The organism is Acinetobacter sp. 16, assembly GCF_033439925.1.
GTDB classification, from domain to species: Bacteria; Pseudomonadota; Gammaproteobacteria; order Pseudomonadales; family Moraxellaceae; genus Acinetobacter; species Acinetobacter junii.
The window spans coordinates 2,594,005-2,709,347 of the sequence record NZ_CP137746.1 but is presented as its reverse complement, the minus strand read 5'-3'; the positions used below and the strand labels follow the sequence as shown (position 1 = coordinate 2,709,347).

Here is a 115,343-nt window from a genome sequence, read left to right as displayed (position 1 = left end):
CCAAAATCAATTCCACCAGAGACAATCACTTTTGCATCTGGTTGAGCTTTTGCCAATGGTGCTGCACGATCAAGACGTTTTGCAAGTGTTGCTGATGGTTGTCCATTCTCGATGCCTGTTCCTAAAACAATAATTGCTTTAACAGGTGGAATAGATTGAGGTTTCTGATTGTTATCTGTCAGATAATTAAAGAAATACCCTAGACTAATGATCCAAATCCAAAAACATGCCCATGCAAAGCGCCAAATAGAATGCAGACGGAAGTGATAAAAGAAAAACCGTTCAAAATGATAATAGAAATAAGCGTAAATACAGAAAAATAGTCCAATTAAAAAGGGTAAAACTGTACCGATGTGAATTTTTTTAAGCGCAATTAGAATAGCTCCATCTAGGAATAAAATAGAACCGACTATAGCTAAAATGATACGAATCCATGAGCTTGCTTGCATAATCTTTTTCGTAAGCGATATAAAACGTGCTAAGTGTATGCAAAATTCATCGAAAGGCAAACGCTTCTATTGATGAATAAAAAATGGGTGAATATCACCCATCTTTATCTATATTCAATAAAGCTTAGTAAACATCTCGACGATAACGACCTGATAATCGTAATTCATCCAATTTTTCCTCTCCTAGAAGATCGATCAATGCAGCTTCAACACCTGTTGCCATACCTTCAATGCTTCCACAAATGTATATGACAGCATCCTTAGCGATCCATGCTAAAAGCTCTTCAGCATTGTTGCGAAGAATATCCTGTACATAAATACGTTGAGCTTGATCTCTAGAGAATGCCAAGTCTAGACGTTTTAGAGTTCCCATGTTTTTCCATGCTTCGATGGTATCTTTATAGAAATAGTCACATTCACGTTGACGCTCACCAAAAATTAACCAATTTTCAGTGTAATTTTGACGATTACGTTGTTGCAACAGGCTCATCAAACCTGCGATACCTGTGCCATTACCGATACAAATGATTGGACGATTATCATCAATCAAATGGAATGATTCATTCGTGCGAATTCGTAAAGCTAGTTTATCTTTGATTTGGATATGTTCTGTTAACCATCCAGAGCCTAACCCAAGTTCACCTTGTGGGTCACGCTGTTGACGAACGACAAGTCTGAGAATTTGCTGCGGAGGAATACTAGCGATAGAGTATTCTCGAGTGGGTAGGGTAGGAAGCTGCTCGATAAGCTCATCAAGATGATTGTATGCCAGAACATCTACGCGTAAATTTTTATTCCGTAATGCCTGATCAATTTTCTGATTCAATGATTCGATTTTGGATTCAGCTGAGATTTGGTACTTTTCTAAAAAGCGTTGAATCTCTGTAGGAGTATTTTCTGGTTGAATTTCTGCAATATCACCAGGATGCCAAGTCATATCATGAGGAGCGGTGAATTCAATATTGTAAGCAGGTTGCCCAAGACTATTTGGGTTGAGGAGTGTACGAGAACTTAATGTCCAGTGATCAAATACTTTTTCAATGTTCATTGCATGTAGTTCTGTGTGAGTAATCTCTGATAAAGCCTGATTCCAGCGTTGGATATCATTAGGATTGACGTTATCGACTTCAATTAAGTCAAATAAAGGTGATGCCTTCGATGCTAATAACCATTGGTTTATTGCATGCCCAAAACTACAGAAACTTTCAGGATATTCTTTAGAACCCAATGCAAGCACTGCAAACTGCATTGAACTTAAATCTAGTGATTGCTTCATCATCTTTTTGCTGAAGCTAGTTGCTAAGTCAGGTGCCTCACCAGTTCCATAGGTACTCACCACAAATAAGACAAGCTCAGCTTGCTGAAGCTCACGCTCAGTCAACTGTTGAAGAGGTTTAACAATTGTTGCTTGCTGTGCTTCTTGTAAGCATGTTGCTGTACGCCATGCGAGTTGCTCAGCCACACCTGTTTGACTTGCGTATGTGATGAGCCATGGTTTTGTATTTGGGTCAATAACTTGAGAACCGATCGTATTTCGTACCGCGAGTGTGAGTTTTTTTTGTTTGCGACGTTTTAAATAAAGCATCCAACCTGTGACGAAAAATAAAGGCATTGTTAAAGATGCCAGCATTGCTAAAAATTGATAAGTGTCACCAAAAAAGCTTCCACGATGTACAGGGAGCATACTGCTCATAATCTTTTCATTTAGCTTCTTATCTTCGTAGAGCTCAAATTTCTCAAAAGTGTTAGATTGATAATTATAAATAGCCTGGTTACGAGCACGTTCATGTTGGGGGATACCATCAACAAAAGATAGCTCAAGCTTTGCATCGTTCTTTTTCGGAATATTAAACGTTAATGATGAATATTCACGTCCAATTTGGGCATTCACGCCTGTCCACGATTGCGACAATATGTTGGTCACTTGCTCAGGTTTAAGTTTTTCTTTTTCAGGTTTTTTTCTATCTTGGTTCGGTTCGTTGCGTTTAGGTTGTTCAACTCCCATGACTTTGAACATACCAGCACGCCACCAGTCATATGACCAATACAAACCAGTGCATGCAAATAAGAGATAAAAGACGACAAGCCAAGTTCCAACTACAGCATGTAAATCCCAAATAAAATTGCGACCCTTAAGTTTAGGCTTAATAAAGAACCATTGTTTAAAAGAATGTTTTTTAGGGAAGCGGAGATAAAGTCCACTCAGCACAAAAAAGATAAGCATCAAGGTTGATGCACCTGTAATTTGTGCTCCAAACTCGCCTGCTGTTAAGTTCCGATGCAATTGTTGGATAAATTGTAATACTTCACGACCTTTGACTTCTGGTAATACTTCAGCTGTATATGGATTGACCATCATGTTATAGCCACGACGAGCACCTTCTTTTTTAATATTTACTGTAGAAGATGCGGTAGGGTCAGCTGCGATGGTAATACTATTAATCTCAATATCGGGTTGTTTTTTATTGAAGTGTTGAAATATCTGGGCTGGGGTTAACTTTGGAGTAGAAGCAGCTTCAACAACATAGCTCTCTTTATTGATGAATTCTAAGATTTGCTGATCATAAGAATAAATTGCTCCAGTTATGCCCATCAATGAAAGGATTAAACCCGCAGTGATCCCTAAGAACCAATGAATTTGGAAGAAGACTTTTTTAAGCATGGTCGAAAAATGTAAATAAAGTGGAGTTCATGTAAAAAATTATAACTCAAGATTAAGAATATAATATGGATTTTGTAGGTAATATTGATTTTGATTCTCATTTAAATTTTCCCATTAAAAAAAACCTCTCATTTTGAGAGGCTTTTTTTGAATATTTTTAATTATAGCGTTTTCGGAGCGCCTACAGTTTCATTCAAATGTTTACGAACAGTATTGAATGAAAAGTTTTTTGAATCCATGCGTTTAGGAAGGATATATGCACCTTGTTGTTCATCACCTTTTGGTGTTTTTACTTTAAAGTTCACCAAAATGAAGTCAGGTAAGCTATACCACTCATAAATATCTTTCCAACCGATTGTTGCAGTACCTTCTTGAACGCCCATTTTTTGGCGCATGACGATACCGTGTGGTTGAACACCAAGACGAAGACCTTTAATTTCCTGAACTGGGAATTCATTCATTTTACGTTTCACATACCACTCAAGACCGAATCGTTTAATCAGGTAGAAGAGGGCAACGAACACGATAACAACCCAACAAAATACAGTTGAGTAAGTAGAGTAGTAGTTAATCAGTCCAGCGGTCACTAAAGAAAGCACCACAAGCGAAATCATAATGATCCACGCTTTGCGACTAAATTTATTAGTACTACGCCAAATCATAAGTTGAGCTTGACGTTGTTCAGCTTCGGAAACTTCGTAGGGAACAGGTTGTAGCGTATAAGCGTATAGCGTTTTGGCGGTCATAGTATAAAAAATGAGTGTAGAACTAGGTTAAGTTTAGCATTAATTAGCAGTCAAAGATATTATGCCAATGGTGGATAAATCAAAGAGATGCAAACTCAGTGCCATCCTGATTTGGCTCATGACTCAAGCTTTGTTTAAGCATGCTTAAGCGAGTCAAAATACCAAACATGAGTGATAATTGTTGCAAAATAATCAAGGATTTTGGATCCCCTTCATCATGAGTACTGAGTCGTTGACGTATGGTTTGTAACATGTTTTGCGCGGATAAATCTGGAACCTCATCACGCAATAATGTGCCTTTAATATCATCTAGGGCTTGATCAAGTAAAGCCAATACTTCTTGATCATGGATTTGTGCACGATGTGCACCTAAGGCTGCGATATAGCTCAAAAAGGTATGACTCAAACACAAGAACTCGAATGCAAGTGACTTTTGTGTTGGATCAATATTTGGCTCAGTTGCTAATGTGGAAATTAAAGAAGCAACTTCTGCATCGGTATTGTGCGCTGCGCGACGAACTACACGATAATTGAGCGCATTATTTTTACCTTCGTGGTATTGCTGAACTACTTCCGAAAGATAATTACATTGAGCTTCTATAGAACGCTGGATGGTACGAGGCAGCCTACGAAATTTCCAATCGGGCCAAATAAAACTCACGCCAAACCATGCGAGGGCACATCCGATAAGTGTATCGATAAATCTTGGAAAGCCAGCAGCAAATGCAGAACCATCAAGATTAAAGTTGATCAGTGCCAAGATAGTGATGAATGCAGTTGCTTGAGCATATTGCTTACTTCTTAGTTCGAAAAATAACACTCCGCTTAAAACAAGCATCACCAATTGCCCTTCAAGTGAAGGAATAAAATAGATAATCGCCAATCCAACAATAATGCCGATTAATGTACCTACTATACGCAAATATAAGCGGCGTTTTGTGGCGTTGAAGTTTGGCTGACATACGAACAGTGCAGTGAGTAAAATCCAGTATCCATATGCAATATTGGTAACTTGAATAAAAATATAGCCAATAAATAAAACGATAGATAAACGGACAGCGTGTCGAAATAAAACAGATTCAGGTGTGAGATGCTGTTTGACTCGAACAAAAATATCATTCCAACCTTTGAGATCATCATCTTTAAGTTGGTGTTCAGTCTGTTGAGTGTTGATCAGTTGCAAATCGCGTTCTGTTTCTAAGTTTTGCAGTTGGGCATCGATCGATTTTAAATTTTGATAGAGTGCAAATAAGGCATTCACACGTACTTGATCATAAATATTATCTTCTCGTAATTTTTCTAATGACAGTCTAAGATTTTCAAAACTATGTTGAAATCTTTTGTTGTGCGTATAACGTGTGCGATTCAAGATACATTGCGCTAAGTCCTGACATGCTTTGCCTTGAATGGTAAGAATACGTTGGAAACGAAATAAAATATCACTGTGTTGAAACAGTTTAGCTAGTTTTTGATAATCAATATGAGCGGAATCAGCACGCTCGTGAATATCTTGAGCTACAAAATAATACTGTAAGCTACGTCGCGTATCTTTTTGACCTCGGTCTCCTTTGAGGCGAGTGACTAGTGCTACACGTAAATTATTGAATAATGTAATTAATTTTCCATTTTCTAGTGCTAAATCAATCATGCTTTGTTGGTAGCTTGATGCGGTCATATCCACATCAAACAGGTTTGATTTAGCATATAAAAAACTACCTAAAGCATTATAAGATGCTGATAGTTGATCTTGTAATTGACGAACTGGAAATAATAAGAAGCTGATGGTTGAAATCAGACCATACCATGCTGCTCCGATCACAAGTAATGCAGGTTGCAAATACCAGTCTTCAAATAGATGAACACCGAGCATGGTATATACCGAAACCACCAAGCATCCATAAGCAATCGTGGCGTAACGTCGCCCTAACGAACCTAATAGAATCCAGCCAATACAAGAGGCGATCAAACCAAAAGCGAATGCGAAAGGGTAGGGAAATAATAATTGAACGGATGCTGCGGTAATAAAAAAACCGATGTAGGTGTAGATTAAGTTCATGATCCGCACAGAAAAGCGATCATCAATATCACTGATACCCGCAGCGACTACACCTAAAGTTAATGGAATCGTAGCCAGTTGAAAATCTAATAAATAAGGAACAAAAGCTGTACCTACAAAAGCGATCAACATCCTCACGTTATACATAAACGTGGTGTTATAAGTTAATTGTTTTAATCGTCCAAACCAAGGATTCAAGTGCTGTCCTTTTCGTATCGTGTCATGGAATTATTGTATGGGAACTGACATCTCAAAAGTGCTAGTCAGCCTGTATTATTATGCACAAAATAGCATGAGAGTGTTAAGCTTAGATCAGGAATAAACTTGAAAAGTGAAGTATTATGAAGGTCGAGCAGTCTAATTCACGTCAATATTCAACAACTTGGATTATGTTGCTTGCACTCCTTACCGCTTTAGGTCCTTTATCAATTGATATGTATTTACCCGCTTTGCCTCAAATGGCAGAGGAGTTTGGGGTAAGCACGCAAATGGTCGCAAATACTTTGCCTGCCTATTTTTTAGGGCTTGCGATTGGTCAACTTATCTATGGTCCAGTGAGCGATCGGATTGGTCGAAAAAAACCTTTGTATTTTGGTTTAACCCTTTATGTGATTGCCAGTCTGGCTTGTGTATTTGCAAGTAATGAATGGGCATTAATCATTGCACGTATTTTTCAAGCGCTTGGGGGCTGTGTCGGTGTCGTTATTGCGCGCGCTGCGATTCGTGATCGGCTGGATGTTCAAGGTTCAGCTCAAGCATTTTCAAGTATGATGATTGTCATGGGGCTAGCACCTATTTTAGCACCTATGTTTGGCGCTTGGATTCTGAATTTTTTCCCTTGGGAAATGATTTTTGCTGCATTGGCTATTATTGGTGTGATCTGTTGGTTATGTGTCCATTCCTTTTTTAAAGAATCTTTGCCAATTGAGCGTCGACTCAAGCTTTCCACTTATCAAGTCACAACGCTTTATGCCGCAATTCTAAAAGATGCGAGCTTTAGAGTCCCCATGTTTGCAGGCTGTCTGACAGGTGCAGCTTTGTTTTGTTACATCAGTTCTGCATCAGCGGTCTTTATGGGGCAGTATGGATTATCTCAACAACAATTCTCCTATGCATTCGCTTTCAATGCTGCTGGAATTATGTTGATGTCTTCTTTGAATAAGCATCTCAATACGAGAATGGATATTTATCCTCGTCTTCGTTTAGGCGGTTCGATTCAGTTCCTTGGTGCTGTATGTGTTGTGTTTGCAGGATCAATGCATAACGCTCCGTTGTGGATATTGATGTCTGGTTTATTTTTTGTAGTGTCTGGAATTGGTTTGACTGGTCCAAATGCAATGGCTTTGGCAATGTCTAAACAAGGTGCTCGAGCTGGAACTGCGAGTGCGATTATGGGAAGTATGCAGTTTGCATGTGGTTTATTAGGTGGTGTTATTCTGAACTTTTTGATTTGGAAAGCTTCATTGAATATGGGACTAATGATGTTGATGTTTACTTCAGCAGGACTGGTCGCTATCTTTAAGGTTGGAAGACAACAGAACAGTATCTCTATGTAGAGATACTGTGGTCATTAAAGTTTACTCATCAACAAAGACAGCAAAATTTTCGACAGGTTCACGCGGTGTAATGAAGGTATTCACGATGTGATCTGGATCGGCATATCCTAATGCAATTGCACAAATAAGCTCTTCATCATCTGGTGCTCCAAGTACATCTAAGACAATTGGATAAAAGTGATTCCATGCAGCTTGAGGGCAAGTATCCAAACCACGTGCTTTAGCAGCGACCATCACATTTTGAATCATCATCGAAATATCCATCTTCGATCCGATTCCCATCGCTTTGTTAACAGTAAAGAAAAGTCCAACAGGCGCATCAAAAAGCTGAAAGTTACGCAGTTGTTGTGCTGCCATTTTTTCCTTTTCGCCTTTTTGAATACCTAATAATCCGTATAGACCCCAACCATTTGCACGACGACGATCAATAAATGGTGAAATCCAATTTTCTGGATAATATGCAAAAGTTTCTTTGTAGCGCTCTGCTAATTCTGGTTTTTGAAATAACTCAAGCTGAGCTGCACAGACGCGCTCAATCATCTCTGCACGTTTCTTTCCAGTAAGCACATAAACCTTCCATGGTTGAGTGTTTGTACCTGATGGTGCCCGGCTTGCAACTGACAAAATGTCTTTAATCGTTTGTACATCAACAGGTGTATCTAGAAATGCACGTACTGAGTGGCGAGAAGTTATTGCTTCATCAACATAACGGACTTGTTCCGTATTCATATAAACTCCAGCTCTTTTAGCTATTTTCTCATTGGGTGAGACTATAAATGAATCTGGTGTTTTTGCAGATGGTTTTTTAGTCGTATTGCAAAATTTGTTTTAAAAGTAATCGTGTTTTCGTTTCGTCAGTAAAGGCTGAATAATTTATGTGCGGTTTTGTTTTGTTTGTGTGAAAAAGAAATATATTTGTAACATAATGAAATAGAACTATTATTTAGCCAAAATTGCTTAACACTGAGTTTTTATCCGAATAAAAAAATACACACAATATTCTAAATTTATGCATAATAGGCCCTTTTTAAAAATTGATTAGGCTTTCCTTACTGATTGGGTGAGGGGGATTTTCTATTACAAACATAGTGAATTTATCCAATTTTATGTTTGTAGAAATGTTGAAATATACATCGAATACAAGGAGCTTCTCATGAGTTTACCTCTCATCCGCAAGCCGTTCTTGATTCAGGGTTTGGCATTTACTGTTGCTATCTTGATGATGAACACGACACAGGCTGCTACTGAGCAAGAGCAAATTCAACAACTTCGTGATGAAGTGAAAGAGTTGCGTGCTTTACTTGAACAATATGTTCCTCAATCAAAACAAAAAACTACATCGCCTGTTTCAAGTTCAGCTCAAGTTCTAGCTGCTCAGACTACAACTCCATCATCTGATACAAATAAAAAATCGCCACTCTCTTTTCAAACAGCATCTGGTGCTGATGTAAAGTTATATGGTTTCTTGCGTGGAGATGCTTCTTATCAAGCCCAAGGTGGCGATGGTATTTTTAACCGAATTAATAATGTCGATCTCGAAAATAATGAGAAAAATAGTGACCGATTTTATAGCACTGCGACCGTGACTCGTTTGGGCTTAGATTTTAAAGCACCTGTACAAGGTGCAGATGTTGGTGGAAAGCTAGAAGTTGATTTTCGCGGTGGAACTAACAACGATACAATCCGTATCCGCCATGCGTATTTGACTTATAACGACTGGTTGTTTGGTCAAACTACATCAACATTCTTGGCGACAGATCTGCAACCTGAGATGCTTGATTTCAATTCACCTTTAGGTATTGGTACATATCGAACTCCAATGGTTCGCTACAGTGGTTCTTTGAATCCTGTCACGAGTTATGCGATTGCTCTAGAAAAAGGTAGTGATGATAATCGTGCACCTGCTTTTAGCTCGAAAATCAAATACGATTTTGCAGAGGGTAAGGGGACAACTTCAGCTCGTGCACTTTTGACAGAAGTACGTAGTAAAGAAGCCTTTGATAAAGATCATCACCAACTCAGTGCAAATGAATCTGACTTAGGTTGGGGGATTGCGCTGGGTGCAAAATACAAATTTACAGATTCTTTGCAAGCGATGCTTGATTACTCACATGTGAAAGGTGATAGCAAATTTTTGCTTTACACCAATAATGCGTTCAATGTGAATCCGACAAATTATGATTTAAATCTCAATGAATTTGATGCTGTGACTGTGGGCACAACGTATCAGATCACGCCAAAAGTTCGTAGCACTTTGGCGTATGGCGCGATGTTTGCTAAAGATAACAATGCATTTGCTCAACAAGCATTGCTAGATACTGCGCAAAATAAAACGCTACAACAAGGTTGGTTGAATGTAATGTTTTCACCTGTTACGCCAATCACGTTCGGTTTAGAGTATATCTATGGCGAACGCAAAACCTTCAATGGTCAAAAAGGTAAGGATAACCGTGTAGGAGCAATGGCTCGCTATAACTTCTAACCTATCCTATAGGTGTAATCATCCGTGAAAACCATCTGTTAATACAGGCTGGGTTCTTACAAAGAACTGTATGTTTTTTATTAACTTGATTGAGTTTTCACTCATTTTGAGAGTTACTGTTTTATTAGTTGTGTGATGGAAAAACTATCTAAAAACTAATGAAATAAACGGAAGAAGATATGGAATTTACTTTCAATGGTTTTTATACCCTAATTTCGGCGGTTATCGTCTTGTTATTAGGGCGTCTGCTCGTTAATAAAATTGACTTCTTAAGACGTTACAACATCCCAGAGCCTGTCGCAGGTGGTTTGGTTGCAGCAGTTGTATCTTTGCTGGTGCACTCAATGTGGGGATATAGCATTGTTTTCAGCAGTCAATTGCAAACAAGTTTTATGCTGATCTTCTTTGCTTCGATTGGTTTAAGTGCCAATTTTATGAAGCTTCGTGAGGGTGGTATTGGACTCGTTATATTCTTGATCTGTGTGGCTTCTTTTATCGCAGTACAAAATGCAGTAGGTATGAGTCTTGCGTCATTGTTAGGTATTGATCCATTGGTTGGTTTGATCGCTGGTTCGATCACGCTCACAGGTGGTCATGGTACTGCTGGTGCTTGGGGTGAAATTCTTGAAACCCAACATGGGATTCAAGGTGCATTAGCACTAGGAATGGCAAGTGCGACATTTGGTCTAATTATTGGTGGGATCATTGGTGGTCCACTGGCTAAATTATTGATCAATCGTTATAGCCTTGCACATGAAAAAAGTTCATTAGAAATCAAAGATCGCGATACGCATCTTGATAAACATCCTGATGAACTTGCTCCATTTGAAAACCCACATCAAGTACGTTTAATCACAGCAGATAATGCAATCACAACATTGGGTATGTTCGCTGCCTGTCTTGCATTTGCTGAGTTTATGACGGGTTATAGCAAAGGGACATGGTTCGAGTTACCAACCTTTGTTTGGGCGCTTGGTGGCGGTGTTATTCTCCGAAATATTCTTGAAAGCGTATTGAAAATTGATATTTTTGATCGTGCAATTGATGTGTTTGGTAACGCGTCGCTTTCATTGTATTTGGCAATGGCATTGCTTTCGTTGAAGTTATGGCAATTGGCAGATTTGGCTGGACCACTGGTTGTTATTTTAGGTGCTCAAACCATTACTATGGCTCTATATGCAGCCTTTGTAACCTTCCGTGTGATGGGTAAAAACTATGATGCTGCTGTTCTTGCTGCGGGTCATTGTGGTTTTGGTATGGGGGCAACACCGACTGCGGTTGCAAACATGCAAGCCATTACGAATATGTATGGACCTTCCCATAAAGCGTTCTTAATTGTTCCGTTATGTGGTGCATTCTTTGTTGATTTAATTAACGCAACAGTAATTCAAGTTATCTTGAAATTCTTTGCCTAAGTCGGATCAAAAGCCCCATATGGGGCTTTTTTGATTCATCTATTTTTATCGTATATGTGTTTGATATACATATAATTTATTAAAGCGAATAAGTGATGAATGAACAATTAAATGCCACGCTGATGTCGTGGGTGCAATTCTTTAATGATCCGCTCTGGAATTTCTTGGTTGTCTTGTTGGTTGCAGTGGGTGTGTTTTACACATTAATCACAGGTGCGGTACAGCTTCGCTTATTTTTACACAGTATTCGTGTTATGAAAGGCAGCCGTAAAGAATGTGTGGATGAGCACGGGATCACACCGTTTCAGGCATTCGTTACAGGACTGGCAAGTCGTGTAGGGGTAGGTAACGTTGCTGGTGTTGCGATTGCGATTGCGATTGGTGGTCCGGGTGCGGTGTTTTGGATGTGGTTTACTGCATTCTTAGGTATGAGTTCTGCATTTGTGGAATCATCGCTCGCACAGTTATTTAAGGTACGAGACCATCAAAACAAACAATTCCGTGGTGGACCTGCGTATTACATTACTCAAGGTTTAAAGCAAAAATGGTTAGGGATTGTTTTCGCACTTTCTCTCATTTTAGCTTATGGTTTTGTGTTTAATGCTGTACAAGCGAATGCGATTATTGGTGCAACTTCTCATGCTTGGGGATGGGATAAAGCCAATCTAACTTTAGGTTTGGGTGGTTTAGACCTAGAAATCTCATGGGTTGGCATTGGACTAGTGACAATGACAGCATTGATTATTTTTGGTGGTATTAAACGTATCGCAAAAGTTGCTGAAGGTATCGTGCCATTCATGGCATTGCTTTACATAATCGTAGCTTTGTACATCGCCATCATCAATCTGCCAATGTTGCCAGAAATATTTAAACTTATTTTCACAAAAGCTTTTGAGTTTGAAGCAGCAGCTGGTGGTTTCTTCGGTGCTATGATTTCTATGGCAATGATGATGGGGATTAAACGTGGTTTGTTCTCAAATGAAGCAGGTATGGGTTCTGCCCCAAATGCTGCTGCTGCATCAGATGTAAAACATCCAGTAAACCAAGGTTTAGTGCAAATGCTAGGTGTCTTTGTAGATACCTTCGTTGTGTGTTCATGTACTGCGATTATCATTATGGTGTCAGGCATGTATCACGAAGCTGGTTTTGAAGGCGTAACGTTAACGCAAAAAGCGCTTGAGAGTCAGATTGGCAGTTGGGGCGGTGGTTTCCTCGCTATTATTCTGTTCTTATTTGCCTTTACGTCGATTATCGGTAACTATGCATATGCGGAAAGTAATGTGCAGTTCATTAATAACAATCCTAAAATCATGCTGATTTTCCGTATTTTAGTATTAGTTATGGTGTACTTCGGTGCAATCACTAGTGTTCCATTGGTTTGGTCTATGGCAGACTTATCGATGGGATTGATGGCAACTATTAACCTGATCGCAATTCTATTGCTTACTCCAATAGCACTGATTTTATTGAAAGATTATACCTCTCAGCTTAAAAAAGGGATTAAAGAACCTGAGTTTAAGATTGATAACTATCCTGAATTGAAGAAAAAAGTCGATTCCGATATTTGGTAAATTGATAAAAAGCTCCTGTAAAGGAGCTTTTTTTGTGGCATAGAAACAGTCAGCAAAGAATTGATACAGCTTTTAAAAATCGCTCGGAGTAAAATTTGAGAGATATATAAAGTGAATATGGCATCAAATGCAGATGAAACAGCTTAAATTATTGACTCTAGGACTATCGATGATGTTTGTGGTGGGTTGCCAAACCACATCACATCTACGACCTGTTGTAGAAGATGCTCAGGTACAAACCATGAGTCAACCTTTTGCTGCGATCAAAAAACAACAGAAACGTCCTGTCATTGCGCTGGTATTAGGAAGTGGTGGTGCGAGAGGATATGCTCATATCGGAGTGATCGAAGTGCTTGAACAGCAAGGCATCCGACCTGATTTGATCGTAGGTACAAGCGCAGGCAGTATAGTGGGTTCAATATATGCCAGTGGTAAAAGCGCAGCTGAATTAAGAGATATTGCACTCAAACTCAAAGCCAATGATGTACGTGATGTAAATGTGAGCCTCAAAGGTTTCTTTGATGGTAAAAAAGTTGAAGACTATGTCAATCAACAAGTGCTTGACACACCGCTACAAAAGTTAAAAATTCCAATGTATGTGGTTGCAACTGAACTCAAAAATGGGACGAAAACCGTATTTAACTATGGCAATACAGGGCAAGCCGTGCGTGCATCGACTTCTATTCCAAGTATGTTTGTACCGACTAAGATTCGTAATGTCGAGTATGTTGATGGTGGGCTAGTGAGCCCTGTCCCAGTTGAAGTAGCACGGGAACTAGGTGCGGATATTGTGATTGCTGTAGATATTTTGGCGCAGCCAATTCATACCGAAACCACCAATGTATGGGGCTTGTTCAATCAAAATATTAATATCATGCAAGGGCGATTAGCCGAAGAAGAATTGAAAGATGCGGATGTCGTGATTCAACCTGATCTACGTGAAAAGGCACATATCTTTGATGTGAAAGGACGTAAAATGACTATGCAAGCTGGGATTGATGCAGCACAGGCTAAACTTGCGGATATTCAATCGACAATTCAAAGTAAGCAAAATTCAGCCACTCAAGCGCAGCAAGATTTTGCATTGAAAATAAATCCTGTAGCACCCTAATCGGCTATTTTTCTGCCAGTAAATCAATACAAGATAAGGCGTGGTTTGCTGGCAGATGTTTTTTAATAAAACAATTTGTAAATCCTCTACAAAAAGCTATGAAAAAATCAAGAAAACAGGTAAATAACTACAATTCATTAAACTTTTTATTAAACAAATTTAAGTTTTGCATTATAGGATGACGCATCGACGTCATCAATAACACCACAAGGATTGTTAAACACGATGTTTAAATCATTTTTTCCTAACCCACGCCTTTTTTTTATATCGGTGATTGTATGGTTAGCGCTCAACATGCTGCTTTGGTACACAGGTGGGCATGGATGGGGAGAGTACTTGGGTTTTCCGAAAGGTTACGCTGAAGCTGAATTACCGATTGGCGTGAGTCGTTTTTGGTCCGCAGCCTTTATTTGGTTCTATATTTGGTTTTTAGTATCAACAGCATTATTCGCTGCCTTTTGGCGATTTTTATCTGATAATAAATGGCAAAAGTGGTCGATTTGGGGATCGGCATTCATTCTGTTTAATATCTGGTTTGGTGTTCAGGTGAGTGTTGCGATTAACGCATGGTATGGTCCATTCTGGGACATGATCCAAAAAATGCTCAGCGATGGTGGTGGTGACATCAATGATCTTTACAAAGGCACTTTGACCTTTCTTTATATCGCGATGGTGGCAGTCACATTTGCAGTCATTAATGCATTTTTTACCAGTCACTATGTATTCCGTTGGCGCACAGCAATGAATGAATATTACACTGCCAACTGGGATAAGCTGCGACATGTAGAAGGTGCGTCACAGCGTATACAAGAAGATACCATGCGCTTTGCGACCATCATGGAAGACTTAGGGGTGGAGTTAATTAAGTCAGTGATGGTACTAATCGCATTCTTACCTTTATTGTTCCAAATCTCGCAGAAAGTTCCAGTCTTACCGATTGTGGGAGAAATTGAACATTCTTTGGTGTGGGCGGCTGTTGTATGGGCGATTGCTGGTACAGTTATTCTAATGTTAGTCGGGCAGAAACTTCCTGGTTTGCAATTCAATAATCAGAAGGTTGAAGCTGCTTATCGTAAAGAGTTAGTCTATGGTGAAGACCATGAGAATCGTGCTGATCCTGTTACGTTAAAAGAGTTATTTAGTAAGGTACGAGTCAATTACTTTAGACTTTACTTTCATTATGCCTACTTTAACTTAGTGGCAATTTGGTACAAGCAACTCGATATTTTATATAGCCTTGTCGTATTATTCCCTGCAATCGCATCTGGAAAAATGACGCTTGGTTTGATTAACCAAATCAGTAATATTTTTGATAAAGTCCGGGAATCATTCCAATATTTGATCAGTTCATGGAAAACGATTATTGAACTATTATCGATTCATAAGCGTCTAAAAGCTTTTGAATCGATTCTTGATAAGGACTAAACCCTACAAAGGAAAAACCTGCTTCGTGCAGGTTTTTTATTGCTTAAAGTAGGCAAATTCCTAATCCAGCACCTAATGCCATGACCCACAAAGGATGAACTTTTTTAAACATCCCAAGAATTGCAGTCAAGATCACAATTAAGATCAGTAAGGCATTTTGTGCAGAAGCATCTGCAATTAGCCATGCACTGACTAGGACTAAACCAACTGTAATTGGCTTTAAGGCTTTTTCAAATCTTGCTCGTAAAGGATGGTCCTTAAAACGTTGCCAAAATTTAAGCACATACACTGTGATAATAGATGATGGACCAAACTTCGCTAAGGATGTAACCAATAGACCTGCTAGACCAGCGACATGCCAACCAACTAGCGGCACGATCATCATATTGGGGCCGGGTGCAGCCTGTGCCATTGCAAAAAGCGAACTAAATTGTTCCGCAGTCATCCATTGATGTACGGTTACAACTTGATGCTGCATTTCAGGAAGGATGGCATTACCACCACCAAAAGCCAGTACAGAGAGTTGTGTAAACACGATCACTAAAGTCCATAAGATCATGATTTTTTCACTCCAAGTACCAACAAATTAATCGCAACTAAGACAAATAACGTTAGTGCTAAAGGAAGTTTGATCAGCAGCATAAATACCAAGGTCAATGCAATCGTCAAAACAGTAAGATAGCTTTTTAAAATGGGACGTAACATTTTAAATCCTGTGGCAAACAATAAGCCTGCGGCAGCTGCCGCTAGTCCTTGGATCATGTGTTGTACCGCAGTTAAATATTGGAAATGCTCATAGACTTGGTAAATGATCAAGACAATCGCTGTTGGCGCTGAAATTAAGCCCAATACAGAACTGATTGCACCTTTAATACCTTGGAACTGCATACCAATTGCAACTGACATATTGATAATATTACCGCCAGGAAGTAACTGACATACGCCAAGTAAATCGGTAAATTTTCCTTCATCTATCCATTTTTTATCTTCAACAATAATGCGATGGGCTAAGGGTAGTACCCCACCGAATCCCATTAATCCTAACTGCATAAATCCCGTAAATAATGCCTTGCAATCAGGCGCTTCTGATACTGGTTCACGCTCTATTGATATTGCTTCGGCTTTCATCGGGACACCTCCTCATCTCTTTTACTCATGATAGGATGGTGGAATAGTGGTATATTTACAAATGCTATTTTTTACATCATCTATACTTTTAGGATATGTTTAATGGATATTCATAAGCTTCAAGCATTCGTTGCTGTGGTTGAAGAAAGTAATATTTCAAAAGCTGCTGTTCGTCTGCATATGCAACAACCACCATTAACTCGTTTAATCAAAAGTTTAGAAGAAGAACTCGAAACCGCTTTATTAAAACGTTTACCTCGTGGTGTAGAAGTTACAGAAGCAGGGAAGGTCTTATATCAAGAAGCGATTACAATTTTGGCACATGCCCAGTCGATTCCAAAACGCGTCAGAAATATTGCACAGGGTTTAGAAGGTCAGATCAATATTGGCTTTACCAATTCAGCAGGATTACATCCATTTTTACCCGCGTTGTTACGCCAGTTTCGTGAAGAGTTTCCTGCTGTGGCCATTCATTTAGAAGAAGACAGCAGTAGTGCATTAACAGATGCGGTGATTAATGAAAAATTAGATATAGTATTTCTACGCAAGCCAGCGCCCATTCATAAAGATGTGCAAAGTCTTCATGTCTTGGATGAACCGCTGATCGTGGCTTTACCAAGCAATCATCCATTGGTAGAAAAAAACGGTGCGATTCGCTTACTTGATTTGGAACCATATGAATTTGTACTTTACCGCCGTTTAGCAGGGCAAGACTTATTCGATAATATTTTGGCAAATTGCTATCAGGCAGGTTTTAGTCCGAATATCATCCAAGAAGCCCCACGTTTAACTTCAAGTCTCAACTTGATCGCAGCAGGGATCGGACTCTCAATCGTACCGGCTTCGATTCAAGACTTTTGGAATAAGCAGATCATCTATCGACCTTTAGAAGCGAAAAAACCGTGTATTGCACCGATTTATGCAATTTATCGAAGGAGAGCCAACAACATTCGTATCGAACATTTTTTACATTTACTCAAAGCGAGCCAAGTATTAGAAAATGTGTCTACTACTAATGCGTAAAGTGATAGAAGTTTAAAATTGGTCCAACCAAATGCTGTTGTGATTTATCCAAAGTGACTTTGATTTCTCTAAAATTAAAATCACCATCATCAATATATTTGGCTACGCCGTGCGTTTTATAGCTCAAGTTAGGCACTTGATAACTAAAGAAAGCAACTTGTTTAGATGGATGTACGATATTGATTAATTTATGTCGATCTTGATAGCCACCATATTCGTATTCCAGACTTTGTTTGAGCAAATTCGGAAAATAAAGCGTGGCATAAGGCATACCGCAACCCACACAAACTGAAGAATCATAAAGTTCAATCGCTTGTTTTGGGTTTGGACCCATCAGTAAGGCTGAGCCAGTTCCATTGGCTCCTGCACTTGCCTGAACATCTTGCCAATCTTTAGGAACGAGAATGACACCAAGCTTAGGTAAAGCAACCAGTTTGAGTTGTGATGCATGTTCAGCTTTCAACTTAAAATTAAAATGACAGCTTTTTGCGCTACATGATTTAAAATCTTTTAATAAGCCATCGTCCACAGGATGAAGTACAGTTACACCATAAAAAGGAACTCGAACACCAGTGGCGAAGGAAGCTTCACCGAGAGGATAAATTTGGTTTTCAGTTTTACGTTCTTTTGCACTGTTGGAAAATTGAGGAAAAGTTGCTTTAAAGATCGTTATTTCAGCATGAATGCTTGATGAGAATAGACCCATTAAAATCGTAGAAAATAAAACTGTTCTTTTCATTTTTAGAATTTGGTCAAATCAACATAGTTTGAATCTTCTATCTTCTGCAATAATATGATTTAACACAAGGGTGCCGTAGCCATTTAAACGCTTTACCATACTTTATAAAAATACGAGTGATAAAAAATGAATCCGATGAAAAATATACTTTCTGTTTGCTGTTTTGTGGCGCTAAGTTCTCCTGCTTTTACGCAGGAAATCAAAGGAATTTCATTTTCGCATCAGGATTGGGAAATATATTGTACCAATACAGGAACATGCCGAGCAGCAGGCTATTCGGATGAATATAGTCATGAGTCTATTGAGCCAGCATCACTCTTACTGACACGTAAGGCTGGAGCAAAGCAAGCCGTCAGTGCTGAATTTGCGTTAGGTAATTTGGAGCAAGAATCTCTATCTCCAGCTAAACTTAAAAATTTACGTTTTTATGTGAATGGAAAAGATTTAGGGCAAGTGACTGTTGATGGTACGGACTTCCCAATCATGGGAAAACTCACTGCCGCTCAGGTCAATGCCTTACTGCAGCAAGCCAAACAAAAGACTGATATTGTATTTAAAAACACCAATGTCCAATGGCGTATCTCTGATGCAGGCATGACTGCTGCATTGTTGAAAATGGATGATTTTCAAAAGCGAGTCGGTACGGTTGGGGCACTAATTAAACAAGGCAAAGCTGATGAATCAAAAGTGTTATCTGCTCAACCCAAACTCACTGTGAAACAAGTAAAAACCTCAGATCAGCCATATTTAACTTTAGAACCAACACATAAACGTTATGCCGCCATTCACCAAATCTTGATGGCTGCTCAACCATCACCCAAAGAAGATGATTTCTGTAATGGACTTTATGATTACGATTCTGATGGATCGAAACCCCAAGCAATTCAATTTTACAAACTCACAAATCATAAAGTTTTGGCGATGACCATCTGTTGGCGTGGAGCGTATAACGAAGGATATGGTGCTTGGGTGTTAGATGAATCACTCACGGGTAAAGCAACTTTTGTGACGGAACATGCCTCGGATTTTTATGAAGGTGTAATTCAGAGTGCTCAAAAAGGTCGTGGTATCGGGGATTGTTGGTCAAGTGATGAGTGGGTATGGGATGGTCAGAAATTTGTACACACCAAAGATATGTGGACAGGCATGTGTAAAGGGCTTGCTGCGGGCGGTGTATGGGAGCTTGATAAAATCGAAGCCGTTGTAAAATAAAGCGTTACATCAATAAAATAGCCTAAGGAAATATCATGCTGAATAATAAAATTCATTTAAGTGGGCTGATTTTAACGGTTTCACTCAGTTGTTTTAGTTCTTCAATTTTGGCTGTGCCATTGCAGATATTAGACTTTAAAAAAGGACAACTCAGTCAGGTTGAGCAGCAGCAAATTTGTGAACAACTTAAAGATCTCTGCCAACATCAAGCGCAATGGCGCAGTTTAAAAACAGTAGATCAAAATCTATGGTTATTGTCAGGAAGTGATATTGCGCAATTTCATCTATCAACAACTGGACTGAAATTATCTCATCAGTGGCATATGCAATTAGCGCCCTCTGAGGAAACAGCACGGACTACCCAATATGTTTTTCCTAAACTATTTCCTATGGATCAAAACCGTTATGCCGTTGCCGTGATTGATACCGTTTCAGAAATGTATTCAGGTGGTGGTGCAGGGATTGAGCGTGCTAATTTTTATGAGTTAAAGGATTCAGGGCAGACACATCGCTTTATTGAAAATTATCCTTTTAGTTTTAATCGCATGATTCGGGCGTGTTTCTCTGAGCGAGATTATGACACTTCTAAAGGGAAATGCCACGATGAGGATAGTTTGAGTCTAGATATTCGTCCGCTTAAGCCGATGTTGTGGCAATTCCGTTATCGTTACAGTTTAGAAGTATCACCAGCATCAGATTCAGGTGAAAAACCATTTAAGGGGAGTCGCAATCTCAATATTGATCTAAACAAAGTACCACAGCAGCCAAATATTCCTGCACATTGGGATTATCAGGGACAAGGTTAAGTTCGAGTTTTACATTTTGCCTAAGTTTTAAAGGTTTGGGCTTACGCAATTTACAGCGTCATAACAGATGATTTGTATAGTGCGTGATACAAAGAAACTGATTGCTTTTTGGAACTGTGCTTATGTCTCCTGTTTATTTTTCATTTCGCCGTAAATTTTCTCATTTGAGTCGTTCTGTGATCATGGCTGCGGCTGTGTTGGGGACAATGCAAATAGCTATAGCAGGGCCAACAGTTGATCAACTGAGTGATTGTTTGGTGAAAGCCACGACAGCAGCAGATAAAACCACGGTGTTGCAATGGACATTTACGGCTTTAGCAGCGCATCCTGATTTAAAGGGTTTTAGTAATGTTACGTCTGAACAGAAGAATCAGTTAGATCAGAAGTTAGCACAGGTTTTACAGCGTGTGATTGTGGAGCAGTGTTCGACTCAGACTAAAGCAGTGATTCAGGCTGAGGGGATTCAAGCGGTTGGCGAAGCTTTTCAACAGTTAGGTCAAAGTGCGGGTGAGGATATTGTCAAAGACCCAGCGGTCAGACAGCAGTTGCAGGGGGCGTTGCGTTATATTGATTTAAATAAGTTAGTCACGACTTTTTTAACACCTGATATTTGGAATAAGTTGGGTGTGTTAAGAGGGGAGTAATCAATTCACTTTTCTTCATCCACGAAAATGATTTGCTAAAAAACAATCTATACGTATAATTGATTGAGTAATACGTATAGGGGGAGGCTATGCAAGCAAAACTGACGTTGTCTATTGATAAAAATGTGATTGAACGAGCAAAGCACTATGCACAGCAACATCAGCAAAGTGTTTCGAGTTTGGTTGAGGCTTATTTAGATCGTATTTCAGCTCAAGCAAATAAAGATAATGAACTCAGAAGCCCGATTACTGAACATTTGACAGGAATGTTCGCTGCACAGGACAATGGGCAGGATTATAAAGAATTACTCGCAGATGCACGTTTGGAAAAGCATCTATGAGTGAGCGTATTTTTGTTGATTCTGATGTGATTTTAGATGTTGCTTTAGCGCGTCAGCCTTTTGTTGAAGCAAGTCAACAGGTTTTAGCTCTATGTGAAAGTGGGATTTTTACAGGCTGTATTTCATCAAATAGTGTTGCCAATATTTATTATATTTTGCGTAAACTGGGTGGGGATGAGAAAGCGCGTTTTTTTATCCGACAACTTTTAAAATTTTTACTCATTATTCCTGTTGATCATGTTGGAATTACAAAAGCTTTAGATTCTAAATTTACTGATTTTGAAGATGCTATCCAACATTTTGCTGCTTTAAGTTTTGGCTGTACGATGATTGTCACTCGAAATATTCAGGATTACAAATTTGCTGAGTTAAAAGTGGTTTTACCGAGAATTTTCATTGATTGAGTACAATTAACCGCCAATCCTATTATAGGCTAACTCTATAAATGGTTTGCTATCTATCAGTTCATTGAGATTGGTTATTGTAAACTCGACATCGCCAATGCCATGATGCCCTATATTGGAAACATCACGATAATTTGGAGTATTTACAGGAATATCCTCAGGTTTTAATTTTAAATAAATTTTTAAATTTCGTAAGCGAACTTCCACAGTTAAAATATTTTGTGTGCTTTTATAGGCTATATAGTATTTTTTAGGAATTTCCTCAATCGAGTCATCAAAACCCATAATCATGTCTTGTAATGCTTCCATGAGCTCAATAACTTCTTTAGATTTATTTTGTAGATGGCTCTCTATGGTGTATTGTCCGATATTTCGTGTAATAGCAGCCTTTTTTCCCGCTGCAACCATGACAGGGTTTTTCGCTGTTTGATTGAGAGTTACTGGCGTATTTGATGTTGTGTTATGAAAAACTTCCTCAAGATACAAACTTTGGTTTGAAAAAAGTTGATAACGCCATAATTCAATATTTGCTCCCATAACTTGTACTGCATGTAGATCGTATTTTTTATAATTTGGTGCAATACAAATGACCCGAATATCTGACCAGTCAATTTCTATATTGTTTCCTAGTACTTTTTGAGCTGCTATTTCAAAATCACCTTTATGATCTTGAATCCAATGAAGATAAAATAGGCTTTGTGTTATGAGTTCTGAGGACTCTACTTTTTTATATTCAATAATGACAGGATTATTATCTTCAGATAGAGCTAGAGTATCAATTCGACCAGCATGAATTGCACCCGTTGAAAATTCACTTGCGATAAAACGGCAGTTAAAAACAGTGATTAGGTTGTTTTCAATTAAAGTTTGCAAATCTTTTTCTAAAGGGAAGTTGGTTTTTTGCACAGTGTGTAATTGTAAATTATTATTTATATCGAAAATTGGCATGACGATAAAACCTTATTTAAAAAATAAAACCCCGTATCAATACGAGGTTTTATAACATGAAATCAATAAATTGGCTAATAAGTTAACCAATCAATTTCTTCATTAATTCATTTACTTGTGTGGGGGAATCTTACAAACTTAATCTTTGGCTTTCCATGAGTATTTTACAGGGTTACTAGCCCCTTTTTTTCTGAACTTTTCAGGAATTCTTTTGCCTAAATATTTGGTCTGAAATTCTGGAGGTGCATTTTTCCCAATAAACCCATATCTTTTTGAGCGTATTTCGTGATTATAGACATCCTCACCTAACAGCATAAAGTTCGGGAAGTTTTCTTGTGTGGCTTCTAACCATTGTTCAGCCACAAATACGCCTTTGATCACACCTTGTACCGTCGCTAAAATTATTTTTGCTTTATTGGCTTCTGAAGGGGTGAGTTTCCATGCAAATCTAACTGCATCATATACGCCACGTTCTAAAGCAGTTCTATTGATTGAAATCAATAGAGCATCATCTGTAATTTCTACGGTTTCAGCTTGATATGCTGTAACAATTTCATGAATATTAGCTACTCCATATTCATTGCTACCTTTGCCACTCATAATATTTGTTAGACCTGAATAAGCATCAATTAATGAAGCCTCAACAACTTCAGCCATATTTTTGCTTTCTAAAGCATGGCGATGAATAATATGGATAACATCTAAACCCGATAATTGAATATCTCTGATCTGTTTCATTTTTAAGCTAAGAAGATCTTCTTCTGTTTCTTTATCAGTTAGCAGCCCATTTACATGATCAAATATTCGATTGTTAACTCCACGACCTATGTAAAAGGTCAAACCATCTCTTGGATCGACTAATCGATAAACATACCATTTAAGATTTTCACAGACTTCTGGACTAAACTTTTCTATTTTCATATTATTAACACTAAAAACCCCACATAAAGTGAGGTTTTATAACATGAAATCAATAAATTGGCTAATAAGTTAACCAATCAATTTCTTCATTAATTCATTGACTTGAGCAGGATTGGCTTTACCTTTTGCAGCTTTCATGACTTGACCAACAAGACCATTAAAGGCTTTTTCCTTACCAGACTTGTACTCTTCAACCATTTTTTCATTGGCTGCAAGTACATCTTTGATAATCGCTTCAATTGCGCCTGTATCGGTTTCTTGCTTTAAGCCTTTCTCAGCAATAATCTCATCCGCAGATTTTCCTTCTGCTTCCCACATAAAGCCAAACACTTGCTTCGCAATTTTGCCGTTAATGGTATTGTCAACAATACGTGCAATCATACCACCCAACTGCTCAGCAGAAACAGGAGAGTCCGCCAATTCTAGGCCCGCTTTGTTTAAAGCGCCTGAGAATTCACCCATCACCCAGTTTGCAGAGACTTTACCTTGCTTCGCACCGCCAGCAGCAGCTACAACAGCCTCGTAGAAGTCTGCCATTTCGCGTGACAGCGTTAATACATGTGCATCGTATTCAGTCACGCCGAAGTCAGCAATAAAGCGCTCACGACGTGCAGCAGGCAATTCTGGCAGGGCAGCGCGTGCCGCTTCGATTTGCTCATTTGAAATGATCACTGGTAACAAGTCAGGGTCAGGGAAGTAGCGATAGTCGTTCGCTTCTTCTTTTGAACGCATTGAGCGAGTTTCCATCTTGTTCGGATCGAACAAACGAGTCTCTTGATCAATTTCGCCGCCGTATTCCAAGATTTCCATTTGGCGTTCAATTTCAACATTGATCGCTTGCTCAATAAAACGGAATGAGTTGAGGTTTTTTAACTCGCAACGTGTGCCGAAAGGTTGACCTGGACGACGTAAAGACACGTTACAGTCAGCACGGAATGAACCTTCTGCCATGTTCCCGTCAGAAATACCTAACCAACGCACAAGGGTGTGAATGGCTTTGATATAAGCAACTGCTTCTTCAACTGAACGCATATCTGGCTCAGATACGATTTCAAGCAATGGTGTGCCTGCACGGTTTAAGTCAATCCCTGACATCCCTTCGAATTGGTCATGGATTGATTTACCTGCATCTTCTTCAAGATGGGCACGAGTCACGCCGATGCGTTTTACAGTGCCATCCTCAAGTTGGATGTCGATGTGCCCCAAGCCTACGATTGGGTTGTCCATTTGGCTGATTTGATAGCCTTTTGGAGAGTCAGGGTAGAAGTAGTTCTTACGTGCAAATACTGATGCTTGATCGATATACGCATCGATCCCTAAGCCAAAGCGAATTGCAAGATCAACGACTTCTGCATTCAATACAGGTAATACACCCGGCATCGCCAAATCAACAAGGCTGGCTTGTGTATTTGGGTCTTGACCAAATTCAGTTGATGAACCAGAGAAGATTTTAGACTTGGTCGCCAACTGCGTGTGGATCTCAATCCCGATAACGACTTCCCAACCGTCAATTAATTTCAACTTTTGAGCTTCAGCCATTATGCATTCTCCTCAGCAATTGCCGCACGTTTGGTATGCCAGTCTGTGTTTTGTTGATATTGATGCACAATCGAAAGCAATTGTGATTCTGACCAGTAGTTACCAATCAACTGTAAACCAACAGGTAAGCTGTCTTTATCAAAACCAACAGGTGCATTGATGGCTGGTAGACCTGCCAAGTTCACAGCAAGAGTATAGATATCGCCTAAGTACATTTCAGTTGGACTGAGGTTCGCACCGATTTTGTACGCAGTCGTTGGTGCAGATGGCGCTGCAATCACATCGACATTTTCAAATGCTTTGAGGAAGTCTTGTTGGATTAAACGACGTACTTTTTGCGCTTTCACATAGTAAGCATCGTAGTAACCTGCAGACAGAGCATAAGTACCGATCAAAATACGACGTTGTACTTCAGCACCAAAACCTTCTGAACGTGAACGTTTGTAGAGGTCTAAAATGTCTTTTGGATTTTCAGAACGGTAGCCATAACGAACACCATCGTAACGTGACAAGTTTGATGACGCTTCCGCAGGTGCGATCAAATAGTAAGTCGGAACGTAGGCTTCAGTCATGTTGAGATCAATCTCAACCAAAGTCGCACCCATTTCCTCAAGCTTTTTCAATGATTCTTCAACGCGGGCTTTCACGTCTGCATCCAAACCAGCGACATTGAAGTACTGCTTTGGAATACCGATGCGTAAACCTTTCACCGCTGTACTATTTAGGTTAGCAACGTAGTCATCGACTTCTTTGTCTACAGAAGTTGAGTCTTTAGCATCATGACCAGCAATCACATTCATCAAATATGCACAGTCTTCTGCTGAGCGTGCCATTGGACCACCTTGATCCAATGATGATGCATACGCAATCATACCAAAGCGAGATACACGGCCATAAGTCGGTTTTAAACCAGTTAAGCCGCAGAATGAAGCTGGTTGGCGAATAGAACCACCTGTATCAGTGCCTGTCGCAATAGGCGCTAAATCGGCTGCCACAGCTGCTGCAGAACCGCCTGATGAACCACCTGGAACATGATCTAATGCCCAAGGGTTACCTGTCGCACCAAAGTACGAGCTTTCAGACGTTGAACCCATAGCGAATTCATCCATATTCACCTTACCTAAAGTCACAAGACCTGCAGCTTTAGCTTTAGCAACCACAGTTGCGTCATAAGGTGAAATGAAGTTATCGAGCATTTTTGAACCCGCAGTGGTTTTGATCCCTTGGGTACAAAAAATATCTTTATGAGCAAGTGGAATGCCTGCGAGTGCATGTGCATGACCTGCTTTCAAGGCAGCATCTGCGGCATCCGCTTCTGCTAAGGCTTGTTCTGCTGTAACCGTCACATAACTCTTTACTTTTGCGTCAATTTTGGCAATACGTTTTAAATAATGTTCAGTCAATTCACGTGACGAAAATTGGGCTTTTTTTAAGCCTTCAGAGAGTTCACGGATGGATAAGCGATGTAAATCTGTCATATGAAAAATTTCTTTACATTCTAAATATAAAATATGAGTTAATTGAATAGAAATTATTCAATTACGCGAGGGACAAGGTATAGACCTGCTTCTGTAGCAGGGGCTACAGCCTGATATTCATCACGATGATTCGTTTCGGTGACCACATCGGCACGTAAAGGCTGAGGATTGTCAAATGGGCTCTTTAAAGGCTCAACATTATCGGTATTAATGCCTTTTAAGCTTTCCATCATACCAAGGATTTTATTTAAACTTTCAGCATATTCAGTAGATTGCGAGTCGCTTAGTGATAAGCGAGCAAGGTGCGCGATTGCTGAAACGGTCTGTGCATTTAAGTCCGTTGTCTGCTGAGCATCAGATGATGTAGACATAACTTTACCTAATTCAGTATCAAAAAATTGCAAAATATCGTGCGTTATAATAAGCGATTGACTTGTTCAAAGCATCACATTTCGTTAAAGTTGCCACCTTGCATCCATACAAAGTTTAATTGAGAACGCCCCCGTGATTCTAAAACGACTAATTGGCCTGTTTTCGCCGGATTTAGCCATTGATTTAGGTACTGCAAATACACTTATTTATGCACCAGGCCGTGGCATTATATTAAATGAACCAACTGTGGTGGCAATTCGCCATAGCGGTTCGCAAAAAATTGTTGCTGCTGTTGGTCTTGATGCTAAACAAATGTTAGGTCGTACACCAGCGAATATATCAGCAATTCGTCCTATGAAAGACGGTGTAATTGCTGATTTCGAAGTAACTGAAACCATGTTGAATCAGTTCATCGGCAAAGTACATGAAAAGCGTTTGTTCCCACCTGCGCCACGTGTTGTGGTGTGTGTGCCATGCAAATCAACTTTGGTTGAGCGTCGTGCGATCCGTGAAGCAGTATTTAATGCTGGTGCTCGCGATGTACGTTTGATCGAAGAGCCAATGGCAGCAGCGATCGGTGCAGGTATGCCAGTTGAGCAAGCATGTGGTTCGATGGTTGTAGATGTAGGTGGTGGTACTACTGAAATCGCAATTATCTCGCTACAAGGTTGCGTCTACGCAGATTCACTTCGTATCGGTGGTGATGTATTTGATGAACAAATCATTAATTATGTTCGCAAAGCCCATGGTTGCGTGATTGGGGAAACAACGGCTGAAGTCATCAAGAAAGAAGTCGGCATGGCTGTAACAGATGGCAAAACACTTGAAATCGAAGTACGTGGTCGTAACTTGGCTGAAGGTGTACCTCGTGCTATCACTGTAACTTCTGATGAAATTACCCAAGCGATTGCTGATCCATTACAAAGCATTGTAAGTGCAGTTAAATCAGCTCTTGAACAGACACCTCCTGAACTTTCTTCGGATATCGCAGAGCGTGGTATCGTGTTGACTGGTGGCGGTGCATTGCTTCGCAACTTAGATAAGCTTCTTGCTCAAGAAACTGGTCTTCCTGTTGTTGTTGCAGAAGATCCTTTAACTTGCGTGACACGTGGTGGCGGTAAAGTTTTAGAATTCTTTGATAATCCAAACCATGACATGCTTTTTGTTGGCTAAATCATAAGGACTAGGCGGTGCAACCGAATCTTTTTTCAAGACAACCGCCATCTTTTCGCTCATTTGTCATTGCGGTAATTACATGCTTGGTTGTGCTGTTCTTTGACTGGCGCATGCCTTACGTGATTCAACCTGCAAGGGATGTCTTGTATGCCGCGTATAATCCAATTTATGCGCTGGCAAGCTATCCTGTACTGTCGAGAGAATGGCTTAACCAACAAACCAAATCTGAAGCCCAATTGCGTCGTGAAAACACCGCAATGCAAGCTGAACTTCTACAAGCTCAAGTTCGATTACAGAAACTATCTGAACTCTCTGCGGAAAATAACCGTTTAAGAGGACTTTTGGATACGCCATTAATTATTGATGGGCGTATGCAGATCGCAGAAGTGATTGGAACAGATGCTGATCCATTACGTCACATTATTATTATCAACCGTGGTTCTGTTGATCATCTAAAAGTTGGACAAACAGTTTTGGATGATAAAGGGATTATGGGGCAGTTGGTTGATGTATATCCGCATAGTTCACGCGTCATGTTGCTTTCTGATAAAGAACATTCATTGTCTGTTCGCTTAGAGCGTACGGGGATGCGAGCGATCGTGTCTGGTAAAGGTGATTTGGGTCAACTCAAAATGGATTATGTCCCAACCAGTGCCAATATTAAAATCGGGGATAAGGTCTTTAGTTCAGGTTTAGGTGAACACTTTCCTGCGGGTTATTTAGTCGGAACAGTGTCCAAAGTGAGTCGTCATACATCGGGTGAATTCGCTGAGATTGGTGTTCAACCAGCAGCACAATTGGCCAGTGGTCATCACGTCGTGATTCTGTTTTCAGAGTCTTTAGCGAAGGAGCAACCTTATGCCGATCGCTAGACTAAATTATGAGAAACGTAAAGATCCACTTTGGATGATCATTATTTCGATTTTGATTGGTTCAGTACTGCTCATCTATCCAATTTCATACGAAGCAGCGGGTTGGCGCCCGCCAATCATGATGATGATCATGTTGTTTTGGATTCTTTATCAGCCTGTATGGTGTGGGGTGTGGTTTGCATTTGCAATAGGGATTTTTACTGATCTATTGCTCGATGCACCATTGGGATTGAACGCACTTAGTTTTGTGTTCATTACGTTTGGAACACGTTATTTTATTCGCGAAAGACGTATTCTCACTTTTGGCAATTCATGGGTAATTGCGATACTTGCGATTATCGCGCATTTGTTGTTTTTATGGATTAGTCAGACTATTTCAGGTACTCATTTCTCAATTGCTCGTCATTGGCAACCTATTTTGACGACAACTTTGGCATGGCCTGTTGTGTATTACTGTTTACATAAATGGCGAATATAATTCTTGCGTCAAGCTCGCCTCGACGGCAGGAGCTGTTAACACAACTGGGCTTGGACTTTAAGGTTCATAGTCCTGATGTGGATGAGACGGTTTATCCTGATGAAAGCGTTAAGTGTTATGTTGAACGCTTGGCTCGTGAAAAAGCCCAAGCTGTTTTAACTCTGCATCCTGATGCAATTGTGATCGCTGCTGATACCAGTTTGAGTTTTGCAGGTAAAATTATTGGTAAGCCTGATTCAAAACAGCATGCTTTTGAGATTTGGACTCAGTTATCAGGTCAATGGCATGACGTATATTCAGGCATATGTGTTGCATCTCGATCTAAAATGTTAAGTGATGTGGTACGTACTCAGGTTGAATTTATGCAGCTTAGCTCAAGCGCAATGGAAGCGTATTGGGACACGGGTGAACCTATAGGTAAAGCAGGGGCATATGCTATTCAAGGTATTGCTGCGCGATTTATTCCTCAAATAAGAGGAAGTTATAGCAATGTTGTGGGTTTGCCTTTACATGAGACAGCACAGTTATTAGAAAGCGTTAAGGCATTTGGCTAATACACTTTCGGGTATAAGAATTTTTATAAAAGTTTTGAGTTGGTTATGGCAGAAGAATTGCTGATTAATGTTACGCCGATGGAATGTCGTGTAGCTTTAATTGAAAACGGTACAGTAAACGAGTTATTTGTCGAACGTACTGTGAAACGTGGTCTCGTGGGGAATATCTATAAAGGTAAAGTTGTGCGTGTGTTACCAGGTATGCAAGCTGCTTTTGTGGATATTGGTTTATCTCGTACAGCATTTCTACATATCAACGACATGGTTTGGCCGCGTTCACAGCCTACGCCAAATGTTTTCGAGCTATTGCATCCTGGACAGACTCTTACTGTTCAAGTAATGAAAGATATGTTGGGGACTAAAGGCGCGCGCCTGAGCACTGATCTTTCAATACCTTCTCGTTATTTGGTGTTGATGCCATATGGGAATCATATTGGTGTATCGCAACGTATTGAACAAGAAGAAGAGCGTGATCGTTTACGCGGTATTATTGAGCATATTCAGACTGAACATAAACTACCTGGTAGCGTGATTGTACGAACTGCAGCTGAAGGCGTGGATGAAGCTTCGATTGCTCAAGATATGTGTTATCTGAGTAAATTATGGGAATTTATTCAACGCAAACAAAAAGAAGTTTCTACACCAGAGCTGATATTCGAAGAACTACCTCTACCTCAACGTATTGTTCGTGATTTAGCTAGCGATGAAACTGCCAAGATATATGTCGATTCACGGGAAATTCATGGCAAGTTGAGTGAATTTGTCCATGAGTTTGTGCCTTCTATTGAAAACCGCTTAATCCATTATCCTGGTGAAAAACCGTTATTTGATTTATATAACGTTGAAGAAGACATCCAAAAAGCATTACAGACGCGTGTCGCATTGAAGTCTGGTGGTTATTTGATGATTGACCAGACGGAAGCGATGACCACGATCGATGTAAATACTGGTTCGTATGTAGGTGGTCGTAGTTTAGAAGACACTGTATTTAAAACCAATATGGAAGCAACACAGGTAATCGCACGCCAACTTCGTTTGCGGAATCTGGGTGGTATCATCATTATTGATTTTATTGACATGCAAGAAGCCGAGCATCGTGCCGAAGTCATGCGACAGTTTGAGAAAATGCTAGAGCGCGATCATGCTAAAACCAAAATTACTCAGGTTTCTGAGCTTGGTTTGGTTGAAATGACGCGTAAAAGAACACGCGAGTCTTTAGAACATTTGCTTTGTGAATCCTGCCCAACTTGTCAGGGGCGTGGATATGTGAAAACAGCAGAGACAGTGTGTTACGAAATATTTCGAGAAATTCTGCGCTATGCACGTGCTTTTGATTCGAAGAGTGGCTTTACTGTTGTTGCGCATCCAGCAGTAATTGACCGACTTTTAACAGCAGAAGCCCCAGCCGTCGCGGATTTAGAGCATTTTGTGAACCGCGTCATAAAATTCCAAGTTGAAAATTTATATACGCAAGAGCAATACGATATCATTTTAAGCTAAAGTTGTAACAAGATTTCGCTTAATCCTTGTTACAACTGAAATTTTACTTTCTATCACGAATTTTAAATACTAGAACCATAAGATTAGCCATAGGCATCTTCGGATGTCTTAGCCAACAATAATGAGGTCTATAATTATGAATGTAAGTGAAAGATTAGTGAACCACGGTTTTAAACATGTTTTGGACAGTAACCCAGTTAATACATGTTACATGGTGGATAGCCAAGGTAAAGAAGTGCAGATCACAACTGCGATGATTCGATCAGCCTGCCATCAGCTTTTACAGCGTTGCAGAACGATTAAAAAATAAGGGGCAATTTAAAGCCCCTTAATTTTTTTCAGGTTTATCCTTCAGCTGCCTGTTTAGGCAAACTCAAAATTGCAGCTTCAAAGCGTTGAATTTCATCTTCTAAATGCGTGAGTAGATTTTGCATTTTTGGTAACGCATTACGACAAGCGGTCAACCCTACTTCTAATTTATCTAAATAACTGGTCATTGTGATATTTAACGCCTGACCATCCATCACAATTGATGCTGGATAAAGTGCATCAAGTTTCGCTCCATTCCAATACAATGGTTCACGTGGACCAGGTACATTGGAAATCACAAGGTTAAATGCTTGGCGTTTTGGCAACATACCCGAAACAATATTGAGTCCTGCAGGACCATATACCAGTGCACTATAATTCAAAATTTCATTAGCAGTCATACGGTTAAAACGCTGCTTTGAATTCTGTACGCTACGGCGAATAATTTCTAAACGTTCAATTGGGTCTGCAATATGAGTGGCTAGGTTTGCCAAAATCATGGTAATACGATTGCTGAAATCAGAATCATCAGTACGCAATGAAGCAGGAACCATCGCAATCAAAGGTTTTTTGGGCAAACTATTTTGATTGATAAGATATTCACGTAATGCACCAGAGCAAACTGCTAGTACTACGTCATTGAGTGTTACACCAAGTGTTTTAGCGATAAGGCGGAAACGTTCCAACTCAAAAGATTGTGCAGCAAAACGGCGAGAAGAACTCACACGTTGGTTTAAGATCGATGGTGGTGCTTGAAATGTTGAGACATAATCAGGGTTTTTCCCGATTTCCTTAAATAAGGTTTGTGAAAGTTCCTGCATCACTTTAGGTGCAACTTCACACTGTGATTTAATCGTATCCAAGACTCCTCTGATTTTACTTGCAGTAGGGGCCTTGGGTGCCTTTAAGCGTTTAGTTCGCTTCCCTTCGACACACCATAATGGTACGACATGCTTTTCATTTGGGTCTTTGGAGAGTGATTTTTCGATCAATCGCATTCCTGCAACACCATCCACCATCGCATGGTGAATTTTGAAATACATTGCAAAACGATTGCCTTCAATGCCTTCAATAATGTCGCATGTCCATAGTGGTTTAGCACGGTCAATCAAGGAACTGTGTTGCTGTGAAATATAGACCAATAGTTCACGAATACGCCCTGGATTTGGTAACGCGATATGACGGAAATGATGATCGATATCGAATTCAGGATCTTCACCCCAGAATAATCCTGTCAGTTGATTGTTAAATGGAGGAACCGGAATACTCTTTGATTGACGGATATCTTGAACAAGATCATGCACGAATGTCGGAGATGCATTTTCTGGGATTTCAAATAAAAATAATCCCCCTACATGCATAGGTTGCTGTCTTTTCTCTAGTGAAAGAAAAATAAAATCAATAGGGTGTAATGGGCGCATAGCAGATATAGCCTCTCATTGCATTTTTTATAAGATACTCTTTGAGCTCTTATTAGAATTATTGAACCGTTAAACTAAGTATATACGGTTTGTTCTGGTTAAAATATGACTTTGTACACAGTAGTTAATAAAAATAAAACCACTGATGAATCAGTGGTTTTAGTTATTAATCTCGTGATTTTTTATTTTTTGAGATTGCCTGCATGAAGCCCGCATTCTTTGTGGGTCGCTTCTTCCCACCACCAACGACCTTCACGTTCGTGTTGGTTCGGGAGAACTGCGCGTGTGCATGGCTCACAACCGATGGAAATAAAACCACGTTCATGTAGTGGGTTGTATGGAATTTCCATCATGCGGATATAACTCCACACATCGGCACTTGACCAGTTTGCAAGTGGGTTATATTTGATAAGTTGTTTACCTTCACCTGAGAACCCAACGTCAGCTTGAACTACAGGTACATCACTACGTGTCGGGCTTTGATCTTTACGCTGCCCTGTAATCCAACCATCTAAAGTCGCTAATTTTTTGCGTAGAGGTTGTACCTTGCGTACACCGCAGCATTCTTGATGACCATCTTCAAAAAAACTAAATAGCCCTTTTTCATTGACCAATTGTTGCACTGCAGCAGATTCGGGAAAACAAATTTCAATATTGATATTATAGTGTTTACGGACTGTTTCGATGAATTGGTAGGTCTCTGCGTGCAAACGGCCCGTATCTAAACTGAAAACACGAAAAGGTTTGCCAATTCGAGATGCGATGTCAATGAGAACCACATCTTCTGCACCTGAAAATGAAATAGCAATTTCACCTTCTTGACTCAAGGCTAATTCTAAAATTTCTCTTGGTGATTTATCTGCATATTCAGCAGCGAGCGCATCTACATGGTCAATAGTCGGAATAACAGTCATGAATGTTCCTGGCGATAGGCTTGGGCACAATTGTAAATCATTATAAGCAAAACCGTTTGCTTGCTTTCGACTTTAATCTTGCAGAATAAAATCGTTTTCTTCAACAACAGCGCAAAAGTGAAAATGTTAATGGTATGATACAGCAATTTTTAACCAACATTGGAAGCATTCATGGAAATCGTATGCCTAGATCTTGAAGGGGTGTTAGTTCCGGAAATCTGGATTAATTTTGCAAAAAAAACAGGGATTAAAGAGCTCGAGGCGACCACACGTGATATTCCAGATTACGATGTCTTAATGACTCAACGTTTAAACATCCTAAAAGAGCACGGTTTAGGATTAAATGATATTCAAGAAGTGATCGCAGACATGGGACCTTTTGAAGGTGCAAAAGAGTTTGTTGAATGGGTACGCACACACTTTCAATTGATTATTCTGTCAGATACATTCTATGAGTTTGCACATCCATTGATGAAGCAGTTAGGCTGGCCGACAATTTTCTGTCATAAGCTTGAGACAGATGAAAATGGCATGATTACGGCTTATAAATTACGTCAACCTGATCAAAAGCGTCAGGCAGTAAAAGCATTACATGGTTTGAATTTCCGTGTGATTGCAGCTGGTGATTCTTATAATGATACGACAATGCTTGGTGAGGCTGATCACGGTTTCCTGTTCGATGCACCAGCAAATGTGATTGCTGAATTCCCGCAATTTCCACCACTTCATGGTTATGAAGCATTGAAACAGGCGATTCGTTCTGTATCACAACGTAATATCCCTGAATAATCGATTTCCCTCAACTATCTTTTGAATATGTTGTGGAAAATTAAAAGATAAAAGGCGCTTAAATAGCGCCTTTTATCTTGAATCAATAATTAAAATTTATAACCAATTTTCATACCATAAGCGATGGCATCATTATTCTCAAATTCAGCAACATAATTCGGTGTATTAAACTGAGAGGCTGATTGTGCTTTGGCATCACCCAACCAAAAATATTTTACCCCACCAGCAATAAAGTAGTTGGGAGCAGGGCTATATTGGATACCTAAACCAACATTCCAATATCCTTCTGTTGGTCCTAATGTGGTCACAGGGTTACCTGCACCTGAGTCCCAACCTACAGAGACGTTACCAGCCCAATGTTCATTAAGCTTACGTCCAACACCAGTAGTTACTGACCATTGATCATCAGTATAAGCTACGAGATCAAAACCATCTTTTTTCCCAGTTGATGCCACAACAGCTGCTTGTGTTGATGCCACACCGAATTTATAAGGGCGTACAGCGAAGTCTTTCCAGTTCACCCAGCGTACGTTTGCGAATGCAACAGTATCCGCCATGATCCCTGTTTGTAAATCAAGGTTAACAGATTGAGGTGTTGTAATATCTGTTTCTTTGGCTGGAATTGCATTTAAGCCAGCAAATAATCCAAGAGAGCTAAAACTTTCTTTTGCATCAGTTGAGTGTTTAATTTCAGAACGATAGGTTACAGATGCTTTTAATGCAATTTCTGGAATTTGATATGCAGCACCAGCTAACCAACCGATATCTCCAGTTTCTTTGATATCTGCGTTATATCCACCGAAAGTTGCAGAACCACCGTAAGCAGTACCACGGAGTTGAATATTACCTTTTACAGTTTGGTAGACTGGACCAGCATAAAAGTTTAAATTTTTATTTGGTTGAAAACCAAGAATCATAGAAAGGTTCTGAGTTTCAACTTCTACAGAAGTTCCTTGAGTGCCATTATGAAATGCACCTTGTCCTTGAAGTGCAGCAGCGGCACCAGGAAGCGCAGCAGGTAATTTTGCTGTATCAGTTGAATAGGTTGCTTTTGCTCCAAATGGTTGATCATAAATCAAACCAAATGAAAGTTGGTCAGCAAGTTGTAATTTTAGTGCTGCATGAGCAAACTGATAAGAATCAGCCATTTCACCAACACTAGTATTGGAGAGTAATGGTAGCGCAGCATTCGGGTAATTGGCTTTAGTTGTTCCTGAAACATCTGCATCTAGAACCGAAAGACCAGCTTCAAAATAGTTACCTGGTTGGAAAAAAGCAGACATTGACTGACCTGAACGATCCAGTGCTGCTGCAAAAGCTCCAGTTGCAGGTAGCGTCGCTAAGACCATGGCAGTGCTAAGATATTTTAATTTCATTTTAAATCTTTCCTTGAATTTCAAGATTTTTTAAGTAAAGAAGCTATGATTGGCACGCCAAACTGATTATTAAATGTATTTGGCTATAACTTCATGTAACAAAAATACCATAATTAGAATAAGAGTAAATATTCTAAATGAACTATCCAGTACGAATGATTGCATGAAAATGGATAAAAAAATGCTATAAATAATTATATACATATGTGTTTTTATTGATAATATGATGAAATATATAAAGTATTAGTTTGAATTTTCGTACTCAAATAATTGCATTTTTGCAAAAAAAAAATTTTTATTAGGTCAAAGATTTTTTGTAAAAAATTAGATTCTATCTACATAATTTGTCATATATGTGCAATTTCTCTGATCAAATAATTTTTCATATAAATTTTACAGAAAATTTACGCGGTTCACTTTTTCTAACATAGAGAATTTACGCAGTCAATTTCCATACTAGTGCTGACTTATTTTTTAAATGGCATGTGCTATGTGGGAATTTATTTCCGTATTTATCCTTGCATTGATTTTAGCCTATCCATTAGGACGCTATCTTGCAGATGTGATGCAAGCTCAACCAATGAAAAGCGATCGTTTCTTTAAATGGATCGAACAACCAATTTATTCCATTTTGAACGTGAAACAAGTGGGTATGAATTGGCGACAATATCTTGCTGCATTTATCCTCAGTAATCTTTTGTTGTTGGGTATAAGTATAGCGATCTTGATGACGCAAGCTTGGTTACCGTTGAATCCAGATCGTATTCCAAATATGAATTGGGATTTAGCAGTACACACAACGATATCATTTCTAACAAACACCAATCAACAGCATTATTCAGGACAGGCTCAATTGTCTTATCTGTCGCAAATGACTGTGATCGTTGGTTTGCAATATTTATCTCCAATTATGGGTTTGGCTTTGTTAACAGCCATGTTAAGAGCTTTATTTTTACAGCCCAAAGATCAAGCTTTGGAAAATATTAAATCCAAAAATGCGTCACAGATTAATCTTGGAAATTATTGGATGGATATGATCCGACCATTATTCAGATTCTTTATTCCTTTGGGTTTAGTTTTTTCTCTATTACTGACTTTTCAAGGTGTGCCATCTACACTTTCTGCTGGTCCAACTGCGCAAGTTTTAGATCGAAGCACTGAAGTTCAGACCCAGCATATTCCTCTTGGACCTGTTGCACCGATGGTGGCGATCAAGCAATTAGGCAGTAATGGTGGTGGTTGGTATGGTCCAAACAGTAGTGTGCCTTTAGAAAATCCAACGCTATTATCGAATATGCTGGAGATGCTTGCGATTTTACTGATTCCAATGTTGGTTGTGTTTATGCTTGGTCGTTTTGTGCAACGCAAAAAATTAATGTGGATGATTTTGGGCACAATGTTGTTGATGTCATTTGTTTCCACTGTATTCATATTATGGGCTGAAAAATCATCTTTAATCCCAAATACGGCGTTAATGGAAGGTAAAGAAGTCCGTTTTGGAGCTGAAGCTTCTGCTTTGTGGGGAAGTTTAACCACACAGGTGAATAATGGTTCGGTCAATATGATGCATGACTCAGCTTCACCATTAACAGGTTTGGTTGAGCTATCCAATATGCTGATCAATGCCATTTGGGGTGGGATTGGTTGTGGTCTATTACAATTTTTTATCTATCTATTTTTAGCTGTATTTATCGCGGGTTTGAAGACAGGTCGCACGCCTGAATTATTTGGACGAAAAATCGAAGTCACTGAAATTAAGTTATTGGCATTGGTCATTCTTTTACAACCAGTGCTGATTCTTGGTTTAACTGCAATCGCCATCGCTTTCCTATCTTTAACAGGTAATTCGAATCCTGCATCGCATGCTATTAGCCAAGTCTTTTATGAATATGTGTCTGCGTTTGCCAATAATGGTTCTGGTTTTGAAGGTTTAGCCGACAACACTTTATGGTGGAATCTAAGCACCAGTGTTGCGTTATTAGCAGGTCGTTACAGCGTACTGATCATTCCAGTTTTAATTGCAGTCAGTCTTGCAACCAAACCTAAAGCAGATGAGAGCAAAGGTTCTTTACAGATTGAGTCGCCTACATTTGCGCTGACTCTAGTCGGAATTGTACTGATTTTAACGCTATTGCAATTTATGCCAGTGTTGGTGATTGGACCAATTGCTGATTATTTATCTGTAAAGATCTAGTGGAGCAAGCACCATGAATCTCTCTAATGCGACACAAATGGATATCTTGAATAAAGAAATTATTCAGCAAACCTTTTATAAATTATTACCACAGCATGCCTTTAAAAATCCTGTGATGGCATGTGTTTGGATTGGAACGGTATTAACCATCGTGGCAACGTTGATGGGGAGTACCAGTTTTGGATTTGGTATTTTACTGGGGGCTTAGGAAGTTAAGCATATCAAAAAGTATGGTAACTTCCTTATATGAAAGCAAAAAATAGATACTATTCCCGTTCAAGAATCACAGAGGCAAAATTCAGACAGATCATTCGCTTTTTTGCCATGGATTTAACTGCTTCAGATACAGCTAAACTCACCAATATTTCTGTACGTTCCATCAATACAATTTACATCAGGTTGCGTAAAAAGATTGCGGCTCAATGTGAGGAAATATCTCCTTTCAACGGTATCGTTGAACTTGATGAATCCTACTTTGGTGCTCGTCGTATTCGAGGAAAACGTGGACGTGGTGCATCAGGAAAAACCATTGTATTTGGATTACTCAAAAGAGATGGAAACGTATACACAGAAATTGTGCCTGATTGCTCCAAAGCTACGCTACAGGGCATTATTCGGGGGCAGATAGAGCTTGATTCTGTGATCAATACAGATGGATGGAGAGGCTATGATGGTTTAGTTGATATTGGTTTTGACAAACATTTAAGAGTGAATCATGGGGACAACGAATTTGCATGCGGGGAGCGTCATATTAACGGCATAGAATCATTCTGGGGATATGCTAAAAAGCGACTCGTCAAGTTTAATGGAATTGACAAAAAGATGTTTTATTTGCATCTTAAAGAAACGGAGTATCGCTTCAATCATCGGAACGGTAATTTATATCTCGATTTGCTTAAATTACTCCGTAACAATTTTCTTTAACTTCCTAAGCCCCAAAAGAAATACAGCTTTTAGCATTACTGATTCGCCACCAAGGAAAGATTGTTACCCAAAAACAAATCATGGCTGAGCTATGGGGTGTCAGCCACGAAGAGGATACTCACTACCTCCGAATTTTAGTTAAAAAATTGCGTACTAAAATAGGTGATTCAGCACTCACGCCATCTTATATTTTTACAATTGCAGGTGTTGGATTACGTTTTTTAGATCCAAACTAAGGAAATAACCTGATTATTCAGTTAAAAAAAGAGAGTTTTAAACTCTCTTTTTTTTCAATTTTATTTGAGATTTGGATCGCCCTTTTTCAAAAAGAAATGTAAAGCGAGTTTTTGTACCCAAGTTCCGTAGGGTGGATAGAATAATTGGGTTGGGAAAAAGCGCTGACGGGTAAAAATAGTTTTTGCATGCGAAAGCTCTCGGAAACCTTCAACACCATGATAAGTTCCCATACCTGAGTTACCGATACCACCAAAAGGAGCATCATGGTTGACTACATGCCAACCCCAATCATTGATCGTCACACCACCTGAATGAGTTTGTTTTAAAATATAGTCACGTTCATTGGCATCATGGGTAAAGCAATACAGTGCTAATGGGCGTTCACCCACTTTGATGTAGGTAATCGCATCATCAATCGTATCGTATGCAACGACTGGTAGGATGGGACCAAATAATTCTTCCTTGAGAATGCGCATATCTGCTGTGCAATTCAATACAAGATGTACAGGCATACGACGAGCATCACGTTCTGGATGATATTCACCACATACAATAACCTCAGCACCTTTAGCCTTTGCATCCTCAAGTATCTCCAGCAATCGTTTTAAGTGACGATCATTGACGATGGAGGTGTAATTGCTATTTTCATCAATTGTGTTGCCATACATAGATGTGAAATCTGATTTACATTGTTCAGCAAACGGAATTACTTTTTCTTTTGGAACAAGTGCATAATCTGGTGCTACACAAATTTGCCCACAGTTGGTCGCTTTCCCATGCAGGATACGCATGGCAGCATCAGCTAATGGATAATGACGACTCACTAAAGCTGGTGATTTACCGCCTAGTTCTAAGGTGACTGGGGTTAAATTCTCTGCCGCAGCACGCATCACCACACGACCGATCGCGGGTGACCCTGTAAAAACGATATGATTGAAAGGTAGGGTCGTGAATAGCGAAGGATCGGTAATTTCCTCACCAAAAATAGCGACTTCATCTTCACTAAAAACTTCAGCAAGCATGCGTTTCATAACAGCATTGGTCGCAGGTGTGATTTCAGGTAATTTGATCATGACCCGATTTCCAGCAGCTAAGGCTGCCACCAAAGGCCCTAAAGCCAAGTAAACAGGGAAATTCCAAGGTACAACAACACCGACCACACCTTTAGGTTGGTATTGGACTCTTAGTCGATTTGATAAAAAAAGTAATTCAGTGCTTCGTTTGCTTGGACGCATCCATTTTCTTAGATGGCGGATCGCATGTTCAGCCTCTAGAACAGAACCAAGTAAATCGAGCAGTTTAGATTCATCGATTGATCGAGAACTAAAGTCGGTATTAATGGCTTCGGCGATGACATCTTGATAACGAATAATTTGCTTTTTTAGCTTAAATAGTTTGCTACGTCTTGAATCTAAATCGGGATATGGAAGAGCATTAAATGCGGAACGTTGTTGGTTGAAGATGTTAAAGAGTTGCTCATGGGCAGTATCGCGGTGTCCCTGAGATTCATAAAGATTCATTTTTTGTTCCTTCCATGCGTTATGTCTTTGTTTTATATCGTTTAGGATCAAACTAACTATGATTATAATTAAAATTATGATTTTAGATAGTATTCTTTTTTTGATTGTAATGTTATTCGTTAGAATATTTTTTAAGAATTGTTTTAAATAATAGACTTCTTGCAAAAATCAAAAAACGATCAACGTTTTGTTTGTTTTTTATCCAGATTAAAAAGTCATGTTCTACTATCATGAGTACATGAAATATGAAAAAGTAAAGATGCTATCAAATAGTCAGTTTAAACGACTGATTGGAATACAACCCTCAACTTTTTTAGAAATGCTTGAAGTATTAGAGTCAAGCCAAGTCAATACTCAACGAGGTAGACCTTCGAGTCTTTCACTTGAAGACCAACTGTTAATGACGCTAAGTTATTGGCGTGAATATCGCACGCTCTTTCATGTTGCTATGAGTTATGGAATCCACGAATCAACTGCGTCCAGAATTATTCATAAAATAGAAAATATTTTAATAAAATCTGATAAATTTCATTTACCTAAGAAACTACCGCATGGTGCATGGATAGATTGGAATGTTGTTATTGTCGATGCAACTGAAATGACAATTGAGCGTCCAAAAAAAACAGAAAAGATTCTACAGCGGTAAGAAAAAACGACATACGATCAAAGCTCAACTCATCATTCATTATGAAACGATGCAGATTATTTCATTAGGTCTTACACATGGGAGTACACATGATTTCCAGTTGTTTAAGGCTCAACGTAAAAAGCAGAGATATCAAGCCTTTATGCTTATTGATAAAGGTTATTTAGGTTTAAATCGTTTGGGGATAAAATGCCTGATGCCATTCAAGGCAAGTAAAAAGAAGCCGTTAACTTTATTACAGAAGCAAATAAATCGGGAAATTAGTAAACGTCGTATTCGAATTGAACACGTCAATGGAAAATTAAAGACCTTTAGAATTCTGGCTACACGTTATCGAAATAGGCGTAAACGCATGGGTTTACGTCTGAATTTAATTGCTGCAATTTACAACATGGAGTTGGTTAAAAAATTATTTTTGCAAGAGGTCTAATATTTTTATTATAAAAATATAGATTTTTAATCAATAAATGTTTTTTTGATTTTTATTATTTTTTTGTGTTAAATAAAATAATTGTTTGAATATTGATCTGGTCTCGGTTGGGTGTTATTTATTCATTATATGTGTTTTTCTAATTAGGTTTATTTGTTTTAATTGTCATATTAATAAAATAGTTAAAAAATAACCAATATTTGCACTATTATATTGCATAGATGTGGTAAATATATAGTATTTTTAAATATTATTTTTACCAACTTTTTATCATTTGGTTGCATTTGTTTTTGTATAAAAGCATTAAAATCAATAACTTGTTTTTTATTGTTGATATTATGTGTTTTTTGTTTATTTTTCATGTGAATGTATTTGTTGATTGTTATAATAAAATTAAATGAATTATTTTGATTTCTATCGCATAGAATCTCGGCTGGGTTAGGAGTTAACCAGTCACAATATTAATTATGCTAAGGATTGCTTAAAATGCTTACTTTTTTAGGTATTAGCATGATCATGTGCTTTATGTATTTGATCATGTCAAAACGTCTTAGTGCGTTAGTTGCATTAATTTTAATCCCATTTTTATTTGCAATTATTGCATGGGGATTGGGTTTTTATTTTGAAAGTCTTAGTCATATTCAATTAGCCGAGCTCGGCAATACCATGTTAGATGGTATTAAAAAACTTGCACCAACGGGCGTAATGCTTCTTTTTGCAATCCTTTATTTTGCATTGATGATTGATACAGGGTTGTTTGACCCATCGGTTAGATGGATTCTGAAGAAAGTCAAAGGTGATCCACTCAAAATTACCCTAGGAACTGTTTTTCTAACCTTATTGGTTTCCTTAGATGGTGATGGTTCCACGACCTACATGATCTGTGTTGCAGCCATGATGCCACTATATAAACGGGTCGGCATGAATCCACTAATTATGACTTGTTTGATGTTGTTGTGTAGTGGAGTTATGAATCTTACGCCGTGGGGTGGTCCAACAGCACGTGCCGCAAGCGCGCTGCAAGTGGATGCAAGTGAAGTATTCATTCCAATGATTCCCTCGATGATCGTTGCGGCTGCTTGGCTATTTTTCTTGGCTTATCTGTATGGTATGTACGAACGTAAACGTTTAGGTGTTATTGAGCTGGTAGATATTAGTCATGCTGATGATATCTCGATCTCAAAAGACCCTGATGCGCAACGTCCACATTTACGCTGGTTCAACGGTATTTTAACCTTGTTGTTGATGGCATCTTTGGTGAAAGGGATTTTACCGATGTCGATCTTATTCATGCTTGGTTTCTGTATTGCTTTGGTTGTGAATTATCCATGCGTAAATATGCAGAAAAAGCGTATCGCGATGCATGCAGACAGTGTGCTTGCAGTTGTGGGTGTGATTTTTGCGGCGGGCGTATTTACGGGCATCTTATCGGGTACAGGTATGGTTGAAGCGATGTCAAAAGGCTTCGTCGCGATTATTCCACCAAGTATGGGACCTTATCTTGCACCGATTACAGGTGTATTGAGTATGCCACTCACATTCTTTATGTCGAATGATGCTTTTTACTTCGGTGTGCTACCGATTTTAGCTGAAGCGGCTTCGCATTATGGTATTCCACCTGTTGAGATTGCGCGCGCATCGATTATTGGTCAGCCGATACACTTATTATCACCACTTGTTCCTTCAACTTATTTGTTGTGTGGTTTGGCGGCTGTAGAATTGGCAGATCATCAAAAATTCACTTTGAAATGGGCATTTATTACCTGTTGCGTATTGATGGGTAGTGCTTTGATTTTCGGTGTTTTCCCTTTTTATCATATGTAATTAAATTCTCGGAAAACTCATGTGTAGATTGAAATACATGAGTTTTCTCAAGTACTCACAATTCTTTTTTAAATCATAATTTTGCTGATATCAGCGAAATATGGGTTCTTTTTGTATTTTTTAGATGGTTAGGATGACTAGAATGAAGATGAAAATTGTATGTGCAGCGATTTTAAGTGTTGTCACTAGTTCAACATTTGCAGCACCAAAACTCTATGGTGAGATAGATGCAAGTTTAGATTATTTACCTGAAAATAATGCTAACTCATCTGATCGCGATGTATGGAAAATTAATAGCAATAGTTCATTTTTAGGCATTAAAGGCGAAGAAAAATTATCTGATCGTTTGAGCGCTGTCTATTTAGCAGAGTGGGCATTTTATGCTGATGGCGACAAGACTGATTGGTCTCAAAGAAATCGTTATATTGGTTTAAAAGATCAGCATTTAGGTACTATCAAAGTCGGTAAACATAATACTCCGCTCAAAGAGTTATCTAGTCCTGTCGATAGTTTTAATAACTATATAAGTAATAAAGCCGATATCACAGGCATTATGACAGGAGAAAATCGTGTCAATAATGTGGTGGTGTACGACTCTCCAGAGCTTGCTTTTCAAGGCGGTAATATTGAAGCCAGTGTTTTGTTGGCTACTGGCGAGAGTCGAGGTATTGAAGATGATAAACGCGGTGGTGTAAATACGGCTGGACGTGGATTAGGGGATGCATGGTCTGCTTCTTTGAGTTATACCCATCCATTATTTTTACTTGGCGTTGGTTATGACAAAGCTATTCCAAGTGATTTTTTGGGACACGGTTTATTAAATGCAAAAGATACAGAAACCAATGTAGATGAGGTTTTTGCAGCGGCAAATACATTGCGATTGATTGGTCGAATCACACCTGTTGAGGGATTGATGATCAAAGCGCTTTATCAAACTTCTGAGGTTGAAAACAAACTTGGAAATGATGAAGCTGCTGCAAATATTGATAATTCTAATGGTTGGTTGATTGGTGCTGAGTACAAAGTACCAAATTATGCCAATTGGACAGTCAAAGCTCAGTACAGTCAGAATTCGACTTCATTTAAAACAGAACAGGCAGATTTTGATGCTCAGCAAATGTTGTTGGGTTTAGACTATGCTTTCAACAAACAAGTTAAAGTCTACGGATATACAGGTTATTCAACTTTTGAACAGGCTGATGCTAAGGATAAGCAACCTGTTGTGGGTACTGGCTTAGAATTTAAATTTTAAATCGATAAGACATTCTTGCAAATAGTTCTAAATGCTTCTATTTGCAAGAATAATTCTCAGTTACAAAAGTAAGTTTTTGATATCAATAATAATGTGAATAGTGAAGTATAATGATTTCATCATTCTTTCATCTTACTTGCCTACATTAAAACGAGTTTCTTTGTGATAGATATCAAGACCGTGGATAAACATAATATGATCTTTGAGGAAACAAATATTTATTTGTTTCATAGTATCAATTCACTTGCGACCCAATTCCCTATCATAGACAAGATCGCAGTTTTTTAGCGGATGATCTAAATACTGTTTTTATCAGTTTGCTGGTTCTGATGTTGGTTCTAAAATGGAAAACACATCATCTAATCTTTGCTAAAACCTTATTTATAGTGCTTATCTCTTTGATATTAGGTGACTTAATCGAATATTTTTATCATCATCCTCGTCCATTTCAGTTGGATTTGGGACATAAGTTGATTGGGCATGGCCTGAGTTCATCTTTTCCTAGTCAGCATACGCTAACCGTTGTCATTATTGCATTTGCTTATCTACTTGCTGGATTTAAGACAATTGGAATTATTGGCTTGTTCGTCAGTCTGGTTGTTGGTTTATCTAGAATTTATGTCGGAGTTCATTTTCCATTTGATGTGGTTGGTTCGTTTTTAATCGGCTTTTTACTGGTTGTTTTTAGCAACTATATGTTGAAAGAAATGAGCTTGCGTATAAGACGAATGAGGCTACAGCAGTTGTTTGATTAAATAGAAAATGCGATTTAATATTCATTTTACCTTTTTGAATTTATGATTTTTTTACTGGATAGGTAAAATAATTTATAAAGTCTTTACGTTACAACTTTTGTTGCATTCACTAAGCTGATTAGATCGAAATAACTTAGGTCTATAGCCATGAGTGCAGCATTAGCTGAGATAAATTCTGCGACTAAAATTAATAATAATCTTCAACCCTTAATTGCACGCAGTAGGGTTAATGACTCCATTCTTAATCACAGCTTCCTCAATGAAGTGGATAGCTATTTAAATACTTATCCTAATACTAAGCACGTCGATATTTTCCTTTACGATCTCAATGGGCATTTACGAGGCAAAAGGATAGATATCAGTTGTCTCAAAAGCTTAGATAAGGGTTGTTATCTACCGCTGTCTATTTACGCCATGAGTTTGGATGGAAATGTTGTTGAGGAAACTGGACTAGGCAAATTTGTCGGTGAACCAGATTATTTATGTGTACCTGTGTTGGGGTCATTACATCCCAATCCCATAGATCCACATATCAATGCCCAGTTACTCTTAACGATGAAAGAAAATAATTTACAAGATTGTCGTTATGAACCGCGCAATATTTTAAAGAAATTGCTGAATCAATTACATCAGTTAGATTATTTTCCATATATCGCTGCTGAGCTTGAGTTTTACTTACAGCCTTTATCCCAAGAGAGCCAAAAGTCAGCCATCCCTAAACAATGTTTTGATTTAAACCCAAATGCTGATATTCAAGCAGTGTTGGATGAAATAGAAATGATTGCTCAAATACAGGGAATACATATTACTGGAATCGTTTCTGAGTCATCGTCAGATCAGTATGAAATTAATCTGCCGCATGGAACTGATATTTTGAAGCTCTGTGACCAAATCTTGATGTTAAAACGGAGTATTAAACAAGTTGCAAATAAACATGGCTTTAAAGCTAATTTTTTAGCAAAACCAGATTTGCATAAAGCAGGGAGTGGAATGCATTTTCATATGAGTCTACTTGATGCTAACAAACATAATATTTTTAGCTGTTCTGAGCGTGACTTTGCAAAGCCATTATTAAATGTAATCAGTGGATTGATTCATTTTATGCCAGATTCTATGACGATCTTAGCCCCCAATTTCAATTCATATCGCCGATTTAAGTTAGGTCAGCATGTCCCTTTGGAAGCAAACTGGGGGTGGAATAATCGTAATGTCGCACTGCGCATCCCATGTGCGGATTCAGAAAATCAAAGAATCGAATATCGAGTAGCTGGAGCCGATTGCAATCCGTATTTAGCAGTCGCCATCATATTAATCGGAACGCTGCATGGCTTGACTCACATATCGGCAATCCCTAAATCGGTGAATCAATCTAAGCAGATTGGTGAACATTATTTTCTTCCGACAGAACAAATGGATGCATTGAAGAGATTTAAAGCTAATCATTGGATGTGTGAATATTTAAATCAAGATTTTGTTGCATTGTGGTGTACTGTTAAACAGGCAGAGTATCAGCATGTCTTGAGTCAGATCACTGCTATTGAAAAAAATTGGGATATTTAAGTCATCACATATTTTGATGTCGGACTCAAAAAAAAAGCTGCTAAATGCTTTTTTAATTGGAACAGCATTTATTTAGGCATAGCTTTGTAATGAGTTAAATTTAGGCTCAAAACTCTATGAATTTTAAGGCATAACGCATCGAAGGACATAACAAGTCTTTATGGGACAAATAACACTGGTATATGAAAAACAAATTGACAGCATTCAGAAGAGGATATAATTTAATCATTGGTTCTAATTTGGAACTTTATATAGCCTCTATTTAATTTCAAATAGTTGAGCTAATGTTTTGATTGAAGTTGTAGATCAATAAGAGATGTAAGTCATAAGACTTGTTAATGTGATTTAGTCTTTGCTTACAGAAATGTTATGGGTGAAGAGAGCGATGATGTCAAATGATGTGAATACAATTACAGTGCGCCAAACGCAATTCAAAGCCGAAAAAATTACCACGCAATACACTGAATCTACTTTGATGTCACATTTTCTCACAGCTCTATCCATGAGTTTCCCACAGGGTGAACGCTTTTTTGTTGAAACCGTCCGAAATGTGCGTGATCAAATCCATGATGAACAGCTACAAAAAGATATTTCAGGTTTTATTGGGCAAGAGGCGCATCATGCGCGAGCACATGAGCAGTTTAATCAACTGGTGCAAAGCAATGATTATCATCTAAAAAAGTTTGAAAAGGCTTATGAGCAGGAAATGATCCGCTTAAGAACTTTAAGCAAGCGCCGTCAATTGGCTGCTACAGTTGCACTTGAGCATTTTACGGCGATGATGGCAGGCTATATGCTTGAATTTCCAAATATTATGTTTAAAGGCTTATCTGAAAATATGAAGAATCTTTGGCTTTGGCATGCTGTTGAAGAAATCGAACATAAGCATGTGGCATTTGATGTATATCAGCAAGTCTTTGCCAACTTAGCTCAACGTCGTAGAAGTATGCGAACAATTACGGTGGGATTCATCAGTAGCACGATCATAATGACAGGTCATTTAGTCTGGCAAGATCGAAAGAATACCTTATATTCACCGAAGCAGCTGTTCAAGAACACACAAACACTTATGGGTCTTGTCCACATGATGTGGCGTTATTACCTGACTATTTAGCATTTTATAAAGCAAGTTTTCATCCATCTGAGATTGATCAGCAGGATTTATTGATCAAGGCGAGAGCTTTATTAGCTAGCTAATTTACTGATTGAGATTTAAACGAACTGTATTTTTTAGTGTTTGCTTGGTGAATAATTTACGGCATAAAAATGCTTATCTACTTTTGATTTTGGATTTTAAAAAGCTTAAATGATTTATCAACTTTTACTTCAATATACAAAGTTGATCTTTTTATGCAGGGTACGAGTTTCTATCTCACTGGCGTAGACCATATTAAAAAATATTGACTTCAACAGCTAAATGGTGCGCTCAGCGGGACTCGAACCCACGTCGGTCGCTTAGGAGGCAACTGCTCTATCCAGTTAAGCTATGAGCGCATAATTAAATGATTATAAACAAAAAAGTGATTGCCTTAGCAATCACTTTTTGATGAAACCGACTAGCTGTATTTAGCTCTTATTTTTCAAATTTAAAACACGATAGAGCACAAACATTAGAACGATCCAAATTGGAATCATGAGCACAGATTCTTTAAAGCCTTGCTGCCACATGATGTAAAGTACAACCGCAATAAATGCGAGTACAAGATAATTGCTGAATGGTGACCATAAAGCAGGGAAGCTCGTTGTTAATGCTTTTTGTTTGACCATCGCTTTAAATTTCAAATGCGTCAAACTGATCATTGCCCAGTTTAAAACTAAAGCACCTACAACTACATACATCAAATGACCTAAGGCATCTTCTGGTACGAAGTAGTTTAAAAGTACACATCCGAAGATGAGCAATGCTGAAAGCAATACGGCTGGAACAGGAACACCCTGTTTATTCACTTTAGCAAATACTTTAGGTGCATTACCTTGTTCAGCTAAACCAAACAACATGCGGCTGTTTGCATACATACCACTGTTATATACAGATAATGCTGCGGTTAAAATAATAAAGTTAAGTAGGTGAGCAGCCCAACCAATTCCCATTTGACTGAAAATCATTACAAATGGGCTTTTATCTAATCCACCTAAATCAAGCTGATTCCAAGGCACAAGTGATAATAAAATTGTGAGTGAACCGATGTAGAAAATCAGAATACGCAACACAACTTGGTTGATCGCTTTAGGAATCGTTTTCTTTGGATCATTGGCTTCAGCCGCTGCCATACCGATTAATTCAATACCACCAAATGCAAACATCAAGAATGCCAGCATGAAGAATAGACCTTCAAACCCATTCGGGAAGAATCCACCATGACTCCAAAGGTTGGTAAATGAAGCCGTAGAGTTGGCATCCGCAGTGAACAGCAAGAACAGACCAAATAAAATCATCGCTACAACAGCGGTAACTTTAATAATGGCTAACCAAAATTCTGACTCACCATAGAATTTTACATTGGTGAGATTGATCGCTGTAATAATCACAAAGAAGAATAAAACTGACTGCCATGCAGCAATATGAGGCCACCAGTAATTGATATATTTTGCGACTGCCGTGAGCTCACTCATCGCAACGAGGATATACAATATCCAATAATTCCAACCTGATAAAAAGCCTGGAAATTTACCCCAATATTGATATGCAAAATGACTAAATGAACCTGCTACAGGTTCTTCTACGATCATTTCACCGAGTTGACGCATGATTAAAAAAGCAATCAAACCGCCAATCGCATAACCCAAAATAATAGATGGTCCAGCAGACTGGATGACTTGCGCAGAACCTAAAAATAAGCCCGTACCAATAGCCCCACCCATCGCGATGAGTTGGATATGGCGGTTTTTTAGTCCACGCTGAAGTTTAGAAGAATCGTTGTTCAAAGGACTGAGCTCGACGAGGAATAAGTGGATTATTCTAATAGATTGAATGATTTTCGACTAGTAAAAGTACAGGCGGGCTATGACTGGAAAGTTGTTTTTAAAATTCATTTAAAATCTTATATTTGGGTGAATAGTAAACTAAGTGAAGTTTGTTTTCTGATCATTTAAATCGGGCACTTGATTTTTAAACCGCGTATAAATGTTTCGATGCCATTGTTAATTTGTACAAAAATACTCAATATAGTGAGCACATTTTACCCATAACAATTGACCGAAAAGCAATTGGTCGTATGGCATATTTTATTGCTGTGCAGTAATTTTAGACTCAAGATTTACTTGCACCAAGAACATGATAAAAGGATGAAATTGACATGAGCTCAGTACCGCAAATCAAAGTCCCTGCAACATATATGCGTGGTGGCACAAGTAAGGGTGTTTTTTTCAAACTTGATGATTTACCTGAAGCGGCACAAGTAGCAGGCAAAGCACGTGATCAACTTCTTCTCCGTGTGATTGGTAGTCCTGACCCATACGGTAAACAAATCGATGGTATGGGAGGTGCGACCTCAAGTACCAGTAAAACGGTAATTTTGGCTAAAAGTACACAGCCTGAACATGATGTTGATTATTTATTTGGACAGGTTTCAATTGATCAGCCTTTTGTAGATTGGAGTGGTAACTGCGGAAACCTCACTGCTGCTGTAGGTTCTTTTGCAATTTCAAATGGTTTGGTGGATGCAGCTCGTATTCCTGAAAATGGAATTTGCACAGTTCGCATTTGGCAGAAGAATATTCAAAAAACTATTATTGCGCACGTACCAGTGACCAATGGTCAAGTTCAAGAAACAGGTGATTTTGAATTAGATGGTGTCACTTTCCCTGCAGCAGAAGTTCAAATCGAATTTTTAGATCCTGCTGATGATGGTGATGAAGGTGGGGATATGTTCCCTACAGGAAATGTTGTTGATGAATTGGTGGTACCTGAGATCGGTACTTTCCAAGCAACTTTCATTAATGCAGGTATTCCAACTATTTTCTTAAACGCAGAAGCGATTGGTTATCAAGGTACTGAATTACAAGATCATATTAATAGTGATGCCGCAGCATTGGCTCGTTTTGAAAAAATCCGTGCGTATGGTGCTGTTCAAATGGGTTTGATTAAAGATATCTCTGAAGCTGCTGCGCGTCAGCATACTCCGAAGATTGCTTTTGTATCTCAACCAAAAACCTATACATCATCAAGTGGTAAAACAGTTGAAGCTGCTGATGTTGACTTATTAGTACGTGCACTATCAATGGGTAAACTTCACCATGCCATGATGGGAACTGCTGCAGTTGCAATTGGTACTGCTGCTGCGATTCCTGGTACGTTGGTGAATTTAGCTGCTGGTGGTGGTGAGCGTGAAGCGGTTCGTTTTGGACATCCATCAGGCACGTTACGTGTTGGTGCTCAAGCTGAGTTGATTGATGGAAAATGGGCTGTGAAAAAAGCCATTATGAGTCGTAGTGCACGTGTTCTGATGGAAGGTTGGGTTCGTGTACCAGATGATACCTTCTAAGCCGTATTCATCTGTTTTAAACACCTCCATTTGGAGGTGTTTTTATTTTGTATAGCTTGAAAATACAAAGATAATCTATCGGGATAAATAGTGATATGATGTTGCCATTCTGACAGATGCTGTCACTTCTTCATTTATTCATTTTTCGAGGCAATTGTGTCGTCTATTTCTCCAGTTAATGCGGATGTTTTAAAACAAGCTCAACAACGTATTCAACAAGATTTATTGACAGCATTGGCTGCATTTTCTCTCCCGGAACCACTTAAAGCAGCTGTTCACCATGCCGTCATGCTTGGTGGTAAAAGAGTCCGCCCAGCTTTATGTTATGCGGCTGCTTCGTTACAAGCCAACCAAAACTTTGCTGCCGCACGTCGTGCAGCTGTCGCAGTAGAACTGATTCATTGCTACTCACTCGCACATGATGATTTGCCTTGCATGGATAATGATTTACTACGTCGTGGTCAACCGACTTGTCATGTTGCATTTGGTGAAGATACTGCTTTGTTGGCAGGTGATATTCTGCAATCAATGGCATTTGAGATTTTAGGCAGTCGTTTATTTGACGATCAGGCACAAGGTACAGATGCCGCTATTGTTCTCAAGCAAATGCAAATCTTAGCTACAGCAAGTTCGAAGATGGTTTGCGGTCAGGTTTTGGATCTTCAAGCTGAAGGTAAGCATGTTGCCCAAGATGAATTGGAAAATATTCACCGTAATAAGACAGGTGCTTTAATTCAGGCTGCCATCATGATGGGGGCTGTGACTATTTACTCTGGCACAGATCAGGCGATTCCAAAATTACGTCAGTTTGGTCAGAGCATTGGCCTAGCTTTCCAAGTTCAGGATGACATTTTGGATATTACGGCGAGCACTGAAACCTTAGGTAAAACCGCAGGCAAAGATGAACAAGTCCAAAAATCAACATATCCTGCTTTAATGGGGTTAGAGCAAGCACAAGCCTATGCACAAACCTTACATGATCAAGCATTTGAAGCATTAGAATACTTTGGTGAAAATGCCAAAGAGCTGATTGAGATTTCTAAATTTTTATTAGATCGAAAAAATTAATTTGGGGAAGTATATGAACGTACAAGCTTTACGGTTTGTGGGAACGCTTGAAGGCATTTCATTTTTATTATTGCTCGGCGTTGCCATGCCGATTAAGTATATTTGGGGAAATCCTGTTTTTGTCAAATATATTGGGATGGGGCATGGTGTTTTATTTGTACTATTCCTTGTGATGCTTTTAGTTGTTTGTCATCGAATGAAATGGTCTCTGTCGATCTTTAATTTGGGCTTGATTGCTGCCATTTTACCATTTGGCCCTTTTATCTTTGATCGTAAAGTTAAGCAATTAGCCGAAAAAGATCATTCAACGTTGATCGCAGAGTAAGATGAACTCAAGCACAAAAAAAAGCCATGATTATCATGGCTTTTTTTGCAAATAAAACGTTAAAAACAATTAACGTCCCATAAGACCACGAATTGTATTTAAAACATCGGCTGGTAAAACCACTGTTTTTGCATTATTCGATTTCGCCATATCTTGCATAGCTTTTACATATTGTTCGCCCAATAGGTAAGCAACAGGAATTTCTTTGTCGCCAACAGCATTGGTCACCATATTAATTGCTTTCTCTGATGCTTCTGCAAGAACAACTTGAGCTTCTGCATCACGACGAGAGGCTTCGAGACGTCCTTCAGCTTCCAAAATCGCTGCTTGTTTTTCACCATCAGCTTTAGTAACAGTTGCACGACGCTGACGTTCAGCTGCGGCCTGTGCTTCCATTGCAGATTGCATCGTATGTGATGGTTGAATATCTTGAATTTCTACAGTTTTAAGTGTAATCCCCCAATCAGAAATATCATCTGAAATGGCAGCCTTTAATTTCGCTTTGATATGATCACGTGATGACAAGGCATCATCCAAATCCATTTCACCTACGATCGAGCGCAGAGAAGTTTGTACAAGATTTTGAATCGCCCAAGTATAGTTTTCGATACCATACACAGCTTTTTCTGGTGTGGTCAGATTGATATAAGCAACTGCATTCATCACTAACACAGCGTTATCACGTGTGATCACTTCTTGTGATGGAATATCTAAGACAATATCTTTCGTCGTGATTTTATATGCAACTTCATCTACATATGGAATCACAAAATTGAGACCTGGATTCAACGTGGTATGGTATTTACCAAGACGTTGAACAATCCATTTATAACCTTGGGGAACAATTCGAACCCCTTTAAAAATGGTTATACCAACAAAAGCGAAGAGCGCTAAAACAACAATAGTACCGACAGACATTAGAAACCCTCTTTATGTTTATGAAGTGCTATGCGGTTGAACAACTAAATCATTACCCATGATATCAATAACACGAACACGATCTCCGACTTTTACAGGAGCTGTGCTTCGACAGTTCCACTCATCAGAGCCGAGTACAGGCATTGGAAAACGCACCACGATTTGACTGTGATCCAGTCCAGTTTGGATGACTATCCCCACTTGACCAATGGTTGCTTCACGGGATAAACCCGCTTTGGTCTTATCAATTGAGAGTGGTTTTATAAATTTAAACCAAAGAATCGTACATAAAATCGATAAAATCCCCCAAGTGATCACTTGAGTGGTAAAGCCCATCATTGGGAAAAGCCAAAGTAAAATACACACCATCACTGCTGCTATACCAAACCATAGTGCAGCAAATGCAGGTAATACCAATTCTGAAAGAATTAACAAAATACCTAATACCAACCAGTGCCAAGGCTCAACTACAAATTCCATAGATTTGCTCGTATCGTTAAACGGTAAATAGAGGTGAAAAAATATTCACCTCTAGCACTGTAACAGATGATTATCTTTATGAATATATAAAGATAATGAATGTGTTTTAGAATTTTGGTCGAGGGGCAGGTTTAAATGCTGCAGGAGATTTTTTGAAGTTAGTAATTGCAGCTCGGATCGCTGTGATCTTGGCTTGAGCCGCCTTTTCACCTTCTAAGATAGCTTGGTTACTTGATTTTAGATCAAGTACACCGAGATGACCGACTTTCGGCTGAATCACGACAGTAGCTTGATTAAGTTCTTCGTTAATACTTTGCTGACCCATGATATTAATCGTCTGATCTAGTAATCCCCACATATTCATTGGTTTATCACCTGTAGGACGCGCAGAAATATCAACCGCGATTACGATATCAGCACCCATATCTTTCGCTGTTTTTACAGGAATAGGGCTGACTAAACCACCGTCGACATATTTGGTACCACCGATGACTGTTGGCACAAAGACATTTGGAATACTACATGATGCACGTACGGCTTGACCTGCATTGCCTTTAATAAATTCAGCTTTCTTGCCGTTGTCTAAACGAGTTGCTACAGCAGCAAAACGTATTGGGAATTTCTCAATCGGTTTGTTGGCAACTTGACTGTTGACATAATTCTGAAGTTTTTGCCCCATGATAAAACCTTGGCTATTTAAGGTGAGATCACGGATGTCAGACTCTTGTAGTTTTAATGCAAGACTTTGCATCTGATAAGGCGTTTGCCCACTTGCATAAATGCTACCAACAAAGCTGCCAGCACTGGTGCCGGTCACAATTTTAGCTTTAATGCCATGTGACTCAAGGACTTTGATGACGCCAATATGTGAAAAGCCTTTAGCACCGCCACCGCCTAATGCTAAAGCAATCACGGGCTCACGTGCTTTTAAGGTTGAAGTTGGTGGCGTTTTTTTTGCAACTTGATCACAACCAAATAATGTCAAGCTAACAAGTGCTAAACAGGAGAGTTGAGCAATTTTCATATCAAAAGGAGATAAAATCGACGAAAAGATGGGCACATCTCAGCAGATTTGCCCTCGATTTTCTAGTTTTTTTTCACAAGTTTTTGTAATGGCTCTGCTAACCAATTTGGATTTTTGGGAGAAAAATGTCCTTGGTAAAAACCCATAATTTTTTCAAGATCTTGTTGATAATGACCTGTTGGCGTAAAGGCACCTAAGCAGTAAATCGTTTTGTGGTCATAATCAAAAGAAAACATCACAATCGGAATACCTGCTGCATGTGCAATATGGTAGAAACCACTTTTCATTTTTTCGGCTTTTTTACGCGTACCTTCAGGTGCCATTCCGACCCAGATTCGATCGCACTTTTGAATTTCCGCAACGACCTGTTCAGTCAAACCATTGGTACTGTCACGATGCACAGGGATTAATCCCGCCCAGTTGAGAAGGGGCTTAAACGGAGGCTTAAATAGTGTATCTTTGCCTAGAACCGTAATCTTGAGCCCCAAACCGCCAATCGCAAGAAAACCGTACCACCCATCAATATTAGACGTATGTGGTGAGATAATAGCGACTGCTTTGGGTAAGTTTGGAATTTCACCAATCACTTTCCAACCTTGACTTAGAAAGAGTTTCTTACACAATGCACGGCTATAACTGGTTCCTCTTTGTGGTACTAGAGGCGGTAATTCAGGAAAATGTTGTGACATAGGTTCAGAAAAATAATGACAACTTTAATCATCTTAAACTTTCACTACCTGCATCGCATTGGCAAAAAATGAGATTTTAATGTGGTGGTTTTGAGAGGATTAGATAGTTGAACTTACAAAGAAATACTTTAGGAACAGCCTTACATGCCTAATCTTCGTCAAATCTATTTATTGCTATTTTCGTTGTATTGGGCACAAGGATTACCTGTCGGTTTTATGACACATGCTTTACCTGTGATTTTAAGATCTCAAGGTGTATCTCTGGCACATATTGGCGGTTTTGGATTATTGATGTTGCCGTGGTCGATCAAAATCTTTTGGGCTGTATATGTTGATCGTTATGCAATCTCGAATTTAGGTCACTATCGCAGTTGGATTATTCCTACTCAATTCGCTAGTGTTGTTATTTTGGTGATATTGTCCTTTTTTCCGATTCATGCACTTGATCAACCTCTGTATTTATTAATCTTCTTTACTTTGCTGTTATGTATAAATCTTACAGGTGCGACACAAGATATTGCGACGGATGCTTTAGCTGTTAATTTACTTAAAAATGATCAATTACACTGGGGTAATACCTTTCAAGTGATTGGTTCTAGGTTAGGGTTTATCGTCGGTGGTGGTGTCGTACTTTGGTGCTTGGATTGGTTATATTGGCAAAAAACATTTTTATTGTTGGCGGTTTTAGTATTCCTGAATACCATTCCTATTTTATTTCATAAAGAACCTGAACGAATTAAATCGATAAATTCAAATAACAGCTCAAATCATTCAAAAATTGATGTGATTAAACAATATCTTCATTATTTTAGCTCGTCTCCACAGTTAAAAGCATGGTTGCTAGTATTAATCACTTTTAAGATTGTTGATGGATTGACAGGGCCTATATTAAAACCACTTGCTGTTGATTTAGGTTTAACTTTTTCTCAAATTGGAGTTTATATTACAATTTTAGGTGCTGTAGCTGCATTGGTAGGTGCAGCAATTGCAGGGGTGTTGTTGAAATATCTGTCTAAGGCTTATGCCTTGATAATATTTTCTATGTTAAAAATTCTAAGTCTATTTTTCTATGTTTATTTGGGTTATGTATTTGAACATCATAAAAAAATTGATTCTTCTATAATATATGTAATCAATGCCTTTGAGGACGCATGTTCCGCGATGTTGCTGGTAGTCATGCTCAGCTTAATTATGAGTTACAGCCGTAAACACTTTGCGGGAACTGACTTTACTTTGCAGGTTTCAATTATGGCGACAGTCAGTGGTTTATTATATTTACTAAGTGGATTACTTGGTGATTTGCTTGGATATTACAATTATTTGTCTGTAATTTTTCTAATATCATTCCTTTGTTTGCTACCAATTTTTAATTGGAAGAAATATGTAAATATTAATCAAGGTTGATTACAAATTTATAAACCATAGATATTAAACTGTAATATTTTAATGTGAGAATCTACGGTTTTTCGATAAATGTATATCTTCATTCAATTGTTTTTTAGCTCTATTTCTTGAGTTTGAAATATGATGGGTAATATTGTAAATCACTGACTAATAAATATTTTTTGGTGTGGATATAATAAAAAAAGATAAGGTGTTAGTCTCGGCTAAAAATTAAACTTTAGTCGAAAATGGAATAAATGAATAAGATTTTAATCGTTTTGTCATATAAAGTTAATGTGTAGGATTTGTTACAAATTTAACTAGGATGGCAAAAATGAAAATCAAAATTGTAACAGCAGCAGTATTAGGTTTACTTGCAACCTCTACTTTTGCAGCACCAACAATCTACGGTGAAATCGACGCGAGTGTTGATTATTTACCAGAAAAAAATGCGACAAAATCAAACAAAGATGTTTGGGAAATTAGTTCGAACAGCACCTTTATCGGATTCAAAGGTGATGAGAAATTAACAGAGCGTTTCAGTGCTGTTTATGCTGCTGAATGGGGATTCAGTGCAGATGGTGACAGCAGTGATTGGACTCAACGTAACCGTTTTGTTGGCTTAAAAGACAGCAAGTTGGGTACAGTTAAAATTGGTAAACATGACACACCAGTCAAGCAACTCTCTAGTGTTGTAGATACCTTCAACAACTATGTTGCTAACAAAGCAGATGTAACAGGGATTTTTACTGGCGAAAACCGTATTGATAATGTAGTGATCTATGAGTCACCTGCAGTCAAAGTTCTTGATGGTGCATTTAAATTTAATGCTTTGCTGGCAACAGGTGAGGCGACTGGGATTAAGCAAAGCAGTGGTGGTGCTAAAGTTGAAGGTCAGGGCTTAGGTGATGCGTGGTCAGCTTCGGTAACTTATGAAAACCCACTTTTTGTTGCGGGTCTTGGTTATGACAAAGCGATCCCAAGTATGTTCTTAGGTAAAGGTATTTTAAATGCATCTGATCCTGAAATTGCAGGCGGATCTGTGTTTGCTGCTGCAAATACAGTTCGTGCGATTGGCCGATTAAATCCAATTGAAGGTTTAGCGCTTAAAGCACTTTATCAAAGTTCAGAAGTTGAGGAAACTTCTTATGCTGATGCAGGTGATGCAACTAAATGGGCTGCAAAAGCTAAAAATATTGATGATGCACAAGGTTGGTTAGTCGGTGCTGAATATAACATTCCACAGTCTAAAAACTGGACAGTGAAAGCTCAATACAGCCAAAACGATACCAGTTTCAAAGACAACAGTGCAGACTTCAAAGCTAAACAAGTCATCGCAGGTGCGGATTATGCATTTAGTAAGCAAGTAAAAACCTATGGTTATGCTGGCTATTTAACGCTTGAGCAAGCGGACAAAAAAGACAAGCAACCAGTAGGTGGCCTAGGATTAGAATTCAAATTCTAAACCATGTAATTCTAAAAACACCCATAAGGTTCTTATTGGGTGTTTTTTTTATTGGCTCAAATGACATTTATTTTAAATATAATATATGGTTTTTAATAATGATTATTATTAACTCTAATTAATTATTATCTATATGATAAATATTGCTATTTTTGTAAGGTAAATTCTGCATTTTTTGCACGAGTCATGTTGCTTTAAGTGATTTTTAAGTTTCAGCTTCTATCTTTGTCGCATACAAAATTATCTCTTCGATTGTGACGATGACTATGCTGCTGAAAAAACTAAGGGCAAAGCCTATTTCGCTACTCACGTTTAACCTATTGCTTTCAATTTGGTTAGGACTTTTCTTAAATTTTGCCTTTTATGAAAAGCTTCAGTCGCTTACACCTTATACAGGTATTAAAGCAGGGTTATTCGTAGCCGCTTCAGCTGTGGTCGTTGTCTCAGCCTATTTCTTTCTTTTTCAACTTTTGAACTGGAAATGGACAGCGAAGCCTGTTGCAATCGCCATGGTATTTATTGGTGGATTTGCTTCATATGCTGTCAGCACATTAGGGGTGTTAATCACTTCAGATCAGATTCAGAATTTGATGCAAACAGATATCGCTGAAGCAAGAGATACGTGGTCCATACATTTGGTCACTTGGACACTGGGCATGACCGTATTACCGATTATTGCCATATTGATCGTAAAACTGAAATCTGAGCCGATCTTGAAACAGTTGTTGAAGAAGGTCATGGCGACGATTGTATCACTAGCGATGGTGGGTGGGTTATTGTTCGTGTTTTACGTGGATTTTGCGGCAATCTTCCGTGAAAACCGTGATTTAAAAGGAATGATCTCTCCACAAAATATGATTGCTTCTTTTGTGTCTTATTATAAAAAGAAAGCGCCTAAAGAAAATTTACCATTGGTCACTTATGGGACTGATGCAAAACTTGTAAAAGAAAATTCTGCTCGTCCGAAATTGATGGTTTTGGTGGTAGGTGAGACAGCTCGTGCTGAAAACTTTTCTTTAAATGGTTATGCGAAAAATACTAACCCGAAATTATCAAAGCAAGACATTATTAACTTCTCTCAAGTAAGTTCATGTGGTACAGCAACGGCTGTTTCATTGCCATGTATGTTCTCTGGTATGCCTCGTAAAGATTATGATGAAGGGCTTGCCCGTCATCGAGAAGGTTTACTTGATATCGCACAACGTGCTGGCTATAAAGTCACTTGGATTGATAATAACTCTGGTTGTAAGGGTGTTTGTGACCGCGTTGAGCAGTTTAAAATACCTGAACCTATCAAGCAAAAATGGTGTGAAGAAGGTGAATGTTTTGACGATCTTTTAATTGATAGTTTGAAAACATATATCGCAACTATTCCTAAAAATGACACGCAACCTCGATTGATCGTTTTACATCAAATGGGCAGTCATGGACCTGCGTATTACAAACGTGTTCCGCCACAGTTCAAAGTCTTTAAACCAACTTGTGATACCAATGCGATCCAAGGATGTAGTCAAGATGCACTGATTAATAGTTATGACAATACCTTGTTGTACACTGACTATGTGTTAGATTCATTGATTGAAACATTAAAAAATACAACGCAGTATGAGACAGGTTTGTGGTATTTATCAGATCATGGTGAATCAACAGGTGAAAGTGGTATGTATCTACATGGCGCACCATATGCGATTGCACCAAGTCAGCAAACACATGTACCGATGTTGATGTGGTTCTCTGATGCGTGGAAGCAACAAGCCAATCGTCAAGTACAGTGTTTAACACAGCAAAAAACTAAAGCATTAAGCCAAGACAATTTATTCCCAACTTTATTGAGCTTGCTGAATGTCAAAACGAAAGTAATTGAGCCACAAAATGACATGCTGTCTGCATGTTCAAATTCCTAAGAATGAGGAAATCATGACTAAAATCTTGATGATCGAAGATGACTTTATGATCGCAGAGTCAACCTTGACTCTATTGCGCTATCATCAGTTTGAAGTGGAGTGGGTCAATAATGGTGTGGATGGTTTAACGATGTTGACCAAACAACCATTTGACTTAGTACTGCTAGATCTAGGATTGCCCCTGATGGATGGGATGCAAATCTTAAGACAGATTCGTCAGCGATCTTCTATACCTGTTTTAATTATCTCAGCGCGTGATCAACTCCAAAATCGAGTGGATGGACTGAATCAAGGTGCTGACGATTATTTGATTAAACCTTATGAGTTCGACGAATTACTCGCACGTATTCATGCTTTGTTACGACGTGGCGGTGCTGAGAATGCTCAATTTAAACAACAAACCCAATTGCTCAAAAGTGGTGATTTAGTTCTAGATGTGGAACAACATTTAGCGACCTTTAAAGGGCAGCAGATTGAATTATCCAATCGTGAGTGGGCGATCTTGATTCCATTAGTCAGTCATCCCAACAAGATTTTTTCTAAAGCAAATCTAGAAGATAAGTTGTATGATTTTGACAGTGAAGTCACCAGTAATACCATCGAAGTCTATGTCCATCATTTGCGAGCAAAGTTAGGTAAAGACTTTATTCGTACTATTCGTGGATTGGGCTATAGATTAGGACAAGCATAATTATTATGAAGTTATCCAAGCAATATTCCCTCAAGAAAAGATTAATTTGGGGGACATCAGTTTTTAGTTTATTGCTTGGATGTTTATTGATTTTCACCGCATATAAGATCGCTTTGCATGAAGTTGATGAGATCCTCGATACGCAAATGCAATATATGGCTGAACGGTCTACTACTCAGCCTTTAACCACCATCACCAGTAAAATCGAATTGCATCGGACTTATCACGAGGAAGATTTACTGGTCGATATTTGGGCGTATAAAGATCAAAGTCACTTATGGCATCAAACGCATCTATTGATTCCACCAGTGAAGCAAGCAGGTTTTTACACGCAAGAAACCCCACAAGGAAAATGGCGTGTTTATGTCATTCCGTTAAAAGATTATCAAATTCAAGTTAGCCAACAAGAGCAGGTACGCAAGAACTTCGCTTGGGAGTTGGCATGCAGTATGTTTGTGCCATATGTGCTGTTACTGCCTTTTGCAATTATTATCTTAGCATTCATTATTAGTCTCAGTTTAAAACCTTTAGAAGACTTCAAGGCCGAATTGCGCAGTCGAGATTCGGATGGCTTAGCACCGATTGATAGCCAAGATTATCCGCAAGAGTTGATTCCAACCATTGAAGAAATGAATCATTTGTTTGGACGAATCCAACAGGCGCAGGCCGAACAAAAGCAATTTATTGCAGATGCTGCACATGAACTCAGAACACCCGTAACGGCATTAAATCTACAAACCAAGATTTTAATGAGTCAATTCCCTGAGCACGAAGCCTTAATTAATCTAAGTAAAGGATTGGCGAGGATTCAGCATCTGGTGACGCAATTACTGGCATTGGCTAAACAAGATGTAGGTTTAAATTTGATTGAGCCAAATACGGAGTTTCGCCTTAATGATGTTGCACTCAATTGCGTCGAGCAATTGGTCAACTTAGCCATGCAAAAAGAAATAGATTTGGGTTTTGAGCGTAATGATGTGATTGAAATGAATAGTTTGGAGTCAACGATTCATTCGATTATTTTTAACCTGATCGATAATGCGATTAAGTATACGCCTAATCAAGGCATCATTAATATTTCAGTCTATAGTGACCAAGACAATTTTGCATGTGTGCAAATTGAAGACAGTGGTGTTGGCATCGACCCTGAAAACTACGATAAAGTATTAAAACGTTTCTATCGTGTGCATCACCATTTAGAAGTGGGCAGCGGCTTAGGGCTTTCCATCGTTGATAAAGCTATTCAACGTTTAGGCGGTACGCTGCAACTGTCTCGTAGTATTGATTTGGGTGGCTTATCCGTTTTAGTACGCTTACCAAAAATGTTAAATCATCACTGAGTCACTTTGATTTAAGTATTGCTTTCCGCATGCTCTCGAAGATAACGCAGAAACAACACACATTTTTGGATGCGTTTACCATCATTGCCGACGCGGTTTACATTGAGTCTGAGCACCCAGTTTAAGCGTTTTCCAACTTTACAAATGTCTTTATACACTTGTGGTTCAGCGAGTAGAGCTTGGTAAAGGATATAGCTTGCATCATTAAGCTGTTCAAATTCGAAATGATAGGCCGTCGAGAAAATATATAAAATCCAATCACGGACAAAACAATCGTGCAAGCTGAGCACGGATGCAGGATCAGTTTCGAAATCAATAAAACTAAAATGTCTTTCTTGATCGACTAAAATATTACGTGCAAAAGCTTCGCTTAAATAACCACCTTGCAAATGAACATATTGAACTGCTTGAATCGCTTGGGTAAATAAAGTGGTTTTAGCTGCTAAATCATCTTTGCAGTATGCAAGTGCTTGATCTAATTGTTTAACTCTACTTTGATGTTGAGCGCCAATATCTTCCAGTAAAATCCCTTTGTCAGAATGAGCAAGCACATTGGGTGTTGATACACCAAGTTGTTTGAGCTGTTGAATACGCTGATATTCACATCGAATCGCCGCCGCGCCACCTTGATTCGGGACAGGCATAATGGCACCGAGATTGAAAATCTTGGCAAGCCATTTCAATGGCGTATATAACCATAAACCATGACGTTCAGATGCTTTTTTTAACCATACTTTACCAGTATCGAGCTTATAAGCCTGAATAGATGCTTGTTGGGTTTTTAAGGTATTGTCTAAAAAAGTCTGAAAGTCATCCATTCGCAGCAAACTATAATTAGGTGATTGTATAAGGGTATTTGAGTGATCACTTTACCACATCAGGCAAAACTTTCGGAGTATCAATTATGTTCGAGTGTAAGAGATGGCGTTGGTAGGTTAAAGCATGCACAACAAGATTGATTGCAAAGCAGATCCACGCTGTCCATAAATTATGGCTGAGAAAATGAGCACCACGCATCATCTGTGCCCATCCCATCGCAAAACCAAGTAGGATACCTGCAAATAAATAAAACCATGCTCGTTTTTGTTCATCGAGTCGATAGACAAAATAACCTGTCACCAGTGCAAAGCCTGTACTAGCATGTCCACCAGGAAAACAATGTCCTGCTGTAGCAGAAAAATTCCATGTGAAGCCTGTGGTTGTTGCAGTCGTCATCGCCCAAGGACAAGCATGAGCAGCATTTGCTTTGATTAGCCCGATCACACAAGTACATAACATGCTGACCCAAAACATATAGCCATATTTCCAGCGGTTTGCTTTGAGTTTTTCAACTTTGAAAGAGGCTATCCATAATAAGAAGAAACTAATGTAGACCAGCGTTAAAACCTTTTTGACATAGGTGTGATTGAGTTTTGCTAGATACCAATCGCCTTTTAGCGCAAAATCACCAAATGTACCTACCCAAGGTTGGATTAAGTACATGTCTGTGCTGCCCCCTACAGGTAAGACCCACCACAAAATAAAAAAACTGATTAAAAGTAAGAAACTGGTCAGTAGAAAAAATGGCGTTTTAATAATCATAGGATTAAACGTCGAAAAGTAAACAATCTATGATTTATTAAACTGTTTTAATCTTAAACAGCTCTTAAAATTGACATAAAAAAAGCGGCGTTTCCGCCGCATAAAACATTAAAACTTAAAACATTGATTCTTCAGAATTCGCTGAAATCTTATGAATCGAAAGGTCAGCACCACGATACTCATCTTCTTGAGATAAACGGATGCCCATAGTGACTTTTAAAATGCCATATACGACAAAACCACCTACCAATGCGATAGCTACACCTAAGCCAGTCCCGATGATTTGAGAAATAATCGATACTCCACCCAAACCGCCAAGCGCTTGCTGACCAAAGATACCTGCCGCAATACCACCAAAAGCACCACAGACACCATGTAATGGCCAAACCCCCAAGACATCGTCGACTTTGAGTTTGTTTTGCGTGTAAGTAAATAGATAAACGAACATGCCACCAGCAGCCCCACCGATAACTAATGCACCGATAGGATGCACGATGTCAGAGCCTGCACAGATCGCTACTAAACCAGCCAAAGGACCATTGTGCAAGAAGCCTGGGTCATTTTTACCCATAAAGTTAGCTGCCAAAGTACCGCCAACCATCGCCATCAATGAGTTGATCGCAACTAAGCCAGAGATAGCATCAACACGTTGAGCACTCATTACGTTGAAGCCAAACCAACCTACGATCAAAATCCATGAACCCAAAGCTAGGAATGGAATAGATGAAGGAGGGTGAGCACTTACACGACCGTCATTTTTATAACGACCATTACGCGCACCTAACAAGATCACCGCAGCTAAGGCAATCCACCCACCCATCGCGTGTACAACCACAGAACCAGCGAAATCATGGAAAGTTGCACCAAAAGAGCTTTCAAGCCATTTTTGGAAACCATAGTTTCCATTCCAAATCATCCCCTCAAAGAATGGGTAGATCAGGGCAATTAGAAGTAAAGTTGCGATCGCTTGTGAACGCATTTTGGCACGTTCAGCAATACCCCCAGAGACAATCGCTGGAATAGCAGCAGCAAAGGTCAATAAAAAGAAGCAACGCATCAGGTTATAACCATGATCAGCAGCTAAAACTTCGCCTGCATGAAAAAAGTTTTGTCCGTAGGCAATCCAATAACCAACAAAAAAGTAGGCAATTGCGGAAATTGCAAAGTCAGTCAGAATTTTACTGAGTGCATTGACTTGGTTTTTGTGACGAACGGTGCCTAGCTCTAAAAATGCAAAGCCTGCGTGCATTGCCAAAACCAGTACTGCACCGAGCAGTAAGAAAAATAGATCTACGTTTTGCATAGTGGTGCTCAAAAAAAGTGCTAAATTTTATTTTGGTGCAAGTATTTGATTCATTTTTTGCACCAAAATAGATTTAGTAAATCTAAAAACTCAAGCTGTAGCGTCACAACTCAATTTGATGGATTTTGTGATGCAAAAAACGCACCAATTTAGAAAATAAATTGTAAATATGATGAAAATTGGTGCGTGTTGTCTGAAAAGCATAGGGCCTTAAAGATTGATACAAAGGAAGGCGAATCATTTGCATCAATAAAACACTTGAGAGCATGAGACAGAACGCGAGCGGGAGATGGTGCTTTTAAGTGAGTCTCCATTTTTTATAGATACCGACTTTAAAAATCCTAAACTGCAATTGAAACTCGATCAAGTACAACAGTCGTATAAGTATTATGCATGGTTAGGAATTGCAAACCCTAGTGGGAAAGTAGAAGTTGCGGCCAATAAACTACTAGAAGGGGCAGATGTTTCAGCAAGACCATGGTTTATTGAAGGCTTGAAACATGTTTATTTGGGCGATGTACATGAAGCAGTTCTGCTTGCGAAAAAATTAAAAGCCATTAATCCCAATGAACCCATGCGTTTTATTGATTTTGCAACGCCAATCTACGACCCAAATACCAAAGTATTGAAAGGTGTTTTGGCCGCACATGCAGATTGGAGTTGGGCTCAGCAAGTTTTAAAAACAGCTTTGCCAGAAGATGCAGCTGAAAAAGGCATCGAGGTATTTATTGTCAATAAGCAAGGGGAGATTCTTTATCCCTATAAAAGTATTGGACAAGTTCAATTACCTGCGATCTCGCAGCAGCACAATCATTATTTTGTTGATACTTGGAATGAAATGAGGGACAGAAGTATTTGACCACAGATGTTGCCGTGATCTCAGATACAGAAATGAGCTTAGGATGGCATGTCATAATCCGTCAACCCGTGTCTACAGCACTTGCGGAGGTTCGTGCTTTACAGCAACAAATAGTGCTGATTGGTTTAATCGTCACCTTATTCATGCTTACTCTCACTTATCGCTTAGCCAATCATTTTAGCCGTCCAATTGAAAATTTAGCGAAAAGTGCACATGCGGTCGAAGAGGGACAAGAAGATATTCATTTTGAGGTAAATAGTAGTATTCGAGAAATTACAGGTTTATCACAGTCTTTAAATAGCATGACTAAAACGCTGTTAACCCAAAAACATCAGCTCATGGATGCCAATATCACGCTTGAACAAAAGGTACAAGAACGCACGCAGGAACTCGAACAAGCCAATATTGAATTAGAAAAATTGGCTCGGTACGACGCATTAACGGAATTATATAACCGACGCGCACTCACGGATTATTTAGATTATTTGTACGCACAGTTTGCACGAAGTCATTTGGCTTATGCGGTGTTGTTAATGGATGTCGATTTCTTCAAAAAAGTGAATGATCAATATGGGCACGAAGTAGGCGACTTTGTTCTGAAAAGCGTAGCGCAACAGTTGTCCTCGACGGTGCGTGAGTCTGACTTTGTTGCCCGTTATGGTGGTGAAGAGTTTGTAGTGTTGTTACCTGCTACATCGCTTGAAGGGGCAGTAGCTTTGGCGGAAAATCTGCGACAGGCGGTAGAAAATGCGCCTATTTTGGATCATCACCCAATTTCCATCAGCATCGGAGTGAGTGTGGTACAGGCTGGGGATAGTGATGCACAGGCTGCGATGCGTCGTGCCGACCAATATTTGTATCAAGCTAAAGCACAAGGTCGTAACCGAGTGATTGGAGCTTAATTGCCTGCTTAGTGATGTAGCAGATCGGGGTGATCTGTTACACTACGACCTTCTGTTTTATCTTCTTCTGTTGCATGTCTTTCGATATAAAAATAAGCCGATCATCTAAAGATGAACCTTCACCACAGCAGAAAAAGCTGAATCGCCTGATTGATCAAATAGAACAGCAAAAAATCAGCCTTGCTGCATGGCAGAATGCACAAGCTGAGATTCAACAGCACACACGGCAAAAGCTGATGCCTGTGTATAGCGAGCTGCATGAAATCCTGTTTCAGCAGTTAGATCAGCTTTGGATGCTGTTACAACAGCATGAGTTTTCCAAAGCGGATATGCAGCAACTCGATGAGAAAATCGCACAAATTGCCCGTATGTTGAAACGCTCACAAATGTTGAATGAAGGACAACTCAATCTTGTGAAGCAGATCGACACCTTTTATCAACAACATACTCAACAATCTGTTAAAAAGTCTAAAAAAGCACAGTCAGAAAAGTTTGAGTATCAAGCATCCTCTGAGCAGAGCATCGAGCAATATGCAGAACAAAGGAGTGAACAAGAAGACGACTTTGAGCAATATGCTGCTGAACAGCAACAAGCAAGAGAGAAAGCCAAGCAGTTACGCCAGCAACAGAAACGTGAACAAGCTGAGCAACTGGCAGCACAGTCACTTAAAACGGTGTATTTAAAAATAGCTGCCATGATTCATCCTGACCGTGAGCAAGATGAAACTAAGAAAGCAGAAAAAACCGAATTGTTCCAACAAGCCAGTCAGGCTTATGAACAGCAGGATTTGTTTTATTTGTTGAAACTCCAGTTAGAGCTTGAACAGAATAAGGGTGTAGGGTCTAAAGAGTTATCTACGGAGCAAGTGAAGTTTTATAAACTGGCTTTGGATGCACAAAGTCAGCAGCTTGAAAGTCAAATTGAAGAGATTTTAGATTCTTTTCAGTTGGCGAAGAAAGTTAAAGCCGAGCATCTGCATATTAGTGATGTGTATAAAGCGATTGATGCGGATTGTGCTGAGTTAAAGCAGCAGTTGAAATGGGAAAAAGAACGTTTAAAGCATATGAAAAAGGTGAGTGGGGTAGAGATGTTGTTGGGGCATGGGGTTTTATAATCTAATAATCCCTCTTCTGGAGAAGAGGGATTATCTAATAAATGAATTTATGTGGAAGACAATTTGAGAAATTCGTTTGTAGTTTCAATATGATGCTTAATAGAAATTTTCTTACTGATTCCTAGTCCTGGATAGTGTTTTTTATTTCTATAGTTACGAAAATCATTAATAGCTGAAGTTTTATAAAATGAAATTTTTTCAAAATCAACATCTTGAAGGAACTTGTTGACCGCATCTAGAAATTTTTTTCCTACATTATCAGTAGAGTTGTCATCATATGATAAATAATGTTTTACATATTTTGTGTAATTTCTATTCAAATCGGTATATGTGCTATGAATTGCAACCACAAAGGCTGGACCTCCACCATTTGAATATTTTTTCGGTGTTATAGTAAAGTCACCGTAACCTATTACATTTTTTTTATTTTTAAATTGCACATTTAGATCTGTAAGTAAGCTTTCTGATGGGTAATCAGCATTTCTCTTTATCTTAGGGAAAAAATCACCATATAAAACGATGTTTTCAAGCTTATCAATTATTGACTCTCCCGTGTGTTGGGGAAGAAATAAAATTTTGGCTTGACTTAGTAAGTGTTCATCAATTGCATAGTATTCATCAAATAATAAAGTAAAGTCGTTAAATTTTTTTAGAAAAAAATCTGCATTTGGATTATTCATATTAATGCAAGGTAAATAGTCAATATTAATCTTGCTCGCTTCAAGGAGAGTGTAAAAGAGGTCAGAGTTGTTCTTATACTCCCCAATATTTGGATTCATTATAATAATAGGGCGAATATTCTTCTCGTTTAATTTTTTTACACTTAAAAGAAGGTCTTTAGTATTTTTTTTAACTGGTTCTATTATAGGTAAGAAATAGTCGAAACTATTTATTAGAGCTAATTCTTTTAAAGCAGATAATTCATGTTGTTTCCCACGGAGTATTGGAAAGTACATTTATTGTTTCCCCATTTTTTAATTGTATGATATCAGCGAGACTTCTTAGATCAGACTTTAGAAAGTTATAACTAATGACTGCATTAGTAAGTGATGTTGGAAACTTACTGATTGTTTTATCATCATTCTTCCTCTTTTTTTTCAAAATTTCAATAAAAAATTTATTCAATTTTTTTTCGTTGGGGAAATTTCTAATAATAGTAAGACAATGGTCATATATTTCAGTATTTGGAACGTCTACATTTTTCTTTGTGATTTGATTAGCTAACAACTTAAACTCAGGTTGTCTTAATGATTGCATTATTAAATTTTTATCAATTACAAAGTTTTTAATATGTGATCTTCTAATCTTCTTTAGATTTAATTTGTTGTTAAACTCAATAATACCTATATATTCTGGTAAATAGTTTAAAAGCTTTTTTGTGAATTTAGGCGCACATACTACATATATTTCATTGAAAAGTTTTTCATACTCTTTTAATTGTAAGTCTAACCTTTGTAAGCTATCAAATTCAGTCTTAATTTCATAGCAAGTTGATTTTCCATTTAATATTACACAATCTGCTTTTCTTTGGCCTACACGAAATTCTGTTAGAACCGTAGCATTTTCAAAACTATATTTTTCTAAAAATAATTTCTGAATAATCATATTCTTATATATATATTCATTTGCATAATTCTGACTTAATAATTTAAAAGATTCATTGAAAATATCTGCTATTGAAAACTCTTTATTAGTACTGAAAAAATCAATATGAATTTGATTAATAAACTCTAAGTTGCCTCGAGAAAGTTGTTGTAAATGAGCACTTGTAAATAGTTGTGCTAATTTTTTGTAGTCAGTATTCATATTTTATCCAGATAATTTATATGTCTAAGATAAAAAATCTCCCCTATGAATTTGACATAAGGGAGGTTTATCAAACCACTATATTATTAAAGCGCAGCAATTTGCTCCATGCTTGCTTTAATTTTACTTAATTGATCAGCAAATTCAGCAAGTTTAACCTTTTCACCTTCAACCACTGCTGCTGGTGCTTTAGCAACAAAACCTTCATTTGAAAGTTTATTGGCAATTTGATCATGTTGCTTTTGAACCTTATCCAAGTCCTTCTGCAAACGACCCAATTCCGCTTTAGGATCAATCAAGCCTTTCATTGGTACAAATACCGAAGCATGGCTTACAACGCTAGAGCATGAAAGAGGTGGCTCTTGCTCATTGGTCAAGAACTCAATGCTTTCAACTTTTGCGAGTGCTTTGAACAACGCTTCGATACGGATGATTTGCTCACGTTCTGCATCAGAAATATTCTTAAGCAATACAGGTAATAAACGTGCATTACCTAAGCCCATTTCACCACGAATATTACGCACCGCACCGATCAAACCTTGTAACCACTGCATATCTGCTTCAGCTTGATCATTGATCTTCGCTTGTTCAGGAACAGGGTATTGTGCAGTCATAATCGTACTTTGACCAATTTTGGCACCTTTGCCTAACATCGGCGCAAGGGTCTGCCAGATTTCTTCTGTCAAATACGGCATTAACGGATGAGCCAAACGTAAAGATGCTTCCATCACGGCAAGTAGTACACGGCGAACTTCAGCTTTACGCTCTTCAGATACATTCGCATCATTGAGAACAGGCTTAGTTAACTCAACGTACCAGTCACAGTATTCATTCCAAATAAAGTCATAGATTGCTTGTGCTGCAAGGTCTAGACGATATGTTGCAAATGCTTGATGTACCGCAGCTTCTGCTTTTTGCAAACGGCTGATGATCCACTGTTCTGGAAGTTCCCAAAGATCAGGGCGTGCTTCTTGACCAACAATTTGACCTTCAACATTCATCAGAACGAAACGAGTTGCGTTCCAAATCTTGTTACAGAAGTTACGGTAGCCCTCAACACGTTTTAAGTCGAACTTGATGTCACGACCTGTGTTTGCAAGCGCACAGAAGGTAAAACGTACTGCATCCGTACCATAAGCATTGATGCCCTCTGGGAATTCTTTACGCGTTGATTTCTCAATCTTCGCAGCATCTTTTGGATTCATTAAGCCCGTTGTACGTTTCGCAACAAGGCTTTCTAAATCAATACCGTCGATCAAATCTAATGGGTCAAGGACGTTACCCTTAGACTTCGACATTTTTTGACCTTCACCATCACGTACTAAGCCGTGAACGTAAACCGTCTTAAATGGAACTTGTGATGAACCATCTTCATTCTTCATGAAGTGCATGGTCATCATGATCATACGTGCAACCCAGAAGAAGATAATGTCAAAACCAGTCACCAACACATCTGTTGGATGGAAGGTTTTAAGGAAATCATTCGCTGCATCTTTTTGTGCGTCGCCAGTCCAACCTAAAGTTGAGAATGTCCACAGCGCAGATGAGAACCATGTGTCCAAAACGTCTTCGTCTTGTTTCAGTTCTACATCAGCAGCGATATTGTTCTTGCTACGAACTTCTTCTTCGTTGCGCCCCACGTAAATGTTGCCTTCAGCATCATACCAAGCAGGGATACGGTGACCCCACCAGAGTTGACGAGAGATACACCAGTCTTGAATATCACGCATCCAAGACATATACATGTTGGTGTATTGCTCGGGAACAAATTTGATACGACCATCTTGAACTGCTTCAATTGCAGGCTCAGCAAGTGGTGCAATTTTCACATACCATTGGTCTGTCAATAATGGTTCAACGATCACACCTGAACGGTCACCGCGTGGTGCTTTTAAATCATAAGGTTGAATTTGATCTAACCAGCCTTCAGCCTCAGCTTGTTCAACCAATTTCTTACGTGCTGCAAAACGCTCTAAACCGATATAGTCAGTAGGCGCAGGAAGTAGTTGTGAAATTTGCTCACCCGCTTTAGCGATGTATTCAAACTCAGCCAAAACTTCTGCATTTTTGTTGAAGATATTGATAATCGCTAGACCACAACGTTTACCTACTTCATAGTCATTGAAGTCATGCGCAGGCGTGATTTTTACACAGCCTGTACCGAAGTCTTTTTCAACGTATTCATCTGCAACAACTGGGACTAAACGACCTGTGATCGGTAGAACAATGTTTTTACCGATAAGGTGTGCATAGCGTTCATCTTCAGGATGTACTGCAACGGCTGTATCGCCCAATAATGTTTCAGGACGCGTCGTTGCAACCACAAGGTAGTCATTACCATCTTTGGTTTTAAGCGATTTGTCTTCAAAGAAATATTTAAAGTGCCACAACGAGCCTTTTTCTTCTTTGCTTTCAACTTCAAGATCAGAAAGGGCAGTTTGTAGTTTTGGATCCCAATTCACCAAACGCTTACCACGATAGATCAAACCATCTTCGTGAAGTTTAACAAACACTTCTTTCACAGCATTGGATAAACCTTCATCCATCGTGAAGCGTTCACGTGACCAATCGACTGATGAGCCTAAACGACGGATTTGACGTGTAATTGTTCCGCCTGATTGTTCTTTCCATTCCCAAACTTTGTCGATGAACTTTTCACGACCTAAGTCATGGCGGTTAATCCCTTGGAGACCAAGTTGACGCTCGACGACCATCTGCGTTGCAATTCCCGCATGGTCAGTTCCAGGTTGCCATAAGGTATTTTTACCCATCATACGGTTATAACGAGTCAGTGCATCCATGATGGCATTGTTAAAGCCATGACCCATGTGCAAGCTACCCGTAACGTTTGGTGGTGGAATCATGATACAGAATGATTCACCTTGACCTGATGGTTTGAAATAACCGTTTTGTTCCCAGATTTGATACCACTTCTTTTCGATCTCGGTTGGATCGTAAGTTGTTGCGATATTTTGAGCAGATTGAGCGTCAGTCATAGTACAGAAGATCAAAATAGAATAAAAAATTGCATCTATTGTAGCAAAAAAATGATGAATATTTTCATCAAAAAAAGTCGATGAAAACAGTTGGTTTTTTTCTTGAAAAAGTTAGATTTATGTATGTTACATCACACAATTAAAAATGTTTAAGCATAAAACAACGATATAAAAATATTAAAACTTAAAAAAGGACGGTTACGATGAGTTATTCAATTCTATTAAAAATTAATGAAGCAACACACGGTCAACCATTTTTGGCATTTATGCATGTTGATCGTGAATAGAATGTGGTAAATTCAGCATTTGAAAAGCCAAAAATGAAAGAAAAACAGAATCTAAGGATGAATAAGGGCTTATTGAATAAGCCCTTATTTTATGGAATCTAGAATAGGGTGATTAGAATGAACACTGCCGTTTTTTTAAATATTCATGCCGATACATACGCGCGATTTGCTCACATCCGTACGCAGCTCTTACAGGGTAGTAAAGAAAGCCAAGCAAATGCTTTGGGGGCAGTTTTATCTGAAATTGCATGTGAAGTGATAGAACAAGTTTTTATGGTGCTATTGCAAGACAATCAACATCATTCACTCACAGGTGAATCTGAAAAAGTGATTCAGCAGATTTTAGAAGCAATCCGAAAATATATGCCATGGTCAGTGTCATTCTTTGGGAATGATCGTCTAGTTCCATTGATTGAACATTTATCTAAAACAATTCGAGTTGAAGATGAGTCGGTATATATGACTTATCCGATTGAGCAACAGTTGACTCAACAGGTTAAAGCTTCGAGTCAAAAATTAGCTGAAGGGGAAAGTCGGGAAATTGCCAATTCACTGAAGTTGCTCACAGAAGTGATTGATGTAGGTGTCACTCATTTAATTCGTGAGCCGAAAAAGAGCCTAAAATTTAATTTTGTAGTCGATAAAACCTTAAATGGCGTCATTAATATGACGACACATTTAGGGTATAAGCGTTTAGAAAAATTAGGTACTCAACTTGATCAACAAGCTGCGGCAACTTATGTAGATCACTTTCTTAAATTTATGCGTCACCCTGCATAAATAAAGGAGATATATGACATGGCGAAACTTAAAAGTCTTGAAAATAAAGTCGTATGGATTACAGGTGCATCTTCGGGCTTAGGTAAAGCTTTGGCACGAGAGTGCGCTTTACAAGGTGCTCAAGTTGTACTGACTTCACGTCGTTATGATGAGTTGGAATCGGTTCGAGTGGGTTTACTTAAGCCTGAACAGCATCTTTCAATCGCTGCTGATATTACCGATGAAGCTCAAGTCCGCCATGCACATGAACGAGTTCTCGCAACCAAAGGACGTATTGATTGGCTGATTAATAATGCAGGCTTGAGTCAGCGTGCGTTGATTGAAGAAACGAGTATGCACACTGAACGTGCCATCATGGAAGTGGATTATTTCTCCCAAGTGTTCTTTACCAAAACCGTATTACCCACTTTGCGCAAACAAAAATCAGGTCGGGTGGTATTTATTTCGAGTGTGGCGGGTCTTTTAGGTACCCAATATCGAGCAAGTTATTCTGCAGCGAAAGCAGCGATTCACATGTGGGCAAATAGTTTACGTGCTGAGGTTGCGAAAGAAGGTGTGGAAGTTTCTGTTGTCTTCCCTGGTTTTGTGAAGACCAATGTTTCGTTTAATGCTTTAAATGGTGAAGGTAAACCACAAGGACATCAGGATGAAGCGATTGAAAATGGACTTGAAGCCGATGTATTTGCTGAACGAGTAGTGAGTTCATTAATGGCAGGTGATGAATATATTGTTGTTGGCGGGAAAAAAGAACAACTCGGAGTATTGGTCTCTCGCTTATCACCAAGCTTGTTATATAAAATGATTCGTAAAACACGAGTTAAATGATAGTGCAAACACCTAATAAAGCTGTTTTTAATTGGAGTGGCGGAAAAGATTCTGCCCTCGCACTTTATACCGTCTTACAGCAAAAACTATTCGAAGTGGTTGCTTTGTTGACCACAGTCAATGAGGAAACGGAATTGTCATCTATGCATGCGATTCCATTTTCATTATTGATGAAACAAGCTGAAAGTATTGGTATCCCTCTTTATCCTGTATTTTTACCCAAGAACCTACCTGTTTATGAGCAGCGCATGTTAGATGCTGCTCAGCATTTCAAGGCACAGGGGGTAGAACATTTTATTTTTGGTGATATTTATCTTAGTGACGTGCGTAAATATCGAGAAGACCGTTTACATCCTTTAGGAATTGAAGTGGTCGAGCCAATCTGGAATCTTGATTCAACTGAAGTGATGAAACACTTTTTGGATTCAGGCATTAGAACTAAAATCATCGTCACAGATGCTAGTAAATTGGATCGTTCTTTTATTGGTCAAGATATAGATGCAGCATTGATAGAACGGATGCCTGAGGATATCGATATCTGCGGAGAAAATGGCGAATACCATACTTTTGCTTATGCTGGAGCATTGTTCAAACAACCCGTTGAATTGTAAGCGTCCGCTGAACCCCATGCCTATTTTTTAATTTGAGTTGGATTTCCAGCGATGTGGTAGTAATTCTTCTATTTGGGTCGCTTTATGCGTCGGCAGCCTTTTCAGCACATCACTGAGATAGGCATACGGATCCAACCCATTCAGCTTTGCTGACTGGATTAAAGTCATGATATTTGCCGCTCGCTGTCCACTGCGCAGCGAACCTGCAAACAACCAGTTCTTACGGCCCAATGCCCAGGGACGCATTGAGTTCTCTGCCCAGTTATTGTCAATGGGTAGATTGCCATCATCCAGATAGCGGCTTAAGGCTGGCCAACGCTTCAGACTGTAATTGATGGCCTTGGCGGTTGGAGAACTCGATGGCACCGTCAGATAATGTTGGTTGAGCCATTCACACAGTTGTTGCATCACCGGTTGGCTGTGCTGTTGTCGGTATTCGCGGCGGTGTTCTGCTGTACCATCGGTCTTTTTCCTGAGTTCTGCTTCTATCGCATACAGTTTCTGAATCATCAGTAATGCCTGTTCAGCGATCTGACTTTTCCCGGTCACATGTAGCTCATGGAATTTACGACGTGCATGCGCCATGCAGCCCACCTCTATGACATCGCCTGATTTAAAGCGTGCTTTATAACCACTGTAATCATCACAGACCAGATGGCCCTGCCAGCCATTCAGGAACTCTTCTGCATGCTGACCTGAACGGCTATCCTGAAAGTCATAGATCACCGCTTGAACTGGATTGTACTGTGTAGTGGCATAGGCCCAGACATAACCTTTCTTCGGTTTTTTCTCATCATCACCCATCCGCATGATGGTGACCGGCGTTTCATCGGCATGGATCACCCGCTGTTGCAGCACCACCTGTTTTAAGGCATTGGCCAGAGGTTCCAGTTCCACACCGCAGCGACCTATCCAGTCAGATAACGTTGATCTAGAAAGCTCGATTCCCGCCCGCTGATAGATCAGACGTTGACGGTACAGCGGTAAATGATCGGCATACTTCGATACCAGCACATGGCTGAGCAGTTCAGGTGAAGCAATGCCTTTATCAATCACATAGGCAGGCATCGCTTGCTGAGTCAGGGTGTCACACTGATCACAGACCCATTTGCCACGCACATGCTGTTCCTTATAGAACTGTGCCGGTCTGAAATGTAGTTTTTCACTGATATCTTCGCCGATACGACGCAAGGTGCAGCCACAAGCACATTGGGTTGATGTTGGTTCATGCTCGATACGGATGGTGTGTAGATGATCGGGCAGCAGTCGACGTTTAGGTTTGTTGACTGTGGCTTTGTGTGTCGCTGCATCAGTTTTATCTGCATTCAGCCGTTCCAGTTCCAGATCAACAGCGGCAATATCTTCTTCGACCGCTTCATCCCACAGATGGATTTGTTTTGCGGTGAGATGTTCGTTTTTACTGCCAAATTTGTGCTGTTTAAATAGTGCGAGCTCATGCTCGTATTTTTGCGTGAGAATGGAAAGATGTTGAACTTTGGCATCCAATTGCTGGTTTGATTTTTCTAATTCTTGATTTGATTGTGCCAAAGACTGATGCTGCATTGCCAACTGCCGGGTAAATTCCAGCAGTTGTTCATGGGTCAGTTGGCTTAAATCAGGCAGCGTATTCATGACCGCAGTATGCCTGAGGTCATGACGCAGAGGAAATAGAACGTTTGGAGAATAGCAGAATGGACCAAGCTAGTTTAGAGCATCGTCACCACCTGCTGTCGTCCAATGCGCTGCCAAGGCAAACCCTGGATCAGTGCCTGTAACTGTTCTGGGCTGAGGGCTACGCTTTCACCCTGGTGAACTTTAGCCCAGTGAAATTTTCCCTGTTCCAACCGCCGGGCACACAGCCAGATGCCCAGTCCATCATGTACCAGCACTTTCATGCGATGGCCACGTTTATTACAGAACAGGTAAGCACAATGCGGTTTGATGTAGCCAAAGGCTCTCACCACCTGAGCCATGGCCGTATCCATACCTGCACGCATGTCCATGGGCTGAGTAGACAACCAGATTTCATCGATACGGATCATGTTGTAAGTGCCTTGAGTAATTCTGCTAAAGCAGATATTTCTGATACTTGCCATTTCAAGCCAATTTCTGCTTTTGAGTGGGGTAAAGTAATTTGAACCGTTAACATGCCAGTAGGGATAGGATCTAATGGTGCGGAGCAAGATAAGGTAATAAATGCAGGTTTATTCGGTAGTAGTGAGCGATCATTCCCTGGCTTAGCATCAATTAAGCGAATCCATTTGGATACAAGATTTGTATTCAATCCATGTTGCAAAGCGACCGAAGCAATTGAAACCTCCGATGCTTTACACGCCTGAACGATCTGCTGTTTAAATTCAGCACTATATGTTCTTCGTTTTATCGTAAGAGATGCGATGGATGTCTGGTTATTTGTAGTCATAAATTTAAGTTCCCACTTGTTTTTAAGTCAGGACTAAATTAAGGCTTATAGGACGAATTCATAAGGTGTGTTCAGCGGACGCTTACGTTGAATTTGAGATTGTAGAAACTCGTCAAATGTCTTATGACTTTAAATTAGAGAATGGGGAAGAAAAAACCTATCACTATTGGCAAGCGATTTTTGCAGAGTAACTGAGTTGTCCTGATGCAGCATGTGCAACAGGACATACGTCTTCAAGATGGCTGATAGATCGCTGTTCCATATGCAAACACTTCAACCATCCCACCTTGCATACCGAGTTCAGTCGTGCTGAGACGAACCCCCATGATATGGCTAGCACCGATTGCATGTGCTTCTTGCTTGAGGCGGAGCATCGCTTCACGACGTGCACGTTCAACCACACTTTCATAACTGGTCAGGCGACCGCCGAAAAAGTTTTGAATATTGGCAAGTATGTATTTAAAGTAATCATGTGAGATGACGACATTGCTACTCACCAATTGCCCCTTTGCTGATGTTTCAACAAATCGATTGGTATCAATTCGAATATGGGCAAATTTTTTTTCTTTTTCATCTAGTTCACGTAAATGTTTTTGTTCGATATGACGACCAAATCCCCATCCGACTGAAAACAGAATCAAGAAAAGAATAACCTGAAAAATTAATCCACTCATAGACATGCCTAAGCGCTAAATGGATCAGGAAGTTTTGGTGTGATCGGCTGGACGACGACAGCTGTTCCATAGACAAAGAGTTCAGATGCACCTTGAGCGATATTTGAGGTCGAGAAACGAATACCGACGATAGCGTTGGCACCTAAAGCACGTGCTTTATCGATCATACGTTGTGTCGCTTCTTGGCGAGATTCTTCAAGCAACTCTGTATAGCCTGTTAGTTCACCACCAACAATGTTTTTTAATCCTGCCATAAGATCTCGACCAACATGTTTACTGCGTACCGTACTGCCGTAAACGACATCTAGCTGACGTAAAATCTCGTGACCAGGAACTGATTCTAAACTGCTTAATAACATAGCGTTTTTCTAAGTCTTTAATATTTCAGTATTGAAGATAAGAAATATTCCGCATGCATGCAATAAAAAAGCTCACCGAAGTGAGCTTTTTTATGACAAAGTTTTTTTTTATTGAGCGCTATTTTTTTCAGCGCTAGATGGTTGGCGTGCAATCGTCTCAGTTGAAGACACTTTAAGTCCACCACCTAAGGTTTTATAAAGCTCAACCTGATTATTTAAATCAGCTTGTTGCAATAATAATAAGCCTTGTTCTGCTGAATATGCTGAACGCTGAGCATCTAACACTGTTAAGTAGCTATCAATACCAGCACGGAAACGAGCATTTGATAGTTTATAAGTGGTGTTGGTGGCATCAACTAAGCGGCGTTGAGCACTCAAACGATCACCAATATTGGCACGAGTTGCTAAAGCATCATTCACTTCACGGAATGCAGATTGGACTGACTTTTCATAATTTGAAAGGGCAATCTTCTGATCTGTTTCAGAAATTTTGACATTCGCACGACGTGTACCCCAATCAAAGATTGGCATATCGATGCTCGGACCAATTGACCAAAGTGCGTTGCCAGATTTAAACAAATCACTTAAATCTGTTGATGCATAACCTGCTGAACCCGTCAAACTAATCGTTGGGAATAGTCGTGCTTTCGCAGCACCTATATTTGCACCCGCAGCACTCAGTTGATACTCAGCCATTTTGACGTCAGGACGATTATTCAACAAGTCACTTGGTAAGCCTGCAGTCAACACATTCTTTTGCGTGATACGAGCGACTTGTTGTTTTGGTAACAGGTTTTCAGGAACTGGTTGACCGACCAATAAATTCAACAAGTTTTGAGCTTGTGCAATCTGGGTTTTGTAGTTAGCTACATCGTTACGTGCAGTTTCAACTGAAATCTGAGCTTGACGCACAGGAATTTCACTATCAATTCCGACATCGAAACGCTTTTTGTTCAAGTTAAATGACTCTTGCTGTGCTTTGAGCGTTTGCTCTGCAAGTTTGAGTTGTGCACTGGCGAATGAATAATTCAACCATGCTTGTGTCACTTGACCAATTAAGCTGATCTGAGTCGCATCACGTGAACTTTGTGTCGCAAGATAACTATCTAAAGCAGCGTCTTTTAAGCTACGAACTCGACCCCAGAAATCTAACTCGTAAGCCGTTAAACCTAAGCCAACTTGGTAAGTCGAGTAGGGGTTGTTTGGATCACGTGATGGCGTGACTTGGCGAACCGCACTACCACTTGCCCCAATCGTTGGTAATTGGTTGTTTTCTGAAATTTGGTACTGCTGTTGCGCTTTTTGAATATTCAACGCCGCTGTACGCAAGTCACGGTTATTGGCAAGTGACATATCAATCACTTGTAATAAACGAGGGTCAGCAAAGAAGTCTTTGTAGCCTTGTTCTGCGATAGAAGTTCCAGAAGCATTACTATATGACGCAAAGCTTTCAGGAATCGCTGTGTTCACAACAGGCTCTGGCCCACGCATGCTTTGGCAGGCAGCCAAAGACAGCGCGAGTGCAGAGATTGCAATGCCACGACTGGAAATAGACCAAACAGTTTGCATCACGATCAATGCTCCTGAGTATTTAAAGTTTTAGGTTTGTACTTAAAGATACTACGAATCCACACGAAGAATACAGGGATGAAGAAGATACCTAAAAGTGTTGAGGAGATCACACCACCCAATACACCATAACCGACTGAGTGCTGGCTACCCGCACCCGCACCGCTTGCAAGCGCCAATGGCAAAACACCAAAGCCGAACGACAGTGTAGTCATGATAATTGGACGTAGACGCATTTTGGATGCATGCAGGGTTGCTTCAAATAACTCTTCGCCTTTTTCTTGCAGCTCTTTTGCAAACTCTACGATCAAGATCGCATTTCTTGCAGAAAGACCAATCACGGCTACGATTGCGACTTGGAAATAAATGTTAAAGGATAAGTTTGGATCACCTTTAATCAGCATACCTAACCATGTCAAGGCAAATGCACCGACGATACCTAAAGGTACAACCAGCAATACCGAAACAGGTACAGACCAGCTTTCATAGAGTGCAGCAAGACACAGGAATACGATTAATAATGAAAGAACAAGAAGAGGTGCTGTTTGGCTACCAGAATCACGTTCTTCTAAAGATAAACCTGTCCATTCATAGTCGAAACCTTGTAAGCCCATCGATGGTAACTTACCAATGATTTCTTCCATTGCCAACATTGCATCACCAGAGCTGACACCCGGTGCAGGCGTACCCTGAATGTTGACGGATGATACACCGTTATAACGTTCAAGACGTGGTGAACCATAGGTCCATTTGCCAGTTGCAAATGCAGAGAACGGAACCATTTCGCCTTTGTTGTTACGTACATACCACTGGTTGAGGTCTTCAGGCATCATACGGGCATTGGCTTCACCCTGCACATAGACTTTTTTCACGCGTCCACGATCAATGAAGTCATTGATGTATGAACCACCCCAGGCAATGCCCATGGTGCTGTTAATATCCGCGATACTGACACCCATTGCACCTGCTTGCGCTTGATCAATGGTGATCTGGTACTGTGGTGTATCCTCTTGACCATTTGGACGTACACCCGCAAGACGTTTGTCTTGTGATGCCATACCTAAAATCGCATTACGAGCAGCAATGAGTTTTTCATGCCCTTGACCGCTGGCATCTTTTAACTGGATATCGAAACCAGAAGCGACACCCAATTCAGGCATTGCGGGTAACTGCAATGGCATGATGTAAGACGCATCCTTGACAATCATGTTCAATGCCATACCACGTTGAATGATGGCACCGATTTGTGATTCTGGTGTCGTACGCTCACTCCAGTCTTTTAATTTAATAAAGGCAAGACCCGCGTTTTGACCCACCCCTGTGAATGAGAAGCCAGACACAGTAAAGATCGACTCTACATGCTCTTTTTCCTTATTCAAGAAATAGCCTGTCATGGTATCGATGACTTTGTCGGTTCGTTCCAAGCTCGCGCTCGGTGGTAACTGAACCAGTGTCATCACCACACCTTGGTCTTCTTCTGGTAAGAATGAAGATGGCAAAACTTTATAAATGCCAACCAAAGCGGCAATCACAACAATATAAAGTACCCCAGAGAATAACTTATGATGGGTCATACGGTTGACACCACCTTGATATTTCTCTGAAAGTTTTTCGAACCCACTATTAAAACCACGGAAGAAACGCGCAAAGATACTGTTGCTTTGTTCTTTGTTTGGATCGTGTTGTTTTAATAACGTTGCACAAAGGGCAGGGGTAAACGTTAACGCAACGATCAAAGATAAAATCATTGCCGTTACTAAAGTGATAGAGAATTGACGGTAAATTACACCAGTTGTCCCCCCGAAGAAGGCCATTGGTACGAATACCGCCGTTAATACACTAGTGATACCAATCAAAGCACCAGAAATTTGACCCATCGACTTTTCAGTAGCAGGTACAGGTTCAAGGTGTTCTTCTTGCATAACACGTTCGACGTTCTCGACGACTACAATCGCATCATCGACCAACAGACCAATCGCAAGCACCATTGCAAACATGGTGAGGGTGTTGATTGAGAAGCCAAACATATTGATTACGGCAAAAGTACCCAGTACCACCACAGGCACGGCCATAGTTGGAATAATGGTGGCACGCCAATTCTGTAAGAACAGGAACATCACAATAAAGACCAAAATGATCGCTTCAATTAAGGTTTTAACAACGCTCTTAATCGAAAGTTCAATAAATGGCGTGGTATCAAAGGCCAATTCATCCTTTAAACCCTCAGGGTAGTTAGGACGTAATTGCTTGAGACGTTCTTCCACAGCAGCAGCAGTATCTAGCGCATTTGCACCCGTCGCAAGTTTAATCGCGACACCGCCTGCAGGCTTACCGTTGAACTTTGAGTCAAATTGATAGTTATCTGAACCGAGTTCGACACGTGCAACATCACCCAAACGAACTTGTGCACCACCTGAGGTATTTTTCAGGAAGATGTTTTTAAACTGTTCAGGGGTTTGCAACATGGTTTGTGCATTTACCGTTGCGTTAAGAACTTGGCCTGCAGTTGATGGCGCACCACCGAGCTGACCCACCGCAACTTGCGAGTTTTGTGCACGAATAGCAGTTGCAACATCATTTGGCGTCAAGTTAAAGCTAGTCAGCTTTGCTGGATCTAACCAGATACGCATTGCATATGAACCACCAAATACTTGGAGTTCACCTACACCTGCCACACGACTCAGTGGCTCAGAAATATTTGAGTTCACATAATCTTTAATGTCAGAAGCAGAAAGGCTGTTATCTGGCGAATAAAATGCAATAACTTGCAAGAAGCTTGCACCAGACTTGGTCACTCTTACACCTTGACGTTGTACGTCAGCAGGTAACAGTGCTGTTGCTGATTGCAGTTTGTTTTGAACTTGTACTTGGGCGATATCTGGATCGACACCTTGTTCGAAGTTTAAGTTGATCGATGCTTGACCATTACCCGCACTGTTTGAAGAGATATAACGCAAACCATCCAAACCATTCATTTGCTGTTCAATGATTTGAGTAACCGTATTCTCAACAGTCTGAGCTGAAGCACCTGGATATGTTGCAGAAATTGTCACCGTAGGCGGTGCAATCGTTGGGTATTGCGCAACTGGCATTTTGGTGAGGGTGAGAATACCCGCCAGCATAATCACCAACGCAATCACCCATGCAAAAATTGGGCGATGGATAAAAAATTGAGCCATGCAATCTACCCCTTAAGCTTGTGAAGTAGCTTTTTGTTCAGTCGCTTGAGCTTCTGATGCTGGTGCTTGTTTTGCATCACCCGATTTTGCTGGTGCGGCAGGTGCGGCTTGCGGAGCAGCGCCTTGCGGTTGATATGGCTTAGCAACCACTTGCTGATCAGGTTTTACTTTAGCAACACCTTCTACGATCACTTTATCGCCAGTTTGCAGACCTTCAGTCACAATCCAGTTGCTGCCTTGCGTACCGACAGTGGTCACAGGACGCTGTTCAACGATACCTTTAGCATTCACAATCATCGCCATTGCCTGACCTGTTGGGGTGCGGCTAATCGCAGCTTGTGGAATCAATATTGCGTTAGGAATCACACCTTGCACAATTTGCGCAGTGGCAAACATACCAGGTAATAACAAGTGATTTGGATTTGGGAAAACGGCACGTAAAGTGACTGATCCTGTTTCAGGGTTAACACTCGCACCAGAGAATGCGAGTTGTCCTTCGATAGGATAATCTGAACCATCTTCAAGTGTGAGTTTGACGCGCGTATTATTACTACTATCTAAACTACCTTTACTCAACTGCTGACGTAAACGGAGCATTTCAGCACTTGATTGATTGATATCTACATAGATTGGATCAAGTTGTTGGATTGTCACCAACGGATCTGCTTGGTTTGCAGTAACTAAAGCACCAGAAGTTACCGAAGAACGACTAGATTGCCCTGAGATTGGTGCGCGAACAGTTGAATAACCTAAAGTAATTTCAGCATTTTTCAATGCTGCCTGAGCTGCAGCTACATCAGCTTCAGCCAATTTTACTTGAGCATTAATATCATCATATTCTTGTTTAGAAACGGCGTTAGTACCAACCAATTGGCGATAACGATTTTCTTTCACACGCAATGCATTTAAATTAGCTTGCTGACGCAATAAAGCTGCACGAGCATTGTCAGCAGTTGCACGGTTGGTATTAGCATCTATTTGATAAAGCGCTTGACCTGCTTCGACATAACTGCCTTCAGCAAATAAACGCTTTAAAATAACGCCTCCCGTTTGTGGACGAACTTCTGATATTTGATACGCAGAAGTGCGCCCAGAAAGTTCAACATTTTGTTCAACACTTTGTGGTTGAGCAACGATAACACCAACTTCTGGAGGCGGCATTTTTTGAGCAGCAGCAGCTTGCTGTTCATCTTTAGGATCTTTGCTACAACCAACAAGCGCAATGCTTGTTGCTAATGCGCAAGCAGTGAGGGCAGGTGCCCAAAGCTTAGCCGACATCATTGTTCCACCTCAATTTAGATTTTTTATCTAAAAACAAATTGTTGCTGAAATTGCTTTGATACAGCCAAAACCAAAGCAACGAAGTCAAAATCAACCCAATACCCCAACCAGCCAATACATCAGTTGGGTAATGAACCCCTGCATAAACTCTAGATATCCCCATGATTATTAACCATAAAACAGATACTAAAACGATACTGGAACGATATTTGTGCTGTTGTGATAGCAACAGAACTAAACTCGATAGGGTTGCAGCATACAGGCTATGGGCACTTGGGAAGGATGCTCCATAACTTTGAACTAAATGATAAAACGCCAATGGTCTTGGTCGATCAATGCCCCATTTCAGAAGCCAACCAATCACAATGCTACCGATCACGCTCAGGGCGACAAATATGACCTTTTTATAGTTTTTCTTTCGAATTTGATGGATACAAAAAAACGACGTTAAAACCAGTAAAAAGGGCATGCCTCCTAGGCGAGAAAACAGAACGGCTACGTGGTTAAGCGCAAACGAACGGTGTTCAAATAGCATTTGAACACCTCTAAGGTCTAAATTTGATATGCTTGGAGAAAACAGCCCAATCACACCGATTATCAAAAAAATGCAACCAATACAAAGCAGTAGGTACGGCATGCGAACCTCATTATTTGCTTAACCATTGTTCAGGGTTATATAATGTTTGAAAGTGTACTTTCGAGTACACTTTTGGTCAAGTCTTGAAATTTTATGATAATTTCATTTTCAGATTTTTTTAAGGTTCAGTAAAAAAACATAACAAAAATTGATTAATGTCTCACTTTTTGTTCACTTGATGCATCATCATCTACTTCGATTGGTTGTTTTGGTGGCCAAAAGAAATCACTTGGTCGTGTTAAGAAGTGGGTGAGTACCAATTTTGCCAATGGTTTCCATTGTGCGAAACGTACTCGACGAGCGCGCAAAGCAACAATAATAGTCAGAGTAAAGCTAACAAATAGGTTGGTTAAACCAATAAGCATGACACCAAGAAACGATACAAGGATTAGACCAATATCAGGTGATCCACTAATAGTCATTAAGCCTTGTATAAAATTTGCAGATGCAAAGGCAATGTGACGAATATCTAGTGGTAAGCCTAGAATAAAACCAATGGTTCCCATACTTCCAAGCATGATACCGAACAAGAAGTTACCAGCTAAAGCACCTAAGTTGGTTTCGATATAATTAGCAAACTTATCCAGTCTTTCTTGTCCCATTAAACGTTTCAAACGAAGATGCTGTTTTAAACGAGGACCTACCTTTCGATATACGGCTAGGTTATCGAAATATCCTGCAAGTAAACCTGATAAAAATAAGCACACACCAGCAATTGCTGCATGTGGAACGGCCAAAGAAGTGAATGGATTTAAGGAGTGCAGTGTTTTACTTGCTTTAACAGGTGAAAGCAAAGGTTCATGTAAGTTGTATTGCCATAAGAAAGTAATAAGTGCAGCTACTGGAATCGCAATCGAAATATTGCCGAGGATAGCCACAAATTGAGTACGAATAATATTAATAATTAAAGCTGCGAGTTCAGCAATTTGTGCTGTTTTACTACCTTTTTGATGTTGCACTGTTGCTGCGAGAGCAGCAGCTGTCATTGCTGGTTGTTTAGTTGCAACTGTGAAATGCAGCACATGAATCAGCATAAAACCCAACGCATAGTTCATGCTATATAGAAATGCATGTCCAAATGGGGCCAAGACCAAACGCGCTGTCAGTATTTTTAAGGTTGCCATGGTCGCAATAATTGCACCTGCACCCGCAGCAGCCTTATACATTCCCCAAAAGCCAGCTTTGTCAGTACTTACATAATGTTCGCCTGTCTTACTTGCATTCTCAGTAACCTGTAACGCAATTAACTCACTGGTAGAACTCAGTAAGTGACGCACACTTTTTTCATCATAATTCGCTTGAGTTAGATCTGTGATTAACTCACCCAATGATCGGTATCGAATTTCATTTTTGCTGACCAATAAACTAAGCAATAATTCAATTCGATCAAGCGCTTGTTCCAAAAGCGAGAGTAAATAAGTCAAACTGATACTTACACCAATACGCTTGGTTGCTCTGCGGATTTTGAGTACAACTTCGCGACATTGATCCAGCATAACAAATGCTTGTGATGCATCAGGAGGCGGGAGAACTACAATGCTATCTTGATCTTCGATCTGCTTTTTATACTTCTCAATAAATTCGACAATTTCTCGGTTTTGAACCAGAAAAGGAGATTCGTATTCAATAATGTCAGGTAAGGCATTAATAAACTCAGGATATAAGCCAATGCCACTGATTCGATATGAAAGAACAGTAATCGCTTTTATTAATTCATTTTTAGAATAGAGTTTTTCTTTACTATTGCTATGACTTTCACTGATTAGGCTAAATAAACGAATCCAATCTTGCGTATCAATTAAAGCTAACCAATCGCTATCAGTTTCTTGGTGAAAAACTTTACCCACTAATGTTCTGAGTTGCTGACCATCTTCAATTAAAGGAAGAAAATGAGCGCCTAATCGTTGGCTTAACTGGTTCCAAAAGCCATCCAAAGAGAGAATCCCACTGTCGGCATACAAGCTAATTTGTTTATATTGGCTAATCAGACGCAATAAAAAGTTTTGAAGCAAAATGGAGGATGCAGGAGTGAGTAATAAAATCCTAACCAATGCATCAATACGTGATTTTACTTCATTGGCATCGTTAGGATCAGCTGGTCGTATACGATTGACCAGTTCAATAATTAGGTTTTCGTCAAGAGCAGCTTGAGGTAGTTCAAGCTGTTCCTGCATTTTTAAAAATAAATCAGATAAATTTAAATGCATAGGCAATTAGAACATCATTGGAGTCGGTGTAAGGCCATTAAGGTCAAATTGATCAGTGCTTGTCGATATTCATTATCAGGTAAGGCTTTTAAAGCCTCTAATGCGCCATCCGTTTCTTGTTGGGCACGCTTTTGGCAATATTCGATTGCGCCCGAGTTATGCACGATTTGAATAACTTTATCTAGATGCTCGATACCACCAGTGGCGATACTACGACGAATAATCTCATGTTCTTCACCCGTCGAATGAGCAAATGCTGAAATTAACGGTAAAGTAGGTTTACCTTCCATCAAATCATCACCAATATTTTTACCTAATGTTTCAGCATCAGATGTGTAATCCAAAATATCATCAATAATTTGAAAGGCATTTCCAAAATGACCAGCGAAGCGACGAAGAGGTTCACGGTACTCTTCTGTACCTGCCAAAATAGCTGCACCTTCAGTAGCAAGTTCAAACAAACGAGATGTTTTACCATGAATAATGCGCAAATATGTTTCTTCGGTTGTTTCAGGTTGATGCTGAGATTGAAGTTGTAAAACCTCACCTTCAGCAATTTCACATGTGCCCGTAGAGAAATCTTTTAATAGTGTGATGTTATTTAAATCAACCAATAGATCAAATGAACGTGCTATTAAGAAATCACCCACCAAAACAGCAGTTTGATTGTTCCACGTTGCATTTGCTGTTGGGCGACCACGGCGGAGGTTTGATTCATCGACTACATCATCATGCACTAAAGTTGCGGTATGAAGCATTTCAATGATGGCAGCTAAATGTTGTGCTTGCTGCATATTTGCTAATCCACAAGCTTTTGCAGCCAGTAAGCACATGATTGGACGCATACGCTTCCCGCCAGCTTCTACGACGTGTTTGCTTACAGACATGACTAAGCCAACTTTAGAGCTAATTCCTTCATTGATCAGGTAATCCATCGCAGCAAAATCTGTCGCAACAGGGGAAAGAACGTCTTGCTTAAAATCGATAACCATATGAAGAAAAACCTCGTATAGGTGGGTAGTGCGCTAAGTGTATCAATTAATCTGTTGCTAAACAGTTATACAGGCTGTGTAATCCGTCATTTAAAACATTATGATGAGTTTTTTGGTCTTAATTTAGACAGAAAAAAGAGCTTGCCCACCAAACATCATTACTTTACTTATGACTTTGTAAAAACACAGTTTGTTATTGTCGCAATTTGTTTTTAAAAATGTATTGCAAATCACAGAAAGAATCAATCAAAACTGTAGAACTTCAATCTAATTGATTTTATTAGAAAATCTAAAAATTGATTGAATCTATTTGCATTTGTATAAAATGACTTGTTGTTTGATCAAATTTCACTTAAAATTTGTCCCCCTATATAACCCCAGTGGCGTTCGTTTTAAGATCGATATATCCCTTTATCGACACGACGACACGGGCATGTTGGAGTACATATGTACGCAGTAATCCAAAGCGGTGGTAAACAGCACCGTGTTGTTGAGGGTGAAACCCTTAAAGTAGAATTATTGAAAGCTGAAACTGGCGCAACTATCACGTTTGATGACGTGTTAATGGTTGTAAACGGTGACAACATTCAAATCGGTGCTCCAGTTGTAGCTGGCGCAAAAGTAACTGCAGAAGTAGTTGGCCATGGTCGTCACGACAAAATCCGCATCATCAAAATGCGTCGTCGTAAACACTACCGTAAGCAACAAGGTCACCGTCAATGGTTTACCGAGTTGAAAATTACTGGTATCGCAGGCTAACACGAGGAGTAAATAGACATGGCAACTAAAAAAGCCGGTGGATCGACGAAGAACGGTCGTGATTCGAATCCTAAGATGTTAGGTGTTAAAGTTTACGGTGGTCAAACTGTAACTGCTGGTAACATCATCGTTCGTCAACGTGGTACAGAGTTCCACGCTGGTGCAAATGTTGGTATGGGTCGTGACCATACTTTATTTGCTACTGCTGACGGCGTAGTAAAATTTGAAGTGAAAGGTCAATTTGGCCGTCGCTATGTAACTGTTGAAGCGTAAGTTTTAATAGTTCAGAAAAACCCGCTTTTAGCGGGTTTTTTTATCGGTATACATTTTATAAGGTGTCTAATTAGAATAGTGTCCGAATTTTCCTGTCTTAATATCATCATAAGCCTGTAAAATTTCATCATAACTATTCATGACGAAAGGCCCTTGTCCATTAATTGGCTCGTTTAAGGGTTGTGCTGATAAAAATAATAAATCACAGTTTTCTAGAGCGTTGATTTGAACGCCAGTTCCTAAGCTCGACATGATAGCCATCGCTTGTTCTTCGAGAGATTCTTCATCAGAAGAAAACTGTACTTTACCTTTACGCAAATAGATCAAGGTTGTCGTACCCTCGGCAGCAGGTAATGTAATTTGTTGGTCTTTCACAAGATGTATGTCAAAGACATTCATCGCAGTAAATGTTTTTGCGATTCCAGTTGTTTGATTTATCTCACCAGCAACTACGCGAATATAGCTAGCTTGATCATCGAGAATAATTTTAGGGATATCTTCATTTAATAAACTTTGATAGCGAGGAGCAGACATTTTGTCTTTGGCTGGTAAATTTACCCAGAGTTGTACCATTTCAAATGGACCACCACTTTCACGAAACTCGGAACTAAACTGTTCAATGTGCTGTATTCCTGAGGCAGCAGTCATCCACTGAACATCACCTCGTTTGATCAAGCCACCGCCACCTGTGGAGTCCTTATGTTGTAATTCACCTGCAAATACAAAGGTCACGGTTTCAAAACCGCGATGTGGATGTTCATTTACGCCTTTCTTTTTGCTTTTAGGTTCGAGTTTTCCTGGTCCTAAATGATCAAGCAGTAGAAAGGGTGATGTTGTATTACCAAGTTCATGGTAAGAGAATACTGAAAGTGCAGGGTAAAAGTCACCAATAGCGAATCGAGTGTCATTTCGATGGATGAATGCAAGACTTTTCATAGTTTATGCTTATTTTATAAATTCTAGTAAGACTATCAAAAAGTTGATTCAGGTCTAGTCTATTCTTTATTAATAATTCCTATATCAAAAAATTTAGCTAGATGATTGATTTTAAAATCTTGTCAAATTGTGGATTTGCATCCTTACAATTTCTACATAAAGACCGCATCTTCATACATAATGCTGAACTTTGCGACACGAAATACACAAAACCTGTGCTTTTCTTCATTTTTTTAATGATCAAAAACAGTAAGATGTCGTCATAACAGTAGAAATCTGATAGAAGGTTCATTTTATGAATTTCGTAAAAAAAATGGCATATGCTGCAACAATTGGTGCAATGACACTGGCTCCAGTTGTGAGTACACAGTTATCTGCTGCACCAACAGCAGCATCTGCTCAGCAAGCAACCTCAAGTTTGGTGAAGCAGTTATCTGGCTTGCAACGTTTAACAGCAGATTTTGAACAAACTACAAAAGTTACGAACAGTAAGCCGAGCAAAAATAAAAGCTTAACTGCACAACATATGAATCAAACTTTCAAAGGTACAATGAAAGTAGAACGTCCTGGAAAGTTTTATTGGGAAACGACTAGCCCAGCGAAGCAGACCATTGTGACCACAGGTAAGCTTGTTTGGATTTATGATCCAGATTTACAACAAGCTGTTCGTCAGAGTTTAGATGATCAAATTGCCAATACACCAGCATTATTGTTATCGGGCAATACTAATCAGATCATGCAGTCTTATCGTGTGACGCAGCCTGACCGCACTAAACTTTATTACACTTTATATCCAAAACAAGAAGACAGTGCTTTCCAAAGCATGACCATTAGTTTTGGCGCAAATAAAGCACCAAACCTGATGATTTTACAGGATTCTTTAGGTCAAACGACTTATGTTCGATTCAGTAACATTAAAGTCAATCCAAAGATCCCTGCATCAGTCTTTAATTTTGCACCGCCTAAAGGTACAGATATTATTGATCAGTAATCAGTTAAAAAAAGCCGCATATTTGCGGCTTTTTCTTGTCTGAAGGATACATTTTTAAATTTTATATCCTTACAAGGCTTTGTATAGTGAAGAAAAACATCAGAGACTTGCATGACGATGAATACTTCACAATTATCAAAACTTATTCCAATTCTTATAGTTGTTGCTTTAGTCGGATGCCAACCTAAACAAGAATCATCCAAAGAAACTGCAAAATTAGACATACCATTAATTCAAGCAAAAGTAATTCCAGTTAAGCTTCCCAAGCAAAAAGTTTGTTTGGAGGATGGTTGTACCAATTATGATTTGCAAACCGTCGAAACCAATCAAAAATGGATCGATGAATATTTTGTCAATCGTATGAAAAAAGCTGAGCCGAATGCTTTTGCTAATCTTCCTGATCAGAAAGTTAAAGTTCCTGCTGATGAACCTTCATTGAGTGAGAGTAGTACATACGTTCGTTTTATAGGACAAAATTATAATTTAGCGACATTTGCGATTCAGTCGTATTCATATTCTGCGGGCGCAGCACATGGTATGTCACATCAAGAGTTTGTGAATTTTGATCTTTCTAATAAAAAACATATCACTGTCAGTGAATTGATTAAACCTGAGATGAATACCAAACTGCGTGATGAACTATATGCGTCTAATCAGAACTGGTTAGAAGATCATAATATTAAAAAACAAGATTTACAGCTCAGTGACAATTATTACTACGGAGTGAATGGTATTGTTTTTGTCTATCCTTTATATGAGCTTGCATCTTATGCTGAAGGAATGAGTGAGTTAACGTTGCCCTATTATGCAGCGAAACAGTTTATTAAAGCTGAATATTTACCAAGTTTACCAAAAGAACCAAATTAATTGATTTTCAGCATCTCAACATGTGTAGGTGCTGAGTCTTTGTTGTCTATCGCTGTATTTTTTTGGGTTAAAGCCTTACACTATAGCCAGTTTTTTCTCTATTCATGATTGATTATGATTGACCCAAAATTACTCAGAAATAATATTGAAGCAGTAAACGCTGCTTTAGCAAAACGTGGTGTTCAGCTTAATGCGCAAGAATGGGCTGATTTAGAAGTTCGCCGTAAAGAATTGCAGTCAAAAGCTGAGAATTTACAAGCTGAACGCAATGCGGGTGCTAAACAAGTTGGTCAAATCAAAAAGTCTGGTGGAGATGCTTCCGAAATCATGGCACGTATGTCTGCCATTGGTGACGAAATCAAAGCTGCTGAAGTTGCTTTGGCAGAACTTCAAACTGAGTTAGAACAAAAATCACTGGCGATTCCAAACCTGCCTGATGAATCTGTACCTGAAGGTAAAGATGAAAGTGACAATTTAGAAATCTTGAAATGGGGTACACCACGCCAGTTTGATTTTGAAATTAAAGATCACACTGATCTCGGTGAATGGATGGGTGGTCTTGAATTTGAGACTGCAACAAAACTAACAGGTTCTCGCTTCAGCGTGTTGAAAGGTCCATTGGCTCGTTTGCAACGTGCCCTGACTCAATTCATGCTAGATACACATACGCTTAAAAATGGTTATACCGAAGCTTATGTACCTTACTTAGTAAATGCAGATTCTTTACGTGGTACAGGACAATTACCTAAGTTTGAAGAGGATTTATTCAAGCTTCAAGGTGAAAAGGAATACTACCTGATTCCTACTGCCGAAGTGCCGATTACTAACTTTGTGCGCGATGAAATCATCGATGCAGATCGTTTACCGTTAAAATATGCTGCACATACACCATGTTTCCGTAGTGAGGCTGGTTCTTATGGTCGTGATACCCGTGGTTTAATTCGTCAGCATCAATTCGATAAGGTCGAAATGGTGCAAATCGTTAAGCCTGAGCACTCTATGCAGGCACTTGAAGAATTAACTGCACATGCAGAGGGCATTTTACAGGCACTTGGTTTGCCATACCGTAAGATTTTGCTCTGCGGTGGTGATATGGGCTTTGGCGCAACTAAGACTTATGACCTCGAAGTGTGGGTACCAAGCCAAAATACCTATCGTGAAATCTCTAGTTGTTCAAACATGGGTGATTTCCAAGCGCGTCGTATGAAAGCACGTTATCGTGTAGATCAGAAGAAGATCGAATTGGTGCATACATTGAATGGCTCAGGTCTTGCGGTGGGTCGTACCTTGCTTGCGGTAATGGAAAATTATCAACGTGCAGATGGTTCAATCGAGATTCCAGAAGTTTTACGTCCATATATGGGCGGCGTAAGCTTCATTGATTAAAACATGCATCGATTTTGTGCATAGTTTTTGCTTTAGTCCAATCAGATAGAAAATATAGAAGAGGCTAGATGTGGAAATATTTCCAATCTCTTTAAAGTTGCAACAGCAACGTTGTCTGATTGTAGGCGGTGGGCGTATTGCCTATCGTAAAGCAAGTTTATTGGTCAAAGCAGGTGCAATCATTGATGTGGTTGCACCTGAGATTGAACCTGATTTAATGATTTTAGTTGAGAAATCAACGGGTCAGTATATCCAAGAAAGCTTCTCAGAATCTGTACTTGATACTCGTTATCGCTTAGTGATTGCTGCGACAGACCAAGCAGATGTAAATAAAGCCGTATTTGATCATTGTGAGCAGCGCAATATTTTAGTCAATAGTGTCGATGACATACCTAATTGCCGTTTCATGGTACCTGCAATCATTGATCGTTCACCTTTAGTGATTTCTGTTGCGTCTAATGGGGCATCGCCAGTATTGTCTCGACAATTGCGTACACAGATTGAAACTATTGTGCCGTACGGGATGGGTAAACTCGCTGAGTTTTCTGGACAATGGCGTAAGCAAGTTAAAGAAAAAATTTCTAACCCAGATGAGCGACGTATCTTTTGGGAAAATTTATATGCAAGTCCTCTAAAAGAACAAGTTTTCAATGACAATCTTGAGCTTGCAAATCAACTGATCCAGCAAGCTCTAACTGAATGGTCTGCACCTAAAGGTGAAGTGTATCTCGTTGGTGCGGGACCAGGTGACCCAGAGTTATTGACACTCAAAGCGTTGCGTTTGATGCAACAAGCTGATGTTGTGATCTATGATCGTTTGGTTTCAGGTCCGATTTTAGATTTGTGTCGTCGTGATGCCGAAAAAATTTATGTGGGTAAAGCACGTTCAAATCATTCTGTTCCGCAAGAAGGCATTAATGCTTTGTTGGTTGAATATGCACAACAAGGTAAGCGTGTTTGCCGTCTAAAGGGTGGTGATCCATTTATTTTTGGGCGTGGTGGTGAAGAGATTCAAGAATTGGTGGAAGCCAATGTGACATTCCAAGTGGTTCCAGGAATTACCGCGGCTTCAGGTTGCTCCGCTTATGCAGGGATTCCGTTAACACATCGTGATTATGCGCAAAGTGTGCGGTTTCTAACAGGACATTTAAAAGAAGGTTCACCAGAGTTGCCTTGGAGTGAATTGGTCTATGAAAACCAAACTTTAGTTCTGTACATGGGCTTGGTCGGATTAGAACGCATTTGTGAACAACTGATTGCACATGGTCAACGTCCAACGATGCCTGTTGCATTGATTTCTAAAGGTACAACGCCTGAACAAAAAGTTGTTGTTGGAACTTTGGCTGATATTGCAACAAAGGTATCTGAACATCATATCGTAGCACCGACTTTAACGATTATTGGTGAAGTTGTGAGCCTACGGGAACAGTTAAAATGGCAATAAATCTCTCCTAATCCCACTTTAAAAAGAGAGTGAGTTCCTCTCTTTTTCAAAGGGTGACTAGGAGGGATTATGAAAAGTAGAGAAAATTTGTGATTCATGTGGTCCTATACGAACCTGAGATTCCAGCAAATACAGGTAATATCATTCGTTTATGCGCTAATACAGGTGCTCAGCTACATTTAGTCAAACCTTTAGGTTTTGAGCTAGATGATAAAAAATTGAAGCGCGCAGGTTTGGACTATCATGAATGGGCAAGAATGTTGATATGGGACAATATTGAGTTGTGTCTTGCTGATCTCAAATCTAAAGGTGTTGAGCATGTCTTTCCACTGACGACCAAGGGCAGTGCGACACCACATACAGTTGATCTTAATCGTCCAGTTGCTTTATTGATGGGACCTGAAACTAGAGGTTTACCTGAGCATGTCCGAATGATGTTCCCACAAGAGCAGTGGATAAGATTACCAATGGCTGAAAACTCAAGAAGTTTAAATCTATCTAATGCAACTGCTGTTATTGTCTATGAAGCTTGGCGTCAACAAGGATTTAAAGCTTTAGTTTAATTTATTGCTCAAGTGCTAAAACGACTTAAAGTGATCTACTTTAAGTCGTTTTCTTGTTTAGGGCTTGAATCAAATTTTTGTTGAGCCGATATCACTTTTTCAATATTAGTTTCAGCCCAATCTTTTAACTGAAATGCCATTTTGGCAACTTCATGTCCTAACGATGTTAATGAATAATCAACACGTATTGGAGAGGTATTTTGGACTTGTCTTTGGATAAAACCATCTCGCTCTAGCATTTTTAGTTTTTGAGACAGTACTTTAGGTGAAATACCTTGAATATTTTTCTTTAAAAGATTGAAGTGCTGAGTTTCGTCTGCGAGGACATTGATAATCAGTAAAACCCATTTATCTGCAATTTTTTCAAAAAATAATCGAGCAGGGCAATGTTGTTGATAAATATTATATTTTAATGCCTGATTCATGTTTTTAACCCTCAATTTATTCATTTAGCACACCTAGTTACCGATTGGTAACTAATTGACACCTAGTTTCTAAAATATATTATTAAATTGAACTTTTTAAAAATTTTGGATCATCTCATGACAAAAATTGCAGTTGTATATTTCTCTGGTTATGGTCACACCAAAGTAATTGCACAAACTTTTGCACAACCGATTGATGCTACATTAATTGAAATTGATCAGAATGGTGAAATTACAGAACAAGATTGGCAAACGTTAAATGATGCCCAAGCGATTGTATTTGGCGCGCCAACATACATGGGAACAGCACCTTGGCAATTTAAGAAATTTGCTGATGCTTCCTCAAAGGTATGGTTCACACGTGGTTGGCAAGATAAAGTTTTTGCAGGATTTACAAACAGTGCGAGTTTAAATGGTGATAAACAAGTGACGTTGATTCAATTACAAACCTTAGCTTCTCAGCATGGTGGTATTTGGGTGAGTTTAGGTTTACTTCCAGCCAATACCAAAGCCGCAAAACGCGAAGATGTGAATAATTTAGGCGGTTCTGTTGGTTTACTGGTTCAATCACCTTCTGATGCGAGTGTAGATGAGATTGCAATAGGGGACTTAGAAACAGCGAAGCTGTATGCGGAACGTGTTAAATCAATTGTTGAAAAACTGCATAGCTAAGTTTTTGAGTTAATAAAAAGGCGCATTTAGCGCCTTTTTAGATTTAGATGATTTTATTCGTGTTCATTGTGTTGAGGGGCATTATATTTAAAGCCTTTGGTTTTATAGCCTAAATATAAAACACCAAACATAGCCCACCATAAGCCATATTTTAGTGAGGTATCTTCAATTTCTAGCCACAATGCAAAGATACTGATGAATCCCATTAAAGGAATCACAACGAAGTTTAAAATATCTTTAAGATTTTTAGTTCGCCCATCACGTAATGCATAACGAGAAATAACCGATAAATTGACAAACGTGAATGCAGTTAAAGCACCAAAGCTGATCAATGAAATAACGGTATCAAGGTTCATAAATCCAGCACATAGCGCGACTGCACCTACGATCATGATGTTGTATGACGGTGTAAAGTTCTTTGGACTAATATGACCAAAGATTTTTTTATTAATCACGCCATCACGACCCATCACATACATCAACCGCGATACCCCTGCATGTGCAGAAATACCAGATGCCATTACTGTCACGATTGCAAAAGCAAGAACATAAGATTGGAACAATGAGCCACCAACTAGGAGTAAAATGTCAGGCTGTGTTGCTGCGACATCTTGGAAGTAAGTTTTAGGATCATTTGGAAAGTAAATTTGCATGAAATATGTGCTGATGATAAACACGATCCCTGCAAATAGAGCAGTCAAGAAAATAGCTTTTGGAAGCGTTTTTTCGGTATCTTTGGTTTCTTCTGCAAGTGAACTTAAAGAGTCAAACCCTGTAAACGAGAAACAAAGTAAGGTTGCACCAGTAATTAATGCGCCAACTGAGGTTAACTCGTTCCAAAATGGTTCAAGACTCCAAAGCTGATAGCGAGTTTCTGCTGTTATTGGTCCTTCTGCGTTAAGTCCCATCTGTAATTTGCTATAAACTAAATAGGTAAATACAGCAATTACAATCAGCTGGACTAAAACAATCATGCTGTTGAAATTAGCAACAAACTTGGCGCCACGTAAGTTTACGCCAGTCATGAACGCAGTCAAAACAATAACCCAAACCCAATGATTTACACTTGGAAATAATGCTTCAAGATAAATCACTGCAAGGATGATATTGACCATTGGTGAGAGTAAATAATCTAACCAAGATGACCAACCTACCATAAAACCAACATTGGGATGAATGGATTTTTGCGCGTAGGTATATGCCGAACCAGACGATGGATAGCGGCGAATCATGTGGCCATAGCTCAAAGATGTGAACAAAATTGCAATTAAGGCCACTATGTATGAGGTAGGAACATGATGATGACTTTCTTCTGATACTAGACCAAAAGTGTCAAACAAAGTCATAGGTTGAATATAAGCTAAACCAATAATGATAATGTGCCAGAGACCTAGCGTTTTTTGCAGTTTAGCTGCCGATTGAGTCCCAGAGATATTTGTCAACGGCGTTATCCTCATAATCGTTGATCAAGGATCAGCTATGGTTTAAGGATCATTTGAGACGAAATGATCCCCCCTACAGAAAAAAGAAGTCCGCCAATCTATCCTAAATTGGTATTCATTGTCAGTACTTTTATGCTTTTTTTAGCAATTTTTTTGCCAATTGTGGAGAAAAAAAGATGAATAAAAGTTCACCTAAATTTTAAAAGCCCCGATCACTTTATATGATCAGGGCTATTTCTGCATGATTTATGATTTAAATCAATTGATTACCAAGCTTTCTGCAAGATGGCTCGTAGATCTTTTAAGCTTGCTTCTTTTGGATTGAAAATGATTGAACCATCATTCAACGCTTTTTCTGCAACATCATCAAGTTGAGCTTCAGTGACTTTACCAGTTTCACGCAAATTGCGAGGTAACTTAGTTAAGCTGAATAAACGATCACGCATCGTTAGGATTGTAGCAATCGCTTTATCTGCACGTTGATTTGCAGGGGTTTGAGCATAAATGTCAGCGCCTGCTAACGGAAGCAATAATTCACCAATCTTATTGCCATTTACTTCTTTATTGTATTCAAGCACATATGGTAAGAACAAGTTCATACATAGACCGTGAGGCAGATGAGCTACTGCACCTAAAGCATGACCTAAAGAGTGAACTAAACCAACCATTGAGTTCGAGAACGCAATACCAGCCATTGTTGATGCTTGTGCAAGCTCTAAACGACCTTGTGGTTCACTAGGATTATCTAGAACTTTAAACAAGTTTTCGCTGATTTTTTTGATAGCAGCACTTGCATAAGCATCACTTAAAGGGTTAGCAGCCAAACACGTATAGGCTTCAACAGCATGAGTCATCGCATCCATTGCAGTCATAGCTGTAAGATGCGGTGGTAAGGTCTGAGTCATACGTGGATCAAGGATCGCAGCATGTGGCATTAGATAATATGACGTAAATGGGATTTTTACGTTCTTTTCTAAGTCAGAAACAACAGCAACCATTGTTACTTCTGAACCCGTGCCAGATGTGGTTGGAATCACGAAGAACGGTTTCAATGGTTTTGATAGGTTATGTGCACCTGAGTACTGTAGTAAATCATTACCACCCTCAGATACCAGAATGTTAGTTGCTTTAGAGGTATCAATAACTGAACCACCACCAATTGCAATAATCGCATCACATTTTTGTTTGCGATAAAGTTCTGCTGCTAAGCGAACAACTTCTAAGCTTGAATCTGGTGGTACATCATCAAAAATTGCACCAATAACAGCATCAGTTGTGCTGAAAGCAGCTTCAATTGGATTTAATAAGCCATTTGCGCGAACACCCTTGTCAGTAATGATCATTGGGCGTTTTGCACCTAAAGTTGCAAGTTCAAAAGGGATATGCTCTAACGCAGCATTACCAGCAATTACTTTTACAGGGCAGAAAAATTCGTAATAAGGCTTAGCCATGTTAAGCACTCCGTTGGAAATATGATTTAGCGACTTTCAGGTAAATATTTTTAGCACCCGTGAATTTTTCTTTTAATGTCAATTCGGCTGGGTAGCGTTTTACTGCGAGTGAAGCAATTAACTTAGGTAAGATCAGTGCTTCCATTTTATTTAAGCAACGGACAAGGCGAATCGCACTTGATACATCACCATCCGCAATCATTCGGTCATTTGCAAAGGCTTGAGCTGTGCTTTCTTGGAAAGAAAAAACTAAGAAGGCATGAGTCAGATGCTTAAATGTAATGGTTAAATCAGGCTTACCTTTGTAATTTGGTAATAGCTCTAATTGTTTTTCTTCTGTTACCCGAGCGATAAATGCAGGACCATTAGGAAAAACATTCATCGAGAGTATAAAGCCCACAGGAAATTTAGAAACTTCCTCTTGAACTTCACTGTCCACTTGGCTTGCCATTACTAAACCACGACCAACAACGTCCATCATGAGTTTTACGTAGGCAAATTGCAAAGTGGGCTTCACTGCTTTGGTCGAAATCACTTGCGTATCCCTTGTTAAAATTATGCAAAAGCAAATTTAGAGTATTTACTCTAATTTATTTCTCTAGATTTTAAAAGTAATTTATTCAGATTTGACTTCAAGGTCATTAAACAAATCTGCATTTTTAAAATATTCAACGAAATCATTACAGAGCTGCTCGAAATTTGGATAATCTTCAAGCAAGTCTTGTAAGCGTACCATTTCTAAACCTGCGTATCCACAAGGATTAATGGTTTGAAAACCACTTAGATCACAATCAATATTTAGCGCAAGCCCGTGATAACTCCTTCCTCTTCTAATTTTAAAACCTAAAGACCCTATCTTACGTCCATCAACATAGACTCCTGGGGCATCTGGTTTGGCATAAGCATTGATTTCGTATTTCTTGAGTAAATCGATCATCGCTTGTTCAGCGAAGCTAACTAACGTTCTGACATGCCATTTCAAACGATTAAGATCAAACAGGAAGTAGGCAACCAATTGTCCTTTACCATGCCACGTCACTTGACCACCACGATCTGTATGCACAACAGGAAGTTGAGTATGCATGAGAATATGTTCTGGTTTACCTGCTTGTCCTTGAGTTAGAACATCTTGATGTTGGAGTAGCCAAAGCTCATCAGGTGTTGTTTCATCACGATGAGTTGTAAAATCTTTCATCGCTTCAAATCGTGTCGTGTAATCTTGTAGATCCTGAAAACATCGAATGATTAAGGATGGTTTATCAAGGTTCGTCACAATAAACTTCCTTTGATTGAATAAATACTTTTTTGCGGAAAATCTGCTCTAACTGATCGTTTGTCGTTTCATGTGGATTTGCACAATTCGACCACTCACGAATGAGTTGAATTTGGGCATATTGAACTGCGTTTTTGCTTTTTAATTTAATATCAAAATCTTTGCTGCGTTTCATAAGAAATTGTGGATCATTACCTAATTTTAACTCTAATTGATTTTCACGTTGCAGAGAAAGTTTGGCATTGTTAATCAGTGATAGCTTATCTTGTGCATTTAAAGCCTTGGCTTGGTTTAAACATTGTGGTGCAAAAGTCGAAGTGAGTAACTTCGTAGGCTGTGTAAATGCGAGAGCTGTCAAATAATTATGTTGGTATTCCTGATCTAGATTTTGAATAAGATCATTTTTGAGTTGTTGAAATTCTTTAATAGGCAAGGGGTGTAGATTATTTAATGCGTTCTTCTGTGTTTTGTATTCTTCTTGAATTGCAATTAAATTGATCTTAGTAATGTCATCTGGCTGAAAGGCATAAGATTTACTATTTAATTGTGTTGAATGACGTGATTGCATCATTTTAATCGTTTCATTTAATTGTTTTACTGTGAATTTATTGGTGTCATAAAGTCCTTTATATTCACACAGCTCATTTTGCCAAGAAAAAGTTGCTGTTTTCGCATCACTGATAGATGGGATAAATACCGTAAATAATGATAGTAAAATTCGTTGCGTTTTCATCAGCTATTTCGCAATCATAAATCGAAAAAGAAAGAATAATATAGAAGTGTTATGAATGGTTTAACTGATCAGAGGTTTTATTTGCACACATAAAAAATCCAAAACACTTTCGTATTTTGGATTCCTTGATTATAGCGCTGTCTTAATTAATGGACAGGCAGCAAGATCAGCATATAGTGCATGAACTTGTTCTAATTCTTCAAAGCGTAATTGCGCAGTTAAAGAATGATATTTACCTGTGCGAGATGCTTGAACAGTAACTGTTTCACCATCAAACTCAGGGAAGTGCTTCTGCAAAATATCAACAACAGCCACTCGAAGTTCATCCCCTGCATTACCAATCAATTTGATTGGATAGTCCATTGGGAAAACCCAAAGATGTTCTTGCAATTCACGAGAAGGAGTGCGGTCTAACATGAGCAACCTCTTAATTTGAAACGCCTGCATCAGTGCAGGCGCTTATGATCTAATACAATAATGGGGACAAAGCACTAGACTTCAACCCCTAAATCAAAGACTACAGAATGCGCTGTTAGAGCTTTGATTTTTGAGTAAAACACACTCAATATTAGTCGTTTTCCAAGAATGAACGTAAGTGTTCAGAACGAGAAGGATGGCGAAGTTTACGTAACGCTTTCGCTTCAATCTGACGGATACGCTCACGCGTTACATCAAACTGCTTACCTACTTCTTCTAAAGTATGGTCAGTTGGCATATCAATACCAAAACGCATCTTCAAAACTTTTGCTTCACGTTCAGTTAAGTTTTCAAGTACTTCACGAGTCGCTTCTTTTAAGCCTTCAGAGGTCGCAGCATCCACTGGTGAAGTGATGTTTGAATCCTCAATGAAGTCACCAAGATGCGAATCTTCATCATCACCGATTGGTGTTTCCATCGAAATCGGTTCTTTGGCGATTTTAAGTACTTTACGAACTTTAACTTCGTCCATTTCTAAACGTTCGCCTAATTCTTCAGGTGTTGGTTCGCGACCCATTTCTTGAAGAAGTTGACGAGATACACGGTTGATCTTGTTGATCGTCTCAATCATGTGTACTGGGATACGAATAGTACGGGCTTGATCGGCAATAGAACGAGTAATTGCCTGACGAATCCACCACGTAGCATAAGTCGAGAATTTATAACCACGACGGTATTCAAACTTATCTACGGCTTTCATCAAACCGATGTTACCTTCTTGAATAAGATCAAGGAATTGTAAGCCACGGTTCGTGTATTTTTTCGCAATCGAAATTACCAAACGTAAGTTGGCTTCAACCATTTCTTTTTTAGCACGACGGGCTTTTGCTTCACCTACGGCCATACGTTTAGAAATATCTTTAATTTCTTTAACGTTCAGATCTAGTTCTTTTTCGATGTCAGCAATCTTTTGTTGGAATGCAAGTACATCTGGGCGAACTTTTTCAAGGTGTGGTTTGATTTCAGCAGGTGCTTTAGCAATCTGTTCATCTAACCAAGCCGGATTTGATTCTTGCTCTGGGAACGTTGTACGGAACTGATTGCGATCCATACGACCACGACGTACAGCATAACGCATGATCTCACGTTCATTTGCACGAATTTGATCATGTGTGCCACGAATCATTTCTGAAATAATGTCAAATAAACGTGGAGTAAATTTGAACATCATGAACACAGCTGCTAGAGATTCAAGCGCTGCTTTCGCTTCTTCACTGCTACGACCGTGTTTTTCAATAATCGCTTTTGTGTCATTCCAAGCAGATTCTAATTCTGTAAAACGAACTTTTGCGACTTCTGGATCAGGACCTGAATCACCTTCAGAATCATCATCACCTTCAGACTCTTCATCTTCATCATCATCGTCGAGTTTTACATCTTTTGCTGGTGCTGCTGGAGTTTCAGCATCCTCAAGCACAGCTTCTTCTTCCAGTACTTCTGGAATCTCATCATCTGTTTCTGGATCTAAATAGCCAGAAAGAATATCGGCAAGACGACGCTCGCCAGTTAAAAAATCATTATATTCTTGTAAAACGACTTCAACAGCATTTGGCCAGTAAGCGATCGAGTGTAAAACATCACGGATACCTTCTTCTATACGTTTTGCAATACTGATTTCGCCTTCGCGAGTAAGAAGTTCAACTGTACCCATTTCGCGCATATACATACGAACAGGGTCAGTCGTACGACCAGGCTCACTTTCAACTGAAGCCAATACTGCAGCAGCTTCTTCTTCTGCAACTTCATCAGCAGCCTCAGTCGATTCGCCAAACATCGCATCGTCAGTTTCTGGCGCACGTTCATGCACAGGAATACCAACGTCTTGAAGCATCTGAATGATGTCTTCAATCTGTTCGCTTTCTGTAATCGAGTCCGGGAGATGATCGTTAACCTCAGCGTAAGTTAAGTAACCTTGTTCTTTGCCTCGGCTAATCAGAGCCGCTACTTGAGAAGTAGGGGAATGCATATCGCTCATCTTTGCTTACTCTTTGTTGAATCTGTGGCGGTGAAAAACCGTGCATGATAGCACAATTCACGTCGAATGTTTTGGATTTGATCCGTTTGTCTTAAATAAAAAAATAGGTTTGATTTCACGGTGGTTTGTTGGATATGGGGTTGAGTATTATTTTTTCAAGCAGCAAGTCCATTGAAAGTGATTATATTTCATTGTTGTTGCACTCCATCTATAAATACACAAAAAAAGCGCTGAAAAAAAGTACAAATCACCGATTTATAGCGAAAAAATTAAATAAAACTTGACAAGGTATTTGAAGAAAGATAAATAGCGGCTAGACCCATTTATATTTTTCATTGTTAGAGGTAGTGTTAGTGTCTTCTACAGATTTTGAATTAGATGATGATAACTACGGCGATGATGATGTTGGTTTTGATGAGTCATCAGGAAAAATCAGCGCCAAAGAATCATTAGAAAAGCGCCGTTTGATTGATGATCTATTGGCTCAACGTCGTTTAGAACGAGAATTAAAAGATTTTGATTATGATTTCGACGACGATGATCTCGACGACGAAGACTGAGCAAAATTTCTGAGACTTTAAGTCTTAAAATGTTATGCTGTTGACGAAATATTTTTAAAATTTGGATAAAGAATGAGTACGTTAGATTTAGACTTATTGAGTAATTATCTTGACGGTGATCAAAACGAATACGGTCTGGATTTTGCAGCGACTCATGGTTTTCTGTGTGCAATAGCCGTAGGTCCAAAGTTTGATCGTTGGTTAGAAGAACTTTTTGATAATAATCAAAAGAAAGTTCCTAGCGAAATCGTTGAACAAGTTAAGTTATGGTTAGAGTCTCTAAGACAAGACTTGGCAAACGAAAACGGAATCGAATTTCCTTTTGAAATCGAAGAAGCAGACGTTGAATCAAGTTTGGGTGATTGGAGTGTAGGTTTCGTTGATGCAATGTTCTTGAACGAGGATGCTTGGTTTACACCTGAGTTTGAAGAGCAACTTGTAGATTTAACTTTACCAATCATGGTCTTCAGCGGTATTGATGAAGAAGATCCTCAGATGGAGTCTTTCCGTCGTAATGGTCAATTGATGGATGAGTTAGCAGAAGAAATTCCAGATAATCTGAACGAAATCTATCTCATGTATCATACTCCAGCATAATATGTTGTATTTATCAGCTTATTAAGTTGATGAAATTTGATATAAAAAACGTCCAATAATGGGCGTTTTTTATATCTTTAAATTTATATTTTGATCGATTAGATTGAATGTTTTATATTTGAGAAAAGATTAAACTGACACCTAATAAGCCCAGCAACTAATTAATTCTTGGTTCTAAACATCTCAATTAAGATGTTTTTTATTCTCAAGTCCTTTTAGGCATTGCTTTGCATACCAGCCATAGCTGAGATGAAAAATAAAATATTCAACTAATATTAAAAATATAGTCACCAAAATCCAAAGCCATATAGGAATGTGTTTAATAATCTCAATAGATGTTTGAATAGGTGCAATAAAAAATAATGCAATCACGACGAGGATTGTACTGATAATTAAGTTACTCGCAATTGATCCTAAAATTAGATGCTTACGTTCTTGAGGATTAGGGACTCTTTGTTCGCGTTTTACAAAGATCCATGACGTAAAAAATCCTGCTGCAATTAAGGTCGGCACAGTAGTAGAAGGGTAATCCCCCCTAAAAATAATAGGATCTAAAAGTAGAATTTTCTCTTAAGATACGAGCAGGAGATTCTGCATGAAAACATCTAAATTTACTGACAGTCAGATCATGTCCATCTTGAAACAGGCAGAATCTGGCACACCTGTAGCGACCCTTTGCCGTGAACACGGCATGAGTAATGCTACCTTTTATAAATGGCGTGCCAAATATGGTGGTATGGATACATCATTAATGGCTCGACTGAAAGAGCTAGAAGCCGAAAATACCAGACTTAAAAAGATGTATGCGGAAGAGCGATTAAAGGCCGAAATCATCCAGGAAGCGATGGCAATGAGCAGCACTGCTGCGCAAGGGTAAAGCCATCTTGCCGGCGTAAGATGGCACAACAGGCAGTTGCCCAGCATGCCATTAGTATTCGTTTGGCTTGTAAAGCATTTGGCATTAGTGAAACCTGCTACCGCTATCAAGCCAAACTCAGCGATGACAATGCACTCATTGCTGAACAGCTCATTGAACTCACTGAGGAAAATTCCGATTGGGGCTTTGGTTTGTGCTTCTCGTATTTACGGCATGTTGAGAGTTGCTGCTGGAATCACAAGCGGGTTTACCGCATTTACTGTGAGTTGGCACTGAATCTGCGTATTAAACCGAGAAGAAGACTAAAACGGCATGCGCCTGAACCATTGAAAGAACCAATCCGAGAAAATCAGGTTTGGTCATTAGATTTTATGCATGATCAGCTTTCCGATGGTCGCAAGTTTCGATTATTGAATGTGATTGATGATTACCGCCGCGAAGGCCTAGCCATTGAAGCAGGGTTCTGATTGCCCACAATCAGGGTTATTCGTACGTTGAATCAATTGCTGGAGTGGAGAGAAAAACCGTTAGTGATCCGATGCGATAATGGTCCCGAATTTATCAGTCACGAATTTGTGCGTTGGGCTACTGAGCACGGTATTCGTATTGAATATATTCAACCGGGTAAGCCACAGCAGAATGCGTATATTGAACGCTATAATCGGACCATACGTTATAGTTGGCTGAGCAAGCATTTATTTGATACTTTGGATGAAGTACAAGATTATGCAACAAACTGGTTGTGGCATTACAACCATGAAAGACCACATCAAGCTAACAAAGGAAAGCCACCTCTAATGGCTGCTTAACCTCTACTTTTAACTTCGTTTATTTATGGGAGGATTACCGAACTTGATAGATCTATAAAGTAGACCAATAATCCAAAAATAAGTAGCGTGAGTGTATAAATACCTGTAAATATCCATAGATAATATTTCATTATGATTTCCCTTTATGATTTGATTTTGGGTCTATAAGTAATTCAAATCTATATGTTAATTTTATTTTTTAAATAACTTGAACGTGAATTATAAATAATAAGTAATTAAAACCACAGCTTTTACTGTGGTTTTAATAAGTTGATATGTATTTAGTAAGGCTTTAATAGCCAAATCTTTTCTTCAGCATCAACCTTTCCTTTGAGTAATTCTGTTTGACTATCAAGTAATTGCAGTTGGTACTGTTTTGAATAATAGTCTTTAAGCTGTTGAGGGGAAATAGAGAAAGGAGGACCCGCCATCACGCTTTGATCATATTCAAAACTAATGAGTAATTGAGTTGCCTGATTGCTAATTTGCATCAAATGTTGTGCATAATCGGTTCGCATTTCTTCAGGTAAAGCTACTAGAGCAGCTCGATCATAAATCGCATCAATTTTACCAATATGGCTTGAAGTCAACTCAAAGAAATCACCAACAAATAGATCAATTTGAGGATGGTGATAATGAGTTAATTTTTCCAGTTTTCTTTCAGTAAATGGAATAGCAAGTTCGGCCATTAATTCTTCGATTGCAATCGGACTAAGATCAATTCCAATCAGATGATAACCTTGTGCTAACAACCAATGAATATCTAAGCTTTTCCCACACAATGGAAGGAAAATACGATTGTTTTTCTCTAGATTTAAGGAGTCAATATATTTAACTAATAGTGAATGAGGTTGATTGAGATGAAACCCAATTTCATTTTTTTGCCATTTGTCATGCCAAAATTCATGTTTCATAATTTGTCTCAGATAAAAATAATTGAAAATAAGTCTCAGTGTTTATCTTTATGATTTTTTTTGAACCTTCTTGCAATAATCCAAATGATATACAGTAAAGCTAGAGCTAAAATAATATAACCGACACGTTGCATAATCAGCGTCATCAAAGCTTGATTTTCGCTAAAGTGATAACCTAAGTAGGCTAAAAAAGTAGTCCATAGAATCGTTCCTAAGGCACTGTAGGTCATAAATTTACCAAAAGGCATCCTACTCATACCCGCGGGAATACTTATGAGAGAGCGTACAGCTGGAATCATACGACCAAAGAAAACAATCTTATGTCCATGTTTGTTAAACCAAGTTAATGCTTTTTCAAGATCACTTACCTTTATTCTTAGAAATTTTCCGTAATGCTCTATAAAGATGAATAATCGTTGCTCAGGAATTTTTCGACCAATCCAATATAGCACCATCGCAGCAAGTAAAGATCCTGTACTGCCCGCAATAATGACACCAATTAAAGTCAAATCACCTTTAGAGGCTGTATAACCAGCAGAGGGCATAATAATTTCAGATGGTATCGGTGGAAAAATATTGTCTAAAAACATTAAGAATGCAATACCCAAATATCCCAGCTTTTCCATCACAGATAAGACCCAGTCTTCTAGTCCCATAGTACCTTGCTACGTATTTTGATTGATTAGAGGATAGTGATGCTTTCTTAAGCATACAATAGATGAATGGTTATTATTTTCTCGTATAAAAAAGCCGTAGAAAACTACGGCTTTTGAGCATAACAATAAATTATAGGCGTTTGCGTTTTGCTGCTGCAATTTGTGATTGGCGCATGCGGAAACCTTCTTTTTGTTTTTCTGTAGTTTTATCAATACAGAAAACACAAGAAACTCCATGTTCATAGCTAGGTAATTCAGCTTCTTCTTTAGTAAGAGGCCAGCCACATGCATGACATTTAATATTTTCGCCTTCTTCAACACCATGTGTTACTGCGGTGCGGCCATCAAATACGAAACATTCGCCTTCCCATAAACTTTCTTCTGCTGGGGTTTCTTCTAGATATTTAAGAATACCGCCTTTAAGGTGATATACCTCATTAAATCCTTCTTGTAAGAGTAATGATGTTGATTTCTCACAACGAATACCACCTGTACAGAACATGGCGATTTTCTTATCTTTGTGTTGTTCTAAGTTTTGCTTTACGTATTCAGGGAACTCACGGAAAGTTTCAGTTTTAGGATCAATTGCACCCTTAAACGTGCCTGCTTTATATTCATAGTCATTACGTGTGTCGATTAAAATTACATCATCACGGCTAATTAACTCATTCCACTCTTTAGGGTCGAGGTAATGACCTACTAGATCACGGGGTTTAACTTCTACACCTAAAGTTACGATCTCTTTTTTGAGTTTAATTTTCATTTTGCGGAATGGTTTATCAGAGCTAAAAGACTCTTTATATTCCATTTCGTTGAAACCTTCGTTCAGCAAAAATTGATGTACAGTATCAATTGCTGTGCGATCACCAGCGACAGTACCGTTGATTCCTTCTGGTGCAACAATCAGAGTTCCACATAAATTGATGCTACTCACTAGTGTTAAAAGACGCTGTTGCAGATCCGCTGCATCTGAAACTTCTTTAAATTGATATAGTGCCGCAACAACCCAATTATTGGTCGCTTGCTGTTCTACAGGTGCAAGCTGTTCTACAGTAGCGTTCATGGATAACTCCAAATGTATTAAGATAGGAAAATCAAGGCGCGTATTTTAGCGTGAAATTTGAAAATAAGCGAGAAAACCATAAAATTGATATGGTTTTAGAGGAATGTGTTTTGAGTAATGATCGTCGAATCCCATCATTGACCCCATGTGCAGGGCGTTGTTCAACCGTATTTGGTGATTTGGTGTGCCGAGGATGTCGCCGTTTTAATCATGAAGTGATTCATTGGAATACATATACACCAGAACAGCGACTCACAGTTTGGCAACGTTTAGATGCACAACTTGATCAAATTCTTGTGCCTTTGTTACCTCATGCAAATATGCAACAGGTAGAGGACTTTATTCATAATAAGCGGATTCGAGTATTAGATACGGCAACGAAAGGTCGCAAGCTTTATCATGCATTAAAGATATGCGAAAAAAATAAGTACTTAGCTCAGGAAAGTGGTCTGGGGATTGTGGATGCACAAGTGAAGCCTGTATGGGATGAATTCGAGAGAAGAGTATTGGCTTTAGCGAAAGCGAGTTATGAACTGGCTTGGCTTCGTGCGGATGGGATTAGTTCGAATTTGTTACGGACATTAGAAGAAGATGAAATCTAAGCTCTTTTGTGGCTGATATAGTAAATAATAACTTCTGCGATCAATAAATTAATCGTCCAGCCTAGCCATGCTTCTAGTTGATATATATGGATTGGTGTTAGCCACTCAACGTAAGGTTGTAGTTCGTACAACACGAGTTTCCATGTTCTTAAACTCAAGGCAGATAAAGCTAAAGCAAAACTTCTTATCATCCAGTCACGATGTCGAAACCATTGTTTCCTGATCGCAAAATAAAGCGCAATTAAAGTGCTGACTCCCCAAAGAAGTCCTAGCAAAATAAAACACAATTGGGTACTGAAGCCGCCATTGGCATACACCGCCAATATCAAACCGCTCGGTAGTGCAAAACCTAGAGTCGAAACAATATAAATCCAACCTGCATAACGATGAACAAGACTAAATTTTTTACGAATATATTGTGAAAATTGAGTAAAGCCAGCTAAAAGAACAAAACTGCTCGTTAAGACATGAATTTGGAAGGCGATGCGCCAAGGCTGAGTCAGGACGACATCTTGCTTTAGGACTAAAAAATTAGATTGATTTGACCAAGGAAAATATTGAATACAAATTTCTACCATCAATATAAATAAGTAGAAGAAAATGAATGTGGTTATAAGTCGAGTAAGAGGGTTTAGAGTTTTCCACATATCATTGATCGCTGTTATCATGATTGACTAAGAATAAATGCAATAACTTTATATTTGATGAGCATAAAAATATGAATAAATTAGTTAAGTTTTTAACTTTTACAGCTGCTTTAACATGTTGTACTTTGAGTTTTGCCCAAACCCCACAGCTCGCCTCATCTTGGACAGGATTGTATAACGATGAACAAAAAATTTCTTTGTTCTTTCAACAGAAAGGAGATCAACTCACAGGGTATGGTTTGTTAAATGGAAAGCAAACTAAATTTAAGGGAAGTCTTCAAAAAAGTGGCTCAGTTTATAAGGTAACTTTGAATGAATTAGGACAAGGTGCTACCTTTGGTCAGTTCATTTTAGATTATAAAAATAATGCTACAGAGATCGATGCACAATGGTTACCCAGTAGCAAAACAGTTAAACCAAAGTTTTTTAGCTTGAAAGCACAGCAGTGTAACTATGCAAAAGATGAAGGTAACTATCCAGAAGCATCTCGTAAATTATTAAAAGATGCAGATCTACAAGTTGCTTTAGGTGAGTTGCAATATATGCGTAATGAAATCTATGCACGCCATGGGTATGCATTCCAGAATAAAAGTTGGGCTGCTACATTTGCTGATTATGATTGGTACATGCCGTGTTTTACTAATGTGGATTCACGTCTAACTAAAATTGAAAAAGAGAATGTGAAGCGTATCAAAATGGTAGAACCTTATGCGAAAGACGTAGAGTGGGGACGTTAATTTATTTTATAAATTAAGTATCTAATAAAAAAAGCTGCCATCAGGCAGCTTTTTTAACATTAAGATTCTGTTGAAAATTAACGTTTGATATCGCGTTGAGTCGAGCCAGTATAAAGCTGACGCGGACGACCGATTTTGTAAGGACCGCTGTGCATTTCTAACCAGTGGCTGATCCAACCAACAGTACGTGCAAGAGCGAAAATTACAGTAAACATTTCTGTTGGGATACCAATCGCTTTTAAGATGATACCTGAGTAGAAGTCTACGTTCGGGTAAAGCTTACGCTCTACGAAGTACGGGTCGTTCAATGCAATACGCTCAAGTTCCATAGCAAGCTGCAATTGTGGATCGTTGATGCCTAATGCTTCAAGAACTTCGTCACAAGTTTGCTTCATTACTTTAGCGCGAGGGTCAAAGTTTTTATAAACGCGGTGACCGAAGCCCATAAGCTTCACTTCTTTACGTTTTACTTTTTCCATGAATTCAGCAACGTTTTCAACGCTACCAATTTCATCTAACATTTTAAGTACAGCTTCGTTTGCACCACCGTGAGCAGGTCCCCAAAGTGCAGAGATACCAGCAGAGATACATGCATAAGGGTTTGCACCAGTAGAACCTGCAAGACGAACTGTAGAAGTCGATGCATTTTGTTCGTGGTCAGCATGAAGCGTGAAAATACGGTCCATTGCGCGCGCAAGAACAGGATTTACTTTGTAGTCACGATCAGCAGGCGTAGCAAACATCATGTGTAAGAAGTTTTCTGCGTAGCTTAAATCATTACGAGGGTAAATGAATGGTTGACCTACAGTGTACTTGTAGCTCCACGCTGCAAGCGTAGGGATTTTCGCGATTAAACGAATTGCAGTGATTTCACGATGGTTAACATCTTCGATGTCTAAACCGTTGTGATAGAACGCAGATAAAGCACCAACTACACCAACCATGATCGCCATAGGGTGAGCATCACGACGGAAACCATTGAAGAAACGGCTTACTTGGTCGTGAACCATAGTGTGGTTACGTACTTTTGCGTCAAATTCAGTTTTTTGTTCAGCATTTGGAAGCTCGCCATTTAATAATAAATAACAAGTTTCTAAGTAGTCTGCTTGAGTCGCTAATTGATCAATTGGATAACCACGGTGTAATAAAACACCTTTGTCACCGTCAATGAATGTGATCTTAGATTCGCAAGCCGCTGTCGCCATAAAACCAGGATCGAAAGTAAAGTGACCTGATGCTAATACATCTTTAACGTCAATTACATCTGGGCCCAATGTGCCGCTGTAAATTGGTAATTCAATTTCTTTGCCATCAAGCTGTAATACGGCTTTTTTGCCAGTTGCTGCAGACATTCAATAGATCTCCTGTCCTGGTGAATGATTATCTGACTCGAAATCCTAATCTTGTCATGTGCGAATCAGACGGTGTCAAAATTTGCTATAAGATTAGTGGCTACTAAAATTTTGTCAATTATACTTAGGGATAAAAAATGACGTTATCACAGTCAATTAGTCATTCAGTATCAACGGGAAAATTGAGTAAAATCACAGCACCGGTCGAGTATAATATGTCAAATCATGTTTTAGGTGCAGAAAAAAAATGAAGCATCAGTACAATTGTAAGTAAATTTTTAACACTTTTTGATTTATAGATTCTTAAAATTTTTTGAAATAAAATGCCAAAACCCTATATTTCTCATGCCTTAGATTTAAATTATCATTAAAAAAAATGTTGATTGAAAAATAAAGGAATTTTTATTTGTTCTATTATGGTGCGATCAACTGATTAAAAAATGACTAATTTTTAACTAAAATCATCTTTGCTTGATAGATTATTGCTTAGTTATATTTATTATTAAAATGAGGGGTATTATTTCTGAGTATATAAATAATCGATCCAAATATATGACTTTAGTATGATGCTTTAATAATTTCTTAATGATTTTGAAGGAATATATTCGAAATTTAAAAATAAAAATAATAAATCGTATTTGATGTAATATTTTTAAAAATCAATATGATATGTATTTTTTTGTATGGTGAGCTTATTGATTTTTCTTGCTTATTCTTGTGAATGATTCTTATTTAAGGCTTTTTTCGACTAAAGAGAAAGCTGATTGTTTGTATTTTGATATTTCACGTTTTATAATTCGTTGTCGTTATATAGGTTAGGCATGTGCTGTGCTTGCCTGACAATGCCAGCTTTCCTTTGAATTAATTCAAACAAACTCCAGTTGGAGTTTCTACCTACAGGATGCCCGCTGTGAAAAGCAACAGACCTGTCAATTTGTCCATGGGTC

Annotated in this window: 105 protein-coding genes, 1 tRNA gene and 7 pseudogenes (2 of these 113 only partly in view); 58 read left to right on the top strand and 55 right to left on the bottom strand. The window is 39.0% G+C overall.

Going from position 1 to position 115,343, the window contains the following annotated elements; translation table 11 throughout:
- The 4 genes from R2H34_RS13085 to yccS form a co-directional block, all read right to left on the bottom strand.
- Positions 1–449, bottom strand: the 5' portion of a protein-coding gene (locus R2H34_RS13085; protein WP_318342296.1) for a YdcF family protein. 337 nt of this gene lie to the left of the window's left edge; 449 of the gene's 786 nt are visible here — the first part of the coding sequence; it begins with the start codon at positions 447–449; the stop codon falls past the left edge of the window.
- A 124-nt stretch (positions 450–573) separates the two neighbouring features.
- Complete coding sequence (locus tag R2H34_RS13080; RefSeq protein ID WP_318342295.1) at positions 574–3,111, bottom strand: sulfite reductase flavoprotein subunit alpha; 2,538 nt, start codon at positions 3,109–3,111, stop codon at positions 574–576.
- A gap of 161 nt (positions 3,112–3,272) precedes the next feature.
- Positions 3,273–3,857, bottom strand: a complete 585-nt coding sequence (locus R2H34_RS13075; protein WP_136700403.1) for a YcxB family protein — start codon at positions 3,855–3,857, stop codon at positions 3,273–3,275.
- 79 nt (positions 3,858–3,936) lie between these two features.
- A complete protein-coding gene (gene yccS, locus R2H34_RS13070) occupies positions 3,937–6,111 on the bottom strand; it encodes a YccS family putative transporter (RefSeq protein ID WP_151730748.1) in 2,175 nt (724 codons plus the stop codon).
- 143 nt (positions 6,112–6,254) lie between these two features.
- On the opposite strand from yccS, the gene R2H34_RS13065 reads away from it, so the two are divergent.
- Positions 6,255–7,469, top strand: coding sequence for a multidrug effflux MFS transporter (locus R2H34_RS13065; RefSeq protein WP_318342294.1), 1,215 nt, complete (start codon positions 6,255–6,257; stop codon positions 7,467–7,469).
- A gap of 21 nt (positions 7,470–7,490) precedes the next feature.
- Here R2H34_RS13065 and R2H34_RS13060 read toward each other — a convergent pair whose 3' ends face one another.
- Positions 7,491–8,198 carry a nitroreductase gene (locus R2H34_RS13060; protein ID WP_318342293.1) on the bottom strand — a complete coding sequence of 236 codons (708 nt, stop codon included), beginning with the start codon at positions 8,196–8,198 and terminating at the stop codon, positions 7,491–7,493.
- A gap of 424 nt (positions 8,199–8,622) precedes the next feature.
- Between R2H34_RS13060 and R2H34_RS13055 the strand changes: the two genes are divergently transcribed.
- The 5 genes from R2H34_RS13055 to sbmA all read left to right on the top strand — a co-directional run bounded on the left by R2H34_RS13055 (position 8,623) and on the right by sbmA (position 15,473).
- Positions 8,623–9,951, top strand: a complete 1,329-nt coding sequence (locus R2H34_RS13055) for a DcaP family trimeric outer membrane transporter (RefSeq protein ID WP_004908692.1) — start codon at positions 8,623–8,625, stop codon at positions 9,949–9,951.
- A gap of 179 nt (positions 9,952–10,130) precedes the next feature.
- On the top strand, positions 10,131–11,366 hold the full coding sequence (gene gltS, locus R2H34_RS13050; RefSeq protein ID WP_004950593.1) for a sodium/glutamate symporter: 1,236 nt from the start codon (positions 10,131–10,133) through the stop codon (positions 11,364–11,366).
- Positions 11,367–11,461: 95 nt separating this feature from the next.
- Positions 11,462–12,937, top strand: coding sequence for an alanine/glycine:cation symporter family protein (locus tag R2H34_RS13045; RefSeq protein WP_004950597.1), 1,476 nt, complete (start codon positions 11,462–11,464; stop codon positions 12,935–12,937).
- 133 nt (positions 12,938–13,070) lie between these two features.
- Positions 13,071–14,048, top strand: coding sequence for a patatin-like phospholipase family protein (locus R2H34_RS13040; RefSeq protein ID WP_005402132.1), 978 nt, complete (start codon positions 13,071–13,073; stop codon positions 14,046–14,048).
- Between the two features lie 225 nt (positions 14,049–14,273).
- Entirely contained in the window at positions 14,274–15,473 is a 1,200-nt protein-coding gene (sbmA, locus tag R2H34_RS13035; RefSeq protein ID WP_004908683.1) for a peptide antibiotic transporter SbmA, read from the top strand.
- A gap of 43 nt (positions 15,474–15,516) precedes the next feature.
- On the opposite strand, the gene R2H34_RS13030 is transcribed toward sbmA, so the two are convergent.
- Positions 15,517–16,032, bottom strand: coding sequence for a chromate transporter (locus R2H34_RS13030; RefSeq protein ID WP_004908680.1), 516 nt, complete (start codon positions 16,030–16,032; stop codon positions 15,517–15,519).
- Positions 16,029–16,601 (bottom strand): chromate transporter, encoded by a 573-nt coding sequence (locus R2H34_RS13025; protein ID WP_004908677.1) that lies wholly within the window; start codon positions 16,599–16,601, stop codon positions 16,029–16,031. Before R2H34_RS13025 ends, R2H34_RS13030 begins: the two co-directional genes overlap by 4 nt.
- Before the next feature lie 102 nt (positions 16,602–16,703).
- Here R2H34_RS13025 and R2H34_RS13020 point away from each other — a divergent pair, with 102 nt between their 5' ends.
- Positions 16,704–17,624: a LysR substrate-binding domain-containing protein gene (locus tag R2H34_RS13020; RefSeq protein WP_004908673.1), complete on the top strand. Its 921-nt coding sequence runs from the start codon at positions 16,704–16,706 to the stop codon at positions 17,622–17,624.
- Here R2H34_RS13020 and R2H34_RS13015 read toward each other — a convergent pair.
- Positions 17,614–18,363: a DUF4850 domain-containing protein gene (locus tag R2H34_RS13015; protein WP_080548561.1), complete on the bottom strand. Its 750-nt coding sequence runs from the start codon at positions 18,361–18,363 to the stop codon at positions 17,614–17,616. The two genes, R2H34_RS13020 and R2H34_RS13015, sit on opposite strands and share 11 nt — an antisense overlap.
- A gap of 126 nt (positions 18,364–18,489) precedes the next feature.
- On the opposite strand from R2H34_RS13015, the gene R2H34_RS13010 reads away from it, so the two are divergent.
- From R2H34_RS13010 to R2H34_RS12990, 5 genes are all read left to right on the top strand, one after another.
- Positions 18,490–19,575 carry a DUF1176 domain-containing protein gene (locus tag R2H34_RS13010; RefSeq protein ID WP_004908668.1) on the top strand — a complete coding sequence of 362 codons (1,086 nt, stop codon included), beginning with the start codon at positions 18,490–18,492 and terminating at the stop codon, positions 19,573–19,575.
- A 35-nt stretch (positions 19,576–19,610) separates the two neighbouring features.
- A complete protein-coding gene (locus R2H34_RS13005) occupies positions 19,611–20,381 on the top strand; it encodes a hypothetical protein (protein ID WP_004908665.1) in 771 nt (256 codons plus the stop codon).
- A 122-nt stretch (positions 20,382–20,503) separates the two neighbouring features.
- Positions 20,504–21,025: a hypothetical protein gene (locus R2H34_RS13000; RefSeq protein ID WP_004908662.1), complete on the top strand. Its 522-nt coding sequence runs from the start codon at positions 20,504–20,506 to the stop codon at positions 21,023–21,025.
- Positions 21,026–21,114: 89 nt separating this feature from the next.
- The gene (locus R2H34_RS12995; protein ID WP_004678222.1) at positions 21,115–21,366 is read left to right on the top strand and encodes a DUF6364 family protein; all 252 of its coding nucleotides are present in this window, start codon (positions 21,115–21,117) and stop codon (positions 21,364–21,366) included.
- A complete protein-coding gene (locus R2H34_RS12990) occupies positions 21,363–21,770 on the top strand; it encodes a PIN domain-containing protein (protein WP_004908659.1) in 408 nt (135 codons plus the stop codon). Before R2H34_RS12995 ends, R2H34_RS12990 begins: the two co-directional genes overlap by 4 nt.
- Positions 21,771–21,776: 6 nt before the next feature.
- Here the strand turns inward: R2H34_RS12990 and R2H34_RS12985 are convergent, their stop codons facing one another.
- The 5 genes from R2H34_RS12985 to gatC form a co-directional block, all read right to left on the bottom strand.
- A complete protein-coding gene (locus R2H34_RS12985; protein WP_004908657.1) occupies positions 21,777–22,718 on the bottom strand; it encodes a DUF5655 domain-containing protein in 942 nt (313 codons plus the stop codon).
- A gap of 138 nt (positions 22,719–22,856) precedes the next feature.
- Entirely contained in the window at positions 22,857–23,639 is a 783-nt protein-coding gene (locus R2H34_RS12980) for an LEM-3-like GIY-YIG domain-containing protein (RefSeq protein WP_004678216.1), read from the bottom strand.
- Between the two features lie 69 nt (positions 23,640–23,708).
- Entirely contained in the window at positions 23,709–25,178 is a 1,470-nt protein-coding gene (gatB, locus tag R2H34_RS12975) for an Asp-tRNA(Asn)/Glu-tRNA(Gln) amidotransferase subunit GatB (RefSeq protein WP_004908654.1), read from the bottom strand.
- On the bottom strand, positions 25,178–26,656 hold the full coding sequence (gene gatA, locus R2H34_RS12970; RefSeq protein ID WP_004908652.1) for an Asp-tRNA(Asn)/Glu-tRNA(Gln) amidotransferase subunit GatA: 1,479 nt from the start codon (positions 26,654–26,656) through the stop codon (positions 25,178–25,180). Before gatA ends, gatB begins: the two co-directional genes overlap by 1 nt.
- A gap of 53 nt (positions 26,657–26,709) precedes the next feature.
- Complete coding sequence (gatC, locus tag R2H34_RS12965) at positions 26,710–27,027, bottom strand: Asp-tRNA(Asn)/Glu-tRNA(Gln) amidotransferase subunit GatC (RefSeq protein ID WP_004908649.1); 318 nt, start codon at positions 27,025–27,027, stop codon at positions 26,710–26,712.
- A gap of 133 nt (positions 27,028–27,160) precedes the next feature.
- On the opposite strand from gatC, the gene R2H34_RS12960 reads away from it, so the two are divergent.
- From R2H34_RS12960 to R2H34_RS12935, 6 genes are all read left to right on the top strand, one after another.
- On the top strand, positions 27,161–28,201 hold the full coding sequence (locus R2H34_RS12960; protein ID WP_004908648.1) for a rod shape-determining protein: 1,041 nt from the start codon (positions 27,161–27,163) through the stop codon (positions 28,199–28,201).
- A 17-nt stretch (positions 28,202–28,218) separates the two neighbouring features.
- Complete coding sequence (mreC, locus tag R2H34_RS12955; RefSeq protein WP_004908644.1) at positions 28,219–29,076, top strand: rod shape-determining protein MreC; 858 nt, start codon at positions 28,219–28,221, stop codon at positions 29,074–29,076.
- Complete coding sequence (gene mreD / locus R2H34_RS12950; RefSeq protein WP_004908641.1) at positions 29,063–29,554, top strand: rod shape-determining protein MreD; 492 nt, start codon at positions 29,063–29,065, stop codon at positions 29,552–29,554. Before mreC ends, mreD begins: the two co-directional genes overlap by 14 nt.
- Positions 29,542–30,108: a Maf family nucleotide pyrophosphatase gene (locus tag R2H34_RS12945; RefSeq protein WP_004908640.1), complete on the top strand. Its 567-nt coding sequence runs from the start codon at positions 29,542–29,544 to the stop codon at positions 30,106–30,108. Before mreD ends, R2H34_RS12945 begins: the two co-directional genes overlap by 13 nt.
- Positions 30,109–30,153: 45 nt before the next feature.
- Entirely contained in the window at positions 30,154–31,608 is a 1,455-nt protein-coding gene (gene rng, locus R2H34_RS12940) for a ribonuclease G (RefSeq protein ID WP_004908637.1), read from the top strand.
- 136 nt (positions 31,609–31,744) lie between these two features.
- On the top strand, positions 31,745–31,918 hold the full coding sequence (locus tag R2H34_RS12935) for a PA1571 family protein (RefSeq protein WP_004775299.1): 174 nt from the start codon (positions 31,745–31,747) through the stop codon (positions 31,916–31,918).
- Between the two features lie 34 nt (positions 31,919–31,952).
- On the opposite strand, the gene R2H34_RS12930 is transcribed toward R2H34_RS12935, so the two are convergent.
- Both R2H34_RS12930 and R2H34_RS12925 read right to left on the bottom strand, forming a co-directional pair.
- On the bottom strand, positions 31,953–33,338 hold the full coding sequence (locus R2H34_RS12930; protein ID WP_318342292.1) for a wax ester/triacylglycerol synthase family O-acyltransferase: 1,386 nt from the start codon (positions 33,336–33,338) through the stop codon (positions 31,953–31,955).
- Positions 33,339–33,520: 182 nt separating this feature from the next.
- Entirely contained in the window at positions 33,521–34,252 is a 732-nt protein-coding gene (locus R2H34_RS12925; RefSeq protein WP_004950650.1) for a phosphoadenylyl-sulfate reductase, read from the bottom strand.
- A gap of 171 nt (positions 34,253–34,423) precedes the next feature.
- Between R2H34_RS12925 and thrH the strand changes: the two genes are divergently transcribed.
- Positions 34,424–35,041: a bifunctional phosphoserine phosphatase/homoserine phosphotransferase ThrH gene (thrH, locus tag R2H34_RS12920; protein ID WP_004908629.1), complete on the top strand. Its 618-nt coding sequence runs from the start codon at positions 34,424–34,426 to the stop codon at positions 35,039–35,041.
- An 89-nt stretch (positions 35,042–35,130) separates the two neighbouring features.
- Here the strand turns inward: thrH and R2H34_RS12915 are convergent, their stop codons facing one another.
- Positions 35,131–36,417, bottom strand: a complete 1,287-nt coding sequence (locus R2H34_RS12915; RefSeq protein ID WP_151711164.1) for an OmpP1/FadL family transporter — start codon at positions 36,415–36,417, stop codon at positions 35,131–35,133.
- 490 nt (positions 36,418–36,907) lie between these two features.
- On the opposite strand from R2H34_RS12915, the gene kdpA reads away from it, so the two are divergent.
- From kdpA to R2H34_RS12895, 4 genes and pseudogenes are all read left to right on the top strand, one after another.
- A complete protein-coding gene (gene kdpA / locus R2H34_RS12910) occupies positions 36,908–38,611 on the top strand; it encodes a potassium-transporting ATPase subunit KdpA (protein ID WP_318342291.1) in 1,704 nt (567 codons plus the stop codon).
- Between the two features lie 13 nt (positions 38,612–38,624).
- Positions 38,625–38,810: pseudogene (locus tag R2H34_RS12905) on the top strand (hypothetical protein); the annotation flags it as partial.
- A gap of 47 nt (positions 38,811–38,857) precedes the next feature.
- Positions 38,858–39,535: an IS1595-like element ISAju1 family transposase gene (locus R2H34_RS12900; RefSeq protein WP_318342290.1), complete on the top strand. Its 678-nt coding sequence runs from the start codon at positions 38,858–38,860 to the stop codon at positions 39,533–39,535.
- A 14-nt stretch (positions 39,536–39,549) separates the two neighbouring features.
- Positions 39,550–39,771 (top strand): annotated as a pseudogene (locus tag R2H34_RS12895) (helix-turn-helix domain-containing protein); the annotation flags it as partial.
- 60 nt (positions 39,772–39,831) lie between these two features.
- Here the strand turns inward: R2H34_RS12895 and R2H34_RS12890 are convergent.
- Positions 39,832–41,292 carry a coniferyl aldehyde dehydrogenase gene (locus tag R2H34_RS12890; protein ID WP_087540577.1) on the bottom strand — a complete coding sequence of 487 codons (1,461 nt, stop codon included), beginning with the start codon at positions 41,290–41,292 and terminating at the stop codon, positions 39,832–39,834.
- Between the two features lie 238 nt (positions 41,293–41,530).
- Between R2H34_RS12890 and R2H34_RS12885 the strand changes: the two genes are divergently transcribed.
- The 6 genes and pseudogenes from R2H34_RS12885 to R2H34_RS12860 all read left to right on the top strand — a co-directional run bounded on the left by R2H34_RS12885 (position 41,531) and on the right by R2H34_RS12860 (position 48,956).
- A protein-coding gene (locus tag R2H34_RS12885) for an IS5 family transposase (protein ID WP_318342289.1) occupies positions 41,531–42,368 on the top strand; the annotation gives its coding sequence in 2 pieces (ribosomal slippage) (positions 41,531–41,916 and positions 41,915–42,368; 840 coding nt in all).
- A gap of 486 nt (positions 42,369–42,854) precedes the next feature.
- Positions 42,855–44,192 (top strand): CitMHS family transporter, encoded by a 1,338-nt coding sequence (locus tag R2H34_RS12880; RefSeq protein ID WP_004908617.1) that lies wholly within the window; start codon positions 42,855–42,857, stop codon positions 44,190–44,192.
- Positions 44,193–44,334: 142 nt separating this feature from the next.
- Entirely contained in the window at positions 44,335–45,444 is a 1,110-nt protein-coding gene (locus R2H34_RS12875; RefSeq protein ID WP_318342288.1) for a porin, read from the top strand.
- A gap of 195 nt (positions 45,445–45,639) precedes the next feature.
- Positions 45,640–46,199, top strand: a pseudogene (locus R2H34_RS12870) (phosphatase PAP2 family protein).
- A gap of 147 nt (positions 46,200–46,346) precedes the next feature.
- Positions 46,347–47,759: a glutamine synthetase family protein gene (locus R2H34_RS12865; protein ID WP_151769422.1), complete on the top strand. Its 1,413-nt coding sequence runs from the start codon at positions 46,347–46,349 to the stop codon at positions 47,757–47,759.
- A 388-nt stretch (positions 47,760–48,147) separates the two neighbouring features.
- Positions 48,148–48,956, top strand: a pseudogene (locus tag R2H34_RS12860) (metal-dependent hydrolase).
- A gap of 221 nt (positions 48,957–49,177) precedes the next feature.
- On the opposite strand, the gene R2H34_RS12855 reads toward R2H34_RS12860, so the two are convergent.
- Together R2H34_RS12855 and R2H34_RS12850 are read right to left on the bottom strand one after the other, a co-directional pair.
- Positions 49,178–49,253: transfer RNA gene (locus R2H34_RS12855), tRNA-Arg, on the bottom strand.
- Between the two features lie 72 nt (positions 49,254–49,325).
- Positions 49,326–50,684 carry an amino acid permease gene (locus R2H34_RS12850; protein ID WP_004908516.1) on the bottom strand — a complete coding sequence of 453 codons (1,359 nt, stop codon included), beginning with the start codon at positions 50,682–50,684 and terminating at the stop codon, positions 49,326–49,328.
- 371 nt (positions 50,685–51,055) lie between these two features.
- On the opposite strand from R2H34_RS12850, the gene prpF reads away from it, so the two are divergent.
- The 3 genes from prpF to R2H34_RS12835 all read left to right on the top strand — a co-directional run bounded on the left by prpF (position 51,056) and on the right by R2H34_RS12835 (position 53,636).
- On the top strand, positions 51,056–52,243 hold the full coding sequence (gene prpF / locus R2H34_RS12845; RefSeq protein ID WP_125298189.1) for a 2-methylaconitate cis-trans isomerase PrpF: 1,188 nt from the start codon (positions 51,056–51,058) through the stop codon (positions 52,241–52,243).
- Positions 52,244–52,399: 156 nt separating this feature from the next.
- Positions 52,400–53,311: a polyprenyl synthetase family protein gene (locus R2H34_RS12840; protein WP_042893265.1), complete on the top strand. Its 912-nt coding sequence runs from the start codon at positions 52,400–52,402 to the stop codon at positions 53,309–53,311.
- A gap of 13 nt (positions 53,312–53,324) precedes the next feature.
- Positions 53,325–53,636, top strand: a complete 312-nt coding sequence (locus tag R2H34_RS12835; protein WP_004963712.1) for a DUF3817 domain-containing protein — start codon at positions 53,325–53,327, stop codon at positions 53,634–53,636.
- A 69-nt stretch (positions 53,637–53,705) separates the two neighbouring features.
- On the opposite strand, the gene R2H34_RS12830 is transcribed toward R2H34_RS12835, so the two are convergent.
- The 4 genes from R2H34_RS12830 to R2H34_RS12815 form a co-directional block, all read right to left on the bottom strand.
- Positions 53,706–54,554 carry an SPFH domain-containing protein gene (locus R2H34_RS12830; RefSeq protein WP_004908506.1) on the bottom strand — a complete coding sequence of 283 codons (849 nt, stop codon included), beginning with the start codon at positions 54,552–54,554 and terminating at the stop codon, positions 53,706–53,708.
- Positions 54,555–54,572: 18 nt separating this feature from the next.
- Positions 54,573–55,034: an NfeD family protein gene (locus tag R2H34_RS12825; RefSeq protein WP_318342287.1), complete on the bottom strand. Its 462-nt coding sequence runs from the start codon at positions 55,032–55,034 to the stop codon at positions 54,573–54,575.
- 106 nt (positions 55,035–55,140) lie between these two features.
- The gene (locus tag R2H34_RS12820; RefSeq protein WP_005402178.1) at positions 55,141–56,058 is read right to left on the bottom strand and encodes a patatin-like phospholipase family protein; all 918 of its coding nucleotides are present in this window, start codon (positions 56,056–56,058) and stop codon (positions 55,141–55,143) included.
- Positions 56,059–56,120: 62 nt separating this feature from the next.
- Positions 56,121–56,747 (bottom strand): lysophospholipid acyltransferase family protein, encoded by a 627-nt coding sequence (locus R2H34_RS12815; protein ID WP_087540586.1) that lies wholly within the window; start codon positions 56,745–56,747, stop codon positions 56,121–56,123.
- Positions 56,748–56,891: 144 nt separating this feature from the next.
- On the opposite strand from R2H34_RS12815, the gene R2H34_RS12810 reads away from it, so the two are divergent.
- The 5 genes from R2H34_RS12810 to R2H34_RS12790 all read left to right on the top strand — a co-directional run bounded on the left by R2H34_RS12810 (position 56,892) and on the right by R2H34_RS12790 (position 63,530).
- On the top strand, positions 56,892–58,151 hold the full coding sequence (locus R2H34_RS12810; protein WP_318342286.1) for an MFS transporter: 1,260 nt from the start codon (positions 56,892–56,894) through the stop codon (positions 58,149–58,151).
- A gap of 313 nt (positions 58,152–58,464) precedes the next feature.
- Complete coding sequence (locus tag R2H34_RS12805) at positions 58,465–59,595, top strand: porin (RefSeq protein WP_318342285.1); 1,131 nt, start codon at positions 58,465–58,467, stop codon at positions 59,593–59,595.
- A gap of 266 nt (positions 59,596–59,861) precedes the next feature.
- Complete coding sequence (locus tag R2H34_RS12800; protein WP_318342563.1) at positions 59,862–61,499, top strand: phosphoethanolamine transferase; 1,638 nt, start codon at positions 59,862–59,864, stop codon at positions 61,497–61,499.
- A gap of 13 nt (positions 61,500–61,512) precedes the next feature.
- On the top strand, positions 61,513–62,190 hold the full coding sequence (locus R2H34_RS12795; protein WP_039047828.1) for a DNA-binding response regulator PmrA: 678 nt from the start codon (positions 61,513–61,515) through the stop codon (positions 62,188–62,190).
- Between the two features lie 5 nt (positions 62,191–62,195).
- Positions 62,196–63,530, top strand: coding sequence for a sensor histidine kinase (locus R2H34_RS12790; RefSeq protein WP_282896657.1), 1,335 nt, complete (start codon positions 62,196–62,198; stop codon positions 63,528–63,530).
- An 11-nt stretch (positions 63,531–63,541) separates the two neighbouring features.
- On the opposite strand, the gene R2H34_RS12785 is transcribed toward R2H34_RS12790, so the two are convergent.
- The 3 genes from R2H34_RS12785 to R2H34_RS12775 form a co-directional block, all read right to left on the bottom strand.
- Positions 63,542–64,348, bottom strand: a complete 807-nt coding sequence (locus R2H34_RS12785) for a serine/threonine protein kinase (RefSeq protein WP_151958872.1) — start codon at positions 64,346–64,348, stop codon at positions 63,542–63,544.
- A gap of 46 nt (positions 64,349–64,394) precedes the next feature.
- Entirely contained in the window at positions 64,395–65,111 is a 717-nt protein-coding gene (locus R2H34_RS12780) for a phosphatase PAP2 family protein (protein WP_151958873.1), read from the bottom strand.
- Between the two features lie 115 nt (positions 65,112–65,226).
- Complete coding sequence (locus tag R2H34_RS12775) at positions 65,227–66,414, bottom strand: ammonium transporter (RefSeq protein ID WP_318342284.1); 1,188 nt, start codon at positions 66,412–66,414, stop codon at positions 65,227–65,229.
- Positions 66,415–66,703: 289 nt separating this feature from the next.
- Between R2H34_RS12775 and R2H34_RS12770 the strand changes: the two genes are divergently transcribed.
- From R2H34_RS12770 to R2H34_RS12760, 3 genes are all read left to right on the top strand, one after another.
- Positions 66,704–67,273 carry a cache domain-containing protein gene (locus R2H34_RS12770; protein ID WP_282896656.1) on the top strand — a complete coding sequence of 190 codons (570 nt, stop codon included), beginning with the start codon at positions 66,704–66,706 and terminating at the stop codon, positions 67,271–67,273.
- Positions 67,270–68,175 carry a diguanylate cyclase gene (locus tag R2H34_RS12765; protein ID WP_282896655.1) on the top strand — a complete coding sequence of 302 codons (906 nt, stop codon included), beginning with the start codon at positions 67,270–67,272 and terminating at the stop codon, positions 68,173–68,175. The genes R2H34_RS12770 and R2H34_RS12765 overlap by 4 nt, the downstream gene beginning before the upstream one ends.
- A gap of 74 nt (positions 68,176–68,249) precedes the next feature.
- On the top strand, positions 68,250–69,290 hold the full coding sequence (locus R2H34_RS12760; protein WP_282896654.1) for a molecular chaperone DnaJ: 1,041 nt from the start codon (positions 68,250–68,252) through the stop codon (positions 69,288–69,290).
- Between the two features lie 47 nt (positions 69,291–69,337).
- Here the strand turns inward: R2H34_RS12760 and R2H34_RS12755 are convergent, their stop codons facing one another.
- From R2H34_RS12755 to R2H34_RS12745, 3 genes are all read right to left on the bottom strand, one after another.
- Positions 69,338–70,246, bottom strand: a complete 909-nt coding sequence (locus R2H34_RS12755; protein ID WP_129263736.1) for a sce7725 family protein — start codon at positions 70,244–70,246, stop codon at positions 69,338–69,340.
- Positions 70,212–71,096, bottom strand: a complete 885-nt coding sequence (locus R2H34_RS12750) for a sce7726 family protein (RefSeq protein ID WP_129263734.1) — start codon at positions 71,094–71,096, stop codon at positions 70,212–70,214. The genes R2H34_RS12755 and R2H34_RS12750 overlap by 35 nt, the downstream gene beginning before the upstream one ends.
- Positions 71,097–71,182: 86 nt before the next feature.
- A complete protein-coding gene (locus R2H34_RS12745) occupies positions 71,183–74,092 on the bottom strand; it encodes a valine--tRNA ligase (RefSeq protein WP_151826253.1) in 2,910 nt (969 codons plus the stop codon).
- A 404-nt stretch (positions 74,093–74,496) separates the two neighbouring features.
- Between R2H34_RS12745 and R2H34_RS12740 the strand changes: the two genes are divergently transcribed.
- From R2H34_RS12740 to R2H34_RS12730, 3 genes and pseudogenes are all read left to right on the top strand, one after another.
- Positions 74,497–75,159, top strand: a complete 663-nt coding sequence (locus R2H34_RS12740) for a hypothetical protein (protein WP_004908464.1) — start codon at positions 74,497–74,499, stop codon at positions 75,157–75,159.
- 18 nt (positions 75,160–75,177) lie between these two features.
- The gene (locus R2H34_RS12735) at positions 75,178–75,984 is read left to right on the top strand and encodes an SDR family NAD(P)-dependent oxidoreductase (RefSeq protein WP_004908462.1); all 807 of its coding nucleotides are present in this window, start codon (positions 75,178–75,180) and stop codon (positions 75,982–75,984) included.
- Positions 75,981–76,589, top strand: a pseudogene (locus R2H34_RS12730) (ATP-binding protein); the annotation flags it as partial. The gene R2H34_RS12735 and the pseudogene R2H34_RS12730, both read left to right, overlap by 4 nt.
- A 33-nt stretch (positions 76,590–76,622) precedes the next feature.
- Here the strand turns inward: R2H34_RS12730 and tnpC are convergent.
- The 3 genes from tnpC to tnpA all read right to left on the bottom strand — a co-directional run bounded on the left by tnpC (position 76,623) and on the right by tnpA (position 79,017).
- Entirely contained in the window at positions 76,623–78,227 is a 1,605-nt protein-coding gene (tnpC, locus tag R2H34_RS12725) for an IS66 family transposase (protein ID WP_004684361.1), read from the bottom strand.
- 74 nt (positions 78,228–78,301) lie between these two features.
- Entirely contained in the window at positions 78,302–78,637 is a 336-nt protein-coding gene (gene tnpB, locus R2H34_RS12720) for an IS66 family insertion sequence element accessory protein TnpB (protein WP_004642106.1), read from the bottom strand.
- Positions 78,634–79,017, bottom strand: coding sequence for an IS66-like element accessory protein TnpA (gene tnpA, locus R2H34_RS12715; protein WP_004684363.1), 384 nt, complete (start codon positions 79,015–79,017; stop codon positions 78,634–78,636). Before tnpA ends, tnpB begins: the two co-directional genes overlap by 4 nt.
- 86 nt (positions 79,018–79,103) lie before the next feature.
- Between tnpA and R2H34_RS12710 the strand changes: the two are divergent.
- Positions 79,104–79,208 (top strand): annotated as a pseudogene (locus R2H34_RS12710) (ATP-binding protein); the annotation flags it as partial.
- Between the two features lie 42 nt (positions 79,209–79,250).
- Here R2H34_RS12710 and R2H34_RS12705 read toward each other — a convergent pair.
- From R2H34_RS12705 to sdsA, 8 genes are all read right to left on the bottom strand, one after another.
- Positions 79,251–79,691 (bottom strand): YbjQ family protein, encoded by a 441-nt coding sequence (locus R2H34_RS12705; RefSeq protein WP_004908459.1) that lies wholly within the window; start codon positions 79,689–79,691, stop codon positions 79,251–79,253.
- Between the two features lie 8 nt (positions 79,692–79,699).
- A complete protein-coding gene (locus R2H34_RS12700; RefSeq protein ID WP_004908457.1) occupies positions 79,700–80,050 on the bottom strand; it encodes a YbjQ family protein in 351 nt (116 codons plus the stop codon).
- Between the two features lie 108 nt (positions 80,051–80,158).
- Positions 80,159–81,619 carry a multidrug efflux RND transporter AdeIJK outer membrane channel subunit AdeK gene (gene adeK, locus R2H34_RS12695; protein ID WP_280094915.1) on the bottom strand — a complete coding sequence of 487 codons (1,461 nt, stop codon included), beginning with the start codon at positions 81,617–81,619 and terminating at the stop codon, positions 80,159–80,161.
- Positions 81,620–81,624: 5 nt separating this feature from the next.
- Positions 81,625–84,798, bottom strand: a complete 3,174-nt coding sequence (locus R2H34_RS12690; RefSeq protein ID WP_282896652.1) for an efflux RND transporter permease subunit — start codon at positions 84,796–84,798, stop codon at positions 81,625–81,627.
- A 12-nt stretch (positions 84,799–84,810) separates the two neighbouring features.
- A complete protein-coding gene (locus tag R2H34_RS12685) occupies positions 84,811–86,079 on the bottom strand; it encodes an efflux RND transporter periplasmic adaptor subunit (protein ID WP_282896651.1) in 1,269 nt (422 codons plus the stop codon).
- A complete protein-coding gene (locus R2H34_RS12680) occupies positions 86,066–86,716 on the bottom strand; it encodes a phosphatase PAP2 family protein (RefSeq protein WP_004908447.1) in 651 nt (216 codons plus the stop codon). The genes R2H34_RS12685 and R2H34_RS12680 overlap by 14 nt, the downstream gene beginning before the upstream one ends.
- A 152-nt stretch (positions 86,717–86,868) precedes the next feature.
- A complete protein-coding gene (locus R2H34_RS12675; protein WP_004908444.1) occupies positions 86,869–88,923 on the bottom strand; it encodes a site-specific recombinase in 2,055 nt (684 codons plus the stop codon).
- Between the two features lie 14 nt (positions 88,924–88,937).
- Complete coding sequence (gene sdsA, locus R2H34_RS12670) at positions 88,938–89,915, bottom strand: All-trans-nonaprenyl-diphosphate synthase (RefSeq protein WP_282896650.1); 978 nt, start codon at positions 89,913–89,915, stop codon at positions 88,938–88,940.
- 447 nt (positions 89,916–90,362) lie between these two features.
- Between sdsA and rplU the strand changes: the two genes are divergently transcribed.
- Both rplU and rpmA read left to right on the top strand, forming a co-directional pair.
- Positions 90,363–90,674, top strand: coding sequence for a 50S ribosomal protein L21 (rplU, locus tag R2H34_RS12665; RefSeq protein WP_004652230.1), 312 nt, complete (start codon positions 90,363–90,365; stop codon positions 90,672–90,674).
- An 18-nt stretch (positions 90,675–90,692) separates the two neighbouring features.
- Complete coding sequence (gene rpmA, locus R2H34_RS12660; protein ID WP_004640422.1) at positions 90,693–90,947, top strand: 50S ribosomal protein L27; 255 nt, start codon at positions 90,693–90,695, stop codon at positions 90,945–90,947.
- Positions 90,948–91,013: 66 nt separating this feature from the next.
- Here rpmA and R2H34_RS12655 read toward each other — a convergent pair whose 3' ends face one another.
- Positions 91,014–91,883, bottom strand: coding sequence for a pirin family protein (locus R2H34_RS12655; protein ID WP_282896649.1), 870 nt, complete (start codon positions 91,881–91,883; stop codon positions 91,014–91,016).
- 295 nt (positions 91,884–92,178) lie between these two features.
- On the opposite strand from R2H34_RS12655, the gene lolA reads away from it, so the two are divergent.
- The 5 genes from lolA to R2H34_RS12630 all read left to right on the top strand — a co-directional run bounded on the left by lolA (position 92,179) and on the right by R2H34_RS12630 (position 97,134).
- Complete coding sequence (gene lolA, locus R2H34_RS12650; RefSeq protein WP_004908434.1) at positions 92,179–92,874, top strand: outer membrane lipoprotein chaperone LolA; 696 nt, start codon at positions 92,179–92,181, stop codon at positions 92,872–92,874.
- Between the two features lie 111 nt (positions 92,875–92,985).
- Positions 92,986–93,741 carry an RsiV family protein gene (locus R2H34_RS12645; RefSeq protein WP_004908432.1) on the top strand — a complete coding sequence of 252 codons (756 nt, stop codon included), beginning with the start codon at positions 92,986–92,988 and terminating at the stop codon, positions 93,739–93,741.
- A gap of 114 nt (positions 93,742–93,855) precedes the next feature.
- A complete protein-coding gene (serS, locus tag R2H34_RS12640; RefSeq protein WP_042892824.1) occupies positions 93,856–95,127 on the top strand; it encodes a serine--tRNA ligase in 1,272 nt (423 codons plus the stop codon).
- A gap of 70 nt (positions 95,128–95,197) precedes the next feature.
- The gene (gene cysG, locus R2H34_RS12635; protein ID WP_042892826.1) at positions 95,198–96,571 is read left to right on the top strand and encodes a siroheme synthase CysG; all 1,374 of its coding nucleotides are present in this window, start codon (positions 95,198–95,200) and stop codon (positions 96,569–96,571) included.
- Between the two features lie 89 nt (positions 96,572–96,660).
- Complete coding sequence (locus R2H34_RS12630; protein WP_004908427.1) at positions 96,661–97,134, top strand: tRNA (cytidine(34)-2'-O)-methyltransferase; 474 nt, start codon at positions 96,661–96,663, stop codon at positions 97,132–97,134.
- A 35-nt stretch (positions 97,135–97,169) separates the two neighbouring features.
- On the opposite strand, the gene R2H34_RS12625 is transcribed toward R2H34_RS12630, so the two are convergent.
- Positions 97,170–97,559, bottom strand: coding sequence for a winged helix-turn-helix transcriptional regulator (locus tag R2H34_RS12625; protein WP_042892829.1), 390 nt, complete (start codon positions 97,557–97,559; stop codon positions 97,170–97,172).
- A gap of 117 nt (positions 97,560–97,676) precedes the next feature.
- On the opposite strand from R2H34_RS12625, the gene R2H34_RS12620 reads away from it, so the two are divergent.
- Positions 97,677–98,231, top strand: coding sequence for a flavodoxin family protein (locus tag R2H34_RS12620; RefSeq protein WP_042892831.1), 555 nt, complete (start codon positions 97,677–97,679; stop codon positions 98,229–98,231).
- Between the two features lie 53 nt (positions 98,232–98,284).
- Here the strand turns inward: R2H34_RS12620 and R2H34_RS12615 are convergent, their stop codons facing one another.
- The 7 genes from R2H34_RS12615 to rpoD all read right to left on the bottom strand — a co-directional run bounded on the left by R2H34_RS12615 (position 98,285) and on the right by rpoD (position 105,582).
- Positions 98,285–99,688, bottom strand: a complete 1,404-nt coding sequence (locus tag R2H34_RS12615) for an APC family permease (RefSeq protein ID WP_282896647.1) — start codon at positions 99,686–99,688, stop codon at positions 98,285–98,287.
- Positions 99,689–99,939: 251 nt separating this feature from the next.
- Positions 99,940–101,124: an iron-containing alcohol dehydrogenase gene (locus R2H34_RS12610; RefSeq protein WP_004908412.1), complete on the bottom strand. Its 1,185-nt coding sequence runs from the start codon at positions 101,122–101,124 to the stop codon at positions 99,940–99,942.
- Between the two features lies 1 nt (position 101,125).
- Positions 101,126–101,659 (bottom strand): hypothetical protein, encoded by a 534-nt coding sequence (locus tag R2H34_RS12605; protein WP_004908410.1) that lies wholly within the window; start codon positions 101,657–101,659, stop codon positions 101,126–101,128.
- An 81-nt stretch (positions 101,660–101,740) separates the two neighbouring features.
- Positions 101,741–102,397, bottom strand: a complete 657-nt coding sequence (gene lipB, locus R2H34_RS12600; protein WP_004908409.1) for a lipoyl(octanoyl) transferase LipB — start codon at positions 102,395–102,397, stop codon at positions 101,741–101,743.
- The gene (locus R2H34_RS12595; protein WP_042892838.1) at positions 102,384–103,130 is read right to left on the bottom strand and encodes a hypothetical protein; all 747 of its coding nucleotides are present in this window, start codon (positions 103,128–103,130) and stop codon (positions 102,384–102,386) included. The genes lipB and R2H34_RS12595 overlap by 14 nt, the downstream gene beginning before the upstream one ends.
- A gap of 129 nt (positions 103,131–103,259) precedes the next feature.
- On the bottom strand, positions 103,260–103,547 hold the full coding sequence (locus tag R2H34_RS12590; protein WP_004950773.1) for a YbeD family protein: 288 nt from the start codon (positions 103,545–103,547) through the stop codon (positions 103,260–103,262).
- A gap of 151 nt (positions 103,548–103,698) precedes the next feature.
- On the bottom strand, positions 103,699–105,582 hold the full coding sequence (rpoD, locus tag R2H34_RS12585; RefSeq protein ID WP_042892840.1) for an RNA polymerase sigma factor RpoD: 1,884 nt from the start codon (positions 105,580–105,582) through the stop codon (positions 103,699–103,701).
- Positions 105,583–105,935: 353 nt separating this feature from the next.
- Here rpoD and R2H34_RS12580 point away from each other — a divergent pair, with 353 nt between their 5' ends.
- Positions 105,936–106,142, top strand: a complete 207-nt coding sequence (locus R2H34_RS12580; protein WP_004908399.1) for a PA3496 family putative envelope integrity protein — start codon at positions 105,936–105,938, stop codon at positions 106,140–106,142.
- 72 nt (positions 106,143–106,214) lie between these two features.
- Positions 106,215–106,739 (top strand): YecA family protein, encoded by a 525-nt coding sequence (locus tag R2H34_RS12575; RefSeq protein WP_004908396.1) that lies wholly within the window; start codon positions 106,215–106,217, stop codon positions 106,737–106,739.
- 183 nt (positions 106,740–106,922) lie between these two features.
- Here R2H34_RS12575 and R2H34_RS12570 read toward each other — a convergent pair whose 3' ends face one another.
- Entirely contained in the window at positions 106,923–107,252 is a 330-nt protein-coding gene (locus tag R2H34_RS12570) for an ABZJ_00895 family protein (RefSeq protein WP_228144197.1), read from the bottom strand.
- Between the two features lie 82 nt (positions 107,253–107,334).
- Between R2H34_RS12570 and R2H34_RS12565 the strand changes: the two are divergent.
- A pseudogene (locus tag R2H34_RS12565) lies at positions 107,335–108,425 on the top strand (IS3 family transposase).
- Between the two features lie 281 nt (positions 108,426–108,706).
- Here R2H34_RS12565 and tmpT read toward each other — a convergent pair.
- From tmpT to R2H34_RS12550, 3 genes are all read right to left on the bottom strand, one after another.
- Positions 108,707–109,339 carry a thiopurine S-methyltransferase gene (gene tmpT, locus R2H34_RS12560; RefSeq protein WP_042892392.1) on the bottom strand — a complete coding sequence of 211 codons (633 nt, stop codon included), beginning with the start codon at positions 109,337–109,339 and terminating at the stop codon, positions 108,707–108,709.
- Positions 109,340–109,374: 35 nt separating this feature from the next.
- A complete protein-coding gene (locus tag R2H34_RS12555; RefSeq protein ID WP_125298141.1) occupies positions 109,375–109,995 on the bottom strand; it encodes a DedA family protein in 621 nt (206 codons plus the stop codon).
- A gap of 130 nt (positions 109,996–110,125) precedes the next feature.
- Positions 110,126–111,058: a rhodanese-related sulfurtransferase gene (locus R2H34_RS12550; protein ID WP_042892386.1), complete on the bottom strand. Its 933-nt coding sequence runs from the start codon at positions 111,056–111,058 to the stop codon at positions 110,126–110,128.
- Between the two features lie 110 nt (positions 111,059–111,168).
- Here R2H34_RS12550 and R2H34_RS12545 point away from each other — a divergent pair, with 110 nt between their 5' ends.
- Positions 111,169–111,660, top strand: a complete 492-nt coding sequence (locus R2H34_RS12545) for a DUF1289 domain-containing protein (protein WP_112987686.1) — start codon at positions 111,169–111,171, stop codon at positions 111,658–111,660.
- On the opposite strand, the gene R2H34_RS12540 is transcribed toward R2H34_RS12545, so the two are convergent.
- Positions 111,657–112,307, bottom strand: coding sequence for a DUF2306 domain-containing protein (locus tag R2H34_RS12540; protein WP_171425416.1), 651 nt, complete (start codon positions 112,305–112,307; stop codon positions 111,657–111,659). The genes R2H34_RS12545 and R2H34_RS12540 overlap by 4 nt on opposite strands.
- A gap of 71 nt (positions 112,308–112,378) precedes the next feature.
- Here R2H34_RS12540 and R2H34_RS12535 point away from each other — a divergent pair, with 71 nt between their 5' ends.
- Positions 112,379–113,044 (top strand): YARHG domain-containing protein, encoded by a 666-nt coding sequence (locus R2H34_RS12535; RefSeq protein ID WP_087540156.1) that lies wholly within the window; start codon positions 112,379–112,381, stop codon positions 113,042–113,044.
- A gap of 77 nt (positions 113,045–113,121) precedes the next feature.
- Here R2H34_RS12535 and gltA read toward each other — a convergent pair whose 3' ends face one another.
- On the bottom strand, positions 113,122–114,396 hold the full coding sequence (gltA, locus tag R2H34_RS12530) for a citrate synthase (RefSeq protein ID WP_004908368.1): 1,275 nt from the start codon (positions 114,394–114,396) through the stop codon (positions 113,122–113,124).
- 901 nt (positions 114,397–115,297) lie between these two features.
- Here gltA and sdhC point away from each other — a divergent pair.
- A protein-coding gene (gene sdhC, locus R2H34_RS12525; protein ID WP_042892385.1) for a succinate dehydrogenase, cytochrome b556 subunit crosses the window boundary here: on the top strand, positions 115,298–115,343 show its beginning. 356 nt of this gene lie beyond the right edge of the window; 46 of the gene's 402 nt are visible here — the first part of the coding sequence; the start codon lies at positions 115,298–115,300; its stop codon lies off the right edge, out of view.

Excerpts from the sequence above, each read along its gene's own strand:
- R2H34_RS12615 (WP_282896647.1), bottom strand. The coding sequence starts at position 99,688 with ATGAGGATAACGCCGTTGACAAATATCTCTGGGACTCAATCGGCAGCT.
- R2H34_RS12805 (WP_318342285.1), top strand. The coding sequence starts at position 58,465 with ATGAAAATCAAAATTGTAACAGCAGCAGTATTAGGTTTACTTGCAACC.
- R2H34_RS12780 (WP_151958873.1), bottom strand. The coding sequence starts at position 65,111 with ATGATTATTAAAACGCCATTTTTTCTACTGACCAGTTTCTTACTTTTA.
- R2H34_RS13065 (WP_318342294.1), top strand. The coding sequence starts at position 6,255 with ATGAAGGTCGAGCAGTCTAATTCACGTCAATATTCAACAACTTGGATT.
- R2H34_RS12900 (WP_318342290.1), top strand. The coding sequence starts at position 38,858 with ATGAAAGCAAAAAATAGATACTATTCCCGTTCAAGAATCACAGAGGCA.
- R2H34_RS12815 (WP_087540586.1), bottom strand. The coding sequence starts at position 56,747 with ATGTCACAACATTTTCCTGAATTACCGCCTCTAGTACCACAAAGAGGA.
- rplU (WP_004652230.1), top strand. The coding sequence starts at position 90,363 with ATGTACGCAGTAATCCAAAGCGGTGGTAAACAGCACCGTGTTGTTGAG.
- gatA (WP_004908652.1), bottom strand. The coding sequence starts at position 26,656 with ATGACAGATTTACATCGCTTATCCATCCGTGAACTCTCTGAAGGCTTA.
- R2H34_RS13000 (WP_004908662.1), top strand. The coding sequence starts at position 20,504 with ATGTCTCCTGTTTATTTTTCATTTCGCCGTAAATTTTCTCATTTGAGT.
- R2H34_RS12675 (WP_004908444.1), bottom strand. The coding sequence starts at position 88,923 with ATGCATTTAAATTTATCTGATTTATTTTTAAAAATGCAGGAACAGCTT.
- tnpB (WP_004642106.1), bottom strand. The coding sequence starts at position 78,637 with ATGATCCGTATCGATGAAATCTGGTTGTCTACTCAGCCCATGGACATG.
- serS (WP_042892824.1), top strand. The coding sequence starts at position 93,856 with ATGATTGACCCAAAATTACTCAGAAATAATATTGAAGCAGTAAACGCT.
- R2H34_RS12750 (WP_129263734.1), bottom strand. The coding sequence starts at position 71,096 with ATGAATACTGACTACAAAAAATTAGCACAACTATTTACAAGTGCTCAT.
- prpF (WP_125298189.1), top strand. The coding sequence starts at position 51,056 with ATGAGCTCAGTACCGCAAATCAAAGTCCCTGCAACATATATGCGTGGT.
- gltA (WP_004908368.1), bottom strand. The coding sequence starts at position 114,396 with ATGTCTGCAGCAACTGGCAAAAAAGCCGTATTACAGCTTGATGGCAAA.
- rng (WP_004908637.1), top strand. The coding sequence starts at position 30,154 with ATGGCAGAAGAATTGCTGATTAATGTTACGCCGATGGAATGTCGTGTA.
- lolA (WP_004908434.1), top strand. The coding sequence starts at position 92,179 with ATGAATTTCGTAAAAAAAATGGCATATGCTGCAACAATTGGTGCAATG.
- sbmA (WP_004908683.1), top strand. The coding sequence starts at position 14,274 with ATGTTTAAATCATTTTTTCCTAACCCACGCCTTTTTTTTATATCGGTG.
- R2H34_RS12685 (WP_282896651.1), bottom strand. The coding sequence starts at position 86,079 with ATGATGTCGGCTAAGCTTTGGGCACCTGCCCTCACTGCTTGCGCATTA.
- R2H34_RS12775 (WP_318342284.1), bottom strand. The coding sequence starts at position 66,414 with ATGCAAAACGTAGATCTATTTTTCTTACTGCTCGGTGCAGTACTGGTT.
- R2H34_RS12735 (WP_004908462.1), top strand. The coding sequence starts at position 75,178 with ATGGCGAAACTTAAAAGTCTTGAAAATAAAGTCGTATGGATTACAGGT.
- R2H34_RS12785 (WP_151958872.1), bottom strand. The coding sequence starts at position 64,348 with ATGGATGACTTTCAGACTTTTTTAGACAATACCTTAAAAACCCAACAA.
- tnpC (WP_004684361.1), bottom strand. The coding sequence starts at position 78,227 with ATGAATACGCTGCCTGATTTAAGCCAACTGACCCATGAACAACTGCTG.
- R2H34_RS12990 (WP_004908659.1), top strand. The coding sequence starts at position 21,363 with ATGAGTGAGCGTATTTTTGTTGATTCTGATGTGATTTTAGATGTTGCT.
- gatC (WP_004908649.1), bottom strand. The coding sequence starts at position 27,027 with ATGTCTACATCATCTGATGCTCAGCAGACAACGGACTTAAATGCACAG.
- R2H34_RS12745 (WP_151826253.1), bottom strand. The coding sequence starts at position 74,092 with ATGACTGACGCTCAATCTGCTCAAAATATCGCAACAACTTACGATCCA.
- R2H34_RS12535 (WP_087540156.1), top strand. The coding sequence starts at position 112,379 with ATGAATAAATTAGTTAAGTTTTTAACTTTTACAGCTGCTTTAACATGT.
- R2H34_RS12755 (WP_129263736.1), bottom strand. The coding sequence starts at position 70,246 with ATGTACTTTCCAATACTCCGTGGGAAACAACATGAATTATCTGCTTTA.
- R2H34_RS13010 (WP_004908668.1), top strand. The coding sequence starts at position 18,490 with ATGAATCCGATGAAAAATATACTTTCTGTTTGCTGTTTTGTGGCGCTA.
- R2H34_RS12740 (WP_004908464.1), top strand. The coding sequence starts at position 74,497 with ATGAACACTGCCGTTTTTTTAAATATTCATGCCGATACATACGCGCGA.
- R2H34_RS12930 (WP_318342292.1), bottom strand. The coding sequence starts at position 33,338 with ATGCGCCCATTACACCCTATTGATTTTATTTTTCTTTCACTAGAGAAA.
- R2H34_RS12945 (WP_004908640.1), top strand. The coding sequence starts at position 29,542 with ATGGCGAATATAATTCTTGCGTCAAGCTCGCCTCGACGGCAGGAGCTG.
- R2H34_RS13060 (WP_318342293.1), bottom strand. The coding sequence starts at position 8,198 with ATGAATACGGAACAAGTCCGTTATGTTGATGAAGCAATAACTTCTCGC.
- R2H34_RS12980 (WP_004678216.1), bottom strand. The coding sequence starts at position 23,639 with ATGAAAATAGAAAAGTTTAGTCCAGAAGTCTGTGAAAATCTTAAATGG.
- R2H34_RS12800 (WP_318342563.1), top strand. The coding sequence starts at position 59,862 with ATGCTGCTGAAAAAACTAAGGGCAAAGCCTATTTCGCTACTCACGTTT.
- R2H34_RS12655 (WP_282896649.1), bottom strand. The coding sequence starts at position 91,883 with ATGAAAAGTCTTGCATTCATCCATCGAAATGACACTCGATTCGCTATT.
- R2H34_RS12700 (WP_004908457.1), bottom strand. The coding sequence starts at position 80,050 with ATGTTATTAAGCAGTTTAGAATCAGTTCCTGGTCACGAGATTTTACGT.
- R2H34_RS12645 (WP_004908432.1), top strand. The coding sequence starts at position 92,986 with ATGACGATGAATACTTCACAATTATCAAAACTTATTCCAATTCTTATA.
- R2H34_RS12795 (WP_039047828.1), top strand. The coding sequence starts at position 61,513 with ATGACTAAAATCTTGATGATCGAAGATGACTTTATGATCGCAGAGTCA.
- R2H34_RS12550 (WP_042892386.1), bottom strand. The coding sequence starts at position 111,058 with ATGAACGCTACTGTAGAACAGCTTGCACCTGTAGAACAGCAAGCGACC.
- R2H34_RS13005 (WP_004908665.1), top strand. The coding sequence starts at position 19,611 with ATGCTGAATAATAAAATTCATTTAAGTGGGCTGATTTTAACGGTTTCA.
- R2H34_RS12575 (WP_004908396.1), top strand. The coding sequence starts at position 106,215 with ATGAGTACGTTAGATTTAGACTTATTGAGTAATTATCTTGACGGTGAT.
- R2H34_RS12760 (WP_282896654.1), top strand. The coding sequence starts at position 68,250 with ATGTCTTTCGATATAAAAATAAGCCGATCATCTAAAGATGAACCTTCA.
- rpmA (WP_004640422.1), top strand. The coding sequence starts at position 90,693 with ATGGCAACTAAAAAAGCCGGTGGATCGACGAAGAACGGTCGTGATTCG.
- R2H34_RS13055 (WP_004908692.1), top strand. The coding sequence starts at position 8,623 with ATGAGTTTACCTCTCATCCGCAAGCCGTTCTTGATTCAGGGTTTGGCA.
- R2H34_RS12610 (WP_004908412.1), bottom strand. The coding sequence starts at position 101,124 with ATGGCTAAGCCTTATTACGAATTTTTCTGCCCTGTAAAAGTAATTGCT.
- R2H34_RS12540 (WP_171425416.1), bottom strand. The coding sequence starts at position 112,307 with ATGTGGAAAACTCTAAACCCTCTTACTCGACTTATAACCACATTCATT.
- R2H34_RS12595 (WP_042892838.1), bottom strand. The coding sequence starts at position 103,130 with ATGAAAACGCAACGAATTTTACTATCATTATTTACGGTATTTATCCCA.
- R2H34_RS13025 (WP_004908677.1), bottom strand. The coding sequence starts at position 16,601 with ATGAAAGCCGAAGCAATATCAATAGAGCGTGAACCAGTATCAGAAGCG.
- R2H34_RS12875 (WP_318342288.1), top strand. The coding sequence starts at position 44,335 with ATGAAGATGAAAATTGTATGTGCAGCGATTTTAAGTGTTGTCACTAGT.
- R2H34_RS12995 (WP_004678222.1), top strand. The coding sequence starts at position 21,115 with ATGCAAGCAAAACTGACGTTGTCTATTGATAAAAATGTGATTGAACGA.
- R2H34_RS12625 (WP_042892829.1), bottom strand. The coding sequence starts at position 97,559 with ATGAATCAGGCATTAAAATATAATATTTATCAACAACATTGCCCTGCT.
- R2H34_RS12890 (WP_087540577.1), bottom strand. The coding sequence starts at position 41,292 with ATGAATCTTTATGAATCTCAGGGACACCGCGATACTGCCCATGAGCAA.
- R2H34_RS12820 (WP_005402178.1), bottom strand. The coding sequence starts at position 56,058 with ATGAAAATTGCTCAACTCTCCTGTTTAGCACTTGTTAGCTTGACATTA.
- mreD (WP_004908641.1), top strand. The coding sequence starts at position 29,063 with ATGCCGATCGCTAGACTAAATTATGAGAAACGTAAAGATCCACTTTGG.
- gatB (WP_004908654.1), bottom strand. The coding sequence starts at position 25,178 with ATGGCTGAAGCTCAAAAGTTGAAATTAATTGACGGTTGGGAAGTCGTT.
- R2H34_RS12770 (WP_282896656.1), top strand. The coding sequence starts at position 66,704 with ATGGTGCTTTTAAGTGAGTCTCCATTTTTTATAGATACCGACTTTAAA.
- R2H34_RS12865 (WP_151769422.1), top strand. The coding sequence starts at position 46,347 with ATGAGTGCAGCATTAGCTGAGATAAATTCTGCGACTAAAATTAATAAT.
- R2H34_RS12935 (WP_004775299.1), top strand. The coding sequence starts at position 31,745 with ATGAATGTAAGTGAAAGATTAGTGAACCACGGTTTTAAACATGTTTTG.
- R2H34_RS13015 (WP_080548561.1), bottom strand. The coding sequence starts at position 18,363 with ATGAAAAGAACAGTTTTATTTTCTACGATTTTAATGGGTCTATTCTCA.
- adeK (WP_280094915.1), bottom strand. The coding sequence starts at position 81,619 with ATGCAAACTGTTTGGTCTATTTCCAGTCGTGGCATTGCAATCTCTGCA.
- R2H34_RS12705 (WP_004908459.1), bottom strand. The coding sequence starts at position 79,691 with ATGAGTGGATTAATTTTTCAGGTTATTCTTTTCTTGATTCTGTTTTCA.
- R2H34_RS13030 (WP_004908680.1), bottom strand. The coding sequence starts at position 16,032 with ATGATCTTATGGACTTTAGTGATCGTGTTTACACAACTCTCTGTACTG.
- sdsA (WP_282896650.1), bottom strand. The coding sequence starts at position 89,915 with ATGGTTATCGATTTTAAGCAAGACGTTCTTTCCCCTGTTGCGACAGAT.
- R2H34_RS12835 (WP_004963712.1), top strand. The coding sequence starts at position 53,325 with ATGAACGTACAAGCTTTACGGTTTGTGGGAACGCTTGAAGGCATTTCA.
- R2H34_RS13040 (WP_005402132.1), top strand. The coding sequence starts at position 13,071 with ATGAAACAGCTTAAATTATTGACTCTAGGACTATCGATGATGTTTGTG.
- R2H34_RS12690 (WP_282896652.1), bottom strand. The coding sequence starts at position 84,798 with ATGGCTCAATTTTTTATCCATCGCCCAATTTTTGCATGGGTGATTGCG.
- R2H34_RS13045 (WP_004950597.1), top strand. The coding sequence starts at position 11,462 with ATGAATGAACAATTAAATGCCACGCTGATGTCGTGGGTGCAATTCTTT.
- R2H34_RS12590 (WP_004950773.1), bottom strand. The coding sequence starts at position 103,547 with ATGTTAGACCGCACTCCTTCTCGTGAATTGCAAGAACATCTTTGGGTT.
- rpoD (WP_042892840.1), bottom strand. The coding sequence starts at position 105,582 with ATGAGCGATATGCATTCCCCTACTTCTCAAGTAGCGGCTCTGATTAGC.
- R2H34_RS13075 (WP_136700403.1), bottom strand. The coding sequence starts at position 3,857 with ATGACCGCCAAAACGCTATACGCTTATACGCTACAACCTGTTCCCTAC.
- gltS (WP_004950593.1), top strand. The coding sequence starts at position 10,131 with ATGGAATTTACTTTCAATGGTTTTTATACCCTAATTTCGGCGGTTATC.
- tnpA (WP_004684363.1), bottom strand. The coding sequence starts at position 79,017 with ATGACTACAAATAACCAGACATCCATCGCATCTCTTACGATAAAACGA.
- R2H34_RS12825 (WP_318342287.1), bottom strand. The coding sequence starts at position 55,034 with ATGGAATTTGTAGTTGAGCCTTGGCACTGGTTGGTATTAGGTATTTTG.
- R2H34_RS13080 (WP_318342295.1), bottom strand. The coding sequence starts at position 3,111 with ATGCTTAAAAAAGTCTTCTTCCAAATTCATTGGTTCTTAGGGATCACT.
- kdpA (WP_318342291.1), top strand. The coding sequence starts at position 36,908 with ATGTGGGAATTTATTTCCGTATTTATCCTTGCATTGATTTTAGCCTAT.
- R2H34_RS12790 (WP_282896657.1), top strand. The coding sequence starts at position 62,196 with ATGAAGTTATCCAAGCAATATTCCCTCAAGAAAAGATTAATTTGGGGG.
- R2H34_RS12925 (WP_004950650.1), bottom strand. The coding sequence starts at position 34,252 with ATGACTGTTATTCCGACTATTGACCATGTAGATGCGCTCGCTGCTGAA.
- R2H34_RS12555 (WP_125298141.1), bottom strand. The coding sequence starts at position 109,995 with ATGGGACTAGAAGACTGGGTCTTATCTGTGATGGAAAAGCTGGGATAT.
- R2H34_RS12830 (WP_004908506.1), bottom strand. The coding sequence starts at position 54,554 with ATGTCTGTCGGTACTATTGTTGTTTTAGCGCTCTTCGCTTTTGTTGGT.
- tmpT (WP_042892392.1), bottom strand. The coding sequence starts at position 109,339 with ATGAAACATGAATTTTGGCATGACAAATGGCAAAAAAATGAAATTGGG.
- R2H34_RS12680 (WP_004908447.1), bottom strand. The coding sequence starts at position 86,716 with ATGCCGTACCTACTGCTTTGTATTGGTTGCATTTTTTTGATAATCGGT.
- R2H34_RS12915 (WP_151711164.1), bottom strand. The coding sequence starts at position 36,417 with ATGAAATTAAAATATCTTAGCACTGCCATGGTCTTAGCGACGCTACCT.
- R2H34_RS12810 (WP_318342286.1), top strand. The coding sequence starts at position 56,892 with ATGCCTAATCTTCGTCAAATCTATTTATTGCTATTTTCGTTGTATTGG.
- R2H34_RS12985 (WP_004908657.1), bottom strand. The coding sequence starts at position 22,718 with ATGCCAATTTTCGATATAAATAATAATTTACAATTACACACTGTGCAA.
- R2H34_RS12880 (WP_004908617.1), top strand. The coding sequence starts at position 42,855 with ATGCTTACTTTTTTAGGTATTAGCATGATCATGTGCTTTATGTATTTG.
- thrH (WP_004908629.1), top strand. The coding sequence starts at position 34,424 with ATGGAAATCGTATGCCTAGATCTTGAAGGGGTGTTAGTTCCGGAAATC.
- R2H34_RS13020 (WP_004908673.1), top strand. The coding sequence starts at position 16,704 with ATGGATATTCATAAGCTTCAAGCATTCGTTGCTGTGGTTGAAGAAAGT.
- R2H34_RS12620 (WP_042892831.1), top strand. The coding sequence starts at position 97,677 with ATGACAAAAATTGCAGTTGTATATTTCTCTGGTTATGGTCACACCAAA.